Below are 113213 nucleotides of genomic sequence, written 5' to 3'. Positions count from 1 at the left end.
TGCTCGCCCTGCCCTTTGCGTTTCTCATCGGCCAGTTGGCGCTTCCGGCTTTGCCAGGCTTCGGATGGTTCATGGTCTTTGTCGTGCCGATCCTGGTACCAGCAGCACTGGGCATGGCCAATCCGCGATATGTCGGCGTGGCAACGGCCTTTGCCATCAATTTCCTCGCCTTCCTCAGCCCACATCAGGCGATGACCTACGATCCGTTTCCGTTCCTCGCCAATTCGGCATCGGTCCTGGTCGGCATTCTTCTGGCGATCGGCGTCTTCGCCATCGTGCTGCCCGCCGACCCCTGGGTCACCGTCAACCGCATCCTGCAAGCCATGCGCGAAGATCTTGCCCGCCTTTGTCTGCATGAGCGCATGCCGCGGCGACTGGCTTTCGAGAGCCTTGCCTATGATCGGGTCAATCAGTTGATGCCGCTGCTGCAGAACGCCGGCGAGAAAGGCAACGCCGTTCTCGACGGCGGCATTGCTGCCGTTACTGTCGGCCTCGAAATCCTGCGGCTGCGCAACGCGCAACAGAGTTCCGCGATCCCACCTGAAACAGCACTTTCCATCGCCAATTTCCTGCGCGGTCTGGCACGCGAGCTGCTGTTCAGGCGGCCCGGCGAGCCGCAGACGGCGACCGTCGCCGTCGCCAGGCAATATGCAGCTGGCATCGCGGAGCGCAGCGTCGCGGCCGAAATGCTGCAGATCGCCGCCTCGCTGCGCATCATTGCCGCCGCGATCGAGGATTTTCCGGATTTTTTCGCGAAGGACCGGGTTTAGGCAGCGGCGATCGCCAGCGCGTGCCCGCGTGCGTTCTCGCGCAGCGCGTCGAGATGGATCGATTTGACCAGCCCGGCGAGATCGCCTTCTGCGGACTGTCCGCCCAATTCCTTCAGCATCAGCCAACTGACTTCCTGGACGCCGGCGAGGCGTTTGCCGTTGGCGACCTCGCGCCAGACCTTCAGCGCGCGCAGAATGATGGCGTGGGTGGCGGCGGCAAGCCCGGCGCTGCGGAACAGTGCCTGCAGAGCCACGTCATGGCCGCCGGCCAGCAGTGCTCTCACCCGTTGTTCGGACTGTTGGCTGAGCGCGACCAGCGCCGAACCAAAGAAGTCGACCTTGCCGTGCGCAATGGTGCGGACGACGAAGCTTGCGGTCAGGTCGCCGCGCAGGCGCAGATGTTCGACAAGTGCGGTATGTTCCTCTGTCCGCGTGCCTTCGATCAGCGTCACCGAAGCCTTGATGCAAGCATCGCGCGTGACGCGCTCGGCCCTGGCGGCGCCCATCAGCGCCAGCACCAGCGGCGACCCCTTGAGCATCTCCCCGAGCTTGACCAGCAGCATATGCCGGCAATCGGCGGGCAGCCGGGTGTCGGCGATCAGCGCCTCGCGCACCAGAGGCAGATGGCCGTGCCGCTCGGCCATGCGGCGAAAGCTGACGGATGCGATATCGGCGCCGCTGTTGGCGAGCAGCGTGGTGCAAGCCTCCGGCTCACCGATCTCGGCGATCGCCGCCGCAACCGACATCGAGACACGCGGCCGGTCGGCGATCACCTTCTGCGTCGCTTTCTGGCCGCCGGCAACCCGATCAATCAGGTCGGCATCGGTAAGCAGCGGCGAGCGCGCCAGTACCAAAGCGGCCACCTCGGGCTGGTCCGACGCCAGCGCGCTGACGATCTGCGGCGGCGCGTGGTGGCTCATGGAAAGCGCGTCGGCGATTGCCAGTCGCACCTTCGACGATGCGTCGTCGAGCAGCAGCGTCAGCGCCGCCTCCGCAGCGCAGCGGTCCTCGAAGGGCAGGTCCGAGTCGACATAGGCGCGAGCCAGCGCGCTTGCCGCCGCAGCACGCTCCGACACCTTCGCCGTATGGATCCATTTCAGGAAATGCGAAACGACCATGTCGCCTGCTTACGCCCCTTGCCAGAACGCTTCTGACCCTGGTGGAGACCGTAGGCACAAATGGTTTACGAACGGTTCACCATGTTCGTTAACTGGCTTGCGAGCGCGATATGCAACGCCTATCAACCCTGAAGCAGCGGAGGAGATCGACCATGGCCGGGCTTTATCTTGAGGAGTTCGCTGTCGGCCAAGTGTTCACGCACACGCTGCGCAAAACCGTGACCGAAAGCGACAACATGTTGTTCTCGGTGATGACGTTGAACCCGCAGCCGCTGCACATCGACTTCGACTTCGCGGCGAAGAGCGAATGGGGCAAGCCGCTGGTCAATTCGCTGTTCACGCTTGGCCTGATGATCGGCATCTCGGTCAATGACATCACCGTCGGCACCACCGTCGCCAATCTCGGCATGAAGGAGACGGTGTTTCCACATCCCGTCTTCCATGGCGACACCATTCGCGTCGAGACCACGGTGGTTTCGGTGCGTGAATCCAGGTCGAAGCCGGACCGCGGCATCGTCGAGTTCGAGCACCGCGCCTATAACCAGAACGACGTGCTGGTTGCCAAATGCACGAGGCAAGCCATGATGATGAAAAAGGCATAGCCGATGCGTTCTCTGCTCTTCGTTCCCGGCGATTCGGAAAAGAAGCTGGAGAAGGGCTTTGGCGTGGGTGCCGACGTGGTCATCATCGATCTCGAGGACTCGATTGCTGCGCAGAACAAGGGGTTGGCGCGCGACACAGCGGCGCGTTTTATCGCCGAGCACAGGCACCGGACCGGCTCCGCGATCTATGTGCGCGTCAATGAGCTTTCGACCGGACTGACCGACGACGATCTGGCGGCGCTCGTGCCAGCAAAACCAGACGGCATCATGCTGCCTAAGTCGAATAGCGGACTGGATGTCCAGCATCTCTCGGCCAAGCTCAGGGTGCACGAAGCCGAAAGCGGCCTGCCGGATGGAGCGATAAGGATCCTGCCGATCATCACAGAAACGGCTGCAGGCGTCTTGGCCGCAGCGACCTACGCCCGTGCAAGCGCGCGGCTTGTCGGCGTCACCTGGGGGGCGGAAGATTTGTCGGCGGCGATTGGCGCGCGCGCGACGCGCGACGCGAATGGCCGCTACACGGATGTGTTCCGCCTCGCCCGCACCATGACCATGCTTGCCGCAAGTGCCGCGGAAGTCGCGGCAATCGACACCGTCTTTCCGGATTTTCGCGACATGGCCGGCTTCGAGGCCGAATGCGCCGAGGCCGAGCGCGACGGTTTCACCGGCAAGATGGCGATCCATCCGGCGCAGGTGCCGGTTATCAACGCCGCCTTCACGCCTTCGGCGCAAGCGGTGAAAAGCGCCCTGGCGATCGTCGAGGCGTTCGAGGCGGCAGGAAATCCCGGGGTCGTTGGCATGGATGGCAAGATGTACGACCGGCCGCATCTCAAGCTCGCAGAGCGGCTCCTGGCGCGAGCCAAGGCATCGGAGCTTGATCCTTAGGGGGGCTGTTCCGCGCCGAAATTATCCCACCCACGGCCCCGAATAGTCGGCATAGAGTTTTGCCGGATCGGGCCGCGGTCGTTCCGGCGCTGGCCCCTGGTAGGAGCCGATATGGACGAAGCCGACGACCCGCTCATGCGGCGCCAGGCCGAGGATCGCCCTGCCCTCGGGCACGTCGGAATACCAGTTGCTGACCATGTTGGTGCCGTAGCCCAGCGCATTGGCGGCAAGCATCAGGTTCATCGCCGCCATGCCGCCGGACAGGAACATCTCCCATTGCGGGATCTTTGGGTTTTCCCTGGGGATAGAAATCACGCCGATGACCAGCGGCGCGCGCGAAAAGCGCGCCAGTTCCTGGTTGCGGCGGCCTTCCGGCAGCGGCCCTTCGCGCTGTTCGGCAAGTGCTGCCAGCTTCTTGCCGATATCGACGCGAGCCTCGCCGCGATAGAGGATGAAACGCCAAGGCTCCAGCCGGCCGTGGTCCGGCACCCGCGAGGCGGCGGCGATCATCGTCGCGATCTCCGCATCGCCCGGTGCCGGTTCTTTCAAATCCGGGATCGGCGCGGAATTTCGGGTCAGCAGAAAATCGATGATCGGCGACGCCATGGGCGCAAGTCTCCTGGAATTTGAGCTGAAGCGCACCATCGGGACATCGGGCGGCTTGGGCATTGGCGCGGCGCGCCGGACAAAGAGCCCTGTAGCAGAAGCCGACCGGACTCTTAAGCCTTGAAATTGCCACCGCCTTGGGCTTCAACGCAAGGCATGTTTGAGGGGACATTGCGTCTTTTCCTGATATGGCTCGCTGCCGCACTGTTGATGGTGCCGGTTTCGCTTGCCGTCGCCCAGGATGTGGACGGCCTTGGCGAGCTGAAGCTTCCCGGAATTTCGGGCTATGCACCTCCGAAAAGCGAGACATCGCTGGCATTGGGCAGCAGCGGGGCGATCACGCTGTCGGCGCAATTGACCGACAAGGGCGCCGACATCACGCGCGGCATAGTCTGGCGCGTCTTCAAACCCGAATCGGCCAGCGACGGCAAGCTGACGATGGTCGCCTCCTCTCATGGCGGCACCGCCATATTCCAGCTCGAGCCGGGTTCGTATCTGGTCCACGCCTCCTACGGGCGGGCCGGCGCCACCAAGCGCATCACCGTCGGCAAGGAAGCCAAGCGCGAGAGCCTCGTGCTCGATGCCGGTGGCCTCAAGCTCGATGCAGTGCTGTCCGGCGGGGTACGCATACCGCCGAAGAAGCTGCGCTTCTCGATCTATGAGAGCCACGCCGCGGCCGATGGCGATCGCGCCCTGATCATACCCGATGTCGAGCCGAACAGCGTCGTGCGGCTCAATGCCGGCACCTACCACGTCGTGTCGACCTATGGCGCGGTGAACGCGGTCATCCGCTCCGACATCCGCGTCGAGGCCGGCAAGCTGACCGAAGCGACCGTCGAGCACCGTGCCGCCGAGATGACCATGAAGCTGGTGCGCGAACCAGGCGGCGAGGCGATCGCCGACACCTCCTGGTCCCTGCTCAACGAATCCGGCGATCCGATCAAGGAAACCGTCGGCGCCTTTGCCTCGATGGTGCTGGCCGAGGGCGACTACACCATCATCGCCAAGAACCGCGATCGCATCTACCAGAAGGATTTTACGGTGGTGGCTGGGCACAACCAGGACATCGAGGTTCTGGCCACCGAGGCTTCGGCCATCGATTCCGAGGAAGGCGCCGACTGAGACGCGCCCCTCTAAGCTGCTTTGTGCATGGGTCGCGCCAGCGCGTCGCCGACGCGCACGTCGATCGATCTGCCAGATAGGCGCGCGGCGTGACAGGCATATAAAATATAAAAAATGGCGGTGGATCGCTCCACCGCCATTCGTTGCTGGTCGACTGGTTCAGGCCGCGCGGCGCTTGCGGTCGGGTGTCACCGCCTCGTCGGCAAGCAGCTTCACGGCGGCTGCGAGGCCGAGTGATTCCTGGTCACGCGACCCGAGACGACGGATATTGACCGTTTCTTCCTCGGCCTCGCGCTTGCCGCAGACGAGGATGACCGGCACCTTGGCCAGCGAATGCTCGCGGACCTTGTAGTTGATCTTCTCGTTGCGCAGATCGGCTTCGGCGATCAGCCCCGCCGCCTTCAGCTGCGCAACGACCTTCTGGGCGTAATCGTCGGCATCGGAAGTGATCGTCGCCACCACCACCTGCAGCGGCGCGAACCAGAGCGGGAAATGGCCGGAATAATTCTCGATCAGGATGCCGAGAAACCGCTCCATCGAGCCGCAGATGGCGCGATGCACCATCACCGGCTGCTTCTTTTCCGAATCCGAGCCGATGTAGAAGGCGCCGAACCGTTCAGGCAGGTTGAAATCAACCTGCGTGGTGCCGCATTGCCAGTCGCGGCCGATGGCGTCCTTCAGCACATATTCGAACTTCGGCCCGTAGAACGTGCCCTCGCCCGGATTGACGCCCGTCTTGATCCGGTTGCCCGACCGCGCCGCGATCTTGTCGAGCACGTCCTGCAGCACGCCCTCGGCATGATCCCACATCGCGTCGGTGCCGACCCGTTTTTCGGGGCGGGTCGCCAGCTTGACGGTGATTTCGTCGAAGCCGAAATCGGCATAGGTCGAGAGGATCAGATCGTTGATCTTGATGCACTCGTCGGCGAGCTGTTCCTCGGTGCAGAAGATGTGCGCATCGTCCTGGGTAAAGCCGCGCACGCGCATCAGCCCGTGCAGCGCGCCGGACGGCTCATAGCGATGCACATTGCCGAATTCCGCAAGTTTTACCGGCAGATCGCGGTAGGATTTCAGCCCGTGCTTGAAGATTTGGACGTGACCGGGGCAGTTCATCGGCTTCAGCGCAAACACCCGGTCGTCGTCGGTGTCGTCGCCAGCAACGGTCACCTTGAACATGTTGTCCCGGTACCAGCCCCAGTGGCCTGACGTCTCCCACAGGCTCTTGTCGAGCACCTGCGGCGCGTTGACTTCCTGATAGCCCTGCTCGTCGAGGCGGCGACGCATGTAATTGACCAGGTTCTGGAACATCCTCCAGCCCTTGGCGTGCCAGAAGACGACCCCGGGGCCCTCCTCCTGGAAGTGGAACAGGTCCATCTCACGGCCGAGCTTCCTGTGGTCGCGCTTCTCGGCCTCCTCCAGCATCGTCTGATAGGCTTCGAGCTGCGCCTGATCGGCCCAGGCGGTGCCGTAGATGCGGGTCAGCATCGGATTGTTGCTGTCGCCGCGCCAATAGGCGCCGGCGACCTTCATCAGCTTGAAGGCGCTGCCGATCTGGCCGGTCGCGGCCATATGCGGGCCGCGGCAGAGGTCGAACCAGTCGCCCTGTGCATAGATCTTGAGATCCTGGTCCTCGGCGATGGCGTCGATCAACTCGAGCTTGTAGCGCTCGCCCTTGTCGGCAAAGATCCTTTTCGCCTTTTCGCGCGACCAGACCTCCTTGGTGAACGGCTTGTTGCGTGCAATGATCTCGCGCATCTTCTTCTCGATCACCGGGAAATCGTCGGGCGTGAACGGCTCGTTGCGGGCAAAATCGTAGTAGAACCCGTTTTCGATCACCGGCCCGATGGTCACCTGCGTTCCCGGCCAAAGTTCCTGCACGGCTTCGGCCAGCACATGGGCTGCATCGTGGCGGATGAGCTCCAGCGCACGCGGGTCCTCGCGGGTGATGATCTCGACTTTGCCCGATCTGCCGATCGGGTCGGAAAGATCGCGCAGCGTGCCGTCGATCGAATAGGCAACGGCCTTCTTGGCCAGCGACTTCGAGATCGATTCCGCCAGGCCGGCGCCGGTCATCGCCGCGTCGTAATCGCGAACGGAACCATCGGGAAATGTCAGGGAAACGGAATTCAGCATAAGATTCTCCTATCCAGTCCCGCAAACGAGCGCGGGTGGTAAAATGCATGTCGCCCAAGACTGCTTAGCGGTTTTGGCGCTACGACATGCATCAGTAAGAGCCGGATGCGTCCGGCGGCGAGCGGTCTTTTATGGGCAGTTTTCGGCGCCGTAAAGCCGGATGTAGGTCACCTGAGGAGATTCGGCAGATCTTTCAGGAACATCGCCCGCGTCTTGAGTCCCTTTGGCGTGTCGGAACGTTTCGTATCGACTACCAGGCGGGCAAAGACGATCTTGCGAGCATCGGTCTGCGCCCAGCCGACAAACCAGCCAAGCGAGCGCTTGTCGGCGCTGTCGCCGAGCCTGGTCGTTCCGGTCTTGCCCTGCACCGTCCAGCCGCCTGCCCGGAAGGTCGGGACAATCGCGCTGGTCATCGCATGGGCCTTGTCCGAAACCGGCAGTTTTCGCGCCAGCAGCTTGCGCAGGAAATCGACCTGCTCGACCGGCGATATCTTGAGCGAAGAATTCACCCAGGAATGGGTGAGGCCGTCATTCTTGCCGGCAGTGCCGGAGACTTCGGTGTTGCCATAGTCCAATCTGGACACATAGCCGGCAAACTGTTTGCTGCCGAGCCGGCGCGTAATCTCGCGTGAGAACCAAAGGACCGAATCCCTTTCCCAGATCGTCGGGTCGACGGTCTTGCGGTCCCGTTTCGGGGCATTGAACTCTGCCTTGTACTCCCAGCTTGGCGTATGCTCGTCGCTCAGGATTCCAGCATCATAGCCGATCAGCGCCAGCGGAACCTTGAATGTCGAGGCGGGGCTGAAGCGCTGATCACAGGTCCCTTGGCGATACAGCGTCTCGCCGCTTGCGGCGTCGACGATCAGCGTGCATTCGACGTCCCCGAGCGGCGCCGATTGCGCACGGATCGGAAAACCCATCAGCCACGCCAGGACGTAGAGAACCACGGCGAAAATGAAGGGACGACGATCTATCCGGCGCATTTGGTAATCTCTCCTGAAGGGTGTCAGGAGCGGCTTAGCGAGGTGTCTTGTCTCGATTTTGTCTCAAATGCGCTATGTCAGCGCAAGCTGCGGTTAACCCTACCAGATCGTAAAAAGCGATCCCTTTGTGCACCGCACAGTTGCGGTCAACTGTCCAGGTCGCCACGTTTTTTCCCGATCCGCCAATACCGCCATGGCATGAACCAGAGGTAGCGATCAGCCAGTGCCTCAGGCACCCGGTCGATGCCGTGCGTGCCGAACGGTCCGCAGCGCAGCACCCGGAAAAACCCCATCCAGCCGCCGGCCCACAGCCCGTGGCGGGCGATCGCTTCATGCGCGTATTCGGAACAGGTCGGCAGATGCCGGCAGGAATTGCCGACGAAGCCGGACAGCGTCAGCTGGTAGAGTCGGACAAGCGACGTGCCGAAGACGCGGCCCGGCGTCTTGCGCCACGGGCCGGACCAGTTGCGTCCTTGTCGAATCGGCCTGGCGCCGTGCGCATGCCGATGTTGGCCGACCACCGCAGTCTCCACATCGCGTTTCCCTACGCGATAGATGTGCGCATCGGGCCAGGAACGCAATGCCGTTCCGGCAATCCCGTCATGGCCTGGTAGGGCGAACCGGATAGCGGTCGGGCGTCGGCCTTCGGCATACGGCGACGCTGGTCGGCGGCCTCTCCTCGCACCAATCCCTATGCGGTTTCTCGTCGTACCATTGAAACGTCGCGATCCGCATCACATCGCCCAGAATGTTGAGAAACTGGATCATGGCGGCACTCCTTGAGCACCGATTAGAGCGCCGCTGGCCTTGCTCTTCAAACGAGTATAACGTCCACGTCAGATAACTCTGAGTTATGCGAATGAAGCGCGGACACCTCCCCCTGACGGCTCTGAGAAGCTTCGAAGCAGCCGGTCGTCACCTGAGCTTCAGCCGTGCGGCCGAGGAGCTTTATGTTTCGCAGGCGGCGATCAGCCGACAGATCCGCGAGCTCGAAACCTTCCTGCGCCAACCTTTGTTCTTCCGCCATCATCGCCGCGTCGAGTTGACCGACACCGGCCAGCGGCTGCTCGACCAGTTGGTCAGAAGTTTCGAGGGCATCGACAGGCTGCTTTCGGAATTGACGGCGGCCCCGACGCAGTCCGTGGTGCGTGTCAGCGTCGAGCCATCGCTTGCATCCGTATGGCTGGTGCCGCGGCTCAACCGCTTTCGCGAGTTGCGACCCGACATCGACGTTTCCCTTGAGGTCGAGCCGAGATTGATAGAGTTTCGCAGCGATCAGCCCGAACTTGCCCTGCGTTTCAGTGCGCACGCCACCTCATGGCCACGCAGCGAAGCCGAACAGCTTGCCGCGGTCGTCGATTCCCCAGTTCTGTCGCCGGCACTTCTTGCATCCGGCCCAGCTCTGGAAAAGCCGATCGACCTTGGTCGCTATACGTTGCTGCACGAAGAAAACCGTCAGGCTTGGGCACGCTGGTTCGAAGCGGCGGGCGTGACGGCTGATGCCGTGCCTGCGCGCGGCCCGATGCTGGCCGATGCTTCGCTTTCGAAGCAGGCAGCCTTGCTTGGACATGGTGTCGCGCTGGGCGATCTATTGCAGATCGGCGAAGAACTTGCGTCCGGCGCGCTGATCAAGCCTTTCGACATCGACGTCGCGTCGGGCGCCTATTGGCTAGTGGCCAGAAGGCTGAATGACCTTTCCGAGCCAGCCAGGGCTTTTGCCGACTGGGTCCGGGCGGAATTCGCCGAAAGCCGGCGTTTTCTCGCCAAGGTTTAAGCTGCCTCTTCCGCCCGCTTCTTCTCGATCTGGCCGATGGCGTCGACCACTGCGTCGAAGGTCAGCATGGTCGAGGCGTGGCGCGCCTTGTAGTCGCGCACCGGTTCCAGGTATTTCAGGTCGGCGAAGCGGCCTTCGGGCGGCGGGCCGTTTTCCTTCAGCATCTTCAGCATCGTCTCGCGCACGCTGCGCAATTCTTCGGCGCTGGCGCCGACGACATGCTGCGCCATGATCGACGACGACGCCTGGCCAAGCGCACAGGCCTTCACGTCATGCGCGAAATCGCTGACGACGCCATCATCCATCTTCAGATCGACGGTCACCGTCGAGCCGCACAGCTTGGAATGTGCTCGTGCGGTTGCGTCGGGCCGGTCGAGCCGGCCGATCCGTGCGATGTTTCCGGCAAAACCCAGAATTTTCGCATTGTAGACATCGTCGATCATATTTTTCCAATCCGTCGCCGCCCAGCGAACAGTCATTGCCGCTCTGGCGTCTTCCTTTCGCTCGGCACGAACATATATAATGGCGGTAGTCGGGTATCGACAAGGCGACCACAAACCTCGTCATACCCAATTCTGTTCACGCCACTTACGGGCTGGAAACCGGGCGAGTTTCTGACACCCGAAAGGTCGTGGTCCGTTCAACTCGTTCCTCCTGAGAGAGGAACTACGGGAGACGCCTTTATGGACGCCGTTATCAAGAAGCTCATGCCGCGGTCTGCCTATATGGAAAAGCCGGTCACCGACCGGCCGAGCGAGGCCGAAGTCGAAGCCGCTGTGCGCACCTTGTTGCGCTGGACCGGCGACAACCCTGACCGCGAGGGCCTGATCGACACGCCGAAGCGCGTCACCAAGGCGTTCAGCGAAATGTTCAACGGTTATGATATGTGCCCAGCCGAGGAACTTGGCCGCACCTTTGAGGAAGTTGCCGGCTATGACGACCTCGTTCTCGTCAAGGACATATCCTTCCACTCGCATTGCGAGCATCACATGGTGCCGATCATCGGCAAGGCGCATGTCGGCTATCTGCCTGACGGCAAGGTTGTCGGCCTGTCCAAGATAGCCCGTGTCGTCGACATCTTCGCCCATCGCTTGCAGACCCAGGAAGCGATGACTGCGCAGATTGCCGGCGTCATCCAGGACGTGCTCAATCCGCGCGGTGTGGCCGTTATGCTTGAGGCCGAGCATATGTGCATGGCCATGCGCGGCATCCGCAAGCAGGGCTCCACCACGCTGACCTCAACCTTCACCGGCGTCTTCAAGGACACACCCGAAGAGCAGGTCCGCTTCGTCACCATGGTGCGCGGCGGCAGGATCTGATCGGCCTGCCGGCTTCGCTAGATAAGGACCGGCGAATGTCGGCATTGGAATTCCCGAAAGCTCCAACAGACAAGAAGGCACTCGAGGAAGGCGCGGTCCTTTCACCGCGCTTCGATGCTGCCGGCCTCGTCACTGTCGTGGTCACCGATGCCGAAGACGGCATGCTGCTGATGGTCGCGCATATGAATGCCGAGGCGCTGGCGCTGACGCTCGAGACCGGCATCGCGCACTACTGGTCGCGTTCGCGCTACGCGCTGTGGAAGAAGGGCGAAACCTCGGGCAATGTCCAGCAGGTCGTCGAGATGTTCACGGATTGTGACCAGGACGCGATATGGTTGCGCGTCAAAGTGCTGGGTCACCAAGCAACTTGTCACACCGGCCGACGTTCATGCTTTTATCGGACGGTGGGGCTGAGCGATGGCAAAGGGACGCTTGCCAGCGACGGCAGCAAGCCGCCGTTCGATGCGGAAAAAACCAATCGAAAGCCCAATACACCATCAATATGAACCATTCGCAGCACTTCAGCCACGTATATTCATGATTTCGATACGGCCCGCCTGTAGGATGACCGTGGGACAAGGGAGATTGTGATGCTCGACTGGGCGTCATTGCGCAACAGACCTGACGTTCGGGAGGCCAATGGCCTCTCCTCGGCTGCGGGCGCATCCGAAACCAAATCTCCGGGCAAAACCGGGATTTCGCTGGCATTGGGTGGCGGCTGTGCGCGCGGCTGGGCGCATATCGGCGTGCTGCGCGCGCTTGATGAAGCCGGCATCGAAGTGTCGATGATCGCCGGCACCTCGATCGGCGCGCTGGTCGGCGGCTGCTATGTTGCCGGCAAGCTCGACGAGTTGGAAGAATTCGCGCGCAGCCTGACCAGGCGGCGCATTTTTGGCCTTCTCGACCTCAATCTACGCGGCAGCGGCCTGTTCGGTGGCATGAAGCTCGATGCGCGGCTGCGCGAGCACATAGCCGGCATCCGCTTCGAGGACCTGCCAAAACCATTCGTCTGCGTCGCTTCGGAAATCCGCACCGGCCATGAGATCTGGCTGTCGAGCGGCTCGTTGAGCACCGCAATGCGCGCCTCCTACGCGCTGCCCGGCGTGTTCGAGCCGGTCGCCTGCAATGGGCGTGTGCTGGTTGACGGCGCACTGGTCAATCCGGTGCCGGTCTCGGTCTGCCGTGCCTACGAGCAGCCGCTCGTGGTTGCGGTGAACCTTCACTACGATCTGTTCGGCCGCGCCGCGGTGATCAAGCACAATGCCGGCGAGCTGGTCATCGAGAAAGACGCGCCGAGGGCCGGCCACGCCGATCCCGAACGCCAGTCGCGCGAGACGCGGCTCGGCATTACCGGCGTCATGGTCGAGGCCTTTAACATCATCCAGGACCGCATTTCGCGCGCCAGGCTGGCCGGCGACCCGCCGGACATATCGCTGCAGCCGAAGCTCAGCCATATCGGCCTGACCGAATTCCACCGCGCAGACGAAGCGATCCGTATCGGCTACCAGGCAACGATGGCGCAGATCGGCGACCTGACCCGGCTGCAGACCGTCCTCGCTTAGGCAGGGCGGCAGCGAGCTCTCAGGCAAGCGCCGCGTCGATGATGCGGAACTGCACCGTGCGGTTGCCGTTCCAGTGATTGCCCGACAGCGAGCCGGCGACGTGCACCGGTTTGCCCCTGTTCTTGAACAGGAATTCGCCGAGCGCAGTATCGACGGCGCGAAAGGCGATCGCCTGGATGCGGCCGCCACTTTCCGACTGCAGGTCGACGCGGATGTGGTTGCTGCCGACCGCCCGCGCATCAACAAGCCGGTGACGCGGCAGCGCGAACACCGGCGCGACATGCCCAGCGCCGAACGGCCCTGCCCTCTCTAGTGCATCGAGCAGCCCAAGCGTCGCGCCCTCGGCGGCTAGCGCACCGTCGATCGCCAGGCTCTCCTCGCCTTGCAGCCGGAATACATCCACCGCCGCGCGTTCTTCGAAGAAAGCCCTGAGTTCGCCGAGCTTCGCCCGCTCGACAGTGATGCCGGCCGCCATTCCGTGGCCGCCGCCCTTGACGATAAGCCCGGCATCGGCAGCCTCGCGCACCAGCCGGCCGAGGTCGAAGCCCGACACCGAACGGCCTGACCCCGTACCGACACCATTGGCGTTGAAGGCGATGGCAAAGGCCGGCCGTCTTGCATGGTCCTTGAGCCGCGAGGCAAGCAGGCCGACAATGCCAGGATGCCAGTTGCTGCTGGCTGTCACCACGATGGCCGGACCATTGCCGCCGGCAAGCTCGGCATCGGCCTCTGAGCGCGCGGCGGCCAGCATCTCCTGCTCCATCGACTGCCGCTCCTGGTTGAGCCGGTCCAGCGTCTCGGCGATGGTGCGGGCCTCGACCGGGTCGTCGGTTGCAAGCAGGCGGCTGCCAAGTGCTGCGTCGCCGATGCGCCCGCCGGCGTTGATGCGCGGACCGATCAGAAAGGCCAGATGGAACGTGCTGATCGGCTCGCCTATACGCGAGACCCGCGCCAACGCCGCCAGCCCTTCGTTTCTCTGCTGCCGCGCCACCTGCAGCCCCTTGACCACGAAGGCGCGGTTGACGCCGGTGAGCGGCACCACGTCGCAGACTGTGCCCAGCGCCACCAGGTCGAGCAGGCCAAGCAGGTCCGGCGGTGCGGCATCCGGCAAGCGGCCGCGCAGGATCTTCGCGGTCTGCACCAGGCAAAGGAAGACGACGCCGGCGGCACAAAGATGACCTTGGCCGGAAAGGTCGTCCTCGCGATTTGGGTTGACGACCGCAGCCGCCGCCGGCAGCGGCCCGCCGACCTGATGGTGATCGAGCACCACGACGTCGGCGCCGGCGGCCTTTGCGGCGTCGATGGAAGCAGCACTGTTGGTGCCGCAATCGACGGTGACGATCAGCGTCGCGCCGCGCGAGACGAGTTCGCGCATCGCTTCCGGATTGGGGCCGTAACCCTCGAAGATGCGGTCCGGTATGTAGATCTCCGACGCCACCGAGAAATATGCGAGAAAGCGCTTGAGCAGCGCCGACGAGGCGGCGCCGTCGACATCGTAGTCGCCAAAGATCGCCACTTTTTCCCTGGCCATCACCGCCTGGGCGATGCGAGCGGCGGCCCTGTCCATGTCGGTCAGCGATGCCGGGTCGGGCAGCAGATTGCGGATGGTCGGATCCAGAAACCGCTCGGTCTGCTCGGCGGTGACACCACGCCCGGCCAGCACACGTGCCACGATGTCAGGCACGCCATACCCTTGCGCGATGGCGAGCGCGGCCATGTCCTGACGCTCGGTCAGCCGGTGTTCCCAGGAAACGCCGGTGGCCGACTGCCTGACATCGAGGAAAAAGCGTCTTTCCCCCGTCACGTGACGCGCCGTCTGCAATTTGTCATTGCGCACAATATGCAACGGCTAACTGAGTCGAAATCAAAACTTTTCCAGATCCTGATGCCTGGCTTTGATTTCGCGCACGGTCCGCGATGACGAGCGCAGCACGATCGTGTGCGTGGTGATGAAATTGCGGCCGAACTTGACGCCGGCCAGCATATTGCTGTCGGTGACGCCGGTCGCGGCAAACAGCACGTCGCCGCGGGCCATGTCTTGCGTGTGGTAGATCCGTTTTGGGTCGGAGATCCCCATCTTCGCGGCGCGCGCCAGCTTTTCCGGCGTATCGAAGATCAACCTGCCCTGCATCTGGCCACCGGTGCAGCGCAAGGCGGCCGCTGCGAGCACGCCTTCGGGCGCGCCTCCGGTGCCGAGATAGATGTCGATGCCGGTCTCGTCCGGGTCGGTGGTATGGATGACCCCGGCGACATCACCGTCGCCGATCAGACGGATCGCGGCTCCGGTCGCCCGCACGGCTTCGATCAACGCGCCATGGCGTGGCCGGTCGAGAATACAGGCGGTGATCTCCGCCACCGGCACGCCCTTGGCCCTGGCGAGGCTGGCGATGTTTTCGGCCGGCGAGGCATCGATGTCGATGATGCCGTCGGCATAACCCGGACCGATCGCGATCTTGTCCATATAGACGTCCGGCGCGAACAAAAGGCTGCCTTTTTCGGCAATGGCGATAACGGCCAGTGCGTTGGGCAGGTTCTTGGCGCAGATCGTCGTGCCTTCGAGCGGATCAAGCGCGATGTCGACAGCCGGGCCTTGGCCGGTACCGACCTCTTCGCCGATATAAAGCATCGGCGCCTCGTCGCGCTCGCCTTCGCCGATCACCACCGTGCCGTTGATGGCAAGACGGTTGAGCTCCTGCCGCATGGCATCGACCGCGACCTGGTCGGCGGCTTTCTCGTCGCCGCGTCCGCGCAATCTGGCGGCCGCGACCGCGGCGCGTTCGGTGACGCGCACCAATTCCATGGTCAGTATCCGGTCGAGGCCGGCGACAATGTTTTGGGCCACATTCATCGATGGACAATCCTCGTTGGCACTTTGTTTTTATTATGCATGTCGTTGTCCCAAAACCGCTGCACACTTTTGGGCGACATGCATTAGCCTCCCGCCAGAGACGCGCTTCTTGTGTCAAAGCCCCGTGACAACAGCAAGACCTGCGTTGGACCTTTTTGAAAGCGCAGCAATATCAATCGATTAAACGCCAAAATGTGAGACTGCTATCCGGCCCGCTCGATGCGGATGACTTGCGGCTTGTCGGTCAGAAGGCTGTCCCTGGTGATGCCGTCGACGGCCTTGCGCACCGCCGCCTCGGTCGTCTCGTGGGTCACCAGGATGACCGTCTTCTGTGCCTCGGTTTCCGGCCCGGCGGCATGCTGGACAATCGATTCCAGCGAAATGTCGTTGTCGGCCATGCGCTTGGCTATTGCCGCGAAAACGCCGAGGCGGTCGTGCACGGTCAGCCGGATGAAATAACCGCCGGCATGGCTGCGCATCTGCGCCTTCTTGTAAGGCTTCAATTCCTTCACCGGCCGGCCGAAGACCGGACCATGCTGGAAGCCAGGCCGGCTCTTGGCGATATCGGCAATGTCGCCGATCACCGCCGACGCGGTGGCGTTGCCGCCGGCGCCAGGGCCGGAAAGCAGCAATTCGCCGAGGATGTCGGTTTCTATCGCTACCGCATTGGTGACGCCGTGCACCTGCGCGATGACCGAGGCCGTCGGCACCATGGTCGGGTGCACGCGCTGCTCGATGCCGCTTTCGGTGCGTTGGGCGACGCCAAGCAGCTTGATCCGGTAGCCGAGATCGCCGGCCGCGCGGATGTCGGCCTGGCTGATGTTGGAGATGCCTTCCATGTAGATATCGTTGGCGGCGATCCTCGTGCCAAAGGCAAGGCTGGTCAGGATCGACAGCTTGTGCGCGGTGTCGTGACCCTCGATGTCGAAGGTCGGGTCGGCTTCGGCATAGCCCAGCCGTTGCGCATCCTTCAGGCAGGCATCGAAAGACAGGCCCTCGGCTTCCATGCGCGTCAGAATGTAGTTGCAGGTACCGTTGAGGATGCCGAAAACGCGGGTCACCGAATTGCCGGCCATCGCCTCGCGCATCGTCTTGATGACCGGAATGCCGCCGGCCACCGCCGCCTCGTAATTGAGCAGCACGCCTTTCCTCTCGGCGATCTCGGCCAGCGCCACGCCGTGCTTGGCAAGCAGCGCCTTGTTGGCGGTGACGACATGGCGGCCGCCTTCAAGTGCCGCTTTTACGGACGAGCGCGCCGCCCCGTCGTCGCCGCCGATCAGCTCGACGAACACGTCGATCTCGCCGGTCTGCGCCATCTTGATGGCGTCGTCGAACCACTGTGCTGCGCCAAGATCGACGCCACGGTCGCGCTTTGGGTCTCGGGCCGAAACGGCTGTGACGACGATGTCGCGTCCGCACTGCCGCGTCAGTTCCGCCGCCTTGTCGCGCAGCACGCGCGCCACCGACGCGCCGACGGTGCCGAGCCCGGCAATTCCAACACGCAACGCTTCAGCCATGTCCGGCGACGCCCCATTCAGTCGGTCGATGTGTAGAAAATCAGCGATGCGCGGCGAGCGGTACGACGTTATTCGGCTGCTTGGCGCTGGATGCGAGGAAGCGCTTGATGTTGCGCGCCGCTTGCCGGATCCGGTGCTCGTTTTCGACCAGCGCGATGCGCACGTGATCGTCGCCATGCTCGCCGAAGCCGACGCCCGGCGCCACCGCGACGTCGGCGTGCTCGATCAGGAGCTTGGAGAATTCAAGCGAGCCAAGGTGCTTGAACGGCTCCGGGATCGGCGCCCAGGCGAACATCGATGCCGCCGGTGCGGGAATGGTCCAGCCGGCGCGGCTGAAAGCGTCGACCATGACATCGCGGCGTTTGCGGTAGACGTCGCGCACTTCCGCGATGTCGGCGCCATCGCCGTTGAGTGCATGCGCCGCCGCCACCTGGATCGGCGTGAAGGCGCCGTAGTCGAGATAGGATTTCACTCGCGTCAGCGCCGAGATCAGCCGTTCATTGCCGACCGCAAAACCCATGCGCCAGCCCGGCATCGAAAAGGTCTTCGACATCGAGGTGAACTCGACGGCGACGTCTATGGCGCCCGGCACCTGCAGCACCGAAGGCGGCGGATTGCCGTCGAAATAGATCTCCGAATAGGCAAGATCCGACAGGATGATGATGTCGTTCTTCCTCGCGAAGGCCACCACCTCCTTGTAGAAATCGAGCGAAGCGACCAGTGCCGTCGGATTGGACGGATAATTGAGGATCAGTGCCAGCGGCTTCGGGATCGAATGGCGAATGCCGCGCTCCAGGGCCGGGATGAAGCCGTCGTCCGGCTCGACCTGCAGCGAGCGGATGACGCCGCCCGACATGATGAAGCCGAACGCATGGATCGGATAGGTCGGATTAGGGCAAAGGATCACGTCGCCGGGGGCGGTGATCGCCTGCGCCATATTGGCGAAGCCCTCCTTCGAGCCGAGCGTCGCCACCACCTGGCTGTCCGGGTCGAGCTTCACGCCGAAGCGGCGGGCATAGTAGTTGGCCTGGGCACGACGCAGGCCCGGAATGCCGCGCGACGACGAATAGCGGTGCGTGCGCGGATCGCGTACCACCTCGCAGAGTTTGTCGACGATGGCCTTGGGCGTCGGCAGATCCGGATTGCCCATGCCAAGGTCGATGATGTCGGCGCCGCGCGAACGGGCGCTGGCCTTCAGCCGGTTGACCTGTTCGAAGACATAGGGCGGAAGCCGGCGGACCTTGTGAAATTCTTCCATGGCAGTTCCAGACAGTGAGGTTGCGGTCGCGCGTATAAGCCTATTTGCAACTAGGGTCGAGAGCGGGGTCGCATTTGCCTTCGATCTGCTTCAGCGCCTCGGCGCCGTGTTTTTTTGCCAGCTGGTCCAGCGCTGCCTGGTCCGCAACCTTGACGCCCCCGCCCTTGGCGGCCTGGCTCTGCTCCTCGGCCTTCAGTTGGGCGAGCTTGGCGTTCTTTTCCTCGTCGGTGAATTGTTCGGCCGCCACCTGCGGCCGGATGTTCAGGTTCGGATAGGAACCGGTGTCCTTCGCGCCGACAAGGCCGGTGGCGGGCGCCGCACCTTCCATGTTGCTGCTCGTGCAACCGGCCATCGCCAACAGGACGAGCGCCATGCGGCAAAAACGACCAGTGCCGGAAAAAACGTTCTTGCCAATATTAATCGTCATATTGTTTTCCTGGCGGCCGGGTTAGAGCACATTGGACCCTGTTCGATATCCCATGGTAATATGTCAACAAAACGCTTCGGGAGGAACCCCGCGAACCATGGCCAAAACACCCGATTCGGGCAAAGCGGAAGATGACCAACCTTCGACCGTCGAGCAATATCTGGTGAAGGACCCGGAACGCTTCGCCCTGAACATGGCCCGCATGATCGAGCAGGCCGGCAAAGCCGCCTCGGCATGGGTCGAGCCGCGGGAAAAGGGCGAGGTGCGCGATCACGTCGCCGAGCCGGTCGTCGACATGGTGAAGACGTTCTCCAAGCTCACCGAGTACTGGCTCTCCGACCCGCAGCGCGCGCTGGAGGCGCAAACGCGGCTGTTTTCCGGCTACATGACCGTCTGGGCCAACGCCGGCCAGCGCAGCGGCGCCGGCGCCGAGGACGCGGTCAAGCCCGAGCGCGGTGACAAGCGTTTCCAGGATCCGGAATGGGGCCGCAACGCCTTCTTCGATTTCCTCAAACAGGCGTATCTGGTCACCTCGCGCTGGGCGGCCGAACTGGTCGAGCACGCCGATGGCCTGGACGAGCACACCCGCCACAAGGCCGGCTTTTATGTCAAGCAGGTGTCCAATGCCATCTCGCCGTCGAATTTCATCCTGACCAATCCGGAATTGTTTCGCGAGACTGTCGCCTCCAACGGCGAAAACCTGGTGCGCGGCATGAAGATGCTGGCCGAGGACATTGCCGCCGGCAAGGGCGACCTGAAGCTGCGGCAGGCCGATTATTCGCTTTTCGAGATCGGTAAGAATCTCGCGACCACTCCCGGCAAGGTGGTCGGCCGCAGCGACGTCGCCGAAATCCTGCAATACGAACCGACTACCGACACCGTGCTCAAGCGGCCGCTGCTGATCTGCCCGCCATGGATCAACAAATACTACATCCTCGACCTCAACCCGCAAAAATCCTTCATTCGCTGGGCAGTCGAGCAAGGCCACACCGTCTTTGTCATCTCCTGGATCAACCCGGACGAGCGGCACGGCGCCAAGAGCTGGGAGGCCTATATCAGGGAGGGCCTGCAATACGGCCTCGACACGATCGAGAAGGCGACCGGCGAAAGGCAAGTCAACGCCATCGGCTATTGCGTCGGTGGCACGCTTCTCGCGGCGGCCCTGGCGCTGATGGCGCAGGAAGGCGACAACCGCATCAAATCCGCCACCTTCTTCACCACCCAGGTCGATTTTACCTATGCCGGCGATCTAAAAGTGTTCGTCGACGAGGAGCAGGTCGCGGCCGTCGAAAAGGCGATGAACGAGAAAGGCTATCTCGACGGCACCAAGATGGCGACCGCCTTCAACATGCTGCGCTCGGGCGACCTGATCTGGCCCTATGTCGTCAACAACTACATGCGCGGCAAGGATCCCCTGCCTTTCGACCTGCTGTACTGGAATGCCGATTCGACCCGCATGGGCGCTGCCAACCATTCCTTCTATTTGCGCAATTGCTATCTCGAGAACAGGCTTTCGCAAGGCATGATGGAACTGGCGGGCCGCACGGTTTCGCTGAAGGACGTTACCATTCCGGTCTACAACCTCGCCTCTAAGGAGGACCATATCGCGCCGGCGCTTTCGGTCTTCCTCGGCTCGAAATATTTCGGCGGCGAGGTCGATTACGTCATGGCCGGCTCCGGCCACATCGCCGGGGTCGTCAATCCGCCGGCGGCGCAGAAATATCACTACTGGACCGGCGGCAAGCCGGCCGGCGACTTCGACCAGTGGCTCGCCGGGGCCACCGACCATCCCGGTTCCTGGTGGCCGCACTGGCAACGCTGGATCGAAGCCAAGGACAATACCCGCGTACCGGCCCGCAAACCGGGCGAGCATATGCAAGTTCTAGGCGAAGCCCCCGGCACCTATGTCAAGGTGCGCGTGTAACCATCTGTAATGTGTGGTGAGTTGACGCGCCGCCAAAAGCGGGCGAAATGGTGCCGTCAACCCTGAGCAGCCTTGATTCATCCTCTAGCCGCCAAATTACTTTGAGGCTTGCAGATTTGACACAGGTCTCGTTTCCGGTTCGGGGAACAAGGGTCATTTCGACGAGACGTTTCGACGCCGCGCCAATGACGAACCGGTCGGATATCGAGGGGGAATTTTGTTTTGAGATCAGCAGGATCGCGCCTCGCGAAGGGAGAAAGCCGCGCCATTGTGGCGGCGCTTTTCTCGGTGCTCCTGGCGTCCTGCACCTCGGCCGGCGACCCGACCATGTCGGTCGGCATGCCAGGCTATAATACCTCGGCTACCGAAATCAGCACGGCCGCCGGTGCGCCCCAGGCCAGCACGGCCGCATCATCGTCGCAGATGACAAGCACACAAATGACGATGAATGCCGACGGCGACGCCAACCTTCCCGAGCAGGTCGCCTATGTGCCGGTGGCCAAGCCAGGGGCCAAGCTCGACGCCGGCTTCCCGATCGCCGTTCCCACGGCAGCCGAGACGATCGCGGGACACACGCCGCAACCGCTGCAACCAAACGCCCAGACGGCTGAACAGGCCGTGGCGCAGAACAGTGCTGATGCATCGAAGCCCGACGCCAAGGCCGCCGAGCCGGCGATGAACAACCCGGTCTATGTGACCGCCGGCGAGATGCCGCAGCCACAGGCCTACGCACCGAAGAAAAACTTCCTGGCCTCACTGTTCAGCGCCACGCCTGCTTCGGCGGCACCTTCTTCGCCGGCCAACAGCAGATCGGGCGGGCAGCCAACGGTCATGCAGGCCAAGGCGACGCCTGCGGCAAAACCCACCGTCACCCTGGCTTCGGCCGATCCGGCTGAAAAGCCGGTGCAGCTGGTGTCGACGGGCGATACCAGCCACTTCACGGCCGATGCGCTGCCCGGCGTGCGACAGACGGCGCTGTTCGAGATCAAGCGCAAATCCGGCCTCGACGATGAGAGTGACGTCGATCTCAACGAAGACGAAGGTTCGGGTGGCGCCTACCAGGTCGCCTCCGCCGCCGGCCTTGCCCGGCTGGCGCCCAACGGCCTCCTGAAACAGAACGAAAGCGTCGATGTCGCCTGCTTGAAGCCGTCGCTGGTTCGCGTGCTGAAGACGATCGAAGGCCACTACGGCCGCAAGATGACGGTCACCTCCGGCTATCGCGATCCGGCCCGCAACCGCCGCGCCAACGGCGCCAAGAATTCGCTGCACATGTACTGCGCTGCCGCCGACATCCAGGTCCCCGGCGTCTCGAAGTGGGAACTGGCGAGCTACATCCGCACCATGCCGGGCCGCGGCGGCGTCGGCACCTACTGCCACACCGAATCCGTCCATGTCGATGTCGGCCCCGAGCGCGACTGGAACTGGCGCTGCCGCAGGCGCGGCTAGGTTCTTTCCGGCGCCGCGACGCCCCTTCCCCGGCGACGTTGTACTTTGCCGCAACCAGCTTCGCCGGCAAAAACACGCGGTTTGGAGCCAAAGGAAAAAAGTTGTCGCAGCCGGCGGCAGACGGGTTGCCGGTTTGTCGTGACGCAACTATAAGCGCTCACATCTGAGCGCGCCCATCGTCTAGCGGTCAGGACACCGCCCTTTCACGGCGGTAACAGGGGTTCGATTCCCCTTGGGCGTACCAGCATTTCAACTTGGCATATGTCTATCGCCAGCGTGATGCTGCGCCAGCTCTGCTGGACCCGCCACTCTGATAGGGGTGTCGGCAAGAAGAGGCGAAGACGACTGAGGACTTCGTCGAAGGCTGTCTAAGCCCGCAGTCCCCTCGCCTCGCCGCCGCGCTTGCGCGGAACCATCATGTCCCTGGCAAGCAGGCCGCTCACCCGGCAAAAGGCCATGAAGGCCCGCCATGCGTCTTCGGTCTCGACGATGTCCACCGTGGCGCCAAAACAGGCATTGAACGCGGCCTGGTAGGTTGGTCCCTTCCGGCGAACCGGCCATGTTTGCAGGAAATCGAGCGCCTGCTCGACACTGTAGATTTCCTCGACCGGCTGGCCGGGCACAGGCGCGATCCGCACCGGCACCTCGAATTGCAGTCTGTCCATTCGATCTCTCCCGAACTGACACCCCCGCAGCAACGCCGTTCGTCGCAAAAAATTGCCGTGGCGGCTTAATGCTTGGGCCGCTTCTCGCCTAGAAATGTGTCGTCACTACGGTGGTCAATGAACCCAGCGAAGTATGGGCCGCTAGAGGCAAGGAGAATGCCCCCAGGCGTGAATATCGCCGGTCTTCGGCCCGTCGCCGGCAGTTCGTCCTTGAACCTTGCGCTTTCCAGTGCCAAATCTGGGAAGGTTTCTCTCGCCGAGGCTCATCCAGCCCCGCATCCCTGCAAGACGGATAAAATGGTCACCTATCTCGACGCCGCCACGGCACCGCTCAGAAACACCGGCCAGATCCGTCTTTACGACGAGGAAGGTTTTGTCGGCATGCGCAAGGCTTGCGATCTCACCGCGCGCTGCCTCGACGAACTGGTACCGATTGTGGCGCCCGGCGTCACCACCGAAGCGATTGATCGCTTCGTCTTCGAGTTCGGGATGGACCATGGCGCGCTTCCGGCGACGCTCAACTACCGTGGCTATACGAAATCATCCTGCACCTCGATCAACCACGTCGTCTGTCACGGCATACCCGACAACAAGCCGTTGAAGGATGGCGACATCGTCAATATCGACGTCACCTATATCCTCGACGGCTGGCATGGCGACTCCTCGCGCATGTATCCGGTGGGCACGATCAAGCGTGCCGCGGAGCGGCTGCTCGAAGTCACGTATGAGTGCCTGATGCGCGGCATCGCGGCAATCAAGCCGGGCGCCCGAACCGGCGCCATCGGCGCCGCCATCCAGACCTATGCCGAAGCCGAGCGTTGCTCGGTGGTGCGCGATTTCTGCGGCCACGGGGTTGGCCGGCTGTTTCACGACGCGCCGAATATCCTGCATTACGGCAGCGCCAGCGAAGGCGTCGAGATGCGGCCGGGCATGATCTTCACCGTCGAGCCGATGATCAATCTCGGCCGGCCGCATGTGAAAGTGCTGTCGGACGGCTGGACCGCGGTGACGCGCGACCGTTCGCTGTCGGCGCAGTACGAGCACACGATCGGCGTCACCGAGACCGGCTGCGAGATCTTCACGCTGTCGCCAAAAAACCTCGACCGCCCCGGCCTGCGGGCCTAGTGTCTGGCAGATCGGGCGTTACCTTGCCCGGCAAATGCTGGGTGGGGCAGCCATGAACGGCAACGACGACGAGCGGGCCTTCTTTCCCGAAAGGCCAGTGCGATCCCACGCGAAGGCGGTGGCCGCCGACAAGCCGCATTATCTCGGCCATCGCGACCGCCTGCGCGAGCGCTTCGCCGCCGGTGCCAACACCCTCCCCGACTACGAACTGCTCGAGCTTCTTTTGTTCCGGCTGATCCCGCGCGCCGACACCAAGCCGGTCGCCAAGGCATTGCTGGCACGCTTCGGTACATTGGCCGAGGTCCTCGGTGCGTCCGTCGAGCGCCTGCAGGAGGTGAAGGGCATCGGCCCGGCGGTGGCGCTCGACCTCAAGGTGGTTGCGGCAACGGCGCAGCGCATGGCGCGCGGCGAGATCGCCGGCCGCGAGCTGTTGTCGACCTGGACGCAGGTTCTCGAATACTGCCGGTCGGTGATGGCCTTCGAGGAGCGCGAGCAGTTCCGCATCCTGTTCCTCGACAAGAAAAACGCGCTGATCGCCGACGAAGTCCAGCAGGTCGGCACCGTCGACCACACACCGGTCTATCCGCGCGAGGTGGTCAGGCGCGCCTTGGAGCTCTCCGCCACGGCGATCATTCTGGCGCATAACCATCCGTCGGGAGACCCGACGCCGTCGCGCGCCGACATCGAGATGACCAAGCTGATCATCGAGACGGCCAAACCGCTTGGTATTGCCGTTCACGACCACATCATCATCGGCAGGAAAGGCCACTCCAGCATGAAGGGGCTGCTGCTGATCTGAGGTTTGGCGTTGTTTTCAGCTTTGTCCGCTGTACGCCTATGTACCGCAACGTGAAGGCGGTCGGCTCGATAAATTCTGGCGCCGAGGCTCAGCTGGCCGTGCGCAGGCGTCGCGATCGGACAAAGGTCTTAAGTCCCTCGGAATCGAACGCGTGGCCGAAGGCATAACCCTGCAATATGTCGCAGCCCAGGCCCTTAAGTAGCCGTGCATGCTGCATCGTCTCGACGCCTTCCGCCACGACCTCGATACCCAGCGACTTGCCGATTTCAATGATCGACGAGACAACCTGCCTTCTCTGCGGCGATTTGACGATTGGGGTGACCAGCTGCCGATCTATCTTCAGCCGGCGCGGCTGCAACTTCAGCAAACTGACCATCGAAGCGTAACCGGTACCAAAATCGTCTATTTCGATGTCAATCCCCAGTTCTTTTATCTGCTCGATGTTCCACGTGACAAGGTCGTCGTTCTCGTCCAGGAAAATCGACTCAACAAGCTCAAACGAAACTGTTCCCTTCTTGATATTTTGCTCTCGCAGGCTCTTGATGAGCTCCTCATCCTGAAGGCGCCTGGCCGAGACATTGACCGACACCCGCGGAATGTGAAGTTTTGCAGCGGACCACGCTTCGAAATCCGAAAGCGATTGCTTCAATATGGCTTGGTCGATGATCGAGACAACGTTCAGTTCTTCTGCAATCCTCAGGAAGACGTCGGGCGCCAAAATACCCTTTATTGGATGTTTCCACCTCGCCAGCGCCTCAACCCCAACGATTTCGAGCGTCTTTGCGTCAAATTGGGGCTGGTAGAACGGGATGAACTCGTTGCGCTCGAGGCCGCCGAGAATTTCGTCGGCAATCCGCTTGGTATCGACGATTTCGCTTTGCATCGCGTCGGTGAAGAATTCGTATCGATTGCGCCCCCGCCCCTTTGCTCGGTAAAGCGCGATATCGGCGTTCACCAGCAGGTGTTTGGCTTCGACATCTTTTCCGTTATCGACAGCGATTCCCACGCTGACACCAAAACGGCATCGATGACCCTGATAGTAGACCGGTTCGCGCATCTGGCTGATGACGCGGTCGGCGAGCAGCGCCAGCTGCTTGGTATCGTCGCGCACCACGCACAGAACGATGAATTCGTCTCCCCCGATACGGGCGACGAATCCCTCGTCGCCGACCTTCGACCTGAGCACGGTTGACGCGTGAACCAACATCGCGTCACCGGCGGCGTGGCCCAGCGTATCGTTGATGTGCTTGAACCGATCCAGATCTATGTGAAGCAGTGCCGCGTGCCCGCCTGAGTGCCTGGCGTTTGCCGCGTAATGTTCCAGTACCTGGTCGAGGTAACGCCGGTTGGGCAAGCCGGTCAGCGAATCATGAAGCGCGATGTGCTCTATGCGCGCTTTGGCTGACTCGAGTTCTGCATTTTTCGACTCGGACAGCTGTTTTGCACGAACCAGATCCTTGTTCAGCAGGACGTCGGCAGTCACGTCCCATTCCGCGCCGATCATTTTTGGGGTGTCGTTTGCGACCCGGTAAACGATCGCCTTGGACCGGACATGACGGATCTCGCCATCCTGACGCACAATCCGGTACTCCGACAAATATGGTCGTCCGCTGGCCACCGCCCTGTCGAAGTCCGCGTTGGCGCCAGCCAAATCATCTGGGTGGATTGCTCCCGCCCAGTCTGGATAGCCCCGGTGCTCGCCGGTTGGTTTGCCATATATTTCGTTGACGCGATCATCCCACGTAAGCTCGTTGGTCGCGAGATCGTGTTCCCAAACCCCAATAGCCGAAGCTTCCAGGGCGAGTTCCAAGCGTCGTGACAATCGACGCAATTCCGCATAATTGCGCTGTCTTTCGCCAATCAGGCGGCCTGTGACCAGGAAAGGGAACACAACCAAGGCTCCGGCCGTCGCCATGATAGCGCGCAACAACCATGCGTTGCTTGGCGTCGAAGGCCAGCCATTTTTGGGAATGGCCGCGATTTGCCACGAACCGGACGGGAGCACAACGTCGGCTGTCACCGGATCGCTTTTGCTGATCCGCTCACTACCGTAGAATTGGTCTCCATTTTGGCCGAGAGCGTCCCTGCCGATCAGCGCTATGTCAATCCCGAGATCGTCGTCAAGCAGCCCGCTCGCCCGATAAAGACGCTGCACGTCGACAACGGCGGAAATGATGCCCCAGAACCTTTCCGTATTGCCCGCGCTCCGCACGAAAACCGGAAAGCGGCCGATGAAGCCTTGTCCTCCCTGCTTCAGCTCGACGGGGCCGGCAAGCACCAGCTTGCGTTCGTCTCGCGCCCTTAGCGCAGCCGCACGCTGTCGTTCGTTCTTGCGGTAGTCCAGGCCCATCGCCTGCTCGTTACCCTCCATCGGGTACATCAGGGAAACGACCAGATCGGGCGCGCCGGCAATATTGTTCAATTGCGAGTCGGCGCCAAACAGATTGCTCGCGAGTGAGGCGAAGCGTTGCTGTCCCATATAGGGCTCGGTCACGACCGCGGAGACCAATCCACGCACGAGTTGAAGGTTTCCGTTGATATTGCCTTCGAGCTTGGCGCGGATGAGGTTGACCTTGGTCAGCACGTCCGAACGGACGGCCTGGTCCGAGACGACTTTGTTCTGGTGCTCCGCGAACGCAGCGCTGATAAGTATGACGACAAGCGCGATCGCCGCCGGAATATTTGCCGACGAAAAGACGACCTCCTTGATGCCGCCGAACCTAGCGCGGAAAAAAGCCAATAGGCGATTCCTCAAGTGCCATTTCAGGTTTTCGGGTCGACCCGATGAGGAACATTAGCTTTCAATGTTTAATTTGACCTTCACGCTCCTTAGAGCTTTTGCACTTCCGACCGTTGCTGATGTTGCAGGCCCGAGCGGTTGGAGCCAGCTGCCGACTTCCACTGCCATGGTCCCACTGATTGAGATGCGCTGGCGCCGGCGATCCAGCGTCTGTCGACCATTCGCGAGGAGATCTGCTCATCTCAAGGCGCTCGTCTGTGGAAGCGGACCGAGAGAGAGGCCGGCTAGACCTGGCTTGCTCGGAAGATCGAGGAGCGCGAGCGATTGCACAAGTCGACGCTCCGACCCGGGTACTCTGGAGCGTTGACCTGGACTAGTGCCCCTCAATCGCCTTGGGAGACACAAGGTATGGTATCTTGCCGACGCTGCGCTTCGTCGCGCCAATGGAATAAGCCATCGGTATCTTGGGAGAGTTCTCCGGCAAGCCGTACATATCCTTGCCGGCCCGCACGGCAAATGAAAAGTGCTGCCACGAAACCGTGTCATGCTCATTGAGAAAATCGAGCGTCAGACCAGCTGAAATCAGCGCATTCACCACGTCACTGATCGGGTGGATCCATTCATAATAGCGAGGATGCTTCAAGATGCGATCATCGCCGGTGTAGGTCAGTTCCTCGTTCCAGGCGAGCGGCCGAGCTATCGGCGTTCGCCAGTCGTGCTTCAATTCCAGGGCCGCGGCCTTTCGATCGCACTGAAACAGCAATGGATGGCCCTCGGCCATGTAGAGGCGGCCGCCGGGTCGCAGAAGATCGGCAACCACCCGCGCCCAACGGAACACGTCGTCCAGCCAGTTTACCGAACCCCAGGTAACGTAAGCGATATCAAAGGTCCGGCCGAGCGCTTCCACCGCCTCGAACAGTGGCGCTTCCACGAAGCGCACTTCGGTGCCTGCCTTCGCAGCAAAATCCCGCGCTGCCACGATCGCCGTCGGTGAAAAGTCGAGCCCGGTCACGCTGCCTGCGCCGAGATTCTTCAGGCTGATCGTGTCAAGACCGATGTGACACTGCAGGTGGACGATATCCTTGCCGGCGATATCGCCGAGCTCGCGTGTTTCCAGCTCATAGAGATTGGATCCGCCGGCCAGCACATTCTCGATGTGGTAGCTGCCCGTTGTGTCGGTCGAGTGCAGTTCGGCCCGATCATTCCAATTAAGGCGGTTCGCGCCCAGAAACCGTTCCAAATTCCCCCACCCCTGACCGACGCATGGTAAACAAGTCGTTAAAGCACCTTTGCAGCGAAAGTAGCGCGCGTCAATCCGGACCGGGCGGCAGTACGACGCCGCTCGCGAAAGCATTAGTCCCGGGAAGGCTTGCTGCTGATCAAAGGCTTCTGGCGCGATCGCCGCGCCCGGCGACAAGACCCCGCAGGCGCTCCCGGACTCCGCCGTCGTGGTCTGTATGTGGATCAGTCGGTTCCTCAGCCCGGCACAGCCACCATCGCGATATTTCTGGAGAGCTCGTTTGTGGGGGCAACTGCGTCTGCCGTGCCGCTCGTGAGTGCTCGGTAGAGTGCCAGATAATCGCTGCACATGCGCTCGACCGTGAACCGCTTCTCGAACGTCTGCCGCACTCGTGCGCGATCGAGGCTGTCTATGCGCCGGAGCGCGCCCACGGCTTCCTCCACCGTATCCACGATCCATCCGGACACACCGTCATCGATGATCTCCGGGACGGCGCCACGCCGGAACGCAACCACCGGCGTACCGCAGGCCATTGCTTCGATCGTTACGAGACCGAAGGGTTCCGGCCAGTCGATCGGAAACAAAAGCGCTTTCGCATTGCCCAGAAAATCCGCCTTTTGCCGCTCATCGATCTCGCCAATGAACTCCACGTTCGAATGCCGCAGCACTTGCGGCTCGACCCTTTCCTTCCAGAACGACTGGTCCACCTTGTCGATTTTGGCGGCGATCTTCAGGGGAAACCCGGCCCGCGCCGCTATTTGTATGGCGGCTTCCGGCCCCTTTTCCGGCGAGATGCGACCGAGAAACGCAAGATAGCCAGAGGTGTTCGGGTGGAACGGCAGAAGATCGCGGGGTAGGCCATGATGCACGGTTCCAACCCAATTGACGGGCGGCATGGGCCGGCGCTGGTCGAAGGAAATCGAGACCAGGGGAACGTCGTCGAACATCGCATAAAGCTGCGCCAGATCGGGCAGGTCGAGCCTGCCGTGAAGCGTGGTAACCGTTCGTCTGGCAAAATCCCGAATTATGGGGAAGTGCAGAACATCGACGTGGAAATGCAAAACGTCGAATTCACCGGCTCGCCGGCGCACCCGTTCAAGCATCATAACATGGTGCGGACCACCGTCCTGGACCCTGGGGTTCAGGCGCAGCGCGACGTCGCAACACGGCACCAGCTCGGCTGAGGTACGAGAATCGGCGCTGGCGAACAGCGTCACCTCGTGGCCCTGTCGGGCAAGTTCTTCGGTCAGATACGAAACAATTCGCTCGGTTCCACCGTAGGTTCGGGGCGGCACGGATTCGGTTAGCGGTGCGATCTGGGCTATTTTCATTTAGAAAATCTTTTCGGCGGCGATCGCCGTCTTTCAAACAAGCTTCGGCGGCAACCAAGACAAGCGAGAGCTTCCCGTTGCGAAGTATTCTATGCAGAGCGTATTTATAGTTGTGCCGTCCGTGCTCCTCCCGTGCAATCAGGTTTCCCTTATTCAACTCCTCTGCATCCAAGAACTGCGATCCATGAGAAATGTTTCACCGGCTCGATAAAAAGACAGAATGAGCTACGCGCCGCCGCCCCGCCGCCCCCTGACAGGCAGCTTTGGATCGCTCGATCACCACCAAGTGATCCAGGCGTGCCGGTGCCGAATGGAACATAAAGCCCGGAATTCAGTTAGATAGCCGGATTTGGCTGGAGTACCGCCAGATGCGGAATTCCAGCCGGGCAGGGCACTACCGTGACACGGAGTGAGCGGCTTCGGGCGCATCTCGCCGAACTCAGGCACCACCTTGCCGAACTCGGGAGCCATAAACGCTCCCTATGGAGGATGCCATGAACCAGTGGACAAACGCCAGGCTCTGTGACGTAGCCAACCTGATCCTTGGGGCAATTCTGTTCTTCTCCCCCTGGATCTTCACCTTTGCGGCAGGCCCGCAGACGCAGAACGCCCTCGGCAGCGGAATCTTGATTGTCGTGCTTTCGGTTGCCGCCCTCGCAGCATTCGCCGTGTGGGAAGAGTGGGTGAACCTGGTCGTCGGACTGTGGGTTCTCGCATCGCCCTGGGTGCTTGGATTCCAGGCGACCACGGCGATGACCGTGCATGTCGTGATCGGCATTCTGGTCGCCGTGCTGGCGGCGATCGAGCTCTGGATGATGTATCAGAACCCGCCGACCCAGTCCGCCGCCTAACAGGCGCAGCCAGCCAGCGCCCTTTTTTGGGCCTGACGGATCTATCGGTCGTCTGCCGGTCTCTCGGCAACAGCCGCCGGAGGCCGGGTAGGCGGCGTTTGTTTGGACGAGAATAGGAAGGATGGCGCATTATGGTCGGTGACAATCCGCGTTCGACGGCCAGGATTGCGGGACATCCTATTCATCCGATGCTCGTGCCATTTCCGATCGCCTGCTTCGTCGGCACCCTGCTGACGGATCTAGCCTATTGGCGAACAGCGGAGATGATGTGGGCTGACTTCTCCGCTTGGCTGGTTACCGTCGGCGTGATCATGGGCTGCCTAGCAGCGATCGCGGGGCTGATCGATTTCCTGGCCAATCCGCTGATAAGGGCACAGCCCCCCGCCTGGCCGCACGTGCTCGGCAATCTTCTGGCGCTGGCGTTATCCATCATCAACATGCTCGTGCACACCCGCGATGCATGGACCTCCATCGTTCCTACAGGCTTGATCCTCTCGGCGGTTGTCGTGCTCGTCCTCATCTTCACTGGTTGGCTGGGCTGGTCCATGGTGTACCGGCATCACGTCGGAGTGGCGGATTGATGCGCATAGCAAGCTCCATCGGTCAGACCAGGCGCATCGCGGTGTCCGTCCTCGTTTGCACTGCGGCGATCACTCTTGCAGCGTGCAGCGGCAACGACCCGGACCCCAGCAGTCAGATAGGGCCGAATCCAAAACTGCCGGACCCGATCCAATATTTCTTCCCGCCCATGCATCTCGCTTCCGTGGTCGGATGGAATAGCGACGAGAAGCCGACAGTCGCGCAGGGGCTGCAGATCCAGGCTTTTGCCCACGGCTTGCAGCATCCGCGGTCGCTTTATGTGCTGCCCAATGGCGACGTGCTGGTGGTCGAGTCCAAGGCGCCGGGTGGCGAACCGATCAAACGGCCCAAGGATTTGGTGATGGGCTGGATCGAATCCTGGGTCACCTCGGGCGGCGACAGCGGCCCAAGCAACCGCATTACGCTGCTGCGCGACGCCGATGGCGATGGCAAGCCGGAGCTGACCAGCGTATTCCTCGACCACCTGAACTCCCCCTTTGGCGTGGCGCTGGTGGGAAGCGATCTCTACGTCGCCAATACCGACTCCATCGTCCGCTATCCCTACAACACCGGTGACACAAAGATCACCGCGCCCGGGACGCCGCTAACCGCCCTGCCCGGCGGCCCGATCGACCACCATTGGACGAAGAGCCTGGTGGCAAGCCCCGACGGCTCGCTGCTCTATGTCGGCATCGGCTCGAACAGCAACGTCGCCGAAAACGGCATCGAGGCGGAGAAGAACCGCGCCGCCATCTGGCAGGTAGACAGGGCCACCGGCCGGTCGCGCATTTTCGCCAGCGGTTTGCGCAATCCAAACGGCCTGAGCTGGGAGCCGCAGACCGGGGCGCTCTGGGCAGTGATCAATGAACGCGACGAGCTCGGCCCCAATCTCGTGCCGGATTATCTGACCTCGGTAAAGGATGGCGGCTTCTACGGATGGCCATACAGCTATTACGGCCAGCATCTCGATCCCCGCGTCATGCCCCAACGTCCGGACCTGGTCGCAAAAGCGATCGTTCCGGATTATGCACTGAGTTCCCACGTCGCCCCTCTGGGGCTGGCCTTCTATGCGGCAACCAGCCTTCCCGAGGCATATCGCGGCGGCGCCTTCGTTGGCGAGCATGGCAGCTGGAACCGCACGCGCTTCAATGGCTACAAGGTAGTTTTCGTACCATTCAGCGGCGGCCGTCCGAGCGGCGTCGCTACCGACGTGGTGACTGACTTCCTGGACAAGGACAACAAGGCGCGCGGCCGGCCTGTCGGCCTGGCTGTCGACAAAACCGGGGCCCTGCTCATCGCCGACGACGTCGGCAACACAGTTTGGCGGGTGACATCTGCCGGCCAATAAAGTGGCTCCACTCCCTTCGTCGAGCTGTCGGTCGAGCAGGTGGAGGGATCCCCGACGATCGCCGTTCCGGTGGTTCTGCTAGGCGCATTCGGCGTGCCCGCCATTGCCGGCTACTCCACGCTGACGATGTTTGCCGCGTGGCCGCATCGGGCGGGTGAGCTGGAAATAGATGAGGGCCTGCCGCTGATCACCGCCGAACCGAAGGACCGCCAGCGCCGCGAAATGGTATTTTTGCCCTTCCCACAGCCGGCTCTAGAATTTTCATCGCAAATCAAGTTATGATGCACTTGGTATTTCCCGGGACGGCTTGCGCCGCTTGGAATACCGGGAGGAACCGGGACATGGCCGTTGCGCTTGTACTCGTTCTGATAGTCGTGGGCTCGGTGTTGTTCCACTTCCTGAGCCCATGGTGGTGGACGCCGATTGCCTCGAACTGGGACTATATCGACAACACCATCATCATAACTTTCTGGATCACCGGTGTCGTCTTCGCCGCCGTGGTTCTTTTCATGGCCTATTGCGTCTTCCGCTTCCGTCATCGGGAAGGCAATCAGGCGGCATACGAACCTGAGAACAGGCGGCTCGAATCCTGGCTGACGGTCGTCACCGCGGTTGGTGTCACCGCTTTGCTCGTTCCAGGCCTGTTCGTCTGGAGCCGGTTCGTTACCGTTCCAAGCGACGCAACCGAGGTCGAAGTCGTCGGCCAGCAGTGGCAATGGAGTTTCCGCCTCCCCGGCAAGGACGGCAAGCTCGGCACATCCGACACTCGCGACGTCAACGCTGAAAATCCACTCGGCGTCATCGCCACCGATGCCAACGGTCAGGACGATGTCGTAGTGGAAGCGGCCGACCTGCACCTCCCGGTAGGCAAACCGGTCAAGATGCTGCTCCGCTCGATCGATGTGCTGCACGATTTCTACGTGCCGGAATTCCGCGCCAAGATGGACATGATCCCGGGCTCGGTCACCTATTTCTGGTTCACTCCTACCAAGACCGGAACCTTCCAGGTCCTGTGTGCCGAACTCTGCGGCCAGGGACATCCGATGATGCATGGCGTGGTCATGGTCGATACTCAGGAAGACTATCTGGCGTGGCTTGGCCAGCAGCAGACTTTTGCGCAGCTGTCCGCGCCCCAGCAGATGGGCTCGGCAGAGTAGGAAACCGGAACGACGGCGCGCCGTCGGGATTGAAGTTAATGCGGCAAGTCCGAACTGTCGGGCTGGCCGAGAAGGGCACGGAGGTGTTCCTATGGTCGATATCACACCTGCAGATGCGGTACCGCCGGCCGAAGTCGCGGAAATGGAACTCTACCATCCGCACAGCTGGTGGACGAAATACGTTTTCTCGCAGGACGCCAAGGTCATCGCCATCCAGTATTCGGCGACGGCGACAGCGATCGGCATGGTCGCGCTGGTGCTATCCTGGCTGATGCGGCTGCAACTCGGCTTCCCCGGCACATTCGACTTCATCACCCCGGAAGCCTACTACCAGTTCATCACCATGCACGGCATGATCATGGTGATCTACCTGCTCACGGCACTCTTCCTGGGCGGCTTCGGCAACTATCTGATCCCGTTGATGGTTGGTGCTCGCGACATGGTCTTTCCCTATGTCAACATGCTGAGCTACTGGATCTATCTGCTCGCCGTGCTGGTCCTGGTGTCGAGCTTCTTTGCGCCCGGCGGACCGACGGGTGCCGGCTGGACGCTCTATCCGCCGCAGGCGATCATGACCGGTACGCCAGGCGGCCAGGACTGGGGCATCATCCTGATGCTTGTCTCGCTGATCCTGTTCATCGTCGGCTTTACCATGGGCGGCTTGAACTATGTCGTGACGGTGCTGCAGGGGCGCACGCGCGGCATGACGCTGATGCGCCTTCCGCTTACTGTCTGGGGTATTTTCACCGCCACCGTCATGGCACTGCTCGCCTTCCCGGCGCTGTTCGTCGCCTGCGTGATGATGCTGCTCGACCGGGCGCTCGGCACCAGCTTCTTCATGCCGGCGATCGTCGAGATGGGCGAACAGTTGCAGCACGGCGGCGGCAGCCCGATCCTGTTCCAGCATCTGTTCTGGTTCTTCGGCCATCCGGAAGTCTACATCGTGGCGCTTCCGGCCTTCGGCATCGTATCCGACCTGATCAGCACCCATGCGCGCAAGAACATCTTCGGCTACCGCATGATGGTCTGGGCCATCGTCGGCATCGGCGCGCTGAGCTTCGTGGTCTGGGCGCACCACATGTATGTCAGTGGCATGCATCCCTATTTCGGCTTTTTCTTCGCCACAACGACATTGATCATCGCTGTCCCAACAGCCATCAAGGTCTACAATTGGGTGCTGACGCTGTGGCGCGGCGACATCCACCTCACCATACCGATGCTTTTTGCCTTGGCCTTCATCGTCACCTTCGTCAATGGCGGGTTGACTGGGCTATTTCTTGGCAATGTCGTCGTCGACGTTCCGCTGTCGGACACGATGTTCGTCGTCGCCCATTTCCATATGGTCATGGGGGTTGCCCCGATCATCGTAATCTTCGGCGCGATCTATCACTGGTATCCGAAGGTCACCGGCCGGATGCTGAACGAGACACTGGGCCGGTTCCATTTCTGGGTCACCTTCCTCGGCGCCTATCTGATCTTCTTTCCCATGCACTATCTCGGCTTGATGGGCGTGCCGCGGCGGTACAACGAATTGACCGACATGACGATCATGACGGAATCGGCCCACCACCTGAACTCGTTTATCAGCATCATGGCTTTTATAGTCGGTTTTGCTCAGATTGTGTTTCTGTTCAATCTCATCTGGAGCATCCGCCATGGCCGTGAGGCTGGCGGCAATCCGTGGCGGGCAACGACGCTCGAGTGGCAGACGCCCGAAACACCGCCCGCCCACGGCAATTTCGGCAAGGATCTGCCGATCGTCTATCGCTGGGCCTATGACTACAGCGTACCGGGAGCCAAGGAGGACTTCATACCGCAAAACGTTCCGGGCTCCTTCGCGCCCTCCAGGGAGCCGGCATGAGCGTAATCCTGGTCTTCCTGCTCGTGATCGCCGGTATTGCCGGGTGGTGGCTTTCCCATCAGCGGCTAATGACGAAGCCGTGGCTCGAGCAAGGTATGATCGGGGATTTTGTCGCTCTGGACCGATCGGCGCTGCCGACCGCAAAGATCGGTCTCGGCGTCTTCCTTGCCGTCGTCGGCTGCCTGTTCGCGCTGTTCACCAGTGCTTACTTCATGCGCATGGCGCTGTCGGATTGGCGGCCGCTGCCCATCCCGCCCCTGCTCTGGCTTAACACCGGCGTACTGGTCTTGAGCAGCATCGCGATACAGTGCGCTTCGCTCGCGGTGCGCAAGGGTCAAGTGGATATGGTCAGGCTCGGCCTCGCCACCGCTGGACTCACGGCACTCGTCTTCCTGATTGGACAGCTTGTGGCATGGCGGGAACTGAGTGCGGATGGCTATTTTCTGGCATCCAATCCGGCCAACAGCTTCTTCTACCTGCTAACGGGAATGCATGGCCTGCATATACTGGGAGGACTGGTCGGGCTGGGCAGAACGAGCGTCGGCGCCTGGAACGGAGCGCAGCCGCAGCGGCTTCGCCTCAGTGTCGAGCTGTGCGCCATGTACTGGCATTTCCTGCTTTTCGTCTGGCTCGCCATCTTTGCGCTTCTGGCCGGCTGGGCTTCGACTTTAATCGACATTTGCCGAGGGTTGCTGACCTAGGAGGAACGGGCGGATGGCAGAGACGACACTGGCCCACATCGGCCGAACAGAGCCGCGGCCCGCAGGCTGGCAAGGCATCGCCGCCGACTGGTCCTCGGATCAGCGGGCGTTCAAAAACGTGTCCTGGGGCAAGGCCATGATGTGGATCTTCCTGCTCAGCGACACGTTCATCTTCGGCTGCTTCCTGCTCTCCTACATGACCGCGCGTATCTCAACACGTGTGCCGTGGCCCAATCCGAGCGAGGTCTTCGCCCTGCGCATCGGTGGCTCCGACATTCCACTGATCCTTATCGCCATCATGACCTTCGTGCTGATCTCGAGCAGCGGAACGATGGCCATGGCGGTCAATTTCGGCTACCGCCGCGACCGCCGCAAAACGGCAGTGCTGATGCTCTTGACCGCAGCACTCGGCGCGACCTTTGTCGGCATGCAGGCCTTCGAATGGACCAAGCTGATCACCGAGGGCGTGCGGCCTTGGGGCAATCCCTGGGGCGCTGCCCAGTTCGGCGCATCCTTTTTCATGATCACCGGCTTCCACGGCACGCACGTGACGATCGGGGTGATCTTCCTGATCATCGTGGCGCGAAAGGTCTGGCGCGGGGATTACGATGTCGGACGGCCCGGCTTCTTCACCAGCCGAAGGGGCCGCTACGAGAACGTCGAAATCATGGGGCTTTACTGGCATTTCGTCGACCTGGTCTGGGTGTTCATTTTCGCATTTTTCTATCTTTGGTGAGAGGCAGGACATGGCTGAAGCAACCGCAAACGGCCTGGGACAACACGCACTGGACAGCGCCCGTACCCATGATGCGACGACGACCGGCGTTACCCCGGCGGAGGTTCATCAGGAGCACCCGATCAAGCTCTATCTGGTGGTCTGGGCGTGGTTGTTCATCCTCAGCACCTGCTCCTATCTGGTCGACTATTTCGGTCTCCACGGCTATCTCAGATGGTCGCTGATCCTGATCTTCATGATCCTCAAGGCAGGACTGATCGTCGCCATCTTCATGCACATGGCCTGGGAACGGCTGGCACTGGCATATGCAATTATTCTGCCGCCGGTGCTGGTTCTGGTGTTCGTGACGATGATGGTCTTCGAAGCGGACTACACGCTTCTCACCCGAATGGCGTTTTTCGGGGCCGGGCCCTGACATGCAATCCGGATCCGGGCCGTCCGGTCCTGGAGCCTTCGCCTTGAAACAATCCACGGCTGGTCCATTTCTGTTGGTATCGGAAACGACAGGCGATGCCGGCGTTTCCACATGCGTCGCGAACACCAGCAAGGGGCGCCCAAGATGACCATCGCAAACAGACTGAAGGACTTCATCGATAGGAAAGGAATTTCCTACGACACCGTCGAGCATCACCGCACGGCGACAAGCAGACAATCCGCCATTGCGGCACATGTGCCTGGCAGCATAATGGCCAAATCGGTGGTCGTTCACCACGACCGTGGCTACGCGCTCGCCGTGGTTCCAAGCACGCACAGGATAGAACTCGCGACATTGCAGGATGTCATGGAGAAGCCTCTTGGACTTGCCTCCGAAGACGAGGTGGTCTCGTTGTTCGGCGATTGCGATGTCGGCGCTGTGCCGCCGATCGGCGCTGCCTATGATGTGCCAGTGGTCCTCGATGAAAGCCTCGGCGACGCTCCCGAAATCTATTTCGAGGGCGGTGACCATAGGACGCTGGTGCATGTGAGCGGCAAGGATTTCCGCGACCTGACAAAGGACGCACGCCAGGCCCGTTTCAGCCACCCGGCCTATTGAAAGCTCTGCCCCACCCTGCCCGCACCGGCACTTTCACCGGTGCGCGCAGGGCAGGTTTTTTTCAGCTCACGGTCTGGTGGCCGGCGGCGATTCTACAACTTTCCGATAGACATGCCAGGTCGCATGACCAAGGATCGGCAGCACGACTGCCAACCCGGCGAACACTGGCAGCGAGCCGACGATCAGGGCGACGGCGACGATAAGGCCCCACACGGCCATCACGATCGGGTTGGCCAGGACAACGCGCACCGAGGTGTGGATGGCTTCGTAGGCGCCGACATCGCGGTCGAGCAACAACGGGAATGCGACGACCGTGGTGCACAACACAACCGCGGCGAACACGAAGCCGATGGCGTGACCCAGGATGATGAGCGTCCAGCCGCGTCCCGTGGCAAATATTTCACCGATGAAACTGGACAGCGATTGCGGCGGCGCCGGGCCGAACAGGGTCTGGTAGAATATCTGGGCCGTCAAAAGCCAGGCGATGAAGATCGCAAGCAGCATGACGCCGACCGCTGCAATAGCCGGCAGTGCTGGAGAACTCCTGACCTCAAAGGCGTGCCTCCACGAGGCGTCGAGCCCGGCTTCCCGTCGCCGGCTGATCTCATAGAGGCCGATCGCCGCGAACGGACCAATCAGTGCAAAGCCGGACACAAGCGGAAACAGCAATGGCAGCGTGTTGTTACCTGATGTCCAGACAGCAAGCACGACACCCGCAATCGGATAGATCAGGCAGAGAAAAACGATGTGCGACGGCTTGACCATGAAATCATCGACGCCACGCCTGAGCGCATCAAAAAGATCGGAGACACCGATTTTTCGAATTCTGGTGTGTTCCAGCGTCTCGCTGGCGCCTGCTATTACGTGAAAGCTTGCCATGACCATTCCTCCAGACCAGGTCCGGTAAGGTCGCGTTTTACGGTGCTGCCGTTCCGCATGATTGGCCCACGCAAACCGCGACCTGCACCATGATCAATATACTCTCATGCGGGGGACTTGTCGCGCTTTGTAGGAAGGCCCGGGAGTAAGAGGTCCCGGGTAGCCTGACTAGCTACGGACGCCGTTCTTCGATATGCTCTTCTAGTCGAAGGTGAAGGTCATGGACGGAAGGACAGTTCTCATACTCGGCCTTGGCGTCGTTATTCTGCTGTTGCTGGGATTTTGTGCTCTGCCAATGTGATGTTTTGAGCCGGGTCAATAGTCGGCTGAAGCGATCACTCGCATTACAATGGTGTCGGCAAGCAACGCTGCAAATATTGCGAAAAGATAGACAATCGAATACGCAAACAGCGCCTTTGCCGGCTTCATCTCCTTGTCGGCGACGAGAACCTTCCAGGCCTGCCAAATGAAACCTGCACCCAACGCGGCTGAAGCAGTGCCGTAATATCCGCTCGCGAAGCCGAGGCCCCAAGGGAGCACGCCGATTGGCGCCAAGAGCAGCGAATAGGCGAAGATTTGTTTTCTGGTCGAGTGCTGGCCGGCCACATTCGGCATCATCGGGACCCCAGCCGCGGCATAGTCACCGACCTTGAAAAGGGCCAGCGCCCAGAAATGAGGCGGCGTCCAGAGGAAAATGATCAGAAACAGGATGAGACTTTCAATGCCGATTGCGCCGGTTGCAGCAACCCACCCGATCACCGGAGGAAGGGCGCCTGCCGCGCCGCCTATGACGATATTCTGTGGCGTCGAGCGCTTCAGCCACATCGTGTAGATAACGACATAGAAAAAGATGGTGAACGCCAACAACGATGCGGCGAGCCACCCCACCAGCACGCCGAGCGTCATGACCGACAGTGCGGAAAGCACCAGACCGAAGCTGAGAGCTTCGCCAGGCGTGACGCGACCGGACGGAATCGGTCGCTTGGACGTGCGAGACATCAAGGCGTCTATGTCTGCGTCGTACCACATATTGAGCGCGCCGGCGGCTCCCGCTCCAACCGCGATTGCGCCGATGGCAATTAAGGCGATAACTGGATTCATCACGCCGGGCGCCATCATCAGGCCGACGAAGGCCGTAAACACGGCAAGTGCCATGACGCGTGGTTTCAAAAGCGCAAAGAAATCACCCGCCGTCGCCTCCGAGAGGCGGATGCCGGTATCCTTGAGACGGCTTTCTTCAGTCGACATTCAGACGACCACCGATGGGAATGGCAGCCTAGCCGGCCAATGTCTTTTTTGCAACGAGTCGCCCTCCCCACCGACACTGCCGGCAGATTGCGGCCGAGGCTATGCCTCGACCTGTTTGCTATACCAAGATCCGGCGGAAGAGCCGGGCTATTTGGAGAATTGCTTCAGATAAGCAATGACATTGGCGACGTCCTCGTCCTTCTTGAGGCCGGGGAATGCCATCTTGGTTCCTTTGACCATCGCCTTGGGATCGTGAAGGTAGGTCGTCAGCGTGGCCTCATCCCATTTGACGCCGGACTTGCCGGCCTCGGTCATGGCCTTGGAATAGCTGAACCCTGGATGCGTGCCGGCCGTTCGGCCGATGACGCCGTTCAAGGACGGGCCGACCTTGTTCTGATCCTTGTCCGCGATATGGCAGACCTTGCATTTGGCGAAGACCTTCTCACCCGCCGCGGCATCCTGTGCCCGCGAGGGGCCGGCAATGACGGTGGCGACGGACATGATGACAAAAAACACAAAGGCACGCATGGCATTTCCTCCCTGATCGCCAATTTGCCCTGGCTGACCTGCACAGGCCGACATTTAGTCCGCTGGCATGCGCTCTTGAATGGCAGAACGGATATCCACTGCCTGGGGTTGCGGCACCTACATACCACGGAACCCGGCCGGCAGATAGAGTTCGGCCGTGCCAAGGTTTAATGCGGACAATCTGCTCAAGGCAATTTGGTGTTGCAGCTGGCGGCGATCCGGCCGATCGCCTCTTCAACTCCGGTGAGGTCAAACTCGGCTTTGCCGCGCCCCGACAGCAGCCCGAACCGCCAGGACAGCAGCAGCCGGTCCGCGGCAATCAGTCGCCTGATGCCGTCGGCACCGTCGCGGACCAGCATCCTGCTGCGCGGGCCGACCGACCAGCTTTCGTTGAGCTTGCCGGATTGGCCGACAGTCACCGACATGGCGATGGTTCGGCTGGCGGAAACGGTGTCGCTCAGCTGCAGCCATTCGCTCCAACGCGGTTCGCCGGCGGTCCGGCACGCGATCGTCAAAACCGGGCTGTAGCTCAATGCGCCGCCGCCGGTGATGAGCTTGTTGGTCGCATAAAGCGAGGCGGTGACAAGGCCATCGCTGCTCTTGTCGAACCGCCAGTTGTCGAGAACCGTATCAGCCTGGGCAATGCCACAGACCGACGCAAGCAGGAACGCCGCCGCCACGCTTCCGATACCGAAGAACTGTCTCAACGATGCCTCCAACAACCGCTGCGGTCAGCAACCCAGCGCAGATAATCATCAAAGCTTCATATCGCTACCTCGAGCGCCAGATGCGTGAAATCCGTTGCGTCTGTGCCACAACGAAAAAGGCCGCCTCGAGAAGGCGGCCTTTCGGAATTCAGCAGGGACGTTATTCAGCGTCCTTGGCGGCCTTCTTCTTCGGCGCGGCCTTTTTCTTCGGCTCTTCAGCGTCGTCGTCGGCCTTCTTGGTGTCCGCTTTTTTCGCAGCCGCCTTCTTCGCCGGCTTGGCCTTGGTTGTATCCGTATCCTCCTCGTCGGCCAGCAGCTCTTCCTTGCTGACCTTGACGTCGGTGACCGAAATCTGGCCGAGCAGATGGTCGACCACCTTCTCTTCGAACATCGGCGCGCGCAACGTGTTCAGCGCTTCGGGATTGTTGCGATAGAATTCGAAGGCTTCCTGCTGCTGGTTGGCCGGATAGCGACGCACCTGCTCGAACAGGCCGCGCTGCAATTCCTCGTCCGTCACCGTGACGCCGGCCTTCTCGCCGATTTCGGCGAGAACCAGACCGAGACGCACACGGCGCTCGGCAAGCCGCATATATTCTGCACGCGCTTCTTCTTCAGTCGTCTCTTCGTCGGCAAAGGTGCGCCCGGCAGCTTCGAGATCGCGATTGACCTGGTTCCAGATGTTGTTGAACTCGGCCTCGACTAGCTTGGACGGCGCCTCGAACGAGTAGGCAGCGTCGAGCTGGTCGAGCAACTGCCGCTTGACTTTCTGGCGCGTTATCGAGCCGAACTGGTTCTCGATCTGACCGCGCACCACCTCGCGCAGGCGCTCCAGCGATTCAAGGCCGAGATTTTTGGCCATCTCGTCGTTGATCTCAAGCGCGCCGGGCTTCGACACTTCCTTGACCGTCACGTCAAAAGTGGCTTCCTTGCCGGCCAGATGCGCCGCCTGGTAGTTTTCCGGGAAGGTAACCGTGACCTGCTTCTCGTCGCCGGCCTTGCTGCCGACCAGCTGGTCCTCGAAGCCGGGGATGAATTCCTTCGAGCCGAGCACCAGCGGCTGATCGGTGCCGGCGCCGCCGCCGAAGGCTTCGCCGTCGATCTTGCCGACATAATCGATGGTCACACGGTCGCCCTCGGCGGCCTTGCCGGTCTTCGGCTCGTAAGTGCGGGCGGATTCAGCGACACGCTTGACCTGCTCGTCGATCTCTTCATCCGGCACGTCGAACACCTGGCGCGTCACCTTGATGTCGGAGAAATCCTTGATCTCGATCGGCGGAATGACCTCATAGTTCAGGCGGAACTCGAAATCGGCACCGCCTGCCAGGATCTTCTCGGCTTCCTTCTCGTCCTCGGTCATGATCACTTCGGGCTGCATGGCGGCCTTTTCGCCGCGCCCGGTGATGATCGAACGGGTCGAATCATTGAGGATCTCGTTGACCACTTCGGCCATGAACGACTTGCCGTAGACTTTGCGCAGATGCTGCACCGGCACCTTGCCGGGGCGGAAGCCGTTGATGCGGACCTTGTTCCTGGCATCGGAGAGCCGCGCCATCAGCTTGGCTTCCATGTCACCGGCCGGCACGGTGATCTTGATCTCGCGCTTGAGACCGGAGTTGAGCGTTTCGGTGACCTGCATCATAAAACCTTTGTTTCCACCAATGAGGCCGTCAAACGGCCCCTGCCGTTTACAGCCTGCCGGTATGATCTTGCCGGGAATGGCTTTTGGTGCGGGACTTGGCGATCTGTCCGCTCAACGCGGCACAAATCCTCCAGAAATACGCTCCAAAATGTGAATAAGTCTTTGTTTTTCCTACTTCTTATCACATTCTGCAGAAGCGGACCGTCGCGTCCCGTCACATTCGACACGCCTTTTGTCACAGGCGACGCTGATTTTCAACCATCTTTGCATTCCGGCCAATGATGCCGATGTGGGCTCTGACATTGACAGAATGATGGCTACATGGGATTGGCCGGGCAATGCGGATGTGGCGGAATTGGTAGACGCCCTGGATTTAGGTTCCAGTGCCGAAAGGCGTGGGGGTTCGAGTCCCTTCATCCGCACCACCCTTCGCTCTTCGAGCTTGGGGTGGCAGGCCACTCGAAGCTCCTCCGAGCCTTGGCGCAGGAGATCATTGCCAAGGCCGTAGCGCGATCTAGTAAAGCGGCTCCTCGAACAGTGTCTTGTCGCCATCCATCAGCGCTTTGATCTGCGCCGTGCCGTTGGCCGCAATCGCCACGCGGATGCCGAACGGCCGCACCCGCATGTCGTTCTGGATCGCCATCCCCTCGCCTTCCGGCAGATAGAAGCGCTCGATGCCGTAATCCGGCGCGATCGTCGTTGCTCCCTGGCTGATATTCCAGCCCTCGGAGACGTGTCCGACGATATCGGCTTCATCGGATGCTGCCGGCGCCGGCGCTTGCCCGAACCAAGCCGCGGTCGACCCCCAATAGCCATCGGCGCCCTGCTTCAGCCTGACCACGATCGACGTTTCCTCGCTGGAAAGCTTGCCGGCCGGAATGTTGCCGATCAGTTTCACCGGTATGCGTGAAATGTCGTAGCCGAGCAGAATGTAGTCACCGCGCAAGAGATCGCGCGGATCGATCGGCTCGACCTTGAGCAGGACCTGCTTGCCATCGCGCAGGATCGCCGCGCGTCCGGCGATGATCCAGCTCAGAAAGCCGATCTGGACGAGCGCCAGGACCAGCGCCGAGATGATCAGTCTTTTGCCGGTCATCATGCCGCCGCTCCTGTCATGTTCGAGGCGTTCATGCGCCTTTCTATGCGGATGATAATGAAAGCAAGAACGGCGAGCAGCACCGCCGCCGCAAGGAAGAAGCCTGCCGTGTCGAGCATTGATTGCAGCATCACCACATAGATGATGGCGAGTTCGAAGGCGAAGCCCGCATAGGCAACCCAGCGCAGTCCCCGGCTCTCGCGGCCGCCCAGCACGATCGCCGCGATGATGCCGGCCAGCGCAACAGCCGAGGCAATGGCAAAGCCGCCATTGTAGCTGCTTTCATCCGCCAGTTCGAATTGGATCATCGCCAGGCCGGTGAGAAAGCCGATCAGCGCGTGCAAGGGCAACCTGCCGCCGAGTTGCAAAACCCTCTCGACCGGCCCGGCAGCAAAGATCGCAGCGGTAAAAAGCAGCACCGACGCGGCAACGAGCGGGATGGCGACTTGCAGCGTGTCGTATTCCATGGCCAACAGCACGAGGTAGAAAAGGACCGACAGGATGATCAGGTGGCGCGCCGCCTGGCTGCGCGTCCAGAACGAAACGGCGAACAGTATTAGCGCCATGACCACGAAGAGATGCGGAAATTCCGTGCGCCGGAAGTAGTCGAACCCTCTCAGGAACAGCCAGGCATCGGCGATGCCGACGGCAGCGACGGTCAGTGGGTTTGAGCGCAGCGCCACCGCCGCCAGCGTCGTGCCGGCGCCCCAGGTGATCAAGGCCGAGGCCTCGTCGCCCGACAAATGATACATCTGGCCGATCAGCGCGATCGAACCGCCGAATGCCGCAGCCGCGACGATCCACAGTGCTTCGCCGATCGCCGCATGGTCGCGCATCTTCAACATCGCGCCGCCGACATAGCCGGCAAGGATAACGGCAAAAAGTGCCGCGACCCGCACCAGCCGCGGGATGACTTCCCAGTTGGCGGCGATGAAGATCAGGATAGCCGCGCCGAACAGCAGCGCCGCCATCATCGCCAGGATCGAGCCGAAACTCAGCGATTTGCGTTCGTTTGCCTCGACGTCGCGCGTTAGAGCCTCGGCTGTCGGCGCGTCGATCAGGCCGGCCTGCTGCCATCGCGCGATATCCGACCTGACCCGTGACGAATAGCTCGCCATGCCCCTCCCCCTTTCCTTGGTTCTTTTAGCTCGTCCGGCCAAGCGTTTGACCTAACGGCATTTTCCGATCTGGGCGGAAAACTGGACGCGCGTTAATGCTGCATTGCACAATTTGCATTGCTGCCATGCACCAATAGCGCTTTTAAATCGATATGACCCCACCTATTTTCACGGTGCACACAAAGACGGAATGATCCGAAAGAAAGACGAAACGAGACTACCATGAACCTGATCCGCAACTATCGCAACTGGCGCCGCTATAGGGACACCGTGTCCGAGCTGAGCCGCCTGAGCACCCGTGAACTGACCGATCTCGGCATCAGCCGCAGCGACATTCACTACGTCGCCCGCAAGGCGGTCTAATCCTTCGGGCCGCAAATGGCCCGAACCAGTTTTGAAAAGAGAACGACAATGAACCTGATCCGCAACTATCGTAACTGGCGCGTCTACCGCGAGACGGTTACCGAGCTGGGTCGCCTGTCGAACCGCCAGCTCAACGATCTCGGCATCGTCCGCGACGAGATCAAGATGGTCGCTCGCAGGGCGATCTAACCACAAGAATTTCGCCAGGGTCGACCTCCTCCCCGACCCTGACGGATACGGTCAGCCTTCACCTCCTCCCGAGGGTTGACCACAAAAACGGCGCCCGCCGGACCTCCGCCCCCGGCGGGCGCTGTTTCTAAAAAGGGTTTCGCACCCTTTCAAATGGCGAAAGGAATTTCGTCAAAGCCGACCTCCTCCCCGGCGATGACGAATACGGTCGATCTTCACCTCCTCCCGAGGATCGACCAACAAAACGACACCCGCCGGACCTCCTCCCCCGGCGGGTGTTGTTGTTTTGGGGCGGCTTCCCCCGTCAGCCATTCTCCCGCGTGGCAATTGCAATCCTTGCGCCAAGCGACTATTTCGGCGCTCATGGACAAGAACCCCATTCACGTTATCGGCGGCGGTCTCGCCGGCTCCGAAGCCGCCTGGCAGGCGGCCGAAGCCGGCATTCCCGTTGTCCTGCATGAAATGCGTCCCGTCCGCGGTACCGACGCGCACAAGACCGACGGGCTGGCCGAACTCGTCTGTTCCAACTCCTTCCGCTCCGACGATGCGCAAACCAATGCCGTCGGCCTGCTGCACGCCGAAATGCGGCTGGCCGGTTCGCTGATCATGAGCGCCGGCGACGCGCATCAGGTGCCGGCCGGCGGAGCGCTGGCCGTCGACCGCGACGGATTTTCCGAAGCGGTCACCAGAAAGCTCGAAGCGCACCCGCTCATCACCATTCGTCGCGAGGAAGTGCCCGGCCTGCCGTCGGCGGAGTGGGACCAGGCGATCGTTGCCACCGGCCCGCTGACGGCGCCTTCGCTCGCCCAATCGATCGCCGAAGTGACCGGCGCCGACGCGCTCGCCTTCTTCGATGCCATCGCGCCGATCGTCCATTTCGACACGATCGACATGGATATCTGCTGGTTCCAGTCGCGCTACGACAAGGTCGGTCCCGGCGGCACCGGCAAGGATTACATCAACTGCCCGATGGACAAGGAGCAGTACCTTGCCTTCGTGCAGGCGCTGGTCGACGGCCAGAAGACCGAATTCAAGCAATGGGAAGGCACGCCCTATTTCGACGGCTGCCTGCCGATTGAGGTGATGGCCGAGCGCGGCGTCGAGACATTGCGCTACGGGCCGATGAAGCCGATGGGGCTGACCAATGCGCATGATCCGTCTGTAAAGGCGTATGCCGTCGTCCAGCTCCGGCAGGACAACGCGCTGGGTACGCTCTACAACATGGTCGGCTTCCAGACCAAGCTGAAGCACGCCGAGCAGGTGCGCATATTCCGCACCATCCCCGGGCTGGAACACGCCGAATTTGCCCGCCTAGGCGGCCTGCACCGCAACACCTACATCAATTCGCCGACGCTGCTCGACGCGTCGCTGCAGTTGAAGTCGCGACCCGGCCTGCGCTTTGCCGGCCAGATCACTGGCTGCGAGGGCTACGTCGAGAGCGCCGCCATCGGCTTGCTCGCCGGGCGCTTTGCAGCCGCCGAAAGGCTTGGCCATGCGCCGTCGCTGCCGCCCTTGACCACCGCCTTCGGCGCCTTGCTCAACCACATCACCGGCGGCCATATCGTTTCAGACGATGAGCCGGGAAAGCGCTCCTTCCAGCCGATGAACGTCAATTTCGGCCTGTTCCCGCCGGTGGACGCGCCGAAGATCGAAGGCAAGCGGCTGCGCGGCAAGGACAAGACGGTCGCCAAGCGGCACGCGGTAACGTCGCGCGCGCTCGCCGACTGCCGCGAATGGCTGGGGCTGCCTTTTCGGGCGGAAGCGGCGGAATAACGATCGGGTTGGCTACGCGGCAGCCTCTATGCGACTGGCCAGCCCCGCGTCACGCGCCGGAACAAGAGCCAATGCCGGCGCAAGACAGAGAGCCGCGCCACCTCCTTGACAGGCGAGCGACGGGCGCGCTCCATCTTGTCGAGATAGGCGCCCGAAAGAGCCAGCGGCAGAAACGCCGGGCGCAATGAAACCGGCAAAACGGACGCCCCCTGCTCGAAGGCGGAAAGATGTTCCCGTGCCAGCGCGATCATCGCGGCAACGGCGCGTTCCGCGCCCGGCCCGCCGTCACCTGTAACAAACTCTTGCGGCGACGATCCCGCCGCCGCCAAAATATCTGCCGGGACAAAGCACTGTCCCCGCTTGCGATGCAGCGGCAGCAGAAGCAGGAGACCGGTCATCGCCTGCGCACAACCTGCCCTGCCGGCAAGTTCGGCAAAGCGTGGTGCTTGGACCGGATCGAGCACGATCGCCGCAAGCTGGATAAGTGCTGCGGCAGTCTCGCCGCAATAGCCTTCGAGGTCGGTGCGCGACGGCATCGGGTCGTCATAGAGATCGAAGATGCGCGCTTCGAGCATGTTGTCGAAGGCGGCCTTGGGCAGATGGTGGGCGGAAATAGTCGCCTTCAGCGCGTCCGCCACGGGATGGCCGACCTCAGCCCCATCCTCTTCGGCGGCGATGACGTCGCGCCACCATTGCAGCCGCACCTCGCCCGGCAGCGCCTCGTGGATGCGGTCGCGTATGCCGGCAATTTCGGCGTTGAAGGCATAGAGCGAAAACAGCGCGTCCCGCTTGTCTTCGGGCGCGTAGAGCGCGGTCAGGTAGCGGTCATGATCAGCGGCGCGCACCGTCTCCATGACGAGTTTGGTGTTTTCGGCCACGTCAGTCGACGGCGATGAGTGCTGCGGCCACCGCGCGGTCTTCAGCCAGCAGCACATTGTAGGTCCGCACAGCCGCCCCGGTCGACATCGGATCGGCGGATATGCCGGCATCCTTCAGCGCGGCACGCAGCGCGGCCGGCAACGGCCTCAGATCCTTGCCGCTGCCGACCAGCAGGATCTCGACCTTGTCTGCCTCGTTGAACAGCTTGGCGAAATCCGCTGCCGTGAGCGCCAGCGGATCGGCCGGCTCCCAGCCATAGATGCCCGAAGGCAGGCACAGCAGCGAGCCGCGATGCGACATGTCGGCAAAGCGGAAACCGCCATTGCCGTAAGCCTCGACCGGTGCGCGGCCGGGGAAATGCGCCTCGCGGATGACGATGCCCTTGGCCACTTTTGAGGCAAGCCGTCAGGTGGCTATGGCTTTGCCGCCGCCCACCGGCTTTTCCTCGTCCGACGCTGTGGCCTGCGGCCGCAGCTTGAACAGGATAAGCAGTGGCGCGGCGATAAAGATCGACGAATAGGTGCCGAACACGACGCCGAACAGCATGGCCATGGTGAACGAGCGGATCACCTCGCCGCCGAACAGCACCAGCGCCAGCAGCGCCAGGATCGTCGTCACCGAGGTCAGCGTCGTCCTCGACAGCGTCTCGTTGATGGCGTTGTTCAGCAATTGCGGCAGCGGCATTCGCTTGTATTTTCGCAGATCCTCGCGAACGCGGTCATAGACGACAATCGTATCGTTGAGCGAATAACCGATGATGGTAAGGATCGCCGCCAGCGACGACTGGTTGAATTCGAGGCCGGTGAGGACGAAGAAGCCGATCGTCATGACCACGTCGTGAACGGTCGCAACGATGGCGCCGACCGCGAACTGCCATTCGAAGCGGAACCAGACATAGATCAGGATGCCGAGCAGCGCGACCAGCATGGCAATGGTGCCTTGCTTGGCAAGCTCGCCCGAGACCGTCGGCCCGACCACTTCGACGCGGCGAAAATCATACTGGTCCTGCAGCTCGCCGCGCACCTTGTCGATGACGGTCTGCTCGGCATTCTCGCCGCCCTCCTGGGTACCGACGCGGATCAGCACGTCGTTCGGCTCGCCGAATTGCTGAACCTGCACCTCGCCGATATTGAGTTCCGTCAGCCTGCCGCGGATGTCGGCCAGATCGGCATTGCCGGCCTTCGACTGCACCTCGATCAGCGAGCCGCCCTTGAAATCGATGCCGTAATTGATGTCGATGGTCATGAAGCCGATGACCGACAGCACCGAAAGCACGCTCGACAGTGTGAACGTCCAGCGGCGGATGCCCATGAACGGAATTTTCGTTCCCGGCGGAATGAAGGTCACCGGCGCGCGTGGCAACTCCTTCGGACGGGCCCGGCGAAGCCAGATCGACACCAGCAGGCGGGTGAAGGTGAAGGCGGTGAAGACCGTGGTCAGGATGCCGATGGCATAGGTGACGGCAAAACCCTTCACCGGCCCGGTGCCGAGGTAGAACAGGACCACGGTGGCAATCAGCGAAGTGACGTTGGAATCGACGATGGTCGCCAGCGCCTTGCTGAAGCCGGTATCGATCGCCTGGATCACCGAGCGGCCGGCACGTCGCTCCTCGCGAATACGCTCATAGATCAGCACGTTCGAATCGACCGCCATGCCGATGGTCAGCACGATACCGGCGATACCCGGCAAGGTCAGCGTCGCGCCAAGCAGCGACAGCAGCCCGACGATCATCGCGACATGCACCGCCAGCGCGATGTTGGCGAGGAAGCCGAGGAAACCGTAGGCGACGAACATGAACGCCACGACCAGGATCGAGCCGATGATGCCGGCGACCTTGCCGGCATGGATGGAGTCCTGGCCGAGGCCAGGGCCAACCGTGCGCTCCTCGATCACGGTGAGCGTCGCCGGCAAGGCGCCGGCGCGCAGCAGCACGGCGAGATCGTTGGCGCTCTCGGCAGTGAAATTCCCCGATATCTGACCGGAACCGCCAGGGATCGGTTCGTTGATCCGCGGCGCCGAAATCACCTGATTGTCGAGGATGATGGCAAACAGCTTGCCGACATTCTGCGCTGTCGCCTGGCCGAACCGCTGCGCCCCCTTGGAATCGAAGCGGAACGAAACCACCGGCTCATTGGTCTGCGAGTTGAACGTCGCCTGGGCATCGACGAGGTTTTCACCCGAAACGATGACGCGGTTCTCGATCAGATACGGAACCGGCGGATCGTCCTGCGAATACAGCACCGAGGATCCCGGCGGCGGACGGCCGTTCAGCGCATCCTGCACCGGCATCGATTGGTCGACCATCTGGAAGGTCAGCTTGGCGGTCTGGCCGAGAATTTCCTTCAGCCGTTGCGGGTCCTGCAAACCAGGCACCTGCACAAGGATGCGGTCGTCGCCTTGCCGCTGCACGATCGGCTCGGTCGTTCCCAGTTCGTTGACACGACGGCTGACAACCTCGATCGACTGGGTCAGCGCCGTCGACGTACGGTATTTGATGCCGGCATCGGTGACGGTGAATTTAAGCAGGCCGGCCTCGGAATCATCCAGGGTCATCTCCTGGATGGACCCGCCGCTGAACAGGCCGGCCGCCACCGGATTGGTCAACGGCTTCAGTGCGTTCTTGGCGGCGTCGATCTGTGCGGGATCGGTGATGCGGACCTGCACCGTGCGCCCCGACCCGGCAAGGCCGGTATAGCCGATCTTGGCATCGCGCAGCAGCGTCCTGATTTCGTCGCGCGTCGTCTCAAGCCGATCCTTGATCAGATCGTTCGGATCCATCCTGAGCAGGATGTGCGAGCCGCCCTGCAGGTCGAGGCCGAGCGTCATCTGCCGCTTCGGCACCCAACTGGGCAGTTGGGCCAACGTGCTTGCCGAGAAAAGATTGGGCGCAGCGAGGACCACCGTGGCGGCTACGGCCAGCCAGATCAGGATCATCTTGAAGCGCGAGAAATAGAGCATTGGTTATCGTCCGTTCAGGCGTACAAGCGGCTGCGTTCCGCCTTCAATTCGGTTATTTCTTGGCGTTCTGGTTTGCCACCGGCTCGCCCTTGACGCGCACGTCGGCGATCGTCGAGCGCAGCGCCGTCACCTTGGTGCCGCCGCCAAGGTCGATCTCCAGCTCGTTATCGTCGATCACCTTGGTCACCTTGCCGACCAAGCCGCCGCCGGTGACAACGGTATCGCCGCGACGAACCGCCGCCAGCATCTCGCCGCGCTTCTTCAGCTGCGTGCGCTGCGGCCGGATGATCAGAAAATACATGATCACGAAAATCAGAGCAAACGGCACGATCTGGATAAACATTGCGGACGAGTCCCCGCCGATGCCTTGGGCGTATGCCGGTGTCACGAACATCGAGGTACTCCTGAATTTTAAAAACAGCCGCCTTAACCGTTCTGGGAATTTGACGGCCCCGCCAAATTTGGCCGGAATATAGTCGGTAACGTTGCCAATGCAACTGCGCCGCCGGGCAAATCGGCTGCTTTTCCAGCCTGGTGAGCCGTGTTAGAGGGTGATCCCCAAAAGCGACGCTCGGTTTCCGCAAAAGATCATGCCCGAACAAATGCTTGGGACGAGTTTCGAAACCGCTGAAATCAGGTAGGTTGGCCTGCCGCACCATCCTGAACGCGAGACAAAAAAGACAAGAGATGACCGACAGCACCATCGATACCCTGAGCCAGAAGCTCGACCGCCTGATCGAGGCGGTCGCCCGCCTCGCCCCGCCGCCGGTGCCGCAAACCGACCTGGGCGAGGCCGATTGCTTCGTCTGGCAGGCCGATCCCGGCTATCTGGAGCCGGTGCTCAAGGTCAACCGCGTCGACATCGGCCTGATCCGCGGGGTCGACCGCGTCCGCGACATATTGGTCGACAACACCGAGCGCTTCGCGTCAGGCTATGCCGCCAACAACGTGCTGTTGTGGGGCGCGCGCGGCATGGGCAAATCGTCGCTGGTCAAGGCGGTGCACGCCGCGGTCAACGCTTCGGCCAAGCTCGATCTGCCGCTCAAGCTTATCGAGATCCATCGCGAAGACATCGACACGCTGCCGAAGCTGATGGGCCTGCTGAAGGCAGCACCCTTCCGCTTCATCCTGTTCTGCGACGACCTGTCATTCGACCATGACGACACGTCCTATAAATCGCTGAAGGCAGCGCTTGAGGGCGGCGTCGAGGGCCGCCCGGCCAACGTCATCTTCTACGCCACCTCGAACCGGCGGCATCTGTTGCCGCGCGACATGATCGACAATGAGCGCTCGACGGCGATCAATCCGTCCGAAGCGGTCGAGGAAAAGGTTTCGCTGTCGGACCGTTTCGGCCTGTGGCTTGGCTTCCACAAATGTTCGCAGGACGAATATCTCGATATGATCGACGGCTATGTCCGCCATCACGATCTCGCCATCGATCCCGAGATGCTGCGCGCCGAGGCGCTGGAATGGGCGACGACGCGCGGCAGCCGTTCGGGCCGCGTCGCCTGGCAGTTCACCCAGGATCTGGCAGGCCGGCTCGGCAAGCCGCTCAAGGATTAGCCGCTCAACGACTAACAACAGAAGAAGCCCGCACCTTGCGGAGCGGACTTCCTCGCCGGGCTGAAGGTCAGGTGGCCCGCAAATCGCTTTCGTCGTCTATTCGAGATAGGTCGAAGGATCGACCGGCGCCGAGTTCTTGCGCACTTCGAAATGCAGTTTCGGCGAGTCGGTGGTGCCGCTCATGCCGGACAGGGCGATTTCCTGGCCGCGCTTGACCTTCTGGCCGCGCTGCACCTCGATCGAGCTGGTGTGGCCGTAGACGGTGACCAGACCGTTTTCGTGCCGCACCAGCACCGTGTTGCCGAATTCCTTGAGGCCGTCACCGGCATAGATGACGACGCCGTTTTCAGCTGCCTTGACCGGCGTCCCCTCGGGCACGGCAATGTCGACGCCGTCCTTGCCGCCGCCGAAGCTTGAGATCACGCGGCCGCGCACCGGCCAGCGCATCTTGCCGATGCCCGTTGCGTCCGGCGCCACCGCATCGTCGTCCTCGGCCTGCTGGATGACTTTCGCGTCCTTCTTTGGCGGCGTGTAGGAGGCGAGCGTCTGCGTCGGCGTGGCCTTGGCAGGCGGCTGGGTGGTGGCCGTCGTCACCGGATCGACCTTTGCCGGCTTCGCACCGGCGACAACAGCGGTTCCGCCTGCCGGCACTTTCAGGGTCTGGCCGATCTTGAGCAGTCCATCCTGCATGCCGTTCGCCTGCTTCAACGCGACGACGCCGACGCCGGTCTTTCTGGCGATGGCCGACAGCGTATCGCCTTGCTGAACCGTGTAGGTGCCGCCGGCACCGGCTGGCTTGGCCGTCGCCGAAGCCACTTTGGGCGCGGCCTTTCCATCCTTCGGCTGGCTCGCGGCAGCCGAGGCGTCCACCTGCGCGGCAGACTTGCCTTCCCTGAGCTTCGGTTGCTGCGGCAGCACGGCCACCTTCTCCGGCGCGTCGGCCGGCTGGTCGTGCCTGGTGCCGTTCGCGGGCTTGGCGTCGGCGACTTTCGGCGTGGCGCCGTTGCTCGAATACGCATAGGCCGGGATGACGAGCTTCTGGCCGGTCTTCAGCCCCTTGGTCGCGCTCAGCCCGTTGACTTTCATGATGGCATCGGCCGGCACGCCGTAGCGCCGAGACAGGCCGGAAATGGTCTCGCCGTCCTTGACGACGATCTCGGTTGCATGCGGTGCGCCGGCGGCCGTCGCCATGCGCGGCGCGTCGGGCTCGGCGTTCTTGAACGGCCTTGCCGCCGGAGCGACGGTGCCGGTTGCCGTCCTGTCGACACGAGGAGCGGCAGGCGCCATCGCCGGCGCGGCAGCGGTACGCACCGGGCGGGCGGCGGGTGCCAGGGCGGGAGCCGGCGGTGGCAACTGCTGCGCCGTAACCGGTTCGAGGCTTGAGCGGCTGACCGACTGGGTGTGGCTGCCGTCGACCGGCGCGGCCGCAACATCGCCCGGATAGGGCTGGGCAGCATCCTGCTTGTCGATGATGGCGCGCTGGTTGTTGGTCGAGGCGGTGAACACGTCATCGACGCTGTTGAACCGCGCCACCTGGGAACTACACCCCGTCGCAGCGCCTGCGATCATGAGGACGGCGCAGCCACGCGCCAGATTGCGTCCGTTTGCCTTCAAAACACTGAATTGCATCGCACTAACCCGCACAGACCCGGTACAACTGAGTGTGATTAAAGCGCGTTAATGTTACCGGTCGGTTAAACCTGTAGAATCAGACGCAAATTTTCTTAAAATATTCGAGGAAGGCTCTCAACTTCGTCGTCCTAGGATGACGAAACGACAGGCTTCGGCTGATCCCCAAGCGGCGCGATGTACCCGGAATCAGATCACCGCGGCGACACCGTGCAGGATCGGCTGCAGGCGCACCAGGCCGATATCCTCGCGTTCGAAGCGGCTGCCGACCTTGGTCAGCTTGGCCAGCACCTGCTCGCCTTCGTCGGGTCCGATCGGCGCGATGACGATGCCGCCGCTCGACAATTGGTCGAGCAGGAAGCGCGGTAGGCTGTCGAAGGCCGCCCAGGCGACGATGCGGTCGAACGGCGCTTCGTTGGCCAGCCCGTTGGAACCGTCCGCCTGGCGCACGATGACATTGCCGATGGCGAGCGCCTCGAGCCGCTGCCGGGCTTGTTCGGCCAGCGTCTTGTAACGGTCGATGGTGACGATCCGCGCGGCAAGCCGCGACATCACCGCCGCCGTGTAGCCGGACCCGGTGCCGATCTCGAGCACCCGGTTGCCCGGCTCGATGGCAAGTGCCGCGATCACCGCCGCCTGCAGGTCGGCGCCTTCGATGGCCTCGCCGCATTCGATCGGCAGCATACGGTCCGACCAGGCTATCGAGTGGAAATGCGGAGACAGAAAGCCGCGCCGCGGCGTCGCCTCGAAGGCGGCGATAAGCGCCTTCGGCACCGTCCCCCTGCCGCGCAGGCGAAGCAGGAAGGCAGCGAAACCTTCGCGCTCGTCGACCGTTGCAGCGTGGTTCAAGTTCATGCGAGCGCCTTGGCCAGTTGATCGCGGATTTCATGCGCGGTGAGATCGAGCTGCAGCGGCGTCACCGACACCAGCCGATTGCGCAAGGCATTGAGGTCGGTGCCTTGCTTGCCCTCGACTGGCTCGCGGCCGAAGCGCAGCCAGTAGTAAGGCAGGCCGCGCCCGTCGCGCCGCTCGTCGACCCACAGGCTGTGGACCAGCTTGCCCTGCGAAGTGACTACAGTTCCGGCGATCTCTTCCGGCGCACAGTTCGGAAAATTGACGTTGAGCAGCACGCCGTCCGGCAACGGCATGGCGACGAGCTTTTCGAGCAGGGCCGGCGCCAGCGCTTCGGTGGTCTCGTAGGGAACGACGCGGTCCTCGCCGACATAGGAATAGGCCTGGCTGATGGCGATCGATCGCACGCCGAGCAGCGCGCCTTCCATGGCGCCGGCGACCGTGCCCGAATAGGTGACGTCGTCGGCGATGTTGGCGCCGGAATTGACGCCGGACAGGATCAGGTCAGGCGCTGCGGGCAGGATCTTCTTCACGCCCATGATGACACAGTCGGTCGGCGTTCCGCGCACCGCAAAGTGCTTTTCGCCGATTTTCCTGAGCCGCAGCGGCTCCGAGATCGACAGCGAATGCGCATAGCCGGACTGATCCTGTTCCGGTGCCACCACCCAGACGTCGTCCGACAGCGTGCGCGCGATGCGTTCGAGTGATGCAAGGCCCTCGGCATGGATGCCGTCGTCGTTGGTCAGAAGGATGCGCATTATTTCGATTCGATCTTTTCCAGACCGCCCATGTAAGGCCGAAGCGCTTCAGGAATGGTTACGCTGCCGTCCTCGTTCTGATAATTTTCGATGACGGCAATGAGCGCACGGCCGACGGCGGTGCCCGAACCGTTCAGCGTGTGGACGAAGCGGTTGCCCTTGCCGTCCTTGTCCTTGTAGCGGGCGTCCATGCGCCGCGCCTGGAAATCGCCGCATACCGAGCACGACGATATCTCGCGATAGGCATTCTGGCCGGGCAGCCAGACCTCGATGTCGTAGGTCTTGCGCGCGCCAAAGCCCATGTCGCCGGTGCACAGCGTCATGGTGCGGAACGGCAGGCCGAGCCGCGTCAGCACCTCCTCGGCGCATTCGGTCATGCGCTCATGCTCGGCAACCGAAGTCTCCTGGTCGGTGATCGACACCAGCTCGACCTTGTAGAACTGGTGCTGGCGCAGCATGCCGCGCGTGTCGCGCCCGGCCGAGCCCGCCTCGGAGCGGAAGCACGGCGTCAGCGCCGTATAGCGCAGCGGCAGTTGTTCGTGCGGCGTGATCTCGTCGCGAACGAGATTGGTGAGCGGCACTTCGGCGGTTGGGATTAGGCCAAGCCTGCCGTCCCCGTGCCGAACGAAGAACAAATCCTCCTCGAATTTCGGCAGTTGCCCGGTCCCGAAAAGCACCTCGTCGCGCACCATCAACGGCGGCTGGATCTCTACATAGCCGTGCTCGGTGGTGTGCAGATCCAGCATGAACTGGCCGAGCGCGCGTTCCATCCGCGCCAGGCCGCTTTTGAGCACGATGAAGCGCGAGCCGGAAAGCCGTGCTGCCCGCTCGAAATCCATCATGCCGAGCGCTTCGCCGATCTCGAAATGCTCCTTCACCCAATTCGGCCGCGTCGGCACCTCGCCGACGACGCGTTTGACGACGTTGTCGTGCTCGTCCTTGCCGACCGGCACATCGTCGAACGGCACGTTTGGCAGCACTGCCAACGCATCGTTCAGCGCCTTGTCGAGCTCGCGCTCGCGCGCCTCGCCATTCTGGATGAAGGCCTTGATCTCGCCGACCTCGGCCTTCAGCCTTTCGGCAAGAGCTGCATCGCCCGAGCGCATGGCATTGCCGATCTCCTTCGATGCGGCGTTGCGGCGTTCCTGCCTGGTCTGCAGCTCGGTCAGATGCTCGCGCCGCGCCTCATCCGCGGCGATCAGGTCGTCGACCGTGGACTGCGCATCCTCAGCCGACCACGAGCGCTTCTTCAGCGCTTCGACAAGGGCCTTCGGGTTGTCGCGAATCCATTTGATGTCAAGCATGGTCTGTTCGTCCTCGGCACGGCGGTTTCGGGGCAAGGAAATGCCCAAAACAAAGACCAGAGGGCGTAAACCGCATCGATACAAGACGTCAAGGCAGAGTTCCTTCGCGCCGACCTCAGGTAGGCAGCACGCGCAACGTTCGATCGAAAGAACCCTGGAAACAAAAACCCGCCTCGAGAGGCGGGTTTTTGGAGCCAATTGGCACCATACTTAAATTAGTAGCATAGCTGCCGGCACAAAGCAAGAACAAAGTTGCTATGGCCGGCAAAAAAATGCTGCCCGCTTCAACCGAACCTATGTCGAAGACGCGTCCGCCGGCTTTTCGGCCACCTCTTCGGTGGCGTCCTGCTTTTCGCGGGCCACACGGTCGCGCTCCTTGCTGCGTTCGATCAGCCGGGCCGACCAGATCGAGACCTCGTAGAGCAGGATCGTCGGAATGGCGAGGCCGATCTGGCTCATCGGGTCGGGCGGCGTCAGCACCGCCGCCACCACAAAGGCGATGACGATCGCCCATTTGCGCTTCTCGGCCAGGGCCGTTGACGACAGCATGCCGACCCGCGTCATCAGGCTTGTCACCACCGGCAGCTGGAACACCAGGCCGAAGGAGAAGATCAGCGTCATGATCAGGCTGAGATATTCGGACACTTTCGGCAGCAGCGAAATCTGCACCTGGTCGTTGGTGCCGGTCTGCTGCATGGCGAGGAAGAACCACATCACCATCGGCGTGAAGAAGAAATAGACCAGCGATGCGCCCATCAGGAACAGGATCGGCGAGGCGATCAGGAACGGCAGGAAGGCGTTGCGCTCGTTTTTGTAGAGGCCGGGCGCGATGAATTTGTAGATCTGCGTGGCGATCAGCGGAAAGGCGATGACCATGCCGCCGAACATGGCGAGCTTGACCTGGGTAAAGAAGAACTCCTGTGGCGCCGTATAGATCAGCTCGACCTTGTGCGGGTCGAGCCCGGCCCATTGCGTCGCCCATCTGAACGGAATGACCAGAAGGTTGAACAGCCGCTTGGCGAAAAAGAAGCAGACCAGGAAGGCAACAAAAAAACCGCCGATCGACCAGATCAGCCGCCGGCGCAACTCGATCAGGTGCTCCATCAGCGGAGCCGACGATTTTTCTATCTCGTCCTTTTCCTTGTCCGAAACGCTCACTTGGCGGCTCCCGCCGTTTTCCTGGCGGCCGGCTTCTTCGTTGCTGACGCCGGCTTCTTCGCTGCTGACGACTGCGCTTTTTGCTCAGCTTTTGCGGCAGCCTTTGGCGCAGCAGTCTTTGCCGGCTTGGCCGGCGCGGCGGCCGCGGCTTTTGCGGGCGCTGGCTTCTTCTTTGCCGCAGGTGCTTCTTTCGGCACGGCCGCTGCAGCCGTTTGCGCCTGCACTGCCGGCGCTACGACGGACTCGTCCGTCATCGCCGGAAAGATCGGCGTCGGCTCCGGCGGGCTGACGCCCGGCGACGTTGTTGCGCCGTTCTTAAGCGGCTCGGCCGCCTGCTCCGTCGCAGCGGCGGCATCGACGGCCGGCTTGGGTTTCATCACTGCGTCGACGCCGGAACGGACGTCGGCGGCGGCCTGCTCGAATGGATTGAGCTGCTTCCTGATCTCGGCTGCCGGATTGAGGCTTCTCAGCGAATCGACCGACTTCTTGACGTCGTCGAGCTCGGCTTCCTTCAACGCATCGTTGAACTGCCGCTGGAAATCGGACGCCATGGCGCGCAGCTTCGCCGTTGTGCGGCCGAAGGTGCGCAGCATGTTGGGCAAATCCTTGGGCCCGACGACCACGATCATGACGATCGCGATCACCAGCATCTCGGTCCAGCCGACTTCGAACATGGCTATACGTTCCGACTAAAGTTTGGGCTCAGCTTTTGCTGGCCTTTTCCTTCGGTACCGAAACGGTTTCGTCGGCACGGTGTTCAACGGTACGCTTGTCCTCGGCAGTCTCGTCGTCCGCCATGCCCTTCTTGAAGCTCTTGATGCCCTTGGCCATGTCGCCCATCAACTCGGGAATCTTGCCGCGGCCGAACACCAGCAGCACGATCACCAGAACGATCATCCAGTGCCAAATCGAAAATGAACCCATAGCAAATCTCTCTCGAACGGTTTCCCAGACGCTGATCTATGCGCTTTCGGGTTCGGATTCAAACAGAACTGCGACAGAGTTCATGAATGAGTCGCCGAAGTCACGCACTTTCGGCACGGCGGCCCGCTACCAATCGGCGCAGTTCCATCCTGCCTGTGGCTTTAAGATGGCGCTCGGCTCAATCTTCCGTGACGCGCGGCGTCAAAAGGCCGAGTTCTTCGAGGTCGATGTCGGTCAGCGGATCCTCGTCGTCGGTGAGCGCATCGGGGTCGGCCGGCGGCAGCGGCACCGAGAAATTCGACGGCATGCGGCCGGACAGCAGCCCGGCACCCTTCAATTCCTCCATGCCGGGGAGATCACGTATCTCCTCCAGTGCGAAATGGTCGAGGAAAATGTGGGTCGTGCCATAAGTGACGGGACGGCCGGGCGTGCGGCGCCGGCCGCGCATCCTCACCCATTCGGTCTCCATCAGCGTGTCGAGCGTCCCCTTTGACGTCTCGACGCCGCGGATGTCCTCGATCTCGGCGCGCGTTACCGGCTGGTGGTAGGCGATGATCGCCAGCACTTCGAGGGCGGCGCGGGACAGCTTGCGCTGCTGCACCGTGTCACGGCTCATCAGGAAGGCGAGGTCGCCGGCGGTGCGAAACGCCCAGGCATCGCCGACGCGCACCAGATTGACGCCGCGCCGCGCATAGATCTGCTGCAGTTCGGCCATTGCCGCGGCAATGTTGATGCCGTCGGGCAGTCGCGAAGTGAGCTGTTTTTCGCTGACCGGCTCGGCGCTGGCGAATACGATCGCCTCGGCCATCCGTACGGCCTCCGCCATATGCAGCCGCTCGCCGGGATTCCGCGACAAATTCTGCCCCTGATTTTGTGCCGGGTTTTCGGCGACCGCGCCTTGCTCGGCGTCGTCGTCGACCTTGAACGGAATGACCGAAGCGTTGGCGCGTTCGTTCATGGTGTTACCTCGACTATCTTGATGGCCTGGGCGCGGCCGCGCAGATAAAGCGGCGCGAACACCTGGTCCTGCCGCATTTCCATCTTGCCTTCGCGCACCAGTTCCAGCGTCGCCGCAAACGAGCTGGCAACCGCGGTGCGCCGCTCTTCCGGGCCGGCCAGATATTCGACCAGGAAACTGTCGAGCGCCGTCCAGTCGCGCAGCGACCCGATCAGCCTGGTCAGCACGTCGCGCGCATCCTTGAGCGACCACACGCCGCGCCTGGCGATCGTCACATTGGTTATCGCCTGCTTCTGGCGCTGCTGGGCATAGGCGGTCAACAGGTCGTAGAGCGAGGCCGAATAAGCATTGCGCTTCTCGACGATGACCATTTCCGGCATGCCGCGTGCAAACACGTCGCGTCCGAGCCGGTTGCGGTTGACCAGCCGTGCCGCCGCGTCGCGCATCGCCTCCAGCCGCTTCAGCCGGAACTGCAGCACCGCCGCCAGTTCCTCGCCGCTTTCGCCTTCGTCGCCGGGCTGCTTGGGGATCAGGAGCTTCGACTTGAGAAACGCCAGCCATGCCGCCATCACCAGGTAGTCGGCGGCAAGCTCCAGTCTCAGAGCCCTCACCTTCTCGACGAAGGCCAGATACTGTTCGGCCAGCGCCAGGATCGAGATGCGCGACAGGTCGACCTTCTGATTGCGGGCAAGATGCAGCAGAAGATCGAGAGGACCTTCGAAGCCGGCCACATCGACGACCAACGCCGGATCGCCGGTCAGCCGGGAATCGTCGTTCTCGGCCCACAAGCGGTCCATCGGTGCGGCCTTGCCGGCCTTCAGGTCCAATGTCTCCGCCACTTCGCTTCCTTTGATGCTAGGCCACGGCGTCGAAATAACTGGCAAATTCGGCCCGAATCTCGGTCTCGTCCGCCACGTCGCGGTTCCTGATATAGGTCAGCGCCCGCTCCGCGCGCTCAAACGACTTGCCTTCCAGCCCGGTCGTGCGCGATGCAATGCCGGCCATCTCCTCGAACACGCCGTTGCAGTGAAGGACCAGATCGCAGCCCGCCGCAAGGATCGCCGCCGCCTTTGACGGGAAATCCCCAGAAAGTGCCTTCATCGAGGTGTCGTCGCTCATCAACAGGCCGTCGAAGCCGATTTCGCCGCGGATGATCTCTTCGATGACCTTGCCGGACGTGGTGGCCGGGTTCTTGGGGTCGATCGCGCTATAGACGACATGCGCCGTCATCGCCATCGGCAAATGGTTGAGCTCCCTGAACGGGGCAAAATCATGCCGCTGCAAATCGCCGATCGAGGCGTCGACGGTCGGCAGTTCGAAATGCGTATCGGCGAAGGCCCTTCCATGACCGGGAATATGCTTCATCACCGGCAGCACGCCGCCCGCCATCAGGCCTTCCGCCGCGGCGCGACCCAATTCGATGACGGCGCGCGGCTCCTTGCCATAGGCGCGCGCGCCGATGACGTCGCTGGCGCCCTCGATCGGCACATCGAGCACCGGCAGGCAATCCGCCGTGATGCCGTAGCGCAGCAGGTCGAAGGCATGCAGCCGCGCCATCAGCCAGGCGGCACGGGTGCCGGCGTCATGGTCGTCGCGCCACAAGGCGCCGAGTGCACCGGCAGCCGGATAGTTCGGCGCCAGCGGCGGCCGCAGGCGCTGCACGCGGCCGCCCTCCTGGTCGATGAATACCGGCGCGTCCGCACGCTCGACGCAGTCGCGCATGGCGGCGACCAGATCGCGGATCTGCTCGGTCTCGCCGATATTGCGCGCAAACAGGATGAAGCCCCACGGGCATTCGTTGCGATAGAAACGGATCTCGTTGCGGGTCAGTGATTTCCCGGCGCAGCCGAGGATCATGGATTTTGATTCGGTCATGCGGAACAGTTTAGAGCTTCGCGCCGACAAAGGGAATCGCCCGTAATTGCCTTCAGAGGTTTCCGTTCACGCAAAAAAGCCGGCGCGGACGCCGGCTTTTCGAGGGGCCTTGATGCCTAGTGGGACACGAAGCAATTGCCGCCGGCAGCCTTGTAGCTGGTGCACAGTTTGATCGCCTCGTTGCGAGACTGCGCCGGAACGCGGACGCGGTAGAAGGTGCCCTTGCCGGCGATCTCGGCCTTGACGATGTTGGCGGTGCGGCCGGAAAGCACGCTGCCGTAGCGGCGCTGCAGATCCTGGTAAGTCGCCTGGGCGCTTTCGACTGTCGGCTGCGAAGCGATCTGTATCGACCACGAACCAGCCCCGGCCGCGGCCGGATCGATGGAAGCGACCTGATCGGGCTTGACCTCGCCAACCACATCGACCGGCTGGTCGGACGGGCGCTGCGGCGCCACCGGAACCGTGGCCGGGGTGCTGGCGGACTGCTTGCTGGCTGACGCCTGGGCCTTGGCTTCAGCCTTTGTGTCGGGCTTGGGCGCCGGCTGCAGCTTGGAGGTTTCGGCCTGATCGCCGCTCGCCTGGTCGCCACTCGGCTGGTCATCAATCTTCGGATCGCTTGTTATTTGGTCGATCAGGGGCACGGTGCCGGTCTGCGCGGCGGCGGCGGCCTGGGCCGACGGAGCCACGTGCTGCGGCGCCGGATCGGCCGGCTCGGCAGCAGCCATCTGCGGGGCGGCAGGCGCCGGATCCTCGCGCGCCACCAGCGAGCCGTCAGGTTTCACGCCCATCGTCCGTACCTTGCGCGGCGCAACGGCGACGATCTCGGGGGTTGCACCCTTCTCGGCCTCCTGCAGAACCTGCGCGATGCGATCCTCGGACTTGGGCGCCGGTGCGGCGGCGGTTTCGGCAGCGCCAGCCGCACTGGCGCCAAGCGTGCTGGAGTCAGACGCGCTGGTGCCGGGCGCATTGGTGCCAGACCCGCCGGTGTCGGACGCCGCGGTGCCGGGCGCGTCGATATCGTCCGCGGCATCGGGGTCATTGGGCGAAAGATCGACGACGCGGCTCTCCGGTTCGTTGGCCTTCAGGTCCACAGGCTCTTCGGTGTTGGTGACCAGCTTCTGCTGAACCGGCTCGGCGGGCTTGGTGCCCTTGACCACAGCGTCATAAACCTTGTTGTCCTGGTTCGGCACGACGGTGCCGCCTGGATTTTCCGGCTTGATCTTGATCGGCCTGTTGTCGGCCTTGACGATAACCGGCGCATCGCCGCCGCTCTTGCCGCCGAGGGTCAACGCAAAGGCGCCAAGGCCTCCGGCGATCGCCACGGCGCCGACCACCGCACCTATCAGCAGCCCGCGCCGGCGCGGCTGCCTTTCGGCCCCGCGTTCGGCAAGGCCCGGAACCGACATCTCCTCGTCCAGTTCGGGATCGTAGTCGAGCTCATCGAAGGTGAAATCGTCGGCCTGCGAAACCGGCTGGCCACCGGGCAATGGGCCCAGATCGAAACCGTCCGCTGCATCGGCATAGGAAGCGGCTGCCGCGCTGACGGGCGCTTCCGCAGGCTTGGCGCCATAGGCGCGCGTCTCGCTACGATCTTGCTTATACCCAGACACGAAGCCGGCATCGTATTCATCGTCATAGCCAGCACTGCGCACCGGGGCAGGCGCTATATCCGTTGCATTCATTTCGGTGAGAAGGCTGGCAAAATCGGCATCGAGATCGTCGTAGGCGGGCGCCACCGGCTCGTCATCGTCGAAGTTGAGCTCCGGAATGTCGAGATCGTCCGCCAGCGCCACGACGCGCTCGGGTACGTCGACCGTCTCGACATCGGGCATCTCGTCATAGGCGGAAGGCTGTTGATGCGAGGTTGGTGCAGCTTCCACGTAGGCGGGCCGATCTTCATAGGATGACCTATCTTCACGGGATGCCTGGCCTTCATAGGACGGCCTCTCTTCGACCGGTGCGGCCCGATAGGACGGCGTTGCAGCCGGCTGCGGCGGTGGTGCCGGACGCGCCGAAGCCACCGGCTGGCTTGCAAAAGCGGGTTGAGGCTGTGCGACCGGTGTCACGCGGCTCCACGAGCGGGCCGGCTCGGGCGGTGTGGCGCGTGTCGTCAGCCAGTTCAGCGCATCGAGCGGGTCTTCCTCGGCAGCAGCTGCCGCACTCTTGTCGGCCGAGTCGTGATCCAGGCCGATATTCCTGGCGAAGTCGGCATCGAGCGCATCGCTGTCGAGATCATCCGCGGGTCCGGCAGCGGCTTCAACACCGAAATCCTCGCCTTCAAGCTCATCGAGGAGGACACTGCCGAGATCGGCGTCATCGGCGGCACTGGACTGCTGCGGCTCAGCGGGCTCGTGCTCGTCGAGTTCCCAATCCAGCTCGTCGACAGCATGCACCGGCTCGTTGGCGACGTCTTTGACCGCCGCCATTGGCTGTTCAGCGGCCACTGCTGGCTTCTGAATTACCGGCGCGATAGGCTGCTGAACAGCCATCACGGGCTTCTGGGCAGTCTGCGGGCTTGTCTGAGGTTCGTTGACCACTTGTGCCGGCCGTGTGCTCATCGCACCGAGCAGCGCGTTCAGTTCGTCTTCCAGGCTGCGTTCCTCAGCCACTGGGGCCGTCGGGACGACAGCGGCCGGCGCCGCTGGTTCGGCCGCAACCTGCGCCACGGGCTCTTCGGCTTCCTCGGCAGGCGCATCGTCGAAGCTCAGATCGAAATCGTCGTCGAACGCCGCTTCAGCGGCCGTGCCGGAAAGCCGGGCGGCCTCTGGCTCTTCGATCGACTGCTCTTCGATAAACTCTGGTTCTTCGATTTCGGCAGGCCCGTCCGAGCGAACGTCGAAGTCCATCTCGACATCGGCCATGGCATCATCGAAATGGCCGGCAAGATCCTCATCGGCCGAAACCGCATCAACCGGCGATGCCGGGGCGGCGACGTTTTCCGCCGGCTCATGCTCGTCGAACATCAGCTCGTCTTCGAGCGAGCTTGCAACGGCATCGTCGAACTCGTCATCGAACGCAGGCGCGGCCGCTTGCGCGGCGGTTTCAACGGCGACGGTCTGCTCCATCGGCTCATGCTCTTCGAGCATCAGCTCGTCTTCGAGCGAACTTGCCACGGCGCTGTCGAACTCATCCTCGAAGGCGGGCTCGTCGACCGGCTCGATCGCCTCGGCTGCGGCCCTGGGTTCATCCTCGCCGGTCACCGCGATCTTGGCCGTCACATCGTCGTGCCGAAAATCCTGGTCGAGCGAGGCGGCAAGTTCGTCGTCACTCGAAAGGTCGTCCTCGAACGGCGACACGTCTTCGAGCGAGCCGGCGATGCCGTTATCGAACTCGTCGTCGAGCTCCGGCTCGACGGAGGGAGCGAACGCCCTTTCGGGGGCGGAGGCAATTTCGTCGGCGGCAACAGGAGCGGCCGCAACAGGAGCAGCATCATCCGCCGCACTGTCGTCGAACGCGAAATCCTGTTCGAACGAGGCAGCAAGCGCGTCCTCCATTTCGTCGGCGGCGGCCGGTTCGGGTGTCGGCTCGCGAAGCTTGGCAGGGGAAGCATTGTCATTGGCGTCGGCGCCGAATTCGCCCATCAACTCCTTCTCGAGATCGATCTCGAAATCGCCCTCGTCCACCGACGGTTCGGCGGCAGCGGTTTTCGGCTGTGCCGGCGTTTGCGGTTTGACCGGCTGGCGCGGGTCGAACCCCATGATCCTGGTCAGTTCCGCGAACGGATCATCGTTGGCGATGTCGTTGTGGTCGGCTGCTCTCAGCTGGGTTCTGTCTGCCATTATTGTTCCCGAACTCGCACTCATTCGGACGCCATGGACGTCGCGTAGGGTTGGCCCTTACCAGCGCAATGTGGGCAAAAGGTGACAGGTTTTTTACTCAAACCTAACGCATTTCGGTGGGCGCATTGGCTCCGATCAGCGTCAGGCCGGACGTCAAAACGTCCGAAACAGCCTGCACCAGCCCTAGTCTGGCATGCGTCAATTGTCGGTCGTTAACCTTAACAAAACGTAAGTCGGGATTATCGGTGCCCCGGTTCCAGTGTCCGTGGAAGCTGGAAGCGAGTTCGTAGAGGTAAAATGCCAGCCGGTGGGGCTCGAGCGCGAGCGCCGCGGCTTCGATCAGCCGAGGATATTCGGCGAGCTTCCTGATCAGGCCGATCTCGCCCTCGTCGGTCAGCAAAGCCACTTCGGCGGCCAGCTGGTTGCGGTCGAACATGGCCTCGCCCAATTGCTCGCTCGCCTGCCGGAACACCGAATGGCAGCGCGCCGAGGCATACTGCACGTAGAACACCGGATTGTCCTTCGACTGCTCGGTCACCTTGGCGAAGTCGAAGTCGAGCGGCGCGTCGTTCTTGCGGTAGAGCATCATGAAGCGAACTGCATCTCGTCCAACTTCTTCGATGACCTCCCGAAGAGTGACGAAATTCCCAGTTCGCTTTCCCATCCGCACCGGCTCGCCGGCGCGAAACAGCCTCACCAGCTGGCAAAGCAGCACGGTAAGCTTGACCTCGTCGCCGGCAATCGCCCGGGCAAGCGCTTCCAGCCGTTTCACGTAGCCGCCGTGATCGGCGCCAAGCACATAGATCAGGTTGACGAAGCCGCGATCGACCTTGTCCTTGAGGTAGGCGACATCGGCGGCGAAATAGGTGAAGGTGCCGTCCGACTTGACCAGCGCCCGGTCCATGTCGTCGCCGACCGCGGTCGAGCGGAACAGCGTCTGCTCGCGGTCCTCCCAGTCCTCCGGCTTCTCGCCCTTGGGCGGCGGCAGCTTGCCCTTGTAGATGTGGCCCTTCAGCGTCAGGTCGCTGATCGCCGAGCGAATCTTCTTGGCATTGTTGGCATGCAATGTGCGCTCTGAGAAAAAGACGTCGTGATGCACGTTGAGCAGCGCCAGATCCTCACGGATCATCGCCATCATCGCATCGATCGTCCTGTCCTTGACGATGGCAAGCGCCTCTTCGTCCGGCATCTGCAGCAGGGAGCGGCCGAATTCGCTGGCCAGCGCCTGACCAACGGGGATCAGATAGTCGCCTGGATAAAGCCCGGCCGGAATGTCGCCGATCTCATCGCCGAGCGCTTCGCGGTAGCGCAGCATGACTGAGCGTCCGAGCACGTCGATCTGCGAACCGGCATCGTTGATGACGTATTCCTTGGTCACGTCGTAACCGGCGAAGGCCATCAGATTGGCCAGCGCGTCGCCGACCACAGCACCCCGGCAATGGCCGACATGCATCGGGCCGGTCGGGTTGGCCGAGACATATTCGACATTGGTTTTCTTGCCGCCGCCGATAGTCGAGCGGCCGTAGTTGCGGCCTTCTTCGAGCAGCGCCGTCAGATGCGCCTGCCAGAAGCCGTCCTTGAGCCTGAGATTGACGAAGCCCGGGCCGGCGATCTCGGCGGCCGCGATATCCTCGTCGGCGCGCAGCGCCTCAGCCAGCCTTTCGGCCAGCGCACGCGGGTTCTGGCCGGTCGGCTTGGCCAACACCATGGCAGCGTTGGTCGCGAGATCGCCATGGCTGGCATCGCGCGGCGGCTCGACGGCGATGCGCGACAGGTCCGGCGACACGCCATCCTTGTCTTTCAAATCAAGCGCTTCGACGGCCTTTATGATTCGCGCGTTGAAATCGGCGAAGATGTTCATTGCTGTGGCTCTGACGGTTTTGCAGGGATCCGGCTCGTTGGCCGGCAAAATCGCGCCCGCCCTAGCTCAAATCCGGCGTATGGTCAAACAAACGCCTGTGTTCCTTGAGTGCATAAGTGTCCGTCATGCCAGCCAGGAAATCGGCAACGCTGCGCGCCTTGACGCGGTCCTCTGCCCGGTCGAGCCCTTCGCGCCAGCCATCCGGCATGGCGCGCGGATCGGCGAAATAGACGTCGAACAGGTCCCTGACGATCTGGTCGGCATCGGCGCGCACCCGCATGACCTCCGCATGCCGGTAGAGGTGCTTGTAGAGAAAGGCCTTCAGCTCCTTTTCCAATACGGCCGTCTCGGCGGAGAAGCTCACCATCGGCTCGCCGGCCGCCCTTACCGCTTCGGCGCTGTCAGGCTTGATGCGCGCCAGATTGGCCGTCGTCGAGACGATCACGTCCTCGACCATGATGGTGATCTGCCGGCGCATCAGCTCGTGGCCGGTGCGTACGTCATCGAGCGCCGGATAGCGCTGACGCACGCCCTTGAGGATCGACCCCGGCAGCGAGACGCCTTCCAGCATATCGAGCGTCAACAGCCCTGCCCTCAAGCCGTCATCGATGTCGTGGGTGTTGTAGGCGATGTCGTCGGCAATCGCCGCGCACTGCGCCTCGATACCAGCGAAGCGGTCGAGCTCGAGGTCGTGCAGTTCGGAATAGTCGCGGATAGCCTGCGGCACCGGCCCCTTCAGCCCTTTCCCCTTGGCATCGGTCAGCGGGCCATTGTGCTTGACCAGCCCCTCCAGCGTTTCCCAGGTGAGGTTCAGCCCATCGAACTCGGCATAGCGCCGCTCCAGCCGCGTCACCACACGCAGCGACTGTGCATTGTGGTCGAAGCCGCCCCAGGCGGCCATCTTGTCGTTCAGCGCGTCCTCGCCGGTATGGCCGAAGGGCGTGTGGCCGAAGTCGTGCACCAGGGCCACCGCCTCGGCCAGGTCCTCGTCGCCGCGCAGCGCCCGCGCCAGAGCGCGTGCGATTTGCGCGACCTCGATCGAATGCGTCAGCCTGGTGCGGTAATGATCGCCTTCGTGTGCGACGAACACTTGCGTCTTGTGCTTCAGCCGGCGGAACGCCGTCGAATGGATGATGCGGTCGCGGTCGCGCTGGAAGGGCGTGCGCGTCGGGCTTTCCACCTCGTCGAACAGCCGCCCGCGCGACTTCGCCGGGTCGCTGGCATAGGCCGCGCGCGGCCGATAGCCGAATCCGATGTCGCCCAACTCATTGGTCATAGCGTATGCCGCAGTTGACTTGCCCCGTCGCGCTTCATACCTATCATACGAAACCGAAAGCAAGGTGACGCCCATGGGCGCTGATGCCAAGACCGCCATGAAAGTCGAGATGACCGACGCCGCCGCCAGGCGGATCGCCAAGATTGTGGCGAGCGAAGCCGGCAAGACGGCGCTGCGCGTTTCGGTCGAGGGCGGCGGCTGTTCCGGCTTCTCCTACAAGTTCGACCTGGTCGACAGGCGCAATGACGACGACGTCGCCATCGAGAAGGACGGCGCCACCGTGCTGATCGACGACCTGTCGCTGGTCTATATGGGCGGCTCGGTGATCGATTTCGTCGACGATCTGATGGGCCAGTCGTTCCAGATCAGAAACCCCAATGCGGTCGCCTCCTGCGGCTGCGGCACCAGCTTCTCGATCTAGAAATGCCCGACATCGGCGCGGTCCGTCAGGTCGCGCTTTCCGCCGGGCGCGACCTCGATGCGACGCTGGCGTTCTGGCGCGAGGTGCTCGGCATGAACCTGCATGCGCGTTTCGATCCGCCGGGCATCGCCTTTATCATGGCCGGTGACGTGCGCCTGCTTTTCACCGACGGCCTGCCTGCCGGCACCGTCTATCTCGACATATCGGGCCTCGACGAGTTCCACGCTTCGGCAAGGGCCGCGGGTGTTCCCTTCACCGCGCCGCCGGCGCTCGTCCATCGCGACACCGAAGGCCTGTTCGGCCAGGCGGGGGAAAGCGAATGGATGGCCTTCCTAAAGGACCCGGCAGGCAATACGATCGGCCTTGTCGAACGTCATCCACCGGATCGCTAGTCTCCGGACCACCAGCCTATCGAGGCCGTCATGAAAATCGTCACCTGGAACATCAACGGCGTTCGCGCCCGCATCGGCAACTTGACCCATTGGCTGACGGAAAGCGCGCCCGACATCGCCTGCCTGCAGGAGATCAAGACGGTCGACGAGCAGTTTCCCCGCGCCGAGATCGAGGCGCTCGGCTACAATGTCGAGACTTACGGCCAAAAAGGCTTCAACGGCGTCGCCATCCTGTCGAAGCTGCGTTTCGACGAGGTCAATCGCGGCTTGCCGGGCGACGATGCCGACGAGCAGGCGCGTTTCATCGAGGGCGTGTTCTCGACCGACAAGGGCGCCTTGCGCGTTGCCTCGATCTATCTGCCGAACGGCAACCCGATCGACGACGAGAAGAAGTTCTCCTACAAGCTTTCCTGGATGGCGCGACTTGAGCGCTGGGCCGAGGAGCGGCTTGCTCTGGAAGAGCCGCTGGTCCTGGCCGGCGACTACAATGTCATTCCCGAGCCGATCGACGCGAAGTATCCGGAAAACTGGCTAAGCGATGCACTGTTCCAGCCCGCGACGCGGCAAGCGTTCCGGCGGCTGAAGAATCTCGGCTTCACCGAAGCCGTGCGTGCCGTCACCGACGCCCCGGACATTTTTACGTTCTGGGACTATCAGGCCGGCGCCTGGCAGAAGAACAACGGCATCCGCATTGACCACCTGCTTCTGTCGCCCGAAGCCGCCAACTGGTTTTCCTCGGCTTCGATCGAAAAACAGGTGCGCGCCTGGGAAAAACCCTCCGACCACGTGCCGGTGGCGATCGATCTGGCGCTGCAGCCGGCCTGACCGGAGCTGCTGTCCGGCGGCACAATGATAAGTTGACCTCTTATCGCCACAAATCGCGCGCTTAATGAGAAATCATCATGGTGGCTGGGGTTCCCATGACTACTCGATTTGCACTTTGCCCGATCGGCTGCGCGCTTGCGATGGCGGTGGCGACGCCGGCTTTTGCCGATGCAGAGTGCCTGGCTAACGGCAAATCATTCCAGATCGGCCGGGTCGCCTGCCTGACGCTTGCCGGCCAAAGCTACCTCGCCCGTTGCGAGATGGTGCTCAACAACACATCCTGGACAAAGCAGCGGGATGGCTGCCCGGAGAACACGCTGGCCCCACATCTGCAGGGCACGCCGATCTCAACACCGGCGCCCAGCGGCATGCCGGCGGAACCGACCGACAATTGATCTCAAAACGGAAATTCTGCCGACCTATTGGTCGCCGCCACCCTTGGTGAGGATGTCGTCGGCCAGCGAGATCGCGGTGCGGCGGTCGGCTTCGCCGGCGGCCGCAAACGCTTCTTCCTGCATGCCGCGGATCCATGGCTGGTCGGCGGGTGAGGCCCGTTCGAGCGCCGCGGTCATCATCGCCAGCCCCCGCACGATCTTGCCGCTTTGGAAAAGCAGGTTGCCGAGCGTCGCCTGCGCGCCCGCATGGCCCTTTTCGGCCGCCAGCTGGAACCAGCGTCCGGCCTGCTTGACGCTGGCCTTGACGCCGCCCTCACCCTTGAGGAACATCTGGCCCATCTCGAACTGGGCGTTCGGGTTGCGGTAGTTGGCGGCGGCACGCATGTAATATTCCTGGGCCGCCACCTCGTTCTCCTCGACGGGGCTGCCGGGAATGCCCTTCCTCAGATAGTCGCCGAGCGCCACCAGCGCGTCCGAAACATAGCTTTCCTCGGGCGAACCGGGCTCGACATCCTGGTCGACGATCTCGCTGAAGAACTTGAACGCCGCGTAGTCGTCTCGCGCCACGCCATCGCCTTCGGCATACATGCGCGCAAGCTTCCAGGTGGCGCCGATCTGGCCGTTCTCGGCGGCATATTTATAGGCTTCCGCGGCCTGCTCCTTATGGCCGTTCTTGTAGGCGGAAAAGCCGAACTGGAACACCGCCCACGGGCTCGACTGCGGCTTCACGCCGGTCTTGTCGTCGAACACCTTGTCGTCGAAGGCCATGGCCTGGCCGACGGCGCCCAAGGTCGCGCCAAACGTGGCGAGCGCAACCAGTGCCGAAAGGACAGACGACCTCAACAACTCAGATGTCCGCATAGCAGTGTGTTTCTTTGGCACCGCCGGGATGGGTGACCGCGCCGTCGCGGGCAGGTCCGACCGTCTGTGCGTATTTCCAGATCGCGCCCGACTGATAGTCGGTCGTGCGCGCCTTCCATGATTTTGCCCTCGCCGCCAGTTCGGCCTTGGACAATGCAACCTCGATCGTGCCGTTCACCGCATCGATCGAAATCAAGTCGCCATCCCTAAGCAGCCCGATCGGGCCGCCCACTGCCGCTTCCGGCCCGACATGGCCGATGCAGAAACCGCGCGTTGCGCCCGAAAAACGCCCGTCGGTGATGAGCGCTACCTTGCCGCCCATGCCCTGGCCGTAGAGAGCCGCCGTCGTCGACAGCATTTCGCGCATGCCCGGGCCGCCGCGCGGACCCTCGTAACGGATGACGAGAACCTCGCCTTCGCTATAGTTACGGTGCGTAACAGCCTCGAAACATTCCTCTTCCGAATCGAAGCAGCGTGCCGGACCCGAGAATTTGAGTTCCGCCATGCCTGCGACCTTCACGATCGCGCCTTCGGGGGCAAGGTTACCCTTCAAGCCCACGACCCCGCCGGTCTGGGTAATCGGCCTATTGGCGGGACGGACCACATCCTGGCTGTCATTCCAGGAAACATGTTCCATATTTTCGGCCAAAGTGCGGCCGGTCACCGTCAGGCAATCGCCGTGAAGATAGCCATGGTCGAGCAGCGTCTTCATCAAGAGCGGAATGCCGCCGGCCTCGAACATGTCCTTGGCGACGTATTTGCCGCCCGGCTTGAGGTCGGCGATATAGGGTGTTTTCTCGAATATCTTGGCCACGTCGAAAAGATCGAACTTTATCCCGGCCTCGTGCGCGATCGCCGGCAGATGCAGCGCCGCGTTGGTCGAGCCGCCGGTGGCCGAGACCACGGTCGCGGCATTTTCCAACGCTTCTATAGTAACGATGTCGCGCGGGCGGATGTTCCTTGCGATCAGCTCCATGATCTTTTCGCCGGAAGCGAAATTGAAGCGGTCTCGCATCTCGTAGGGTGCCGGCGCGCCGCAGGAATAGGGCAGCGCCAGGCCGATCGCCTCAGCGACGGTGGCCATGGTATTGGCGGTGAACTGGGCGCCGCAGGAGCCGGCCGACGGACAGGCGGCTTGCTCGATCTCGAGCAGCTCGGCGTCGCCGATCGTGCCGACCGAATGCTGGCCGACCGCCTCGAACACGTCCTGCACGGTGATCTGCCGGCCACGGTAGCTGCCGGGCAGTATCGAGCCGCCATAGATGAAGATCGACGGTACGTTGAGGCGCACCATGGCCATCATCATGCCGGGCAGCGACTTGTCGCAACCGGCCAATCCAACCAGCGCATCGTAGCAATGGCCGCGCATGGTGAGCTCGACCGAGTCGGCGATGACCTCGCGCGACACCAGCGACGACTTCATGCCCTGATGACCCATGGCGATGCCGTCGGTGACGGTGATGGTGCAGAATTCGCGTGGCGTGCCGTTGGCGGCCGCCACGCCCTTCTTGACCACTTGCGCCTGGCGCATCAGCGAGATGTTGCAGGGGGCGGCCTCGTTCCAGCAGCTGGCGACACCGACCAGAGGCTGCGCGATCTCGGCCGCCGACAGCCCCATTGCATAAAGGTAGGAGCGATGCGGCGCCCGCTCGGGACCAACGGTCACGTGGCGGCTCGGCAGCTTGGCCTTGGAGATCGCTCTGGCGTCCATACTCGTCCTTGCCGCGGGCGGTGCGGCCTGCCTCTTCGCCTAGCCTTTTGGCGCATGTCCCGAGACAGGTTCGAGGTGCGCCGGGTTTATGGCGGGAAATAGGCAATGTTCTCGGGCGGCCGGGCGACGCGAGGGTTGTTCAGAAACTGTTGCCAAAACGTCACAATTATCGGAGCGAACATCATGGGGGGCAATTTGTTGCATTGGCCGAATGCCGGATGACGCACCGAACAAAACGGCCGGGCAGCGCCCGGCCGTTTTGTCGTTTAAAATTCAATAGTTAGAACTTGATCTTGACGGAAGCCGAACCAGCGAGAAGCAGGTCGTTGCCGTAGGTGTAGGTAACGGCATTTGCCACGTCGCCGACACCGCTGAAAGTCGATGACCCGCTCGTCAGCACACCGATCGAGCCGCCGAGCCTGACCTCGACCTGGTCGTTCGGCGAATAGGAGACGCCGCTGGCGACGGCCCAGGTATCCGACTGATAGCCGGAGGTCGTCGAGGTGCCGCGATCCCAGGTCAGCGAAACCACGCCCGACAATTGATCGGTGAACTTGTGCCCGATACCGCCCGTGACCGTCCAGCCGTCGCGATAAAGCAGGTCGAATGAAACGGGCGAGGGCAAACCGGTTACCGGACTGCGCACGCCATTGATGGCAATGACGCCAAGCTTGCTCCACTCCTGCCAGCGGATGGAACCAAAGGCCAGCCAGCCAGGAGCTATGCCGCTCTGCAGCTTGAATTCCAGAGCCTGAGGTATCTCAGCCGACGCCGAGACTGGGTACACGCCGGTAGAGCCGGGAATCAGATCCGCTGGAAAGGCGCCCCTGAAGCCGGTCGTGTCGACGGTTCCCGACAGCCCGTCATATTTGTAGCTCGAAGAGTACATCAGGCTGGCGCGCAGAGCGATCTCGGGGATCTCATAGGCTGCGCCCGCACGCCAACCCCATGCCTCGTCGGATAGCTTGAAGACACCGAGGCCGGTATTGCCGAAGGCGAGCAGTGTCTGACGGGAAAGAAACGCGTCTACCTGCTGGTAGGAGACACCGCCGATGAATCGTACGGAGCCCTTGCCGACGTTCACCTTATAGGAGCAGGTGAGACCGAAATCGTCTGTGTCGACGGCGTATTTGACCGCTGTCGGCGAATAGGCGTTGTTCATGCCGAAATTCGCGTCCGCACCATACGGTCTCGTATAGGTGGCAAGACAGTCTACGGGCTCAAAGATGTTGGCCTTGATGCCGACATGCGGCACCGCATAATCGCCACCAACGTCCACCGCCGATGTCGACAAACCCGAGCCATCGAGACGCTGCACATTCTTGAGTTTGCGCTGTGGCGAAACATAGGTGACGCCTGCGTCGAACGAATATGGCGCCGCGTCGAACAGCTGGTCGATGTTGACGCCGCCCCGGTCAAAGCCCCCGGCCTGCACCGTCCCAGCCAAAGCCAGCGAAAAAGCCCCCGCGCCCAGCAGCACTTTCAGACGCGAATAACACATGAATCTCCTCCCCGAAATATCCTTGCATCAAGCTAGAACCAATTCAGGTTAACGGCGCAACAACGAATTCGCCGTGCGTACATGTACAGCTTGGCTGAACGCATTTCCGACAAGGTGTCGGCCTTCTTACCGAGGCGGGAAAATGGCCGCCACAATACAGATCGACGAGAAAACTCGGGAAAAACCCCTAAATCACTACAAAACAGGGCATTTTGCGTGCCCAATTAGCCATTGTTACATTACGGCAACAATGGGGCAAAAACATTCAGTTTGCCTCAAGATTTACGCTGCGGAATGCCCGTTTTCGTGGCAGGCGGCCTGTCTGGAAGGCAGATTCGTGACCGGCGAATCTATTGCGGCCAGCAGGCCCAATTTGTTTGATCAGCCGGCCCAATCTGTTCGATCAACTTGTTTGATCAGCCGGCCCAATCTGTTCGATCAACCGGCCCAATCTATTCGATCAACCGGCATCGCGCACCCGCGCCAATGCCACCGAAAGCTTCTCTTGCGCCTCGCGATATTCGGCGAGTTTTTCACGCTCGGCCTCCACCACCTCTTCCGGCGCGTTGGCGACGAATTTCTCGTTGGACAGCTTCTTGTAGAGCCGCGCTATTTCCTCGGTCACCTTCGCAAGCTCCTTGTGCAGGCGCGCTGCCTCGGCGGCAAGGTCGATCAGGCTGCCGAGCGGCAGGCAGATCGTCGCCTCGTTGACGACGATCTGGGCGGATCCCCTGGGTGGCGCCTCGGCGAGCGAGATGTCGCCGACCCGCGCCAGACGCTTGATAGCCGAGCTCTGACGCTCGAGCCTTTCGTGTGTCGCGTCGTTGGCGCCGATCACCACGAGCGGTGCGATAGCCGCCGGCGGCACGTTCATCTCCGAACGCACCGAGCGGATGCCGGAGACAAGGTCGATCAGCCAGTTGATATCGGCGGCGGCCGCCTCGTCCTCGAAGTCGGGCGACGGCCATGCCGCATGACAAAGCAGCGATTGCCGTTGCCTGCCCTCGCCGGCGGTTTCGGCCCACAGTTCCTCGGTCATGAACGGCATCATCGGATGCAGCAGCTTGTAGATCTCGTCGAGCACGAAGGCGACGCAGGCCCTGCTCTCGGCCTTGGCGGCCTCGTCGGTGCCCATGAACACCGGCTTCAGCAGTTCCAGGTACCAGTCGCAGAACTGGTTCCAGACGAAGCGGTAGGCGGCACCCGCCGCCTCGTTGAAGCGGTATGAGGTGATGCCGTCCGTTATGTCGCGCGCGGCTCGCGTCAGCTCCGTCAGGATCCAGCGGTTGACCGCCAGCTTGGCGTCCTGCAGCCAGAAATCGTCGTCGCGCGCCACTTCGTTCATCTCGGCGAAGCGCGTCGCGTTCCACAGCTTGGTGCCGAAATTGCGATAACCGGCAATGCGGGCCGGATCGAGCTTAACATCGCGGCCTTGCGCTGCCATCACAGTCAAGGTGAAGCGCAGCGCATCGGCGCCGTATTCGTCGATGAGCTCGAGCGGATCGATGACGTTGCCTTTCGACTTCGACATCTTCTGCCCGTTCTTGTCACGAACCAGCGCGTGGACGTAGACCGTATGGAACGGCTCCTGGTCCATAAAATGCAGGCCCATCATCATCATGCGGGCGACCCAGAAGAAGATGATGTCGAAACCGGTCACCAGCACGTCGGTCGGGTAATAGGTCTTCAGCTCCGGCGTCTGGTCCGGCCAGCCAAGCGTCGAGAACGGCCACAGCGCCGACGAGAACCATGTATCGAGCACGTCCTCGTCGCGGGTCAGGATCTCGCCAGGCTGGAAATTCTCAAGCTTGTCCTCGACCCAGGCCTTCCACGGCCCTTCCAGCGCCAGATAGTATTCGACGGCGGCACCGAGCGCCTCTTCCTCGGTCTTTTCGACAAAGACATGCCCGTCCGGCCCGTACCAGGCCGGGATCTGGTGGCCCCACCAGAGCTGGCGCGAAATGCACCAGGGCTGGATGTTTTCCATCCAGTCGAAATAGGTCTTTTCCCAGTTTTTGGGCACGAAATTGGTACGGCCCTCGCGCACCGAGGCGATCGCCGGCTTGGCCAGTTCCGCCGTATTGACATACCACTGGTCGGTCAGAAACGGCTCGATCGGCACGCCGCCGCGGTCGCCGTGCGGCACCGTGTGGCGATGCGGCTCGACCTTCTCGAGAAAGCCGCCCGCCTGCATCAGCTCGACGATCTTCTTGCGCGCATCGAAACGGTCGAGGCCGTCGAGGCTGTCCCAGACGGCCTGGCGCTCCGGCGTCACTTCCAGTCCGGCGAGAAAGTCCTCATTGTCCTTGAGGCTCACCGCCGCATTGACGGTGAGGATGTTGACCGCCGGCAGCCGGTGGCGCTTGCCGACCTCGAAATCATTGAAGTCATGCGCCGGCGTGATCTTGACCGCACCACTGCCTTTTTCGGGATCGGAATACTCGTCCGCCACCACCGGGATCCTGCGGCCGACGATCGGCAGGATGAGGTTCTTGCCGACGAGATGCCGGAAACGTTCGTCGTCGGGGTGGACGGCGACAGCCGTATCACCCAGCATCGTCTCCGGGCGGGTCGTCGCAACGGTGATGAAGGTCTTCGGATTTTCCGGATCGAAGGTCATGCCTTCGACCGGATAGCGGAAGTGCCAGAGGTTGCCGTTGACTTCCTGCTGCTCGACCTCGAGATCCGAGATGGCGGTCAACAGCTTCGGGTCCCAATTCACAAGGCGCTTGTCCTTGTAGATCAGCCCTTCCTTGTAGAGCGTCACGAACACTTCGAGCACGGCCTTGGACAGGCCCTCGTCCATGGTGAAGCGCTCCCGGCTCCAGTCGGCCGAGGCCCCGAGCCGCTTCAGCTGGTTGAGGATGGCGCCGCCGGATTCTGCCTTCCATTCCCACACCTTGTCGATGAACTCATCGCGCGTCAGGTCGCGGCGGTGAATCTGCTTTTCTATAAGCTGGCGCTCGACCACCATCTGCGTGGCGATGCCGGCATGGTCCATCCCCGGCTGCCACAGCACGTTCTTGCCGCGCATGCGCTCGAAGCGCACCAGAATGTCCTGCAGCGTGTTGTTGAGCGCATGACCCATATGCAGCGAGCCGGTGACGTTCGGCGGCGGGATGACGATGGTGAAGGCTTCAGCCCCCTCCTCGGCCCCGGCACCGGCCCGAAACGCGTCGGCCTCTTCCCAGATCCTGGCAATCTTCGGCTCGACGGCTTTGGCGTCGTAGGTCTTTTCGAGCATGGGAAAACGGTCCGCGCTGTCCGGAATTTGTGGTCCGGTGTAAATCGGAAGGTTGTTGCCAAGTCAACCGCAAGGGCGGCATGGCCAATAGATAGCGCCGGGATGGTTCGGTGCAACTCGCGGGACTGAATGTTGCAAGGCAATCGCTTCAGGTTTGCGCTGACTGTGCGAATGCCGCTGCCGGGCATTTCTCCCCGTATAGTGACGGGGAGAAAAACGCCTGCACTGAAGCTTTCGCCAGTCACGAACGTTGCGGAAAAGGCGCCTAAATTGCGGTCAACCCCTTCTCCCCGTCACTATACGGGGAGAAGGTGCCGGCAGGCGGATGAGGGGCAGCGCCGACTTCGACAATTCGCCGGTCCAGCGCCGCCCATTGGCGGCTCTCCGAATTGCTACTGCGCGCCGCGCGCGACGCGCTCGATTTCCTCGCGCACCAGCCGCTCGACCAGCGTCGGCAGGTTGTTGTCCAGCCAGTCCTGCAGCATCGGCCGCAGCATCTCCTCGGCCATCTCGTCGAAGGTCTTCTTGCTGCGGCTGGCAAACGCGTCTGAAAGCTCACCGAAGGCGGCGGCAACCTGCCGGCCCGTATGCTCCGAAAGGATCGCCGGCCGAAGGGACGGCGCCTCGCTGGCCGCCGGACGCGCCAATCCGATTCTAGAAGATTCCGGGCCGATTTTAGAACGTTCCGGGCCGCTTTCCGAAGGCTCCGGCCCAATTTCCGAAGGCTCCGGCACAGGTTCAGCAGTCGCCTCGTTCTCGAAAACCTCGGCTTTCGGCTCGGCGTCCGGCGTCCGGCGTGGCTCGGCGCGCTCCGGCTTGGCCATCGCGTCGCCGACCGCCGCGATCTCGCGCCGCCAATCGGCGATGATGGTGTCGGTCGTCTCGGCAGCCTTGGCTGTCGCAGGCCGATCCGGCTTTGCGGGAGCGGTGTTCACCTCAGCCAGCGTCACCGCTGCCTTTTCCGGGCCGGCGCGCAGCGGCGTTTCCAGGGGCTCAATGACCGGCGCGGCCGTTGGCTGCACCTCGGCGCGCGTGGCCGGCTTGGCGATCTCCAGTCCGCCGCGCAGTTCGGAGCGGAACGCATCCCCCTCCGCTGCCAGTCCGGCTGCCGGCGCCGGTTGCAGATCCTGGCGCAGCTCGTCGGCGTCGCCCGGCTGCTTGCGGCCGGTATCGCTGTCCTCGATGATCCTTCTGATGGAAGCTAGTATTTCTTCCATGGAAGGTTCGCGCTGTACGCTGCTTGCCGTCGCCATCGTCACATCCGCCGCCCTTGTGACTCGTTCTCAGATTTCCTGTCCGGCAATGCCGGATTCGAATCATGGCAACAGCGTAACCGACGGAACGGCTTGCGAGAATCCCCAATCTGGCGACATCTCGGATTTCAACAGATTAGGGTCGGGAGTTGAAAGCCCGCGCGTCGTTCGAGCGCGGGCTGAAAACACGGCCTGGCGATCAGCGGCCGTCCGGCGTGCGCAGACCGATCCACTTGTCCTTGACGGCGTTGTAATGCTCTTCGGGCCTGTACTTCGTCACGTTGAGCGCAAGGCGGTCTGCCGACAAATGGCCAACCGCCGAGAGGATGGCATAGCTCGCCACCACCACGTCGCGTTCGGCGCTGACAAGATTGATCTTGGCGGTGATGAGGGTCGCCTGCGCGTTGAGCACGTCGAGCGTGGTGCGCTGGCCGACATTGCGCTCTTCGATGACGCCGTTCAGGGCAAGCTGCGCGGCGGCGACCACCTGCCGGTTGGCCGTGACGCTTTGCTGCGCGGCGGTGTATTGCGACCATGCCGAGGTAACGGCCTGGCGCACCTGGTCGCGACTCACGTCGACTTCGATCCGCGCCTGGCTGAGCGATTCCTTGTTCTGGCGCACGGTCGCCGAGGTCCGTCCGCCGGAATAGATCGGCACGGTCAGTGTCGCGCCGATGTTCGCCGACGTCCTTGTGCCATCCTGCGATGCCCCAAGAACGCCCGGAACCGTGTTGCGATAGTCGCCGGAAACGCCGGCGCTAGCCGAAAGCTGCGGCAGCAGCGCGCCTTCGGCCGATTTAACCGAAAACGCCGCCGCGTCGACCAGGTGCTCGGTGGCGAGGATGGCCGGATGTTCGGCCGATGCGATCGCGATCGCTGCATCGAGGCTCGACGGCAACAGCTTCGACAGCGGCGAAGCCGGCCTGAGACGGCCGGGCTCATCGCCGACGATCTGGCGATAGGTCGCGGCACTTGCCAGCGCCGTGGCGCGGGCGGCGCTCAACTGCGCCACCGCGGAGGCACGCTGCGCGTCGGCTTGCGCGACGTCGGTGCGGGTACCTTCGCCGACCTCGAAGCGCGAACGCGCCGCACGCGCCTGCTCGGTCAGGAATTGCAGGTTCTGTTCGGTCAGCACCGCGATCTGGCGGTCGCGGATGACGTCCATATAGGCACTTGCCGCGTTGAAAAGGGTGTTTTCTTCGGTGTTGCGCAGGCTCTCGACCGAGGCGCTGACCCGCGCTTCGGCGGCCGCGACGTTGTTCCTGGTCTGAAAGCCGTCGAACAGGGTTTGATTGATCTGGACGCCAAAGTTGCCGGTAGTTATGCGCGCGGTTCGACTAGTACCATTGATATGGGTGCTGGTGTAGTCGATGTCCGCGGAACCGGTGATGGTCGGGCGCCAGCCGGACTTTGCGATTGCAACGCCCTCGTCGGTGACGCGAACGCCGGCGCGTGTCGAATTAAGCGAGGAATTGTTCTGATAGGCTTTTGAAAGGGCCCCGAGAATGGTTTCGGCCGAGGCGGCCATTGGAGAAAGCGCGGTCGCCGAAACGAGGACAGCGGTAAAAAGCAACTTGCGTACAGACGGCACGTTATATTCCCTCATTCGTTTTGCACGGGAACTGCGCCACGCTGGCTTCTCCTTCTGATCAGCCGGCGCCGCGTTTTTTATCGTTCCCCCGCTGAAAGCCCCCAAGAAACACCCGGTTATGCAGATCAGCAACGATTGTTCAAACGCAAGCGATCATGACAGCGCCTTCGCTGCAAGGCAAAATCACTCAGAATTCGAAGGCGGGAATGCGTTCGAATCCCGGTAGTGGCTTAATTGCCGCATTAAATGCGCGTCTTCCCGTTACAACCCCTCCAGTCTTAAAAAAAAGCCGGGCTACGCCCGAATTGCCCTGCCCCTCCACGGCGACGAGTCGGCCGCCTTCGGCAAGCTGGTCGAACAGCGCCGCCGGCACCTCGCCGACGCTGCCGCCGATCAGGATGACGTCGTAAGGCGCCTTATCTGCGTGGCCTTGCGGCAGCGGCCCCTGGACCACGGTGACATTGCCGCAACCGAGTGCCGCAAGCGTCGAAGTGGCGGTCTCGGCCAGCGCCGCATCGCTTTCCAGCGCGACCACGGACCTTGCCAGCCGCGACAGGATCGCCGCCGCATAGCCGGTGCCGCAGCCGACATCGAGTGCCGAATCGCTTGGGCCGATATCGGCCAGCTGCATCAGCTTGGCCAATGGCGACGGTTCCATCAGATAGCGCGGGCCATCGGCCGTATCGGCAATGCGGATGTCCTCGTCGATATAGGCAAGATCGCGCTGGCCGGGGGCAACAAAGGCCTCGCGCGGCACCACAAGCATCGCCTCGAGCAACGGCGCGCTGGTCACGTCGGTGGTGCGGATCTGGCCGTCGACCATCTTCACCCGGCGTTCGGCAAAATCAGCGCTCATGTTCCAACCATCCGCTTGCCGCGCAAAGGCCGCGGCTGTTTCGACCGGAACTGAAGCCCCCTGGCGCTGACGCGCGGGAGCTCGGGCATTGGAGGCCTCGCCCGGAATCGAACCGGGGTGCAAGGATTTGCAGTCCTCTGCGTAACCACTCCGCCACGAGGCCTCATTGCTCCCGGCGTTCCACCCGGCTCCAATAGGTTGCGGCGAAAATGCCGTCAAGCGGCCACCATGCATTCCCAACGGTTCCTCGACATTCCATGCCCTGCCTTATCAACGCAATGCCCATCTTAGCAATAACATATTAGCTTATCGTTAAGCATGATTCTGGGCGACGGGAACCCGAAACCGGCGGCCACGTTGGGCAAAGAGGAGGCTCCGCCATGCGTCGAGCAGCTACGAAGGACGGCACGTCGCGCGGATTGTCGCAGTCTGCAGAGCTTGTGCGCTATGCCATCGACCGCCTCAGCATAGAAGGCGCAAACAGCCTGCCGCCGCGCGACCGGGCGCGGCTGGCATCGGCTACCGCCGTTCTCAAGGAGCTTTGCGAACGCCTGGAAAGCTGTTTCGACCAGCCTCGGTGAGGCCTGGACGACCACGCCGCTCTCAAACAATTGCCGGATACCGGCCTGTCAGCAGGGCAGTCTCAATCCGGCCGGCGCCGTCGCTCCCACCAGACGACGAAGCGGCGCCGGTGACGGCGCACCAATGCGAATTCGTAGGAGAGCACCAGCAATCCGATCGGCACCATCCAGAAACCCAGGATCGGCAGGAAGCCGAGAATGCCGCCGATGATCAGCACGACGCCGATCGCAATCCTGAGGCCGCGCGAGCGCGGCATGGTGAACTGGCGGCCGAAGACCGAGATTTTCCGGGCCGGTGGCTGTTCGTCGCTCATTGCCGTCATGTGAAATGTCGATCCGTTTGCATCAGTAGCACCATCAGCCGGAGAAAGCCGCAACGGCCTTTTCTGTTCCTTGACAGGCGAGAGACAGCTCATATGAGGGCGCTCGCCGGCCATTGCCAGCAAGCCTCGCGCCAAAAAGCATCGAAAAAATGCGAAATGCTTCTTTGCAAAGCCGAAACGGGTTTGCTATAGGCTGCCCCACTCACGCAAGAGCCTCTGTTCCCCGGTAGCTCAGTGGTAGAGCAACCGGCTGTTAACCGGTTGGTCGCTGGTTCGAATCCGGCCCGGGGAGCCAACATCTACGCTGCGGTGCGATGCGGCCGCGGACCTATTCAATTTCCCTGTAGGATCATGCGCTTCGCTCCAGCCGGCGCGATGGGGAAGAAAGTTGTGGCCAACCTTCGCGCAAGCATCGACGCGATGTTCTGGTTATAACTAACGCTTCGAGTTGGATACCGGACCTCGACCTATGCCTTTCCTGCTGCGCCTATCGAGATTCAGGAATGAGCCGCTATCGACCACGCCCCTGAGTGCAATATGACGAAGGGACATCACGATCCCGACGGATCCCTATGCCGCAACGCGTCGACAATGATCTTGAACGCAGGAAGGTTTTGGCGGCGGCTCGGATAATAGAGGAAATAGCCATCGAAGAAGGGTGACCAGTCGTCGAGGACCTTCACCAGCAATCCTGAGACGACGTGCCGCTCCACGATGTTCTCGGGAACATAGGCGATGCCATAGCCACTCGCTGCCGCGTCGATCATGGCGTAGGAGTTGTTGAAGGTAAGTTGACCGTCCACACGGACACGCAGCGCCTGTCCATCCTGCTCGAACTCCCATGCGTACAGACCACCGGCGGTTTCGTGACGCATGTTGATGCAGACGTGCCGGACCAGATCCTGCGGATGCACAGGCACGCCGTGCGGCGCGAAGTATCGCGGCGAAGCCACGGCGACTAAGCGCCAGTCCGGGCCGATGCGGACCGCGATCATGTCTTTCTCGACGCTCTCTCCAAGCCGGACACCGGCATCAAAGCCTTCCTCGACAATGTTGCGGAAGGTGCTGTCCAGGATCAGTTCGACGCCAATGTCGGGATAGCCGCTGAGGACCGGCTTAAGCTTCGGCCAGACCACGCTTTCGAGCGCGTGGTCGGACAGGGTCAACCTGATCGAGCCTGACGGCTTTTCGCGGAGCGCCATCAGCGCTGTGATCTCGTCTTCGATTTCACCAATGCGCGGGGTGATCGTCTGTAGCAGCCTTTCGCCCGCAACGGTCGTCGCGACATTACGCGTCGTGCGGGTCAGAAGGCGTATGCCCATGCGTGTTTCGAGCTGCTTGGTCGTGTGACTGAGCGTCGATTGCGCGACGCCGAGCTTTGCCGCAGCCTTGGTGAAGCTGCGCTCTTCTGCGACAGCCTGAAACCACGTCAATTGGTTGAGATCGGTTCTGGCCATGAAGTTTCTCTCTCCGTCGCTTGCAGCGAATTATTCGATATAGTCGATAGGTTCATGCCGATTTATACGGGTAATCGCTTTATGGCAAAACCATTAGGTTTGCACTGCAACAATGCATTACCGCGATGTCGGTGATTTGGATGACATGGATGTCGCAAAATGCGGCCGAGGCCGCCGGCAGGCCTGATGGTCGCGGCGATCCAGGCTTCGATCCTTCTGGGCGCGGTAGTCGGAGGGGTGCTGCTGTATGGTCTGACGATCTCCGCGATCTTCATCGGCAGCTTGGTTCTGGCCGGCTTCGCAATCGCGCTGATCGGCAACGGTCGGCGTCTGCTCAAACTCGAAGAGGACTGGCCAAAGTGGCGAGTGGTTCAATTCCAACCCAAACTTACAGGAGATCGGAAATGCCTTTGAATACCCCTGATACGAAAATACCAGCGCGTGAAATCCACCGGCGGGAGCTTTTGAAGCTGACCGGCTCCGGCATCGCCGCCTTCAGTGGGGCGTCACTCTTCAACTTTCCCTTCGCAAAGGCTCAAGATATGTCAAACGGTGCAAACAATTTCTATACAAGCGGTCAGGTGACGCTGGAGAAAGTGACCTTCAAGAGCCAATACCAGATGAATGTTGCGGGAAATCTGCTCGTTCCCAAGAACCTCGACCGCAATGCACGTCATCCGGCCATCGTCGTCGGCCATCCAATGGGCGCGGTGAAAGAGCAAAGCGCGACCCTCTATGCCACCAAGATGGCCGAGCAGGGCTTCATCGCCATGGCGATCGACCTGCCATTCTGGGGCGAGAGCGGGGGCGAAGCCCGACAGATCGTTTCGCCGGATGTCTATGCCGAGGCGTTCAGCGCGGCGGTGGACTTCCTCGGGACACACGCGTTCGTGGACCGCAACCGCATTGGCGCGATTGGTGTCTGCGGCAGCGGCAGCTTCGTCATCAGCGCCGCCAAGATCGACCCGCGCATGCGCGCCATCGCCACGGTCAGCATGTATGACATGGGCGCGGCGAACCGAAACGCACTCAATCACTCGCTAAGCGTCGAGCAACGGAAGCAGATCATCGCGGCGGCCGCCGAACAGCGCTACTCCGAATTCGAAGGCGGCCAAATCCAGTATACGGGCGGCACTGATCTCGAACTGACCGCGTCGACGCATCCCATCCAGCGCGAGTTCTACGATTTCTATCGGACACCCCGCGGAGAGTTTACCCCGGCGGGTGTCTCCGACCAGATAACGACTAAGCCGACGCTGACCAGCAACGTCAAATTCATGAACTTCTACCCGTTCAATGACATCGAGACGATCTCGCCGCGCCCAATGCTGTTCATCAGCGGCGATCAGGCGCATTCGAGGGAATTCAGCGAGGAAGCCTACAGACTGGCAGCCGAGCCCAAGGAACTGGTTTGGGTCCAGGGCGCCGGTCACGTCGATCTCTACGACCGTGTGGACCTGATTCCGTTCGACAGGCTTACCAGCTTCTTCAATCAGCACCTCTCCGCGTGACTGACGAGATGGAGCCTGTGTTTGCTGGGGCGGGCTCCATCTGCCTAGAAAACGGAGGAATGACCCGTGCTGAAATCACTGCTGAGCGCTGGCGTTATTGCATTTGGAATGGTTGGACCCAGGATGGCTCAAGAACGTATTCGCATTTCATCAGACTGGGGCGAGGTCACGGCCGATCTTGCCGATAACGAAGCCGCAAAATCTCTTGCTCAGATGTTGCCGCTTACCATTGAGATGAGCGACCACCTTCGCCAGGAAGAAGACCGGTAAATCTACCGGCTCCATTTCCGGAACAGACACGGCAGCGCGACTTCTCGGTCGGCACGCTCGGGCTGTGGAGTTCCGATCATTTCGTGATCTACTATCGGAATGGTCGCGTCCCGTCGTCCGGCATCGTTGTGCTCGGGAAGGTCGCCGGCGATGTTTCGATCTTTGATCGTCCCGGTTCCGTCACGGTGAGAATTGAACGTGCTGGCTGAGGCGTGTGCAGCGCGGTGGCATCACGGGAAACAGCGGCATGAGCCGGGTGCGGATTTCGACAGCGCCTGCCCCTGCGGTCACAGACGCCACGACCGGCATGGAGCACCTCCTTGCCACCGCGGCGATCCGCTCCCTGATTTCCCTCGTGATCGTACTGATCCCCAGGCCGCGTTCAACACTGCCGCGCGATACCGTCCCTAGCCGACCGTCACGAGCAATCCTCCTCGGCCCGCCGGCAACGAGTAGCGCCTCAGTGCGATCACGGTTACGGTTCGTTTCCTGTGCGCTTGCGGCGAATCCTGGCGTCGTCCGATCGCGAACTCGTAGTTCTCAGCTTCATCTTTCATTTGCCGGACGACATTGCCAGTCGCAAGGCCGACCTGCCATGGAAAGCCGCCTGCCCTAGATTGGACAGCGGCGCGGCAATGTTCTCAATGTAGGCCGCCCAAGCCAATCTGAATTACGGGAATTACGGAATTACGGTGACACTTTTTGCGGCGGCATTCAGGGCCTTTCCGCCGCAAATCTCAAATGCGCTTTTTTAGCCTTCCCTGACCGGCGGCGCCTTTTCACCGGAATCGACCGCCCTATTTTCGCCTCGACAGGTGGGTGGCTGCTTGCTGGACGAGTCCCTGCGACGAGTACGGCATGTGCTTCGAGGTAACCCCCAATGGACTTCCACGATCGGCACCTATTGCGGTTGCGGGTGAACGGAGAGGACCACAGCCTTTCCGATCTCGATCCCCGCGTCACGCTGCTCGACCTGCTGCGCGAGCGGCTTCATCTGACCGGAACGAAAAAGGGATGCAATTTCGGCGAGTGCGGCGCCTGCACCGTGCATCTCGACGAACGGCGTGTGAATGCCTGCATGATACTTGCCGTGTCCTGCGAGGGACGCGAGGTCACGACGATCGAAGGGCTGGCAGACGGCGACGCGCTTCATCCCGTGCAGCAGGCGTTCATCGATCATGATGGTTTCCAGTGCGGATTCTGCACGCCCGGCCAGGTGATGTCGGCGGCGGCGCTGATCGAGGAGGGACATACCGGCTCCGATGCCGAGATCCGCGAATGGATGAGCGGCAATCTGTGCCGCTGCTCCGCCTATCCGCAAATCGCCGAGGCGGTGCGCGCGGCGGCCGGGAGGGTGAGCCAATGACCCCATTCGTCTACGCGCGCGCCGACAGCCTGGGCGACACGATCGCGGCCGGTGCCGCGCCGGACAGCGCCTTTCTCGCCGGCGGCACCGAATTGCTCAATTGGCTGCGCCTTGGAATTGCCGGGCCGGCGCGGATCATCGATATCTCCCGCCTCGATGGGCTGGATCAGATCGAGGCACTGCCCGGCGGCGGCTTGACGATCGGCGCGCTGACGCATCTCAACGATGTCGCGCAGCATCCGCTGGTGATGCGCGATTATCCCGTATTGAGCCAGGCGATCCTCAACGCGGCGTCGCCGCAACTGAGAAATCTCGCAACGATAGGCGGCAATCTGCTGCAGAAGACGCGCTGCGCCTATTTCCGTGCCGAAGAGCAGCTGCCATGCAATAAACGTGAGCTCGGCTCCGGCTGCTCGGCATTGCATGGCATCAACGACAATCACGCAATCTTCGGCTGGACCGAGGATTGCGTCGCCACCCAGCCATCCGACCCGGCGGTGGCGCTGGCAGCACTTGATGCGGTCATCGTCACCGCGCACCGCAGCGGCGGCCGGCGCATTCCGGCAACGGAATTCCACCTGCTTCCCGACACGCGGCCCGAGGCGGACAATGTGTTGCAGCAAGGCGAACTGATTACGGCAATCGAGCTGCCGGCGCCGGCGCCGCGATCTGCCTACCTCAAGGTGCGCGAGCGCGAATCCTACGAATACGCCATCGTCTCCGCCGCCGCTGTACTGGAGATGGACGGCCAAACCATTCGTCGGGCTGCCCTGGCGCTGGGGTCCGTCGCGCTGCGGCCGTGGCGGCTGAGCGCCGCCGAGGAGCAGCTCGCCGGCGCCGAAATCGGCGATCGCGAGGCGTTGAGCACCGCTATCGAGCAATCCTTCGCCGAAGCGCGTCCCTTGTCGCAGAACGCCTACAAGATCGAACTGGCCAAGACCGCCGCTTTGCGGGCGATCGAAAGAGCAGCGAGGATGCCGTCATGATGATCAGCCAGCCTGTTGCCCGCCCTGACGGCGGCGCCAAGGTGACCGGCCGCGCCCGCTATGCGGCCGACTATTTCGCCCCCGACCTGCTCTATGCGGTACTCGTGACCGCGCCCGTTCCGGCCGGCCGCGTGACGTCGATCATGGTCGACGACGCGCTCGCCGAGAAGGGCGTCGTGCGTGTGCTCACGCATGAGGACATGCCAAAATTCGGCCGGTTCGCATCGCCAAGGGCCGAGCCGGATACGCAGATGCAGCAAGCCGAAGGCCCGCCGGCCGCGCAGAGCTTCATGCCCATGCAGGGCAACGAGATACGTCACGAGGGCCAGCCGCTTGCCATTGTGCTGGGCGAGACGCTGGAGGCGGCGGAAGCCGGCGCTCGCCGCGTCGCGTTGCGCTACGAGTTCGCCGAGCCGGAGTTGCCGGCACCGCCGGAGTGGACCGCCATCGACAAGGCTGCTGTCTCGCCGAGGGAGAGCGGCTTCCTGTTCCTGGAGCCGACGTTTACGAAGGGCGAGGTCGACCGCGGGCTTGCTGACGCCGCCGCCACGGTCGAAGCCGTCTATTTGCAGCCGTCGCGTCATCACAACGCGATGGAGCCCTCGGCGACGCTCGCTGAGTGGAATGACGGAGAGCTGACGCTGCACGATGCCACGCAGCACGTCTACGGTGTCCGCCAGGTGCTTGCCGCCCGCATGAATGTCCCGGCCGAGAAGGTCCGCGTGATTTCCCGCCATACCGGCGGCGGCTTCGGCGGCAAGGGCTGGATCTGGCCGCATCAGGTGCTGGCCGCCGCCGCCGCGCGCATCATGCAGCGCCCGGTCAGGCTGGCGCTAAGCCGCGCCAACGCCTATTCCTGTCTCGGCTATCAGCCGCGCATGGCGCAGAAGATCGTGCTGGCGGCGGACAGCTCGGGCAAGCTGACCGCCGTGCAACAGGACGTGATCAACCTGACCACCGTGAGCGACGATTTCGTCGAGTTCGCCACCGAAGCCTCGAAGGGTCTCTACGCCACGCCGGCGATGCGTCTCAGCCAGCGCGTCGAGCGCGCGAACGTCGCCATGCCGACGGCGCTGCGCGCGCCGGTCGAGGGTCCAGGCACCTGGGCCCTCGAAAGCGCGATGGACGAGCTCGCCCACCGCCTGGGCGTCGATCCGCTCGACCTGCGTCTGATCAACCATGCGGACACGGATCCGGCCACCGGCCAGCCCTGGTCATCGAAGAAGCTGCGCGAGGCCTATGAGGAAGGCGCCCGCCTGTTCGGCTGGCGCGAGCGCCCGCGCAAGCCGCAACGCGACGGCGATTGGCTGATCGGCTACGGCATGGCGACCTGTACCATGGGTTGTTTCCGCCACCCGACGCCTGCAGCCGAGGTCAGGCTGCACAGGGACGGCACGGTGCTCATCCGCACCGGCACGCAGGACATAGGGACCGGAACACTCACCATCTTTCCGCAGATCGCAGCCGACGTGCTGGGCCTGCCGATGGAGAAGATCGAGTTGGAAATGGGCGATACGCAGCTGCCGGAGGCGGGACCGACCTATGGTTCGTCATCGACCATGGGGGTGGGCGCGGCGGTGCTTGCCGCCGCCGAAGATGCGCGTTCGCAGCTTGCCCGTCTTGCCAATCTGCTGCCAGACGAGGTGGAGATGCAGGACGGCAAGATTCGCCGCAGGGGCGCTGCCGGCGGTCAGACGATCGCCGATGTGATGAGCCATACCGACATCGGCGAGATCGTCGGCTCCGGCTCGTTCGATCCGGCGCAGCATGGCAAAGGCCTCGCCATGCGCACTTTCGGCGCGATTTTCATGGAGGTCGGCGTCGATCCGGGGCTCGGCCTGCTCAGGCTCCGTCGCGCCGTCGGCAGCTACAGCGCCGGCCGCATCGTCAATCCCCGCACCGCACGCAGCCAGATGACGGGCGGCATCATCTGGGGCTGGGGCATGGCGGCAATGGAGCAGAGCAGGCACGAACCGGTGCTAGGGCGGTTCCTGTCGAAGAACCTTTCCGGGGTCGCCATTCCGGTCAACGCCGACATTCCCGGCGACATCATAATCCACTTCGTCGATGAGGTGGACGAGCATGCCAGCCCGATCGGCGGCAAAGGCATCGGCGAACTCGGCGCCACCGGCGTTGCCGCTGCTGTTGCCAACGCCGTCTTCGACGCCACAGGCAAGCGGATCCGGGGGTTGCCGATCACGCCGGAAAAACTGCTGTAGAAGGATCGGCCCGCGGAAGCGTCTGCTCGACGAGGTTGACGTAATAGCGCATCACCGTCGGCACGATTTCGTCGTTGAAAACGTAGCGGTCGCCGTGCAGGCCTTCGCCCGGGCCGACCTCGCCGGCACCGATCCACGCATAACAGCCGCCGGCGTCGCGGATCATGAAAGCGAAATCCTCGCAGCCGAGACTGGGGCTGAACTCGGTCAAGACATTCTCCCGGCCGACGACGGAGGCGGCGGCCACGACGGCGCGGGCCGTCGCATCGGCCGTATTGATCAGCGGCGGATAGCCCTTCCTGTAGTCGAGCCTGGCCTTGAGCGAATGCGCGGCGGCAATACCTTGTGCGATCTCGCCGATCAGCCTCTCGCAATGGTCGGAAAGGCCGTGCTCGAAGAAGCGGCAGGTGCCTTGCAGCCAGACCTTGCCCGGCACGATGTTGCCGACATTGCCGCCATGGATCTGCGTAATGCTGACGACAAGCGCGCTCTGCGGGTCGACCGAGCGGCTGACGATGCGCTGGACGGCTTGCACGAAGGCGCCGGCGGCCAGGATCGGGTCGTCGCCGAGCTGCGGCATCGCGGCATGCGCGCCAAGACCCTCGAAGGTCAGTTCGAAATTATCGACGGCCGCCATTTGCGCACCAGCGCGGGCGGCGATCGTCCCCAACCTGAAGCCCGGCCAGTTGTGGACCGCATAGACCGCCTTGACCGGAAAGCGCTTGAACAGGCCGTCCTCGATCATGCGCATGCTGCCTCCCTCGTTTTCCTCGGCTGGCTGGAAGATGAAAGTGACGAGGCGCGCGACTCGCTAAGCAATTTGGCGGCGCCGAGCAGCATCGCGGTGTGGCCGTCATGGCCGCAGGCGTGCATTACTCCTTCTTTCCTGGAGGCATAGGCCAAGCCGGTTTTCTCCAGCACCGGAAGCGCGTCGAGCTCGGCGCGAAGGCCGATGGCGCGTGCGCCGCCACCGCTGCGCAGGACACCGACGACGCCGGTGCCGCCGATCCCCTCATGCACCTCGTCGACGCCGAAAGAGCGCAGTTTCTCTGCAACGAAACGGGCCGTTTCGTATTCATTGAATGCGAGCTCCGGATTGGCATGGAGATGGTGCCGCCAGCCTATAACCTCTGGTGTCAGCGCGGCGACGGGGTCATTATGCAACATGGTGCCTCCTTTCCGCCGACAAAAAGCGGCTTGGTTTGCCAGCCATAGAAGGCCCGGCGAGAGGCGTCTTGAACCGGATTGACCATGGCAAGGACAAACGAAGCGGCAGAGACCGGGAAATACTGGCGCCATCCGTGCTTCCCCGACCTTGGCCTGTTCGAGGCGCGCTTCACCCGGCATCGCTATGACTTGCACACGCACCCGACCTATGTGATCGCCCTGATCACCTCTGGCTGCGAGCGCATTCGCATCGGCCGCAAAAGCGTTCTCGCTCCGGCAGGCACCATTGCCGTCGTCAATCCCGAGGAGTGGCATGACGGCGAACGCGGCGCGGACGAAGGCTGGGCCTACCGGACGTTTTATCCTTCGGTGCCGCTGATGACCGCGCTTGCCCGCGAACTCGGCCGGGACGGCGCTCCAATGTTTTCGCGCGCGACGATCGAAGACAGCAGTCTCGCCGCGGCATTGATGGCAGCACACCAGGGCTCGACATCCCCGGAAACAATGACGGCCGAGACGTCCCTGCTCGTGGCGCTGCGACGGCTGATCGTTCGGCATGGCGGCTCGAGCGGACAGGCCGAAGAGATCGAAAGCTCAGGATCGCAGCGGAGGTTTTCGCTCTGTCGCGACCTTATCGAAAGCGAACTTGGTTCGCAGCTCGACCTCAAGCGGCTTGCCGGCGTGGCAGGCGTGACCCGGTTCCAGGTCATCCGCGACTTCAACAAGGCGATCGGCCTGACGCCGGCGGCCTATATCCGGGACCGGCGATTGCGCCGGGCGAGCGCGCTGATCGAACAGGGATCTGGCCTCGCCGACGCCGCTATCGCAGCAGGTTTCGCGGACCAGAGCCATCTGTCCCGTACATTCCGGGCTATGCATGGCATGACGCCAGGCATGTTCAGAAGAGCGGGATAAGGCGCTCCCCAACAGACAAGCTTGCGCACCAATGCGTGCTGCGCGATGCTGACGCAGCCTGGGGGAATCATGCGAAAAATCTTGGCGCCGACGCTGCTGCTCGCGGCTGCACTGTTTGCAAACAACGCCCAGGCGCTGGATGCCGGCGGGACGCCGGTTGTCGTGACCCCGCTTGCCTCTCGCACCGAGACCGCGTCCGGCCAGCCGATCACGCTGCCGCAGAACAACGTCCAGGTCCTGGTCTCGGCCTATCAGATCGCGCCGGGCGCGACCTTGCCGGTCCACAAGCATCCGTTTCCGCGCTATGCCTATGTCGAGGCCGGCACGCTTCAGGTCACCAATGTCGAGACCGGCAAGAGCAACACCTATCAAACAGGTGATTTCATCATCGAGATGATCGGGCAATGGCATCAGGCGACCAATGTCGGCGCCGACCCGGTCAAGCTGCTGGTCATCGACCAGGTCGAAGAAGGCACCAAGAACACCGTGTTGCGCCAGTAGCTGCCAGGTCTGAGAACGGCGTCCGGGGCGGATCCAGCACAGCGCGTAACAGACGTCAGAACGCGAACCCCTCCGGCAAATTGTGATTCCAATAGCCTTCCTCGACCAGTTCACTTATGCGCCAGCCCTCGGACGTGCGTACGACGCGGTCTCGATACCAAAGCCCCTGGAAGAAGACCTGCCTTTTGCCTTCGCCGAGGTCTACCACCATCGGGCATGAACAATGCACGCGCGCGCTGGCCTCGTCCCCTCGGAGATCCAGAAGGATTGTCGAAATGGCGTGCTGCGAGATCAATATCTTGGAAAGGGCGCCTTTCATGTAAGCAACATGCTCATCCACACCGCTCCTGATTCCACCTGTTACAGTGTCGTCAAGCAAGGCATCGGGTGTGAATATTTTGCGATAGGCTTCCCAGTCGCGATCGTCCACCGCATAGCAATAGCGAACAAGCAGCTGTTCGATCTCAAGCCTATCGGAAACCTCCTGCAATGAAAGGGTCATGTCCTGTCTCCGCGGTTGGCGGCACTAATGCCGCATGCGCCAAGCCTGCCCCGACATTTCGATCAATATTCACGTTGCCGATGCTCCGAGCAACCTCGCCGCGCGATTGGGCCTGCGCAAACCCGAACACTCATTTGGCCTTCGCCTTTACCCGGTCGGCCGCAGCGGCCAGAACGGCGCGATCCCCCTCTTCGTACAAGCGGCGGATGGAGATTGCCTTGACGCGCCAACCTTCCGGCGTCCGCACCAGCCGGTGGAGGTAGCTGCCACCGACCGTCCAGAACCGCCCGCCGATCCAGTGGGTTGCGCGGACATGGCTGCGTGCGACCGCGTCATTGCCCGCGCCCTCGACGGTGATGTTGGTTATGAGGTGCTGGGTGGCGTCGAAGCCCGGCAGCAGCCCTTGCCACTGCGCGATCAACGCGTCGCGGCCGCTAGTCGTGACCTCGCCGCCGAAGAGGCTGGTGTAGTCGGTCGTGACACGGGCCGCGAGATAGGATCTGACCCGGTTCCATTCACGCAGATCGGCATAGAGGCCGATCCCGGCAATCGCCTCGGCGATTGCGATCCTGTCTTTGACCGTCAGCGCATCTCCCGGAGCGCTCGAGGCGGGCGCCGAGACGGCGGAAATCATCGCAGCGGAAACCGCCGAGGCCAGGACATGCCGGCGCGTGACGAGGCTCATTGTCCCGCCTCCCCCGCACTGCCCAGCGTCGCGCGGAAGTGCGCGGCGACGGTATCGCTTGCGGCCTTCACCGGCGCGGCACGATCGTAGAAATCGAACTGGGTGACGTTGTCGAGCCACAGCTCCCGCTTGGAACTGGTCAGCCGCGTGTAGAATTTGTGCGCCCCCTGCGGAATGGCAGCCGCCTCGCTGTGCACCATCAAAAAAGGCTGGTGCAGGCGCGGAGCAGCCTGGATGGCGTCGAACGTCAGCCAGCCGCGCCAGAACGCCGGATCGGCCTCGTTGCGCCAGGCCGGGATCATGCCGCGATCGGGCTCGGTGTAATAGGGCACCTTGAACATGACCGCGCGCTCGTCGGTCAGGCTCGCGGCCGGCAAGAACGCTTGCTTGCCGGTGCGGCGATACTCAGCCTCGGCCGCATCGCCCACGGCCTCAAGCCTGACGACGCCATGCCGGCCGCCATAGGCCTGCTCGACCACTTCGGCATCCTGCAACCAGGGCGCAACGAGGGCGACCGATTTGATCGCGGCGTTTTCGGCGGCGGCGGTGACCATATAGCCGGAGCTGGCGCAAATGCCGAGCCCGCCGATGCGGTCCTGATCGGCTTCGGGCCGGCGCGAGAGATAGGCGACCGCCGCTTCGATGTCGGCGATCTTGGCCCTAGGATCCTCGTACTGGCGGCGTAGGCCGCCGCTTTCGCCCCACCCACGAAAATCGAAGGTCAAGGCGACGAAGCCACGATCGGCCATCTCGCGGGCGTAGCGGGCCGGCATCTGTTCCTTCACCGTCATCCAGGCGCCGGTCACGACCAGCGCCGGCCGAGGTTTTGCCTCGTCCAGATCCTCCGGCAGATAGAGCTCGCCGACAAGCTGCTCACCATGCGAAGAGAATGTGACGCGCTCGACGCGCGGTGCGGCGACGGCATTGGAGGCGGCGAGCGCGGCGGTGGTTGCTACGGCAAGGGTCAGGGTTTTAAGCATCGCAAGTCTCCTTTGGCTTGGAGCGAGAAGCGCGGCGCGTTGCGAGAAAGACCGCCGTCTCAGCGCTGGCCGGCCAGTCGGCCGGGCAGCGGCTTCAGCGGGTAATGCGCCCAGTAGAAAGCGTCCGACTGGTACATGTCGGTCAAAAAATTCTGTGCCTCGGCGATCTTGCCGTCCTTGATGCGGAACATCAGCGCGTAGAACTGGTCGATCTCGGGACCTGAGCCGACATTCGACCAGCCGCGATGGACGTCGACAACGAGGTCGCCCTGCGCCTGGAAGAAGATCGGCTCGGCCTTGAACTTGCCGTCGGCCAGGCCGCGGAAGAAGGCGACCACCTCGTCCGGCCCGCGCTTGTCGCCGGCGAGCGGATGATGGCCGGGAATGCGCCACACGATGTTGGGCGCGAGGAAGGGCCGCACGGCCTCGGGATTACCGGTCGCGTAAGCTGCGTAATAGCCTTTGATGAGCTGGATATTGCGGTCTTCCAGTGGCCCGCTGTGCGCCGGGGCGGCAGACACCGCCAGAAGAGTGCCGGCGGCGAGTAAAGCAAGCCTGGTCATCGGTCCTGTCTCCTTGCCTGTTCGAGCCGTTCCCAACACCGAGGCCCGTTCGTCAGACCCAACATGACGCCTTTCGTTCGCCGGAAAAACCGGTAGAATTCGACAGGGCTATTTGGAAAATCCTTACAATGCGCCTCGACCAGTTCAGCGGCATCGTCGCCTTCGTCAAAGTCGCCGAGGCCAAAAGCTTCACCCGCGCCGCCGCCGAGCTCGGCGTCGCTCCGGCCTCGTTAAGCGAGGCGATCAAGGGGCTCGAGGAGCGCCTGGGGGTGCGGCTGCTCAACCGGACGACCCGCAGCGTTGGCTTGACCGAAGCTGGCGCTGAATACCTCGACCACGTGCGCCCGGCAGCCGAAGATATCTGGGCGGCTGGCGCGGCACTGCGCGAAGCTCGCGATCGTCCCGCCGGCACGCTGCGCCTCAGCCTGCCCTGGATCGCCGCGCCGCTGCTGATAGAGCCACTGATGCGGCCGTTCATGGATGCTTATCCCGAAGTGCGGCTTAGTCTGATTTTCGACGACAGCTTCGTCGACATCGCCGCCGAGGGCTTCGATGCCGGCCTGCGCATCGGCGAGCTTCTCGAGAGAGATATGATCGGCGCGCGCCTGGGCGGGCCCCTGCAGATGGTCGTGGTGGGCAGCCCCGATTATCTGGCGCGCAAAGGCACACCGAAGCGGCCGGCCGACCTCGCCGCCCATCGCTGCATCGCATTCGCCCTCACCCGCACGCGCGCGATTTCGCCCTGGGAGTTCACCGTGGATGGACGCGAAGTCGCATTCACGCCGGACGCATGTCTGGTCGTGAACACACTTCCGCTGTGCATTACCGCCGCCGCGCAAGGGCTGGGCCTCGCCTTCGCCGTCGAGGGCCTCGCCGCGCCGCTTCTCGCCTCAGGCGCGCTGGTCAAGGTGCTGGAGCCTTTCTGTCCCGCTTACGAGCCGCTCCACCTCTATTATCCGAGCCGCCGCCTGGTACCGCCGAAGCTGCGGGCCTTCATCGACTTCGTCCGCGCGAATTCGTACAAGCTGCGGATCTGAAGTGGCTTTTCGAGAACCCGGCCCCGTTCAGCCCCAGGCGCCGACCATCTGCCTGGTGGTTGCGTTGAGCCGGTTGAATGCGTTGATCAGGGCAATCTGGACGACCAGGGCGGCAAGCGCCTTTTCGTCATAGTGCCGGGCGGCCTTGTCCCAGACTGCATCCGGCACCGGATCCGGCCGATCGGCCAACCGGGTTGCCGCCTCGGTCAGTGCCAGCGCGGCGCGTTCGGCGTCGGTGAAGTAGGGTGTCTCCCGCCATGCGGACACGGCAAAGATGCGCTCGTCCTTCTCGCCGGCCTTCTTCAATTCGCGCGCATGCATATCGACGCAGAGGCTGCATCCGTTGATCTGGCTGGCGCGTAAATGGACGAGCTTGCGCGTCACATAGGACAGGTCGGCCGTCTCCGTCGACTTGTCCAGCGCGAGCAGTGCCTGCAAGGCGCCGGGAATGAGCATCACCGGGTTTCTCAACCGTGCTTGCATGGTGGTCTCCTTAGGCGTGTTTCTGCCGGCCGCACATTTAGCTTTCGGTCGGCTGTGCTGTTAATCAATCAATAACTCGCTGGCTATGAATCGACATATAGCTGAACGGTTATGGATGTGTCAAGCGGCAAAATTGGAGCACCGCCGGCCGCCCTGTCGCGTGTTGAGCCAACAGTTCCGGCTTTCATCGCACCATGCCCGATGCTACCGCTGGGCAGCTGAAATCATCGACGGATCGCCTATGATCGAGACCGAACGCCCTCGCCTGCCGCTGATCGAGATCTGCGTCGAAGGCATAGACGGCCTGCTGGCCGCGCAAGCCGCCGGCGCCGACCGTGTTGAGCTCTGTGCCAGCCTGATCGAGGGCGGCATCACACCGAGCTTCGGCACGGTGCGCACGGCGCTCGAGCTGGCGACGATCCCCTTCCACGTCATCGTGCGGCCGCGCGGCGGCGATTTTCTCTATGGCGAAGCCGAATATCGTTCGATGCTCGCCGATGTCGGCGCGCTTGCCGAGCTCGGCGTCGCCGGTGTCGTCGTCGGTTGCCTCACTGCCGACGGCACCATCGACGAACAGCGCATGAGCGAATTGGTTAAGGCGGCGGGAAACTTGAACGTCACCTGCCACCGCGCCTTCGACATGACCCGCAACCCGACAGAGGCGCTGGAGACGCTGATCCGCTGCAAGGTCGGCCGCGTGCTGACCAGCGGCCAGCGCGACACGGCGCTCGAGGGCGCGGACCTGCTCGCCGATCTTGTCAGGCAGGCCGGCGACCGCATCATCATCCTCGGCTGCGGCGGGCTTGATCCCGAGAACATCGGCAAGGTGCGGGGGAAAACCGGGTTGAGCGAAATGCACTTCGCCGCGCTCAAGGACGTGCAGAGCGCTATGCGTTACCGCAACCCAAGGGTCGGCATGGGCGGCACCGACCTCGACCGCGAATACCGCAACACCGTGACCGACGAGGCGCTGGTGGCGGCGACCATCGCAGCCGCCCGGCTGTGATCCTGGAAGATCGAACAACATGATCGAAGTGCGTTTGCCGATCGAACGGGTTTCGCCGCGTGATGAGTCCGCAATCCTCGCGCTCAACAACGAGCATGCCGCCGAATTGTCGTGGCTCGAACCCGAGCGCCTGTCCTTCCTGCTCGCCGAAGCGTTTTACACGCGCCGCATCGGTACGCTCGAAGCCTTCATCATGACCTTCGACCAGGACGCCAGCTACGACAGCCCGAACTTCCTGTGGTTTCGCCAGCGTTACCCGCGGTTCGTCTATGTCGATCGCGTCGTGGTCGCCGCCGCAGCGCGCGGGCGCGGCCATGCCCGCCGGCTGTATGAGGATCTGTTCGAGCAGGCGTCACGCGCGGGCCAGGCGATCGTCACCTGCGAAGTCAATGCCGAGCCACCCAATCCGGCTTCGGACGCCTTCCATGCCGCACTCGGCTTTGCGGAAGTGGGCGACGCGGTAATCCACGGCGGCAGGAAACCCGTGCGGTATTATGCAAGACGGATCGCCGGCTGAACGGCGGGCGCCGTACGCCCTACCAATTGCGGTTCAGCCAGGAGCGGGCCGGCTTTTCGATGATGTAGTAGCTGCACAGCGCGCAAGCGAACGCCGCCGCAAGCATCAACCACGGCGAACTGCCTTTTATGTCGACGAATTGATAAAAGGGCTGCTGCCAAAGATAGAGCGAATACGACCACAGCCCCAGCATCGTCATCGGCAGGGACGATAGAAACCCGGTCAGATACCGGCTGCCGAAGTCGAGCGAATTGACGGCGAGTGCCAGCAGCGGCACCGCGACCAGATAGTGGATGGGGGTTGGCACGGCAGCCATGAAAAGGAGCACAGCCACTACTGAGGCCGCCAGGGCGACATGTGGCCCCTTGAACAGCGCCGGCAGCCTGTCGTCGGCCTTGAGCAGGCATATCACCGCCGACAGCAGGATCGAGGCGATGTGCACGTCGGTGCGCCAATAGGTGCCCTCGTAGGCTATTGCGAGCACCCAGTAGGAGATGGCGCCGTTTGCCATGGCCAGCACCGACAATACGCCGAGCAACATGATGACCCGGAATCGCCCCGAGACGACGACGCTGATCAGCGCCAGGATGATATAGGCGTGCTCTTCGACGCAGAGCGACCAGATATGGTCGAGCGCGCCGGCGCGGGTGACGAGAATTCCGGCATAGTTGTAGGTGAACGTCAGCGCCGTCAGCGCCGCCTTCCACTTGAAGGCGATGAATGTGCCGGACAAGGCAACCATCGCGGCGACGACAAAAATCAGCAGTGCCGGGTAGATGCGGGAGAACCGGCGCTTGAAGAATTTCTTCAGCGGATAGTATTCGACAAACAGGATCTCGGCCATCAGCCGGCCGCTGAGCACGAAGAAGAATTCGACGCCCAGGACGCCGAGATTGATGCCGGGAACGGGGAAGAAATGGCCGATCAGCACCAGCGCGATCGACAGGCCGCGCCAGCCGTCGAGATAGGCAAGCCTGGTTCTTGCCGAGCTATCGGCCACAGGCCTGGACACGACAAGACGCGTCGCGGAGATGTCCGTCATGCCGGTCCCTTCATTGAACCTGCGAAAGGCGGGCGGAAGGCCGCATTCCTCCAGCTATATTGCAGCGCACCAGAGCTTTGTGCAAGTGCGAGATAACGACACGCCCGAAGTACAGGACGGACCGAAAAGGGGCTCTCACGTCCGTTACTCGAAACCAACGGTCGACAGTCTCAGGCGTTGGCGGCAGGCGCTGCGCGCCATGGCCAGCCTAACGGCAAATGGTACATCTCCATCTTGGCCGGCAGAGCAAAATGTACCGGCGATTTCCGCGGCACCGTGCGGCAGGCCTGCTCTTCCGCCATCCAATGCCTTGCCCGTTTGCCCAAATCGGCCGAATGTGCCGCGGACAGATCCACTGAACAGAGACAGTGCATGACCGGCTTCGTCCTTCCCCTGCCCGCAACCTCGTCGGTGGCCGTGGCCGGCTCGCCGGAGCGTTTTGCGGTGCGCCGGATCTTCTGCGTCGGCCGCAACTACGCCGCTCATGCCCGCGAGCTCGGCAATGACGAGCGCGACCCACCCTTCTTCTTCACCAAGCCAGGCGACGCAGTGGTCGATGCGGCGGTCGGTTCGGGCACGATTATCCCCTACCCGCCGCTGACCCAAAACCTGCATCACGAAATCGAGCTGGTCGTCGCGATCGGCGGAGCCGGCTTCCGCATCCGGCGCGAGCGCGCGCTGGACCATGTCTGGGGCTACGGCGTCGGCGTCGACCTGACTCGCCGCGACCTTCAGGACGAGGCAAAAAAGGCGGCAAGGCCGTGGGACTGGTCGAAAGCCTTCGACCGTTCAGCGCCCTGCGGCCCGCTGGTTCCGGCGCAAAAATCCGGTCATCCCGACAAGGGCCGCATCTGGCTCGCGGTCGACGGCGAGATCAGGCAGGACGGCGACCTCGCCGAACTGATCTGGCCGGTTCCCGACATCGTCTCGATTTGCAGCGAGGCGCTAGAGCTTAAGCCCGGCGACCTGATCTTCACCGGAACACCGGCTGGCGTCGGCGCCGTCGGGCCGGGCGAAAAGATCACCGGTGGCGTCGACGGCATCGGCGAAATCGAACTGACCATCGGCCAACCGATCCGATGAGCGACATCGTCCTCCATAACTACTACCGCTCCTCGACCTCTTACCGGGTGCGGATCGCGCTGGAGATGAAGGGCCTGTCCTACGACTACGTGCCGCATCATTTGCGCCACGGCGAGCATCTCGAACCCGCCTACCTCGCGGTCAATCCGCAAGGGCTGGTGCCGGCACTGGTCCTAGACGACGGCAGGCTACTGACGCAATCGCTGGCGATCATCGAATATCTCGACGAGACCACGCCTGAGCCACCGCTGCTGCCCACGGATGCGCCTGGCCGCGCCCGCGTCAGGATGCTGGCGCAGATGATCGCCTGCGACATCCATCCGGTGAACAATCTGCGCGTGCTGACCTCGCTGCGCACACTGTTCGGCGCCGGCGACCAGGATGTCGTCAACTGGTTCCGGCACTGGGTCAACGAAGGCTTCCAGCCGCTTGAAAAGATTCTGGCTTCCTCGCCCGAGACCAAGACATTCTGCCATGGCGACACGCCGGGGCTGGCCGACATCTGCCTGGTCGCACAGGTCACCAGCAATGCCCGCTTCGGCGTCGACATGACGCCCTACCCGACGATCTCGCGCATCAATGCCGCCTGCACGGCGCTGCCGGCGTTCCAGAAGGCCGCGCCTGAGAACCAGATCGATGCCGAATAGACCGCAAATCGCAGAAGTCATGAGGAACAGCCGATGAAAGCCGTCGTCTTCGAAAAATTCGGCGAGGCGCCGACGATCCAGACCGTGCCGGATCCGACGCCGGCGCCGGAAGGCGTCGTCATCAAGGTTGAGGCCACCGGCCTCTGCCGCAGCGACTGGCATGGCTGGATGGGGCACGACGACGGTATCCGCCTGCCGCATGTGCCTGGCCACGAGCTTGCCGGCGTCGTGGCCGCGGTGGGCAACCAGGTGACCCGCTGGAAGGGCGGCGAGCGCGTCACTGTGCCGTTTGCCGTCGGCTGCGGCCGCTGCTTCGAATGCACGTCGGGCAACCACCAGGTCTGCGAACATCAGTTCCAGCCCGGCTTCAGCGCCTGGGGTTCGTTCGCCGAATATGTCGCCATCGACCATGCCGACACCAATCTCGTACGCTTCCCCGACGAGATGGAATTCGCCACCGCCGCTAGCCTCGGCTGCCGCTTCGTCACCTCGTTCCGCGCCATCGTCGATCAGGGCCGGGTGACGCCCGGCGAATGGGTTGCCGTGCATGGCTGCGGCGGCGTCGGCCTGTCGGCGATCATGATCGCCAGCGCCATGGGCGCCAATGTCGTCGCCATCGACCTCACGGACGAGAAGCTGGACTTTGCCAAAAAGATCGGCGCGGTGGCGACGATCAACGCGGCAAAGACGCCGAACGTGGTCAAGGCGGTCAAGCAGATCACCAATGGCGGCGCGCATATGTCGATGGACGCGCTCGGCCACCCCACAACCTCTTTCAACTCGATCGCGAACCTGCGCCGTCGCGGCCGCCACGTGCAGGTCGGCCTGATGCTCGGCGACCATGCCAGGCCGCAGATACCGATGGACAAGGTGATCGCATTCGAGCTCGAAATCCGCGGCAGCCACGGCATGCAGGCGTTTCGCTACCAGGCGATGATGGAGATGATCCGTACCGGCAAGCTGAAACCCGAACTGCTGGTCGGCAAGAAGATCAGCCTCGAAGAGGCGCCGGCCGCATTGATGGCGATGGGCGGCTTCGAAGGCATAGGCATCGGCGTGGTGACCAGATTCTAGATCACGCCCTGAGTTTGGATCAGCGAAACGACGCGCAGACCTCCCGCACGCAGGCTCGCAGCCAGCGTTGTGCCGGATCGGCATCAAGTCGCGGATGCCACAGCATCGAAATGGTAACCTCCTCGATATCGACCGGCAACGGGAAGCTGTACATGCCCGTGCGCGCGCCCAGCGTGTGCCGTTCGGGGACGCTGGCGATCAGATCGGAGGCGCGCGCCATGGCGAGCGTGGCCGAGAAGCTGGAAACCATGCACACGATCGTCCGCTGGAGACCGAGCAGTTTCAAGGCCTCGTCCATCGGGCCCTTTTCGCGGCCACGCCGCGAAACGCTGATGTGGCGGCCGGCCGCATAGCGTTCCGGCGTCATTGGGCCCTCGCCCAGGCTGTGACCCGTTCGCACCGCACCGATGAAGCGGTCGCGAAACAGCGCCTGAATGCGCATTTCAGGGTTCGTTTCACTGGCAACCCCGATTTCGAGGTCAACCGCCGCGTCACGCAACGACATGTCGTTCTTGTCGGATTTCGGCGCAAAACGCAGCCGCACGCCAGGTGCATCCGCTTCGACACGGGTCAGAAGACGCGGTGCGAACTCCTCGACGAAACTTTCGTTGGCGCGCAGCGTGAAGACCTTGTCGAGAGCAGGGAGGTCGAGGAGCTTGGCCGGGCGCAGCAGCGCTTCCGCATCCTGAACGACGCGGCCTACCTGTTGCTGCAATTCGAGCGCGCGCGGCGTCGCAACCAGGCCACGGCCGGCCCGGACCAACAATGGGTCGCCTGTCGCCTGGCGCAACCGCGCCAACGTCCGGCTCATCGCCGAGGGACTGAGGCGCAGCCGCCCGGCCGCGCGCGCCACACTGCCCTCGCTCAGCAGCACATCGAGGGCGACAAGCAGATTGAGATCGGGTGACGACATGGAAGGACCGTAGCACAGCTCGGCCGCGATGTGGCGTTTCATGCACGAATAAGATGCAAATACTGCGCCTTACGCCACATCATGCGAGGGAATAGCGTCCGACAGCTCCGATTGGGGGCTGCCGGCAAAGGAGTTCACCTTGGCATCGACCGCTGAAAAGACCTGGGACGAAGTTGCCCCGGTGAGCGCACGCTCGACCCGATGGGCATTGGCAAGCCTGTCGCTTTCAACGCTGCTGTCGTCGCTCGCCACCAGCATCGCCAGCGTCGGGCTGCCATCGCTGATGCAGGCATTCGGCGCATCGTTCCAGCTCGTGCAATGGGTCGTCCTGGCCTATCTGCTCGCCATTACTACCTTGATCGTCAGCGTCGGGCGGCTCGCCGACTTATTCGGCCGCCGACCGCTGTTGCTCGGCGGCATTGCCCTGTTCACGTTCGCATCGGTGCTTTGCGGGCTCGCGCCGACGCTCTGGCTGCTGATTGCCGCTCGGGCGGCACAGGGGCTCGGCGCGGCCATTATGATGGCTCTGACGCTGGCCTTTGTCGCCGACACGGTTCCCCGGGATAAAACCGGCAGCGCCATGGGCCTGCTCGGCGCCATGTCGGCGATCGGCACCACGCTTGGCCCCTCCCTTGGCGGACAGTTGATCGCCGGCCTCGGCTGGCGCGCGATCTTCCTCATCAATCTGCCATTGGGGATGCTGGCCTTTGCGCTTGCCTGGCGCTTCCTGCCGGCCGGAAAAAAGACGCCAGGTCGGCGCGGTTTCGACGGGATCGGCACGGCTTTGCTCGCGCTGACGCTAGCCGCCTATGCGCTCGCCATGACCCTTGGGCGTGGCAGTTTTGGTTCTCTCAATGTCGGCTTGCTGATTGCCGCAACCGTGGCTGGCCTGCTGTTTGTCATTGCGCAGACAAGGGTCCAGAACCCTTTGATTCAACCTGCGAGGTTCCGCGACCAGGCGTTGAACGCAAGCCTCGCCATGAACCTGATCGTCGCCACGGTGATGATGGCGACGCTGGTGGTCGCACCATTCTATCTGTCGCGCGCGCTTGGGCTAGACGCGGCCATGGTCGGGCTGGTTCTGTCGACCGGCCCTCTGATTACCGCATTGGCGGCGCTGCCGGCCGGACGCCTGGTCGATCGTTTCGGGGCGAACCGGATGATGATCGTCGGCCTGTTCGATCTCGCTATTGGCACCTTTGCTCTGTCGCGGGCGGAATTCGGTATTGCCGGCTATGTCTTGCCAATCATCATCGTCTGCACCGGCTACAGCCTGTTTCAGACCTCCAACAATTCGGCCGTGATGACGGGCGTCGCATCCGACCAGCGTGGCGTCGTCTCCGGCCTGCTCAATCTGTCGCGCAATCTCGGCCTGATCACCGGTGCGTCGGTGATGGGCGCGGTGTTCGCCTTCGCATCGGCTGGGGAAGGCACTGGCTTGGCAGTGTTGGCACCTGCGGCAGCGGCACGAGGGATGCAGGTCACTTTCCAGGTGGCGACGGGCCTGGTGCTGATGGCGCTGATCCTTGCGGTATTTTCAGCCCGCGCCACTGCCGGGCGAACTGATATCGTTGCCAAGCATCCTTGAGGATTCCACCCGGTTCGCATGCAACTCCGGCAGCCGGCGCATCTATCTCGCATATCTCTTGGCACCGACGACGCAAAGCACGACGGCGGCGGTGACGACGATCATGGCGGGACTGACCTGCTCATGCAGCAGCGCTGCTGCCAGCCCAAGGCCGAAGAAGGGCTGCAGCAGTTGCAACTGCCCGACGGCGGCGATGCCGCCTTGCGCCAGGCCGCGATACCAGAACACGAAACCAATCAGCATGCTGAACAGCGAAACATAGGCCAGACCAATCCAGGCGCCCCTGCCGGCACTTTCGAGCGACGGCGGCAAAGTGATGAACGTCAGCGCCAGCATGAGGGGCAGCGACAGCACCAGCGCCCACGAAATCACCTGCCAACCGCCGAGTTTGCGCGACAGCGCCGCTCCTTCGGCATAGCCCAATCCACACACGATGATGGCGGCCAGCATCAAGATATCGCCGAGCGGCGAGACCGACAGGCCTTGCGTGACTGCAAAACCGGCGACAAGGGCGCTACCGAGGCACGAGAACAGCCAGAACGCCGGCTTCGGGCGATCGCCGCCTCGAACCACGCCGAAGATCGCGGTCGCCAACGGCAACAGGCCGACGAAAATGATGGAGTGAGCCGACGTGATGTGCTTGAGCGCCAGCGCCGTCAGCAGGGGAAAGCCGACCACGACGCCAAGCGCCACGATCGCCAGCGGGAACAGATCTCGCCGCTCCGGACGCTTCTGGCGAAAAACGAGCAGCAGCGCCAGGCCGAGGATGCCCGCCGAAGCCGCACGGGCGACCGTTACGAACACCGGATCGAAATCCATCACCGCCACGCGCGTCGCCGGAAGCGAACCGCTGAAGATCAGCACGCCTATGAACCCGTTGACCCAGCCACTCGCCGCCCAACCACTCGCCGCCCAACCACTCGCCGCCCAACTACTCGCCACCTTGTCCATCGATGCCCCGCTGATTTCGCCCTCTATCGGGCCGGGCGTCTGGCTCCGCCAGAGACAATCAGGTACAGTTTGACAAAACCGTCATGGTAGGGCGAGCAGTACGGATGGATGAGCAGACGACAACAGATGAGGGCAGCCGGACGCTTGTCGAAAGCGTCATGGCGACGATCAGGCACAGGATCGCCGCGCGCAGCCTCACACCGGGAATGCGGCTGCCTTCGATCCGGGCGTTCGCCAAGGCCATGCAGGTTTCCAAATCCACCGTGGTCGAAGCCTATGAGCGTCTTGCGGCGGAAGGCATGATCCGCTCGCGGCCGGGCTCGGGCTTCTATGCCGCCGGACCGCTGGCTCCGTTGTCGCTGGCCGAGATCGGCCCCAGGCTTGACCGTGCTGTCGACCCGCTCTGGGTCTCGCGCCAATCGCTGGAAGCCGGCGACGGCGTCCTGAAACCGGGTTGCGGCTGGTTGCCGGCGTCATGGATGCCCGAGGCCGGATTGCGTCGCGCGCTGCGGACGATGGCCCGCGCGGACGACGCAGCGCTGACCGATTACGGCACGCCGCTCGGCTTGCCGGCGCTACGCCATCTGCTGGCGCGGCGCATGGCCGAGCACGGTATCGAAGCCTCCCCGGACCAGATCATGCTGGCGGAATCGGGCACTCAGGCGATCGACCTGCTGTGCCGGTTCCTGCTCGAACCGGGTGACACGGTGTTGGTCGACGATCCCTGCTACTTCAACTTCCATGCCCTGTTGCGCGCCCATCGGGCCAAGGTGATCAGCGTCCCCTACACGCGCTCGGGTCCGGACATCGAACGGTTCGCGCAAGCGCTGAACGAGCACCGGCCGCGCCTCTACATCACCAATTCGGCGCTCCACAATCCGACCGGCGCGATATTGTCCCCGGTCGTTGCCCATCGGCTGCTGAAGCTCGCCGACCAGTCGGGGCTGACGATCATCGAGGACGATATCTTCGCCGATTTCGAACACACACCGGCGCCCAGGCTGGCTGCCTTCGACGGCCTCAGCCGGGTCATTCATATCGGAAGCTTTTCCAAGACGCTGTCGGCATCGGTGCGCTGCGGCTTCATCGCCGCTCCTCGCGACTGGATGGAAGGATTGACCGATCTCAAGATCGCCACGTCGTTTGGCAGCGGTCGGCTTGCATCCGAACTGGTACTGACGCTGCTGAAGGACGGCCTCTATCGCAAGCACGTCGATCTGCTGCGCGCGCGGCTCTCGCGCGCCATGGAAGAAACCGGCACCCGCCTCAGGGCGATCGGCATCGTGCCATGGATAGATCAGCCCGCCGGCATGTTTCTATGGTGCAGGCTGCCGGAGGGGATAGATGCCGCGGACGTCGCCCGCCATGCTCTGTCGGCCAATGTCGTGCTTGCGCCCGGCAATGCGTTCAGCCTGTCTCGTTCGGCCAGCCGTTACATGCGCTTCAACGTCGCCCAATCGGGAGACGACCGGGTTTTCAGGGCGCTTGAACAGGCGATGTCGCGTTGATTGCGCTGCCGCAAAACTGAGGCTGAACTCTCAGGCCCCTGCCCGCTTGCGGCGTGCATAAAGCATGACGAGCGTCTCGGCGGTCAGCGCCGGCCTCTGCTCGCCTTCGATCTCGACCGTATTGGCGGCCTTCATCAGATATTGCCCCGGACCTTTGTCTTCCATCGACAACAGCGTGGTGCGCAGCCTGATTCGCGAGCCGACCCTGACCGGCGCCACGAAGCGCACTTTGTCGAAACCGTAGTTGAACGCGGCCTGCGTGTTTTCAGGTACGATCCCCATCTCGAGCGCCAGCGCGCCGATGATCGACAGAGTCAGATAGCCATGCGCGATCGTGGTGCGGAACGGGCTTTGCCGCTTCGCCCGCTCGGGATCGACATGGATCCATTGATGATCGCCCGTGCATTCGGCAAACTGGTCGATGCGGTGCTGATCGACCAGCGTCCAGTCCGAAACGCCCAACTCCTGCCCGGCCATCGCCCTGAGTTGCTCGAAGGTCGGCGGCGTCCTCGGCCGTATCTGCGTCATTCCTGCTTTCCCGATCGCTTGCCTGTTCCGGACCACGACGGGCCGCCCCTGTCAATTCGCCAGTGCGATTCCAGCCCATAATCTTCGGCCGCGAACGCCGGTCTTCGCTGCCGGCAAGCGTGCTGCCGGGGAACAGCTTACCTCTTGTCGTCGCCGGCGCGGATCTCCTCCATCGCCTCCTTGATGCGGCTGCGCAGGATTTCAATTGATTCGGTGCCGGACGCCCTTGCCAGTTCGGCCATCTCGCCGGCATTCTTCAGCGCGGTCTCGAAGGATTTCCTGGCGAACGCCGCCTGCTTCTGCATCATTTCCTGCGGATTGCCGGGTGCTCTGTAGCTTTGTGCCATGTGGGTGATTTCGCGCAGCGTGTCCTGCAGCATCTCGCGTTGCCTTGACAACAGCGCCGACGCTCCGGCGGCGCTCGCCCGTGCCGACTTCTCCAGCGCTTCCAGGTTCCTGGCGTGGTGGGCGAGGATCGCCTCGACATCGACATTCGGCAGCTTCAGGTCGCGGCCGAATTTGCCGAACATGTCGATGAAGGACTCGGACTCCGGTCGTTTTGCCATGCTGGTTCTCTCCCTGTTGCCGCGAACGCCGCCACTGCACGGAAGATAGTGCAGCGAAGCTCAGCGGTCCATTCGGACTAGTCAGCCGACAAGAAACAGCCGTTCGGCAGTGTAGAGCACGAGGCCGGCAAGGCCACCGATGATCATGCCGTTGAAGCGGATATATTGCAGGTCCTTGCCGATGTTCATTTCGATAAGCCTTGTCAGTTGCGCGAGGTCCCAGCGCTTGACCTGGTCGGCGATGAACTTCGACACGCCGCTCTTCTGGCTTTCGACGAAGGAGGCCAGCGCCACGATGAACCCCTGGTTCATGTCGGCCCTGATCTGCGCGTCGTCGGCAAGATGGCGGCCGACCTCGACGAACATGGTGGCGAGATGGTCGCGGATCATCGAATTCGGCGCCTTGGCGTCCTGTTCGATGAACAGCCGCAGGCTGTCCCACATATCGCCGGCCAGCGCGCTGAGCTCCGGCCGGGCAAGGAAATCGCGCTTCAGCTTTTCGGCGCGCCTGGCATATTGTTTGGATGTCCTCAGCCGCTCGACGAAGGTTTCGACGAAAAGGTCGAATTCGGCTCGCATCGGGTGGTGCGGATCGGCCCGCACCTCATCGAGCAGCGAGCCGGCCGACGCAACGATCTTCTTCAACAGATAGGCGTCGGCGCGAAACAGGTTGAACAGCGACGGCAGTTCCTCGCGGATCTTCTCGCGTATCGTCGCCAGCGCCTGCTCGTCGCTCAGGAAGCGGCCGACCACCTTGGTGAACTCGTCGAACAGTTTCTGGTGGCGGCGATCGTCAGTCAGCGCCGACAGCAGCTCGGCGGCGAGCGGCGCCAGCGGCACCTTTTCGATCTGCTCCAGCACACGGCTGGTGACGAAGCCGCGCAGTCCGGATTGCTCGACCGCCGCCAGCGTCTGCGGCACCAGCCGGCCGACGAAGCGCGATAAATCGGCGGCGCGGTTCGGGTCGGCCAGCCAGTCCGCGACCAGCGCCGAAAAGTCGACCTCGGCGAGCTTTTCGCGCACCGGTTCCGGCGCCAGGAAATTCACCTCGATGAAGCGGCCGAGATTGTCGGCGATGCGATTCTGGTTTTCCGGGATGATGGCCGTATGCGGGATCGGCAGGCCAAGTGGCCGCCGAAACAGCGCCACCACCGCATACCAGTCGGCCAGCCCGCCGATCGTCGCCGCCGCGGCGAAAGCGGCGACGAAGCCCAGCCATGCATGCCGGCTCTCGAGCGATTTCGCCACCGCGAAGATCAGCACGCAAAACGCGAGTGCTGCGGCGGCGACGAACTTGGTGCGCCTGAGCGCCGAAAGCTTGGCGTCGGCATCGGCGTCGAACCGGACGGACGCGACGGATGCAAATGCCGGGGCTGGTCGTGACATGATGGGCCGCTCCTGATCGTGTATGCGAACTTATCTAGTGCCGCCTGCCCTAGAAAGCGCGCCGCTGGTTCCGGTGCGCGCAATCGTGCACGCAAACTTGACGCCGGAATTCATCTATTATGCAGCGCCAGTCTGGAATTGTTCCAAACTATAGGCCATATTGACGCCAACCACTGTTATGTGAGGACACAATGCGGCTTACCCGTCAGACCAACTACGCCATGCGCATTCTGATGTATTGCGCCGCCAACACCGAGCGGTTGAGCCGCATCCCCGAGATCGCCGCCGCCTATTCGGTATCGGAACTTTTCCTGTTCAAGATCCTGCAGCCGCTGGTCGAAAACGGCCTGATCGAAACGGTGCGCGGCAGGAATGGCGGCGTCAGGCTCGGCCGCGCGGCCGAATCAATCAGCCTGTTCGATGTCGTGCGGGTGACGGAGGAAAGCTTTGCCATGGCCGAGTGCTTCGAGAACGACGCCGCCGAATGTCCGCTGGTCGACAGCTGCGCGCTGAATTCGGCATTGCGCGAAGCGCTCAACGCCTTCTTCGCCGTGCTGTCGCGCTACACGATCGCCGATCTGGTGGCGGCGCGCCCGAATGTGCGGCACCTGCTCGGCATCGACATGCTGGTGCAAAGGGCGCCGGCCGCCTGATTTTTGGTCGCATCTCAATTGGTGAGGTCTGTTGAGATTCAGGTCAGGCCGAGCCGGAGTCGAAGACGGGCGCGAAGCGACCAAAATGGTGGGTTCCGAGAACCGGAACCGAGCGTACGTTTGGGTACGTGAGTACCGGCCTGCGCCGGCCATAGCCTTAACTGCCGCACCTCTCATGAATGCTTCGGCCGGCGAAGGCCGGAAGCGCAGGAAACCGCCATTTGCAGGCCGGCATCACCTGGATATCAACAGACCGACTGCGGCAATATGAACGGCATGTTTTTGGCCGGCAACACGCCGACCTTCAGCCGGCAATCGAAGACCTTTTCGATCAGCTCGTCGCTGAGCACCTGTTGCGGCGAACCTGTAGCGGCAAGCCTGCCGCGATGCATGACGAAAATCCGGTCGGCATACATCGCCGTCAAATTGAGGTCGTGCAGGATGGCGACCACGCCGCCGCCGCGTCTGGCGAAATCGCGGGCGATGTCCATGATGATCAGCTGGTGCTTGATATCGAGGCTGGACACCGGCTCGTCGAGGAACAGATAGCGCGGCTTGCCGTCGAGCACCGGCGCCCAGACCTGGCAGAGTACGCGGGCAAGCTGCACGCGCTGCTGTTCGCCGCCGGACAGCTCCTGGTAGAAGCGGCCGGCGAAACCGTCGAGGTCGACGCGAGCCAGCGCCCGTTCGGGCAGGCGCTGGTCCTCGCCGGACAGCGCGCCGGAGCGCCCGCCGACCAGGCCCAGCCTGACGATCTCGCGCACGGTGAACGGAAAGGACAGCGTCGTCGCCTGCGGCAGCACCGCGCGCACCGTCGCCGCCTCGACCGGCGTCATCGCCGATAGATTGCGGCCGTTGACGGTGGCCTCTCCCGAATAGCCAAGATCGCCGGACAGTGCTCTGAGGAAGGTCGTCTTGCCCGAACCGTTGGGGCCGACAATGGCCGCGACTTCGCCCGGCCGCGCCTCGAAATCGACGTTCGCGACGATGCGCTTGCCGCCAATCGCCACCGAGACATCGCGCGCTTTGATCATAGGCAAACTCTCACAAGTCGATGACGCCGCGCTTGCGCAGCAGGATCCACAGGAAGAACGGCGCACCGGCGACCGCGGTGACGATGCCGATCGGCAATTCGGCCGGCGCGACGATGGTGCGGGCGACGGCGTCGGCCAACAGCAGCAGCGCCGCACCAAGCAGCGCCGATGCCGGCAGCAGGTAACGGTTATCGGGGCCGATCAGCAGACGCAGCAGATGCGGCACGACGATGCCGACGAAACCGATGCCGCCGCTGACGGCGACCGACGCGCCGACCGCTGCCGAGACGCCGACACTCGCGGTGTATTTCAGCCGCTGCACCGCAATGCCGAGATGGCCGGCCGTG

General features: G+C 62.6%; 111 protein-coding genes, 4 tRNA genes and 1 pseudogene (1 of these 116 running past the window's edge). 52 read left to right on the top strand and 64 right to left on the bottom strand.

Annotated features, from left to right (window positions below; all coding sequences use genetic code 11):
* Positions 1-770: the 3' portion of an FUSC family protein gene (locus NKI72_RS11330; RefSeq protein WP_352850159.1), read on the top strand. Its footprint begins 1297 nt before the window's first position; 770 of the gene's 2067 nt are visible here — the last part of the coding sequence; its start codon lies off the left edge, out of view; the stop codon is at positions 768-770.
* On the opposite strand, the gene NKI72_RS11325 is transcribed toward NKI72_RS11330, so the two are convergent.
* Complete coding sequence (locus tag NKI72_RS11325; protein WP_352816772.1) at positions 767-1888, bottom strand: DUF2336 domain-containing protein; 1122 nt, start codon at positions 1886-1888, stop codon at positions 767-769. The genes NKI72_RS11330 and NKI72_RS11325 overlap by 4 nt on opposite strands.
* Before the next feature lie 110 nt (positions 1889-1998).
* Between NKI72_RS11325 and NKI72_RS11320 the strand changes: the two genes are divergently transcribed.
* Together NKI72_RS11320 and NKI72_RS11315 are read left to right on the top strand one after the other, a co-directional pair.
* Positions 1999-2490, top strand: coding sequence for a MaoC family dehydratase (locus NKI72_RS11320; protein WP_502898553.1), 492 nt, complete (start codon positions 1999-2001; stop codon positions 2488-2490).
* A 3-nt stretch (positions 2491-2493) separates the two neighbouring features.
* A complete protein-coding gene (locus NKI72_RS11315; RefSeq protein ID WP_352831565.1) occupies positions 2494-3375 on the top strand; it encodes an HpcH/HpaI aldolase/citrate lyase family protein in 882 nt (293 codons plus the stop codon).
* 21 nt (positions 3376-3396) lie between these two features.
* On the opposite strand, the gene NKI72_RS11310 is transcribed toward NKI72_RS11315, so the two are convergent.
* On the bottom strand, positions 3397-3981 hold the full coding sequence (locus NKI72_RS11310) for a nitroreductase family protein (protein WP_352831563.1): 585 nt from the start codon (positions 3979-3981) through the stop codon (positions 3397-3399).
* Between the two features lie 156 nt (positions 3982-4137).
* Between NKI72_RS11310 and NKI72_RS11305 the strand changes: the two genes are divergently transcribed.
* The gene (locus NKI72_RS11305) at positions 4138-5103 is read left to right on the top strand and encodes an RgsD C-terminal domain-containing protein (protein ID WP_352540660.1); all 966 of its coding nucleotides are present in this window, start codon (positions 4138-4140) and stop codon (positions 5101-5103) included.
* A gap of 159 nt (positions 5104-5262) precedes the next feature.
* On the opposite strand, the gene thrS is transcribed toward NKI72_RS11305, so the two are convergent.
* From thrS to NKI72_RS11285, 4 genes are all read right to left on the bottom strand, one after another.
* Positions 5263-7236 (bottom strand): threonine--tRNA ligase, encoded by a 1974-nt coding sequence (gene thrS / locus NKI72_RS11300; protein ID WP_352831561.1) that lies wholly within the window; start codon positions 7234-7236, stop codon positions 5263-5265.
* Positions 7237-7403: 167 nt separating this feature from the next.
* Positions 7404-8219 carry a class D beta-lactamase gene (gene blaOXA / locus NKI72_RS11295; RefSeq protein WP_352473908.1) on the bottom strand — a complete coding sequence of 272 codons (816 nt, stop codon included), beginning with the start codon at positions 8217-8219 and terminating at the stop codon, positions 7404-7406.
* Between the two features lie 146 nt (positions 8220-8365).
* A complete protein-coding gene (yidD, locus tag NKI72_RS11290; RefSeq protein ID WP_502908945.1) occupies positions 8366-8752 on the bottom strand; it encodes a membrane protein insertion efficiency factor YidD in 387 nt (128 codons plus the stop codon).
* A gap of 67 nt (positions 8753-8819) precedes the next feature.
* Positions 8820-8987, bottom strand: coding sequence for a hypothetical protein (locus tag NKI72_RS11285; protein WP_352473909.1), 168 nt, complete (start codon positions 8985-8987; stop codon positions 8820-8822).
* A gap of 91 nt (positions 8988-9078) precedes the next feature.
* On the opposite strand from NKI72_RS11285, the gene NKI72_RS11280 reads away from it, so the two are divergent.
* Positions 9079-9993: a LysR substrate-binding domain-containing protein gene (locus NKI72_RS11280; protein WP_352831557.1), complete on the top strand. Its 915-nt coding sequence runs from the start codon at positions 9079-9081 to the stop codon at positions 9991-9993.
* Here the strand turns inward: NKI72_RS11280 and NKI72_RS11275 are convergent.
* Positions 9990-10436 (bottom strand): iron-sulfur cluster assembly scaffold protein, encoded by a 447-nt coding sequence (locus NKI72_RS11275; protein ID WP_023678879.1) that lies wholly within the window; start codon positions 10434-10436, stop codon positions 9990-9992. The two genes, NKI72_RS11280 and NKI72_RS11275, sit on opposite strands and share 4 nt — an antisense overlap.
* 240 nt (positions 10437-10676) lie before the next feature.
* Here NKI72_RS11275 and folE point away from each other — a divergent pair, with 240 nt between their 5' ends.
* From folE to NKI72_RS11260, 3 genes are all read left to right on the top strand, one after another.
* Complete coding sequence (gene folE, locus NKI72_RS11270) at positions 10677-11312, top strand: GTP cyclohydrolase I FolE (RefSeq protein ID WP_352466975.1); 636 nt, start codon at positions 10677-10679, stop codon at positions 11310-11312.
* 35 nt (positions 11313-11347) lie between these two features.
* The gene (gene hisI, locus NKI72_RS11265) at positions 11348-11818 is read left to right on the top strand and encodes a phosphoribosyl-AMP cyclohydrolase (RefSeq protein ID WP_352850157.1); all 471 of its coding nucleotides are present in this window, start codon (positions 11348-11350) and stop codon (positions 11816-11818) included.
* Between the two features lie 84 nt (positions 11819-11902).
* Positions 11903-12874: a patatin family protein gene (locus tag NKI72_RS11260; protein WP_023678882.1), complete on the top strand. Its 972-nt coding sequence runs from the start codon at positions 11903-11905 to the stop codon at positions 12872-12874.
* Positions 12875-12893: 19 nt separating this feature from the next.
* Here the strand turns inward: NKI72_RS11260 and recJ are convergent, their stop codons facing one another.
* The 5 genes from recJ to NKI72_RS11235 form a co-directional block, all read right to left on the bottom strand.
* Entirely contained in the window at positions 12894-14678 is a 1785-nt protein-coding gene (gene recJ, locus NKI72_RS11255) for a single-stranded-DNA-specific exonuclease RecJ (RefSeq protein WP_352831553.1), read from the bottom strand.
* A gap of 60 nt (positions 14679-14738) precedes the next feature.
* A complete protein-coding gene (gene glpX / locus NKI72_RS11250) occupies positions 14739-15722 on the bottom strand; it encodes a class II fructose-bisphosphatase (protein WP_352850156.1) in 984 nt (327 codons plus the stop codon).
* Between the two features lie 203 nt (positions 15723-15925).
* Positions 15926-17239: a homoserine dehydrogenase gene (locus NKI72_RS11245; protein ID WP_352819162.1), complete on the bottom strand. Its 1314-nt coding sequence runs from the start codon at positions 17237-17239 to the stop codon at positions 15926-15928.
* A 40-nt stretch (positions 17240-17279) separates the two neighbouring features.
* Positions 17280-18497, bottom strand: a complete 1218-nt coding sequence (locus NKI72_RS11240) for an LL-diaminopimelate aminotransferase (protein ID WP_023678886.1) — start codon at positions 18495-18497, stop codon at positions 17280-17282.
* A gap of 40 nt (positions 18498-18537) precedes the next feature.
* A complete protein-coding gene (locus NKI72_RS11235; protein ID WP_352540667.1) occupies positions 18538-18924 on the bottom strand; it encodes a hypothetical protein in 387 nt (128 codons plus the stop codon).
* A gap of 97 nt (positions 18925-19021) precedes the next feature.
* Between NKI72_RS11235 and phaC the strand changes: the two genes are divergently transcribed.
* The 3 genes from phaC to NKI72_RS11220 all read left to right on the top strand — a co-directional run bounded on the left by phaC (position 19022) and on the right by NKI72_RS11220 (position 22538).
* The gene (gene phaC / locus NKI72_RS11230; RefSeq protein ID WP_352850155.1) at positions 19022-20848 is read left to right on the top strand and encodes a class I poly(R)-hydroxyalkanoic acid synthase; all 1827 of its coding nucleotides are present in this window, start codon (positions 19022-19024) and stop codon (positions 20846-20848) included.
* A gap of 327 nt (positions 20849-21175) precedes the next feature.
* Positions 21176-22294 carry a YcbK family protein gene (locus NKI72_RS11225; protein WP_352540675.1) on the top strand — a complete coding sequence of 373 codons (1119 nt, stop codon included), beginning with the start codon at positions 21176-21178 and terminating at the stop codon, positions 22292-22294.
* Between the two features lie 169 nt (positions 22295-22463).
* A tRNA-Glu gene (locus NKI72_RS11220) sits at positions 22464-22538 on the top strand.
* Between the two features lie 124 nt (positions 22539-22662).
* On the opposite strand, the gene NKI72_RS11215 is transcribed toward NKI72_RS11220, so the two are convergent.
* Complete coding sequence (locus tag NKI72_RS11215; RefSeq protein WP_023678889.1) at positions 22663-22959, bottom strand: DUF982 domain-containing protein; 297 nt, start codon at positions 22957-22959, stop codon at positions 22663-22665.
* Positions 22960-23256: 297 nt separating this feature from the next.
* Here NKI72_RS11215 and map point away from each other — a divergent pair, with 297 nt between their 5' ends.
* Complete coding sequence (gene map, locus NKI72_RS11210; protein WP_352451363.1) at positions 23257-24084, top strand: type I methionyl aminopeptidase; 828 nt, start codon at positions 23257-23259, stop codon at positions 24082-24084.
* Between the two features lie 52 nt (positions 24085-24136).
* Positions 24137-24883 carry a RadC family protein gene (gene radC, locus NKI72_RS11205; RefSeq protein WP_352540669.1) on the top strand — a complete coding sequence of 249 codons (747 nt, stop codon included), beginning with the start codon at positions 24137-24139 and terminating at the stop codon, positions 24881-24883.
* Between the two features lie 88 nt (positions 24884-24971).
* Here radC and NKI72_RS11200 read toward each other — a convergent pair whose 3' ends face one another.
* The 3 genes from NKI72_RS11200 to NKI72_RS11190 form a co-directional block, all read right to left on the bottom strand.
* Complete coding sequence (locus NKI72_RS11200) at positions 24972-27551, bottom strand: bifunctional diguanylate cyclase/phosphodiesterase (protein ID WP_352540676.1); 2580 nt, start codon at positions 27549-27551, stop codon at positions 24972-24974.
* 445 nt (positions 27552-27996) lie between these two features.
* Positions 27997-29040, bottom strand: a complete 1044-nt coding sequence (locus NKI72_RS11195; protein WP_352850154.1) for a class I SAM-dependent methyltransferase — start codon at positions 29038-29040, stop codon at positions 27997-27999.
* Positions 29041-29099: 59 nt separating this feature from the next.
* Complete coding sequence (locus NKI72_RS11190; protein ID WP_352766772.1) at positions 29100-30194, bottom strand: glycosyltransferase family 4 protein; 1095 nt, start codon at positions 30192-30194, stop codon at positions 29100-29102.
* 494 nt (positions 30195-30688) lie between these two features.
* On the opposite strand from NKI72_RS11190, the gene NKI72_RS11185 reads away from it, so the two are divergent.
* The 10 genes from NKI72_RS11185 (at position 30689) to NKI72_RS11140 (ending at position 38460) form a co-directional block, all read left to right on the top strand.
* Positions 30689-31045 carry an SPW repeat protein gene (locus NKI72_RS11185; RefSeq protein WP_352451366.1) on the top strand — a complete coding sequence of 119 codons (357 nt, stop codon included), beginning with the start codon at positions 30689-30691 and terminating at the stop codon, positions 31043-31045.
* A 131-nt stretch (positions 31046-31176) separates the two neighbouring features.
* Complete coding sequence (locus NKI72_RS11180; RefSeq protein WP_352470450.1) at positions 31177-31626, top strand: DUF2231 domain-containing protein; 450 nt, start codon at positions 31177-31179, stop codon at positions 31624-31626.
* Positions 31626-32972 carry a PQQ-dependent sugar dehydrogenase gene (locus NKI72_RS11175; RefSeq protein WP_352500855.1) on the top strand — a complete coding sequence of 449 codons (1347 nt, stop codon included), beginning with the start codon at positions 31626-31628 and terminating at the stop codon, positions 32970-32972. Before NKI72_RS11180 ends, NKI72_RS11175 begins: the two co-directional genes overlap by 1 nt.
* A 93-nt stretch (positions 32973-33065) precedes the next feature.
* A complete protein-coding gene (locus NKI72_RS11170) occupies positions 33066-33254 on the top strand; it encodes a hypothetical protein (protein ID WP_352567649.1) in 189 nt (62 codons plus the stop codon).
* Between the two features lie 59 nt (positions 33255-33313).
* Positions 33314-34129, top strand: coding sequence for a cytochrome c oxidase subunit II (gene coxB / locus NKI72_RS11165; RefSeq protein ID WP_352500857.1), 816 nt, complete (start codon positions 33314-33316; stop codon positions 34127-34129).
* A gap of 91 nt (positions 34130-34220) precedes the next feature.
* A complete protein-coding gene (ctaD, locus tag NKI72_RS11160) occupies positions 34221-35990 on the top strand; it encodes a cytochrome c oxidase subunit I (RefSeq protein WP_352470447.1) in 1770 nt (589 codons plus the stop codon).
* The gene (locus NKI72_RS11155) at positions 35987-36691 is read left to right on the top strand and encodes a cytochrome c oxidase subunit 3 (RefSeq protein WP_352470446.1); all 705 of its coding nucleotides are present in this window, start codon (positions 35987-35989) and stop codon (positions 36689-36691) included. The genes ctaD and NKI72_RS11155 overlap by 4 nt, the downstream gene beginning before the upstream one ends.
* 13 nt (positions 36692-36704) lie before the next feature.
* On the top strand, positions 36705-37427 hold the full coding sequence (locus NKI72_RS11150) for a heme-copper oxidase subunit III family protein (protein WP_023678903.1): 723 nt from the start codon (positions 36705-36707) through the stop codon (positions 37425-37427).
* 10 nt (positions 37428-37437) lie between these two features.
* The gene (locus NKI72_RS11145) at positions 37438-37842 is read left to right on the top strand and encodes a cytochrome C oxidase subunit IV family protein (RefSeq protein ID WP_352470444.1); all 405 of its coding nucleotides are present in this window, start codon (positions 37438-37440) and stop codon (positions 37840-37842) included.
* 144 nt (positions 37843-37986) lie between these two features.
* A complete protein-coding gene (locus NKI72_RS11140; protein WP_352577606.1) occupies positions 37987-38460 on the top strand; it encodes an aminoacyl-tRNA deacylase in 474 nt (157 codons plus the stop codon).
* 66 nt (positions 38461-38526) lie between these two features.
* On the opposite strand, the gene NKI72_RS11135 is transcribed toward NKI72_RS11140, so the two are convergent.
* From NKI72_RS11135 to tig, 5 genes are all read right to left on the bottom strand, one after another.
* Complete coding sequence (locus NKI72_RS11135; RefSeq protein WP_352831546.1) at positions 38527-39339, bottom strand: DUF2189 domain-containing protein; 813 nt, start codon at positions 39337-39339, stop codon at positions 38527-38529.
* A gap of 315 nt (positions 39340-39654) precedes the next feature.
* Positions 39655-40587 carry a heme o synthase gene (locus NKI72_RS11130; protein ID WP_352500859.1) on the bottom strand — a complete coding sequence of 311 codons (933 nt, stop codon included), beginning with the start codon at positions 40585-40587 and terminating at the stop codon, positions 39655-39657.
* Positions 40588-40734: 147 nt separating this feature from the next.
* On the bottom strand, positions 40735-41088 hold the full coding sequence (locus tag NKI72_RS11125; RefSeq protein WP_502893720.1) for a c-type cytochrome: 354 nt from the start codon (positions 41086-41088) through the stop codon (positions 40735-40737).
* Positions 41089-41300: 212 nt separating this feature from the next.
* A complete protein-coding gene (locus NKI72_RS11120; protein WP_352470439.1) occupies positions 41301-41822 on the bottom strand; it encodes a hypothetical protein in 522 nt (173 codons plus the stop codon).
* A 160-nt stretch (positions 41823-41982) separates the two neighbouring features.
* Complete coding sequence (tig, locus tag NKI72_RS11115; RefSeq protein WP_352470469.1) at positions 41983-43458, bottom strand: trigger factor; 1476 nt, start codon at positions 43456-43458, stop codon at positions 41983-41985.
* 343 nt (positions 43459-43801) lie between these two features.
* Here tig and NKI72_RS11110 point away from each other — a divergent pair.
* A tRNA-Leu gene (locus NKI72_RS11110) sits at positions 43802-43886 on the top strand.
* A gap of 89 nt (positions 43887-43975) precedes the next feature.
* On the opposite strand, the gene NKI72_RS11105 is transcribed toward NKI72_RS11110, so the two are convergent.
* Entirely contained in the window at positions 43976-44560 is a 585-nt protein-coding gene (locus NKI72_RS11105) for a GDYXXLXY domain-containing protein (protein WP_352850152.1), read from the bottom strand.
* Positions 44557-45675 carry a DUF2157 domain-containing protein gene (locus NKI72_RS11100; protein WP_352539749.1) on the bottom strand — a complete coding sequence of 373 codons (1119 nt, stop codon included), beginning with the start codon at positions 45673-45675 and terminating at the stop codon, positions 44557-44559. Before NKI72_RS11100 ends, NKI72_RS11105 begins: the two co-directional genes overlap by 4 nt.
* 222 nt (positions 45676-45897) lie before the next feature.
* Between NKI72_RS11100 and NKI72_RS11095 the strand changes: the two genes are divergently transcribed.
* The 3 genes from NKI72_RS11095 to trmFO all read left to right on the top strand — a co-directional run bounded on the left by NKI72_RS11095 (position 45898) and on the right by trmFO (position 48000).
* Complete coding sequence (locus NKI72_RS11095) at positions 45898-46038, top strand: DUF1127 domain-containing protein (RefSeq protein ID WP_091596947.1); 141 nt, start codon at positions 45898-45900, stop codon at positions 46036-46038.
* Positions 46039-46086: 48 nt separating this feature from the next.
* Positions 46087-46227 carry a DUF1127 domain-containing protein gene (locus tag NKI72_RS11090; RefSeq protein ID WP_023678914.1) on the top strand — a complete coding sequence of 47 codons (141 nt, stop codon included), beginning with the start codon at positions 46087-46089 and terminating at the stop codon, positions 46225-46227.
* Between the two features lie 363 nt (positions 46228-46590).
* Positions 46591-48000, top strand: coding sequence for a methylenetetrahydrofolate--tRNA-(uracil(54)-C(5))-methyltransferase (FADH(2)-oxidizing) TrmFO (trmFO, locus tag NKI72_RS11085; RefSeq protein WP_352831542.1), 1410 nt, complete (start codon positions 46591-46593; stop codon positions 47998-48000).
* 26 nt (positions 48001-48026) lie between these two features.
* Here the strand turns inward: trmFO and NKI72_RS11080 are convergent, their stop codons facing one another.
* From NKI72_RS11080 to yajC, 4 genes are read right to left on the bottom strand one after another with little or no spacing between them, the layout of a single operon-like run.
* A complete protein-coding gene (locus NKI72_RS11080) occupies positions 48027-48854 on the bottom strand; it encodes a phytoene/squalene synthase family protein (RefSeq protein WP_502898556.1) in 828 nt (275 codons plus the stop codon).
* Positions 48855-48879: 25 nt separating this feature from the next.
* Positions 48880-49269: an Mth938-like domain-containing protein gene (locus NKI72_RS11075; RefSeq protein WP_352470434.1), complete on the bottom strand. Its 390-nt coding sequence runs from the start codon at positions 49267-49269 to the stop codon at positions 48880-48882.
* A 15-nt stretch (positions 49270-49284) separates the two neighbouring features.
* Positions 49285-51837, bottom strand: coding sequence for a protein translocase subunit SecDF (gene secDF, locus NKI72_RS11070; protein ID WP_352470433.1), 2553 nt, complete (start codon positions 51835-51837; stop codon positions 49285-49287).
* A 52-nt stretch (positions 51838-51889) separates the two neighbouring features.
* A complete protein-coding gene (gene yajC, locus NKI72_RS11065) occupies positions 51890-52231 on the bottom strand; it encodes a preprotein translocase subunit YajC (RefSeq protein WP_352451381.1) in 342 nt (113 codons plus the stop codon).
* Between the two features lie 293 nt (positions 52232-52524).
* Here yajC and NKI72_RS11060 point away from each other — a divergent pair, with 293 nt between their 5' ends.
* Positions 52525-53400, top strand: coding sequence for an ATP-binding protein (locus tag NKI72_RS11060; protein ID WP_352539745.1), 876 nt, complete (start codon positions 52525-52527; stop codon positions 53398-53400).
* Between the two features lie 96 nt (positions 53401-53496).
* On the opposite strand, the gene NKI72_RS11055 is transcribed toward NKI72_RS11060, so the two are convergent.
* The 13 genes from NKI72_RS11055 to NKI72_RS10995 all read right to left on the bottom strand — a co-directional run bounded on the left by NKI72_RS11055 (position 53497) and on the right by NKI72_RS10995 (position 69774).
* Positions 53497-55029: a peptidoglycan DD-metalloendopeptidase family protein gene (locus tag NKI72_RS11055; protein WP_352539744.1), complete on the bottom strand. Its 1533-nt coding sequence runs from the start codon at positions 55027-55029 to the stop codon at positions 53497-53499.
* A 189-nt stretch (positions 55030-55218) separates the two neighbouring features.
* Complete coding sequence (locus tag NKI72_RS11050) at positions 55219-55884, bottom strand: protein-L-isoaspartate(D-aspartate) O-methyltransferase (protein WP_352500868.1); 666 nt, start codon at positions 55882-55884, stop codon at positions 55219-55221.
* On the bottom strand, positions 55881-56639 hold the full coding sequence (gene surE / locus NKI72_RS11045) for a 5'/3'-nucleotidase SurE (RefSeq protein ID WP_352539743.1): 759 nt from the start codon (positions 56637-56639) through the stop codon (positions 55881-55883). The genes NKI72_RS11050 and surE overlap by 4 nt, the downstream gene beginning before the upstream one ends.
* Positions 56639-57943, bottom strand: a complete 1305-nt coding sequence (serS, locus tag NKI72_RS11040; protein ID WP_352850151.1) for a serine--tRNA ligase — start codon at positions 57941-57943, stop codon at positions 56639-56641. The genes surE and serS overlap by 1 nt, the downstream gene beginning before the upstream one ends.
* A 294-nt stretch (positions 57944-58237) precedes the next feature.
* Positions 58238-59101, bottom strand: a complete 864-nt coding sequence (gene tatC / locus NKI72_RS11035) for a twin-arginine translocase subunit TatC (RefSeq protein WP_023678927.1) — start codon at positions 59099-59101, stop codon at positions 58238-58240.
* Positions 59098-59775, bottom strand: a complete 678-nt coding sequence (gene tatB, locus NKI72_RS11030) for a Sec-independent protein translocase protein TatB (RefSeq protein ID WP_352850150.1) — start codon at positions 59773-59775, stop codon at positions 59098-59100. Before tatB ends, tatC begins: the two co-directional genes overlap by 4 nt.
* 28 nt (positions 59776-59803) lie before the next feature.
* Positions 59804-60025 carry a twin-arginine translocase TatA/TatE family subunit gene (locus NKI72_RS11025; RefSeq protein WP_352490594.1) on the bottom strand — a complete coding sequence of 74 codons (222 nt, stop codon included), beginning with the start codon at positions 60023-60025 and terminating at the stop codon, positions 59804-59806.
* A 178-nt stretch (positions 60026-60203) separates the two neighbouring features.
* Positions 60204-60983: an SMC-Scp complex subunit ScpB gene (gene scpB / locus NKI72_RS11020; protein WP_352831530.1), complete on the bottom strand. Its 780-nt coding sequence runs from the start codon at positions 60981-60983 to the stop codon at positions 60204-60206.
* Entirely contained in the window at positions 60980-61780 is an 801-nt protein-coding gene (locus NKI72_RS11015) for a segregation and condensation protein A (protein WP_023678931.1), read from the bottom strand. The genes scpB and NKI72_RS11015 overlap by 4 nt, the downstream gene beginning before the upstream one ends.
* Positions 61781-61838: 58 nt before the next feature.
* Positions 61839-62858, bottom strand: coding sequence for a beta-N-acetylhexosaminidase (nagZ, locus tag NKI72_RS11010; protein ID WP_352831528.1), 1020 nt, complete (start codon positions 62856-62858; stop codon positions 61839-61841).
* A 116-nt stretch (positions 62859-62974) separates the two neighbouring features.
* On the bottom strand, positions 62975-66637 hold the full coding sequence (locus tag NKI72_RS11005; RefSeq protein ID WP_352850149.1) for an SPOR domain-containing protein: 3663 nt from the start codon (positions 66635-66637) through the stop codon (positions 62975-62977).
* A 103-nt stretch (positions 66638-66740) separates the two neighbouring features.
* Positions 66741-68498 (bottom strand): arginine--tRNA ligase, encoded by a 1758-nt coding sequence (gene argS / locus NKI72_RS11000; protein ID WP_352850148.1) that lies wholly within the window; start codon positions 68496-68498, stop codon positions 66741-66743.
* Between the two features lie 61 nt (positions 68499-68559).
* Entirely contained in the window at positions 68560-69774 is a 1215-nt protein-coding gene (locus NKI72_RS10995; protein ID WP_352831522.1) for a deoxyguanosinetriphosphate triphosphohydrolase, read from the bottom strand.
* A 73-nt stretch (positions 69775-69847) separates the two neighbouring features.
* Between NKI72_RS10995 and erpA the strand changes: the two genes are divergently transcribed.
* The 4 genes from erpA to NKI72_RS10975 all read left to right on the top strand — a co-directional run bounded on the left by erpA (position 69848) and on the right by NKI72_RS10975 (position 71807).
* Positions 69848-70195, top strand: coding sequence for an iron-sulfur cluster insertion protein ErpA (erpA, locus tag NKI72_RS10990; RefSeq protein WP_254818314.1), 348 nt, complete (start codon positions 69848-69850; stop codon positions 70193-70195).
* Between the two features lie 2 nt (positions 70196-70197).
* Positions 70198-70587: a VOC family protein gene (locus NKI72_RS10985; RefSeq protein WP_352470415.1), complete on the top strand. Its 390-nt coding sequence runs from the start codon at positions 70198-70200 to the stop codon at positions 70585-70587.
* A gap of 30 nt (positions 70588-70617) precedes the next feature.
* The gene (gene xth, locus NKI72_RS10980; RefSeq protein ID WP_023678937.1) at positions 70618-71412 is read left to right on the top strand and encodes an exodeoxyribonuclease III; all 795 of its coding nucleotides are present in this window, start codon (positions 70618-70620) and stop codon (positions 71410-71412) included.
* Positions 71413-71489: 77 nt separating this feature from the next.
* Entirely contained in the window at positions 71490-71807 is a 318-nt protein-coding gene (locus NKI72_RS10975) for a hypothetical protein (protein ID WP_023678938.1), read from the top strand.
* 24 nt (positions 71808-71831) lie between these two features.
* Here the strand turns inward: NKI72_RS10975 and NKI72_RS10970 are convergent, their stop codons facing one another.
* From NKI72_RS10970 to NKI72_RS10935, 8 genes are all read right to left on the bottom strand, one after another.
* Positions 71832-72668, bottom strand: a complete 837-nt coding sequence (locus NKI72_RS10970; protein WP_023678939.1) for a tetratricopeptide repeat protein — start codon at positions 72666-72668, stop codon at positions 71832-71834.
* On the bottom strand, positions 72655-74379 hold the full coding sequence (gene ilvD, locus NKI72_RS10965; RefSeq protein WP_352816843.1) for a dihydroxy-acid dehydratase: 1725 nt from the start codon (positions 74377-74379) through the stop codon (positions 72655-72657). Before ilvD ends, NKI72_RS10970 begins: the two co-directional genes overlap by 14 nt.
* A gap of 280 nt (positions 74380-74659) precedes the next feature.
* Positions 74660-75880, bottom strand: a complete 1221-nt coding sequence (locus tag NKI72_RS10960; protein WP_352500879.1) for an OmpP1/FadL family transporter — start codon at positions 75878-75880, stop codon at positions 74660-74662.
* Between the two features lie 460 nt (positions 75881-76340).
* Entirely contained in the window at positions 76341-79124 is a 2784-nt protein-coding gene (locus NKI72_RS10955; RefSeq protein WP_352831520.1) for a valine--tRNA ligase, read from the bottom strand.
* 392 nt (positions 79125-79516) lie between these two features.
* Entirely contained in the window at positions 79517-80377 is an 861-nt protein-coding gene (locus NKI72_RS10950) for a DUF2497 domain-containing protein (protein WP_352831518.1), read from the bottom strand.
* Between the two features lie 199 nt (positions 80378-80576).
* A complete protein-coding gene (locus NKI72_RS10945) occupies positions 80577-81968 on the bottom strand; it encodes a TolC family outer membrane protein (protein WP_023676398.1) in 1392 nt (463 codons plus the stop codon).
* Between the two features lie 187 nt (positions 81969-82155).
* Entirely contained in the window at positions 82156-82824 is a 669-nt protein-coding gene (locus tag NKI72_RS10940) for a protein-L-isoaspartate O-methyltransferase family protein (protein WP_352500882.1), read from the bottom strand.
* Positions 82825-82913: 89 nt separating this feature from the next.
* Positions 82914-82987: transfer RNA gene (locus NKI72_RS10935), tRNA-Cys, on the bottom strand.
* A gap of 217 nt (positions 82988-83204) precedes the next feature.
* Between NKI72_RS10935 and NKI72_RS10930 the strand changes: the two genes are divergently transcribed.
* Positions 83205-83405: a hypothetical protein gene (locus NKI72_RS10930; protein WP_156937330.1), complete on the top strand. Its 201-nt coding sequence runs from the start codon at positions 83205-83207 to the stop codon at positions 83403-83405.
* 62 nt (positions 83406-83467) lie between these two features.
* On the opposite strand, the gene NKI72_RS10925 is transcribed toward NKI72_RS10930, so the two are convergent.
* On the bottom strand, positions 83468-83728 hold the full coding sequence (locus NKI72_RS10925) for a hypothetical protein (RefSeq protein ID WP_023676401.1): 261 nt from the start codon (positions 83726-83728) through the stop codon (positions 83468-83470).
* Positions 83729-83948: 220 nt separating this feature from the next.
* On the opposite strand from NKI72_RS10925, the gene NKI72_RS10920 reads away from it, so the two are divergent.
* Positions 83949-84023: transfer RNA gene (locus tag NKI72_RS10920), tRNA-Asn, on the top strand.
* A 256-nt stretch (positions 84024-84279) separates the two neighbouring features.
* Here the strand turns inward: NKI72_RS10920 and NKI72_RS10915 are convergent.
* Complete coding sequence (locus tag NKI72_RS10915; RefSeq protein ID WP_352850147.1) at positions 84280-85185, bottom strand: LysR family transcriptional regulator; 906 nt, start codon at positions 85183-85185, stop codon at positions 84280-84282.
* 186 nt (positions 85186-85371) lie between these two features.
* Here NKI72_RS10915 and NKI72_RS10910 point away from each other — a divergent pair, with 186 nt between their 5' ends.
* The 7 genes from NKI72_RS10910 (at position 85372) to NKI72_RS10880 (ending at position 91537) form a co-directional block, all read left to right on the top strand.
* On the top strand, positions 85372-85599 hold the full coding sequence (locus tag NKI72_RS10910; RefSeq protein ID WP_352470377.1) for a hypothetical protein: 228 nt from the start codon (positions 85372-85374) through the stop codon (positions 85597-85599).
* A gap of 50 nt (positions 85600-85649) precedes the next feature.
* Positions 85650-86696 carry an alpha/beta hydrolase gene (locus tag NKI72_RS10905; RefSeq protein WP_352830969.1) on the top strand — a complete coding sequence of 349 codons (1047 nt, stop codon included), beginning with the start codon at positions 85650-85652 and terminating at the stop codon, positions 86694-86696.
* Positions 86697-86762: 66 nt separating this feature from the next.
* Entirely contained in the window at positions 86763-86966 is a 204-nt protein-coding gene (locus tag NKI72_RS10900; RefSeq protein WP_352470375.1) for a cyclophilin-like fold protein, read from the top strand.
* 62 nt (positions 86967-87028) lie between these two features.
* The gene (locus NKI72_RS10895; protein ID WP_352766966.1) at positions 87029-87175 is read left to right on the top strand and encodes a hypothetical protein; all 147 of its coding nucleotides are present in this window, start codon (positions 87029-87031) and stop codon (positions 87173-87175) included.
* A 671-nt stretch (positions 87176-87846) separates the two neighbouring features.
* Positions 87847-88332 carry a (2Fe-2S)-binding protein gene (locus tag NKI72_RS10890; RefSeq protein WP_352830971.1) on the top strand — a complete coding sequence of 162 codons (486 nt, stop codon included), beginning with the start codon at positions 87847-87849 and terminating at the stop codon, positions 88330-88332.
* Complete coding sequence (locus tag NKI72_RS10885; protein WP_352830973.1) at positions 88329-89318, top strand: FAD binding domain-containing protein; 990 nt, start codon at positions 88329-88331, stop codon at positions 89316-89318. The genes NKI72_RS10890 and NKI72_RS10885 overlap by 4 nt, the downstream gene beginning before the upstream one ends.
* Complete coding sequence (locus tag NKI72_RS10880; protein ID WP_352830975.1) at positions 89315-91537, top strand: xanthine dehydrogenase family protein molybdopterin-binding subunit; 2223 nt, start codon at positions 89315-89317, stop codon at positions 91535-91537. Before NKI72_RS10885 ends, NKI72_RS10880 begins: the two co-directional genes overlap by 4 nt.
* Here NKI72_RS10880 and NKI72_RS10875 read toward each other — a convergent pair.
* A pseudogene (locus NKI72_RS10875) lies at positions 91515-92704 on the bottom strand (amidohydrolase). The gene NKI72_RS10880 and the pseudogene NKI72_RS10875 sit on opposite strands and share 23 nt — an antisense overlap.
* Before the next feature lie 84 nt (positions 92705-92788).
* Between NKI72_RS10875 and NKI72_RS10870 the strand changes: the two are divergent.
* Both NKI72_RS10870 and NKI72_RS10865 read left to right on the top strand, forming a co-directional pair.
* Positions 92789-93619, top strand: a complete 831-nt coding sequence (locus tag NKI72_RS10870) for an AraC family transcriptional regulator (protein ID WP_352685039.1) — start codon at positions 92789-92791, stop codon at positions 93617-93619.
* A gap of 69 nt (positions 93620-93688) precedes the next feature.
* Entirely contained in the window at positions 93689-94120 is a 432-nt protein-coding gene (locus NKI72_RS10865) for a cupin domain-containing protein (protein ID WP_352539722.1), read from the top strand.
* Between the two features lie 55 nt (positions 94121-94175).
* On the opposite strand, the gene NKI72_RS10860 is transcribed toward NKI72_RS10865, so the two are convergent.
* The 4 genes from NKI72_RS10860 to NKI72_RS10845 form a co-directional block, all read right to left on the bottom strand.
* On the bottom strand, positions 94176-94622 hold the full coding sequence (locus NKI72_RS10860; RefSeq protein ID WP_352539721.1) for a nuclear transport factor 2 family protein: 447 nt from the start codon (positions 94620-94622) through the stop codon (positions 94176-94178).
* A 130-nt stretch (positions 94623-94752) separates the two neighbouring features.
* Complete coding sequence (locus NKI72_RS10855; RefSeq protein WP_352685043.1) at positions 94753-95307, bottom strand: nuclear transport factor 2 family protein; 555 nt, start codon at positions 95305-95307, stop codon at positions 94753-94755.
* Complete coding sequence (locus NKI72_RS10850) at positions 95304-96287, bottom strand: alpha/beta hydrolase (protein WP_352830976.1); 984 nt, start codon at positions 96285-96287, stop codon at positions 95304-95306. Before NKI72_RS10850 ends, NKI72_RS10855 begins: the two co-directional genes overlap by 4 nt.
* A 59-nt stretch (positions 96288-96346) precedes the next feature.
* Entirely contained in the window at positions 96347-96850 is a 504-nt protein-coding gene (locus tag NKI72_RS10845; RefSeq protein ID WP_352490639.1) for a nuclear transport factor 2 family protein, read from the bottom strand.
* A gap of 128 nt (positions 96851-96978) precedes the next feature.
* Here NKI72_RS10845 and NKI72_RS10840 point away from each other — a divergent pair, with 128 nt between their 5' ends.
* A complete protein-coding gene (locus NKI72_RS10840) occupies positions 96979-97887 on the top strand; it encodes a LysR family transcriptional regulator (protein WP_352830978.1) in 909 nt (302 codons plus the stop codon).
* A gap of 27 nt (positions 97888-97914) precedes the next feature.
* On the opposite strand, the gene NKI72_RS10835 is transcribed toward NKI72_RS10840, so the two are convergent.
* Positions 97915-98370 (bottom strand): carboxymuconolactone decarboxylase family protein, encoded by a 456-nt coding sequence (locus NKI72_RS10835; RefSeq protein ID WP_352830980.1) that lies wholly within the window; start codon positions 98368-98370, stop codon positions 97915-97917.
* A 241-nt stretch (positions 98371-98611) separates the two neighbouring features.
* Here NKI72_RS10835 and NKI72_RS10830 point away from each other — a divergent pair, with 241 nt between their 5' ends.
* Positions 98612-99376, top strand: coding sequence for a copper homeostasis protein CutC (locus tag NKI72_RS10830; RefSeq protein ID WP_352830982.1), 765 nt, complete (start codon positions 98612-98614; stop codon positions 99374-99376).
* Positions 99377-99395: 19 nt separating this feature from the next.
* The gene (locus NKI72_RS10825) at positions 99396-99893 is read left to right on the top strand and encodes a GNAT family N-acetyltransferase (protein WP_352830983.1); all 498 of its coding nucleotides are present in this window, start codon (positions 99396-99398) and stop codon (positions 99891-99893) included.
* 19 nt (positions 99894-99912) lie between these two features.
* Here NKI72_RS10825 and NKI72_RS10820 read toward each other — a convergent pair whose 3' ends face one another.
* A complete protein-coding gene (locus NKI72_RS10820; RefSeq protein WP_352850145.1) occupies positions 99913-100935 on the bottom strand; it encodes an acyltransferase family protein in 1023 nt (340 codons plus the stop codon).
* Positions 100936-101307: 372 nt separating this feature from the next.
* Here NKI72_RS10820 and NKI72_RS10815 point away from each other — a divergent pair, with 372 nt between their 5' ends.
* The 3 genes from NKI72_RS10815 to NKI72_RS10805 are packed head-to-tail and all read left to right on the top strand — an operon-like array spanning position 101308 to position 103739.
* A complete protein-coding gene (locus NKI72_RS10815; RefSeq protein WP_352614016.1) occupies positions 101308-102018 on the top strand; it encodes a fumarylacetoacetate hydrolase family protein in 711 nt (236 codons plus the stop codon).
* Positions 102015-102665, top strand: coding sequence for a maleylacetoacetate isomerase (gene maiA, locus NKI72_RS10810; RefSeq protein WP_352500892.1), 651 nt, complete (start codon positions 102015-102017; stop codon positions 102663-102665). Before NKI72_RS10815 ends, maiA begins: the two co-directional genes overlap by 4 nt.
* 33 nt (positions 102666-102698) lie before the next feature.
* A complete protein-coding gene (locus NKI72_RS10805; RefSeq protein ID WP_352830987.1) occupies positions 102699-103739 on the top strand; it encodes a zinc-dependent alcohol dehydrogenase family protein in 1041 nt (346 codons plus the stop codon).
* A 19-nt stretch (positions 103740-103758) separates the two neighbouring features.
* Here the strand turns inward: NKI72_RS10805 and NKI72_RS10800 are convergent, their stop codons facing one another.
* A complete protein-coding gene (locus tag NKI72_RS10800) occupies positions 103759-104652 on the bottom strand; it encodes a LysR family transcriptional regulator (protein WP_352831274.1) in 894 nt (297 codons plus the stop codon).
* Positions 104653-104791: 139 nt separating this feature from the next.
* Here NKI72_RS10800 and NKI72_RS10795 point away from each other — a divergent pair, with 139 nt between their 5' ends.
* Positions 104792-106240: an MFS transporter gene (locus tag NKI72_RS10795; protein WP_502907740.1), complete on the top strand. Its 1449-nt coding sequence runs from the start codon at positions 104792-104794 to the stop codon at positions 106238-106240.
* Positions 106241-106282: 42 nt separating this feature from the next.
* Here NKI72_RS10795 and NKI72_RS10790 read toward each other — a convergent pair whose 3' ends face one another.
* A complete protein-coding gene (locus NKI72_RS10790) occupies positions 106283-107191 on the bottom strand; it encodes a DMT family transporter (protein ID WP_352850144.1) in 909 nt (302 codons plus the stop codon).
* A gap of 104 nt (positions 107192-107295) precedes the next feature.
* Here NKI72_RS10790 and NKI72_RS10785 point away from each other — a divergent pair, with 104 nt between their 5' ends.
* A complete protein-coding gene (locus tag NKI72_RS10785; RefSeq protein WP_352830990.1) occupies positions 107296-108699 on the top strand; it encodes an aminotransferase-like domain-containing protein in 1404 nt (467 codons plus the stop codon).
* A 30-nt stretch (positions 108700-108729) separates the two neighbouring features.
* Here the strand turns inward: NKI72_RS10785 and NKI72_RS10780 are convergent, their stop codons facing one another.
* The 3 genes from NKI72_RS10780 to NKI72_RS10770 all read right to left on the bottom strand — a co-directional run bounded on the left by NKI72_RS10780 (position 108730) and on the right by NKI72_RS10770 (position 111179).
* The gene (locus tag NKI72_RS10780; protein ID WP_023676428.1) at positions 108730-109227 is read right to left on the bottom strand and encodes a MaoC family dehydratase; all 498 of its coding nucleotides are present in this window, start codon (positions 109225-109227) and stop codon (positions 108730-108732) included.
* Positions 109228-109364: 137 nt separating this feature from the next.
* Complete coding sequence (locus NKI72_RS10775) at positions 109365-109793, bottom strand: phasin family protein (protein ID WP_352830992.1); 429 nt, start codon at positions 109791-109793, stop codon at positions 109365-109367.
* Between the two features lie 81 nt (positions 109794-109874).
* A complete protein-coding gene (locus NKI72_RS10770; protein ID WP_352850142.1) occupies positions 109875-111179 on the bottom strand; it encodes a DUF445 domain-containing protein in 1305 nt (434 codons plus the stop codon).
* A gap of 191 nt (positions 111180-111370) precedes the next feature.
* Here NKI72_RS10770 and rirA point away from each other — a divergent pair, with 191 nt between their 5' ends.
* Positions 111371-111832: an iron-responsive transcriptional regulator RirA gene (rirA, locus tag NKI72_RS10765; protein ID WP_023676431.1), complete on the top strand. Its 462-nt coding sequence runs from the start codon at positions 111371-111373 to the stop codon at positions 111830-111832.
* A gap of 245 nt (positions 111833-112077) precedes the next feature.
* On the opposite strand, the gene NKI72_RS10760 is transcribed toward rirA, so the two are convergent.
* Together NKI72_RS10760 and NKI72_RS10755 are read right to left on the bottom strand one after the other, a co-directional pair.
* Positions 112078-112866, bottom strand: a complete 789-nt coding sequence (locus NKI72_RS10760) for a heme ABC transporter ATP-binding protein (protein ID WP_352830995.1) — start codon at positions 112864-112866, stop codon at positions 112078-112080.
* A gap of 10 nt (positions 112867-112876) precedes the next feature.
* The coding region (locus NKI72_RS10755; RefSeq protein ID WP_352850140.1) for an iron chelate uptake ABC transporter family permease subunit at positions 112877-113213 on the bottom strand (337 nt) is incomplete at its 5' end.

It is taken from the genome of Mesorhizobium sp. M0437, assembly GCF_040321335.1.
Lineage (GTDB): Bacteria > Pseudomonadota > Alphaproteobacteria > Rhizobiales > Rhizobiaceae > Mesorhizobium.
The sequence above is the reverse complement of the archived record's forward strand: the minus strand, read 5'-3'. Positions and strand labels throughout refer to the sequence as shown.

Coding starts and splice junctions, on each gene's coding strand:
- NKI72_RS10805 (WP_352830987.1), top strand. CDS start 102,699: ATGAAAGCCGTCGTCTTCGAAAAATTCGGCGAGGCGCCGACGATCCAG.
- NKI72_RS10880 (WP_352830975.1), top strand. CDS start 89,315: ATGATGATCAGCCAGCCTGTTGCCCGCCCTGACGGCGGCGCCAAGGTG.
- xth (WP_023678937.1), top strand. CDS start 70,618: ATGAAAATCGTCACCTGGAACATCAACGGCGTTCGCGCCCGCATCGGC.
- NKI72_RS11315 (WP_352831565.1), top strand. CDS start 2,494: ATGCGTTCTCTGCTCTTCGTTCCCGGCGATTCGGAAAAGAAGCTGGAG.
- scpB (WP_352831530.1), bottom strand. CDS start 60,983: ATGAACGAACGCGCCAACGCTTCGGTCATTCCGTTCAAGGTCGACGAC.
- NKI72_RS10790 (WP_352850144.1), bottom strand. CDS start 107,191: ATGGACAAGGTGGCGAGTAGTTGGGCGGCGAGTGGTTGGGCGGCGAGT.
- map (WP_352451363.1), top strand. CDS start 23,257: ATGGTCACCTATCTCGACGCCGCCACGGCACCGCTCAGAAACACCGGC.
- ctaD (WP_352470447.1), top strand. CDS start 34,221: ATGGTCGATATCACACCTGCAGATGCGGTACCGCCGGCCGAAGTCGCG.
- NKI72_RS10830 (WP_352830982.1), top strand. CDS start 98,612: ATGATCGAGACCGAACGCCCTCGCCTGCCGCTGATCGAGATCTGCGTC.
- NKI72_RS10785 (WP_352830990.1), top strand. CDS start 107,296: ATGGATGAGCAGACGACAACAGATGAGGGCAGCCGGACGCTTGTCGAA.
- NKI72_RS10850 (WP_352830976.1), bottom strand. CDS start 96,287: ATGCTTAAAACCCTGACCCTTGCCGTAGCAACCACCGCCGCGCTCGCC.
- NKI72_RS11235 (WP_352540667.1), bottom strand. CDS start 18,924: ATGACGATTAATATTGGCAAGAACGTTTTTTCCGGCACTGGTCGTTTT.
- NKI72_RS11175 (WP_352500855.1), top strand. CDS start 31,626: ATGCGCATAGCAAGCTCCATCGGTCAGACCAGGCGCATCGCGGTGTCC.
- NKI72_RS11325 (WP_352816772.1), bottom strand. CDS start 1,888: ATGGTCGTTTCGCATTTCCTGAAATGGATCCATACGGCGAAGGTGTCG.
- NKI72_RS11105 (WP_352850152.1), bottom strand. CDS start 44,560: ATGATGACCGGCAAAAGACTGATCATCTCGGCGCTGGTCCTGGCGCTC.
- NKI72_RS10845 (WP_352490639.1), bottom strand. CDS start 96,850: ATGACCAGGCTTGCTTTACTCGCCGCCGGCACTCTTCTGGCGGTGTCT.
- nagZ (WP_352831528.1), bottom strand. CDS start 62,858: ATGACCGAATCAAAATCCATGATCCTCGGCTGCGCCGGGAAATCACTG.
- NKI72_RS10910 (WP_352470377.1), top strand. CDS start 85,372: ATGGTCGCGGCGATCCAGGCTTCGATCCTTCTGGGCGCGGTAGTCGGA.
- NKI72_RS10760 (WP_352830995.1), bottom strand. CDS start 112,866: ATGATCAAAGCGCGCGATGTCTCGGTGGCGATTGGCGGCAAGCGCATC.
- NKI72_RS11305 (WP_352540660.1), top strand. CDS start 4,138: ATGTTTGAGGGGACATTGCGTCTTTTCCTGATATGGCTCGCTGCCGCA.
- NKI72_RS10835 (WP_352830980.1), bottom strand. CDS start 98,370: ATGCAAGCACGGTTGAGAAACCCGGTGATGCTCATTCCCGGCGCCTTG.
- NKI72_RS10840 (WP_352830978.1), top strand. CDS start 96,979: ATGCGCCTCGACCAGTTCAGCGGCATCGTCGCCTTCGTCAAAGTCGCC.
- surE (WP_352539743.1), bottom strand. CDS start 56,639: ATGCGCATCCTTCTGACCAACGACGACGGCATCCATGCCGAGGGCCTT.
- coxB (WP_352500857.1), top strand. CDS start 33,314: ATGGCCGTTGCGCTTGTACTCGTTCTGATAGTCGTGGGCTCGGTGTTG.
- thrS (WP_352831561.1), bottom strand. CDS start 7,236: ATGCTGAATTCCGTTTCCCTGACATTTCCCGATGGTTCCGTTCGCGAT.
- NKI72_RS11320 (WP_502898553.1), top strand. CDS start 1,999: ATGCAACGCCTATCAACCCTGAAGCAGCGGAGGAGATCGACCATGGCC.
- NKI72_RS10995 (WP_352831522.1), bottom strand. CDS start 69,774: ATGACCAATGAGTTGGGCGACATCGGATTCGGCTATCGGCCGCGCGCG.
- NKI72_RS11260 (WP_023678882.1), top strand. CDS start 11,903: ATGCTCGACTGGGCGTCATTGCGCAACAGACCTGACGTTCGGGAGGCC.
- NKI72_RS10885 (WP_352830973.1), top strand. CDS start 88,329: ATGACCCCATTCGTCTACGCGCGCGCCGACAGCCTGGGCGACACGATC.
- NKI72_RS10800 (WP_352831274.1), bottom strand. CDS start 104,652: ATGTCGTCACCCGATCTCAATCTGCTTGTCGCCCTCGATGTGCTGCTG.
- glpX (WP_352850156.1), bottom strand. CDS start 15,722: ATGAATGTGGCCCAAAACATTGTCGCCGGCCTCGACCGGATACTGACC.
- NKI72_RS11245 (WP_352819162.1), bottom strand. CDS start 17,239: ATGGCTGAAGCGTTGCGTGTTGGAATTGCCGGGCTCGGCACCGTCGGC.
- NKI72_RS10780 (WP_023676428.1), bottom strand. CDS start 109,227: ATGACGCAGATACGGCCGAGGACGCCGCCGACCTTCGAGCAACTCAGG.
- NKI72_RS10950 (WP_352831518.1), bottom strand. CDS start 80,377: ATGGCGACGGCAAGCAGCGTACAGCGCGAACCTTCCATGGAAGAAATA.
- NKI72_RS10775 (WP_352830992.1), bottom strand. CDS start 109,793: ATGGCAAAACGACCGGAGTCCGAGTCCTTCATCGACATGTTCGGCAAA.
- NKI72_RS11310 (WP_352831563.1), bottom strand. CDS start 3,981: ATGGCGTCGCCGATCATCGATTTTCTGCTGACCCGAAATTCCGCGCCG.
- NKI72_RS10820 (WP_352850145.1), bottom strand. CDS start 100,935: ATGACGGACATCTCCGCGACGCGTCTTGTCGTGTCCAGGCCTGTGGCC.
- NKI72_RS11140 (WP_352577606.1), top strand. CDS start 37,987: ATGACCATCGCAAACAGACTGAAGGACTTCATCGATAGGAAAGGAATT.
- NKI72_RS11190 (WP_352766772.1), bottom strand. CDS start 30,194: ATGAAAATAGCCCAGATCGCACCGCTAACCGAATCCGTGCCGCCCCGA.
- NKI72_RS11185 (WP_352451366.1), top strand. CDS start 30,689: ATGAACCAGTGGACAAACGCCAGGCTCTGTGACGTAGCCAACCTGATC.
- NKI72_RS11215 (WP_023678889.1), bottom strand. CDS start 22,959: ATGGACAGACTGCAATTCGAGGTGCCGGTGCGGATCGCGCCTGTGCCC.
- NKI72_RS10855 (WP_352685043.1), bottom strand. CDS start 95,307: ATGAGCCTCGTCACGCGCCGGCATGTCCTGGCCTCGGCGGTTTCCGCT.
- NKI72_RS10890 (WP_352830971.1), top strand. CDS start 87,847: ATGGACTTCCACGATCGGCACCTATTGCGGTTGCGGGTGAACGGAGAG.
- NKI72_RS11125 (WP_502893720.1), bottom strand. CDS start 41,088: ATGTCCGTCGCCACCGTCATTGCCGGCCCCTCGCGGGCACAGGATGCC.
- NKI72_RS10955 (WP_352831520.1), bottom strand. CDS start 79,124: ATGCTCGAAAAGACCTACGACGCCAAAGCCGTCGAGCCGAAGATTGCC.
- NKI72_RS11135 (WP_352831546.1), bottom strand. CDS start 39,339: ATGGCAAGCTTTCACGTAATAGCAGGCGCCAGCGAGACGCTGGAACAC.
- NKI72_RS11090 (WP_023678914.1), top strand. CDS start 46,087: ATGAACCTGATCCGCAACTATCGTAACTGGCGCGTCTACCGCGAGACG.
- NKI72_RS10770 (WP_352850142.1), bottom strand. CDS start 111,179: ATGTCACGACCAGCCCCGGCATTTGCATCCGTCGCGTCCGTCCGGTTC.
- NKI72_RS10985 (WP_352470415.1), top strand. CDS start 70,198: ATGCCCGACATCGGCGCGGTCCGTCAGGTCGCGCTTTCCGCCGGGCGC.
- NKI72_RS11130 (WP_352500859.1), bottom strand. CDS start 40,587: ATGTCGACTGAAGAAAGCCGTCTCAAGGATACCGGCATCCGCCTCTCG.
- folE (WP_352466975.1), top strand. CDS start 10,677: ATGGACGCCGTTATCAAGAAGCTCATGCCGCGGTCTGCCTATATGGAA.
- NKI72_RS10960 (WP_352500879.1), bottom strand. CDS start 75,880: ATGTGTTATTCGCGTCTGAAAGTGCTGCTGGGCGCGGGGGCTTTTTCG.
- NKI72_RS11285 (WP_352473909.1), bottom strand. CDS start 8,987: ATGATCCAGTTTCTCAACATTCTGGGCGATGTGATGCGGATCGCGACG.
- NKI72_RS11150 (WP_023678903.1), top strand. CDS start 36,705: ATGGCAGAGACGACACTGGCCCACATCGGCCGAACAGAGCCGCGGCCC.
- erpA (WP_254818314.1), top strand. CDS start 69,848: ATGGGCGCTGATGCCAAGACCGCCATGAAAGTCGAGATGACCGACGCC.
- NKI72_RS11005 (WP_352850149.1), bottom strand. CDS start 66,637: ATGGCAGACAGAACCCAGCTGAGAGCAGCCGACCACAACGACATCGCC.
- serS (WP_352850151.1), bottom strand. CDS start 57,943: ATGCTTGACATCAAATGGATTCGCGACAACCCGAAGGCCCTTGTCGAA.
- NKI72_RS11100 (WP_352539749.1), bottom strand. CDS start 45,675: ATGGCGAGCTATTCGTCACGGGTCAGGTCGGATATCGCGCGATGGCAG.
- NKI72_RS10975 (WP_023678938.1), top strand. CDS start 71,490: ATGGTGGCTGGGGTTCCCATGACTACTCGATTTGCACTTTGCCCGATC.
- trmFO (WP_352831542.1), top strand. CDS start 46,591: ATGGACAAGAACCCCATTCACGTTATCGGCGGCGGTCTCGCCGGCTCC.
- NKI72_RS11095 (WP_091596947.1), top strand. CDS start 45,898: ATGAACCTGATCCGCAACTATCGCAACTGGCGCCGCTATAGGGACACC.
- NKI72_RS10970 (WP_023678939.1), bottom strand. CDS start 72,668: ATGCGGACATCTGAGTTGTTGAGGTCGTCTGTCCTTTCGGCACTGGTT.
- radC (WP_352540669.1), top strand. CDS start 24,137: ATGAACGGCAACGACGACGAGCGGGCCTTCTTTCCCGAAAGGCCAGTG.
- blaOXA (WP_352473908.1), bottom strand. CDS start 8,219: ATGCGCCGGATAGATCGTCGTCCCTTCATTTTCGCCGTGGTTCTCTAC.
- secDF (WP_352470433.1), bottom strand. CDS start 51,837: ATGCTCTATTTCTCGCGCTTCAAGATGATCCTGATCTGGCTGGCCGTA.
- NKI72_RS10925 (WP_023676401.1), bottom strand. CDS start 83,728: ATGACGGCAATGAGCGACGAACAGCCACCGGCCCGGAAAATCTCGGTC.
- NKI72_RS11275 (WP_023678879.1), bottom strand. CDS start 10,436: ATGATCGACGATGTCTACAATGCGAAAATTCTGGGTTTTGCCGGAAAC.
- NKI72_RS11015 (WP_023678931.1), bottom strand. CDS start 61,780: ATGGACCGCTTGTGGGCCGAGAACGACGATTCCCGGCTGACCGGCGAT.
- NKI72_RS10940 (WP_352500882.1), bottom strand. CDS start 82,824: ATGAGCGCTGATTTTGCCGAACGCCGGGTGAAGATGGTCGACGGCCAG.
- NKI72_RS11145 (WP_352470444.1), top strand. CDS start 37,438: ATGGCTGAAGCAACCGCAAACGGCCTGGGACAACACGCACTGGACAGC.
- NKI72_RS11280 (WP_352831557.1), top strand. CDS start 9,079: ATGAAGCGCGGACACCTCCCCCTGACGGCTCTGAGAAGCTTCGAAGCA.
- phaC (WP_352850155.1), top strand. CDS start 19,022: ATGGCCAAAACACCCGATTCGGGCAAAGCGGAAGATGACCAACCTTCG.
- NKI72_RS10825 (WP_352830983.1), top strand. CDS start 99,396: ATGATCGAAGTGCGTTTGCCGATCGAACGGGTTTCGCCGCGTGATGAG.
- NKI72_RS11240 (WP_023678886.1), bottom strand. CDS start 18,497: ATGGAAGAATTTCACAAGGTCCGCCGGCTTCCGCCCTATGTCTTCGAA.
- NKI72_RS10860 (WP_352539721.1), bottom strand. CDS start 94,622: ATGACCCTTTCATTGCAGGAGGTTTCCGATAGGCTTGAGATCGAACAG.
- tig (WP_352470469.1), bottom strand. CDS start 43,458: ATGCAGGTCACCGAAACGCTCAACTCCGGTCTCAAGCGCGAGATCAAG.
- NKI72_RS10815 (WP_352614016.1), top strand. CDS start 101,308: ATGACCGGCTTCGTCCTTCCCCTGCCCGCAACCTCGTCGGTGGCCGTG.
- NKI72_RS11025 (WP_352490594.1), bottom strand. CDS start 60,025: ATGGGTTCATTTTCGATTTGGCACTGGATGATCGTTCTGGTGATCGTG.
- NKI72_RS11180 (WP_352470450.1), top strand. CDS start 31,177: ATGGTCGGTGACAATCCGCGTTCGACGGCCAGGATTGCGGGACATCCT.
- ilvD (WP_352816843.1), bottom strand. CDS start 74,379: ATGGACGCCAGAGCGATCTCCAAGGCCAAGCTGCCGAGCCGCCACGTG.
- argS (WP_352850148.1), bottom strand. CDS start 68,498: ATGAACATCTTCGCCGATTTCAACGCGCGAATCATAAAGGCCGTCGAA.
- hisI (WP_352850157.1), top strand. CDS start 11,348: ATGTCGGCATTGGAATTCCCGAAAGCTCCAACAGACAAGAAGGCACTC.
- rirA (WP_023676431.1), top strand. CDS start 111,371: ATGCGGCTTACCCGTCAGACCAACTACGCCATGCGCATTCTGATGTAT.
- NKI72_RS11050 (WP_352500868.1), bottom strand. CDS start 55,884: ATGAACTTGAACCACGCTGCAACGGTCGACGAGCGCGAAGGTTTCGCT.
- NKI72_RS11155 (WP_352470446.1), top strand. CDS start 35,987: ATGAGCGTAATCCTGGTCTTCCTGCTCGTGATCGCCGGTATTGCCGGG.
- NKI72_RS10865 (WP_352539722.1), top strand. CDS start 93,689: ATGCGAAAAATCTTGGCGCCGACGCTGCTGCTCGCGGCTGCACTGTTT.
- maiA (WP_352500892.1), top strand. CDS start 102,015: ATGAGCGACATCGTCCTCCATAACTACTACCGCTCCTCGACCTCTTAC.
- NKI72_RS11060 (WP_352539745.1), top strand. CDS start 52,525: ATGACCGACAGCACCATCGATACCCTGAGCCAGAAGCTCGACCGCCTG.
- NKI72_RS10870 (WP_352685039.1), top strand. CDS start 92,789: ATGGCAAGGACAAACGAAGCGGCAGAGACCGGGAAATACTGGCGCCAT.
- NKI72_RS11225 (WP_352540675.1), top strand. CDS start 21,176: ATGTCGGTCGGCATGCCAGGCTATAATACCTCGGCTACCGAAATCAGC.
- yajC (WP_352451381.1), bottom strand. CDS start 52,231: ATGTTCGTGACACCGGCATACGCCCAAGGCATCGGCGGGGACTCGTCC.
- NKI72_RS10915 (WP_352850147.1), bottom strand. CDS start 85,185: ATGGCCAGAACCGATCTCAACCAATTGACGTGGTTTCAGGCTGTCGCA.
- tatB (WP_352850150.1), bottom strand. CDS start 59,775: ATGTTCGAAGTCGGCTGGACCGAGATGCTGGTGATCGCGATCGTCATG.
- NKI72_RS10930 (WP_156937330.1), top strand. CDS start 83,205: ATGCGTCGAGCAGCTACGAAGGACGGCACGTCGCGCGGATTGTCGCAG.
- NKI72_RS11055 (WP_352539744.1), bottom strand. CDS start 55,029: ATGCAATTCAGTGTTTTGAAGGCAAACGGACGCAATCTGGCGCGTGGC.
- NKI72_RS11080 (WP_502898556.1), bottom strand. CDS start 48,854: ATGGAGACGGTGCGCGCCGCTGATCATGACCGCTACCTGACCGCGCTC.